Origin of the sequence: Novosphingobium pokkalii, from assembly GCF_014652855.1 — a bacterium.
GTDB lineage: Bacteria > Pseudomonadota > Alphaproteobacteria > Sphingomonadales > Sphingomonadaceae > Novosphingobium > Novosphingobium pokkalii.
The window spans coordinates 1-114570 of sequence record NZ_BMZP01000007.1; the positions used below are offsets into that span (position 1 = coordinate 1).

General features: G+C 67.1%; 101 protein-coding genes, 2 tRNA genes and 1 riboswitch (1 of these 104 only partly in view). Of the genes, 51 read left to right on the top strand and 52 right to left on the bottom strand.

The annotated features are described in order from the left end of the window. Nucleotides 1-80 precede the first annotated feature (80 nt). The 6 genes from IE191_RS08840 to IE191_RS08865 form a co-directional block, all read right to left on the bottom strand. Complete coding sequence (locus tag IE191_RS08840) at nucleotides 81-377, bottom strand: HPr family phosphocarrier protein (RefSeq protein ID WP_191324023.1); 297 nt, start codon at nucleotides 375-377, stop codon at nucleotides 81-83. Nucleotides 378-421: 44 nt separating this feature from the next. Further along, a complete protein-coding gene (locus IE191_RS08845) occupies nucleotides 422-826 on the bottom strand; it encodes a PTS sugar transporter subunit IIA (RefSeq protein WP_022677184.1) in 405 nt (134 codons plus the stop codon). Nucleotides 827-1019: 193 nt separating this feature from the next. Next, nucleotides 1020-1985, bottom strand: a complete 966-nt coding sequence (rapZ, locus tag IE191_RS08850; RefSeq protein ID WP_191324024.1) for an RNase adapter RapZ — start codon at nucleotides 1983-1985, stop codon at nucleotides 1020-1022. Nucleotides 1986-2042: 57 nt separating this feature from the next. After that, the gene (locus IE191_RS08855; protein ID WP_229815208.1) at nucleotides 2043-2504 is read right to left on the bottom strand and encodes an HPr kinase/phosphorylase; all 462 of its coding nucleotides are present in this window, start codon (nucleotides 2502-2504) and stop codon (nucleotides 2043-2045) included. Continuing rightward, nucleotides 2501-4123 carry an ATP-binding protein gene (locus IE191_RS08860; RefSeq protein ID WP_191324216.1) on the bottom strand — a complete coding sequence of 541 codons (1623 nt, stop codon included), beginning with the start codon at nucleotides 4121-4123 and terminating at the stop codon, nucleotides 2501-2503. The genes IE191_RS08855 and IE191_RS08860 overlap by 4 nt, the downstream gene beginning before the upstream one ends. Next, entirely contained in the window at nucleotides 4123-4905 is a 783-nt protein-coding gene (locus IE191_RS08865; RefSeq protein WP_191324025.1) for a response regulator transcription factor, read from the bottom strand. Before IE191_RS08865 ends, IE191_RS08860 begins: the two co-directional genes overlap by 1 nt. A gap of 353 nt (nucleotides 4906-5258) precedes the next feature. Between IE191_RS08865 and IE191_RS08870 the strand changes: the two genes are divergently transcribed. Then, nucleotides 5259-6875, top strand: coding sequence for a phosphoenolpyruvate carboxykinase (locus IE191_RS08870; protein WP_229815209.1), 1617 nt, complete (start codon nucleotides 5259-5261; stop codon nucleotides 6873-6875). Between the two features lie 193 nt (nucleotides 6876-7068). After that, nucleotides 7069-7905, top strand: a complete 837-nt coding sequence (locus tag IE191_RS08875; protein WP_191324026.1) for a hypothetical protein — start codon at nucleotides 7069-7071, stop codon at nucleotides 7903-7905. A gap of 92 nt (nucleotides 7906-7997) precedes the next feature. Here IE191_RS08875 and IE191_RS08880 read toward each other — a convergent pair whose 3' ends face one another. Continuing rightward, a complete protein-coding gene (locus IE191_RS08880; protein ID WP_022677177.1) occupies nucleotides 7998-8654 on the bottom strand; it encodes an alpha/beta hydrolase in 657 nt (218 codons plus the stop codon). Between the two features lie 145 nt (nucleotides 8655-8799). Here IE191_RS08880 and IE191_RS08885 point away from each other — a divergent pair, with 145 nt between their 5' ends. From IE191_RS08885 to IE191_RS08900, 4 genes are all read left to right on the top strand, one after another. Continuing rightward, a complete protein-coding gene (locus IE191_RS08885) occupies nucleotides 8800-9831 on the top strand; it encodes a cysteine desulfurase family protein (protein WP_191324027.1) in 1032 nt (343 codons plus the stop codon). Continuing rightward, nucleotides 9828-10913 (top strand): cysteine desulfurase family protein, encoded by a 1086-nt coding sequence (locus IE191_RS08890; RefSeq protein ID WP_191324028.1) that lies wholly within the window; start codon nucleotides 9828-9830, stop codon nucleotides 10911-10913. The genes IE191_RS08885 and IE191_RS08890 overlap by 4 nt, the downstream gene beginning before the upstream one ends. A gap of 5 nt (nucleotides 10914-10918) precedes the next feature. After that, nucleotides 10919-11251: a 2Fe-2S iron-sulfur cluster-binding protein gene (locus tag IE191_RS08895; RefSeq protein ID WP_191324029.1), complete on the top strand. Its 333-nt coding sequence runs from the start codon at nucleotides 10919-10921 to the stop codon at nucleotides 11249-11251. Between the two features lie 308 nt (nucleotides 11252-11559). Further along, on the top strand, nucleotides 11560-11931 hold the full coding sequence (locus IE191_RS08900; protein ID WP_191324030.1) for a hypothetical protein: 372 nt from the start codon (nucleotides 11560-11562) through the stop codon (nucleotides 11929-11931). A 68-nt stretch (nucleotides 11932-11999) separates the two neighbouring features. Here the strand turns inward: IE191_RS08900 and IE191_RS08905 are convergent, their stop codons facing one another. The 7 genes from IE191_RS08905 to IE191_RS08935 form a co-directional block, all read right to left on the bottom strand. Continuing rightward, entirely contained in the window at nucleotides 12000-12794 is a 795-nt protein-coding gene (locus tag IE191_RS08905; RefSeq protein WP_191324031.1) for a hypothetical protein, read from the bottom strand. Between the two features lie 56 nt (nucleotides 12795-12850). Further along, nucleotides 12851-14371, bottom strand: coding sequence for a DNA recombination protein RmuC (locus IE191_RS08910; protein ID WP_191324032.1), 1521 nt, complete (start codon nucleotides 14369-14371; stop codon nucleotides 12851-12853). A 95-nt stretch (nucleotides 14372-14466) separates the two neighbouring features. Beyond that, nucleotides 14467-15033, bottom strand: a complete 567-nt coding sequence (gene def, locus IE191_RS08915) for a peptide deformylase (protein ID WP_191324033.1) — start codon at nucleotides 15031-15033, stop codon at nucleotides 14467-14469. A 132-nt stretch (nucleotides 15034-15165) separates the two neighbouring features. Continuing rightward, nucleotides 15166-15855 (bottom strand): ATP12 family chaperone protein, encoded by a 690-nt coding sequence (locus tag IE191_RS08920; protein ID WP_191324034.1) that lies wholly within the window; start codon nucleotides 15853-15855, stop codon nucleotides 15166-15168. Then, nucleotides 15852-16067, bottom strand: coding sequence for a hypothetical protein (locus IE191_RS08925; protein WP_191324035.1), 216 nt, complete (start codon nucleotides 16065-16067; stop codon nucleotides 15852-15854). Before IE191_RS08925 ends, IE191_RS08920 begins: the two co-directional genes overlap by 4 nt. A gap of 3 nt (nucleotides 16068-16070) precedes the next feature. After that, a complete protein-coding gene (locus IE191_RS08930; RefSeq protein ID WP_191324036.1) occupies nucleotides 16071-16733 on the bottom strand; it encodes an HAD-IA family hydrolase in 663 nt (220 codons plus the stop codon). After that, complete coding sequence (locus tag IE191_RS08935) at nucleotides 16730-18052, bottom strand: RluA family pseudouridine synthase (protein ID WP_191324037.1); 1323 nt, start codon at nucleotides 18050-18052, stop codon at nucleotides 16730-16732. Before IE191_RS08935 ends, IE191_RS08930 begins: the two co-directional genes overlap by 4 nt. 185 nt (nucleotides 18053-18237) lie before the next feature. Between IE191_RS08935 and rpsU the strand changes: the two genes are divergently transcribed. The 7 genes from rpsU (at nucleotide 18238) to IE191_RS08970 (ending at nucleotide 24468) form a co-directional block, all read left to right on the top strand. Continuing rightward, on the top strand, nucleotides 18238-18444 hold the full coding sequence (rpsU, locus tag IE191_RS08940) for a 30S ribosomal protein S21 (protein ID WP_011446475.1): 207 nt from the start codon (nucleotides 18238-18240) through the stop codon (nucleotides 18442-18444). Between the two features lie 216 nt (nucleotides 18445-18660). Further along, nucleotides 18661-19233 (top strand): FKBP-type peptidyl-prolyl cis-trans isomerase, encoded by a 573-nt coding sequence (locus IE191_RS08945; protein WP_191324038.1) that lies wholly within the window; start codon nucleotides 18661-18663, stop codon nucleotides 19231-19233. A 128-nt stretch (nucleotides 19234-19361) separates the two neighbouring features. Beyond that, entirely contained in the window at nucleotides 19362-19664 is a 303-nt protein-coding gene (gene gatC / locus IE191_RS08950) for an Asp-tRNA(Asn)/Glu-tRNA(Gln) amidotransferase subunit GatC (protein ID WP_022674991.1), read from the top strand. A gap of 207 nt (nucleotides 19665-19871) precedes the next feature. After that, nucleotides 19872-21356 carry an Asp-tRNA(Asn)/Glu-tRNA(Gln) amidotransferase subunit GatA gene (gatA, locus tag IE191_RS08955; RefSeq protein ID WP_191324039.1) on the top strand — a complete coding sequence of 495 codons (1485 nt, stop codon included), beginning with the start codon at nucleotides 19872-19874 and terminating at the stop codon, nucleotides 21354-21356. A gap of 1 nt (nucleotide 21357) precedes the next feature. Then, complete coding sequence (gene gatB, locus IE191_RS08960; protein WP_191324040.1) at nucleotides 21358-22854, top strand: Asp-tRNA(Asn)/Glu-tRNA(Gln) amidotransferase subunit GatB; 1497 nt, start codon at nucleotides 21358-21360, stop codon at nucleotides 22852-22854. A gap of 1 nt (nucleotide 22855) precedes the next feature. Then, the gene (locus tag IE191_RS08965) at nucleotides 22856-23548 is read left to right on the top strand and encodes a flavodoxin family protein (RefSeq protein WP_229815210.1); all 693 of its coding nucleotides are present in this window, start codon (nucleotides 22856-22858) and stop codon (nucleotides 23546-23548) included. Further along, on the top strand, nucleotides 23548-24468 hold the full coding sequence (locus tag IE191_RS08970) for a hypothetical protein (RefSeq protein WP_191324041.1): 921 nt from the start codon (nucleotides 23548-23550) through the stop codon (nucleotides 24466-24468). The genes IE191_RS08965 and IE191_RS08970 overlap by 1 nt, the downstream gene beginning before the upstream one ends. Before the next feature lie 67 nt (nucleotides 24469-24535). On the opposite strand, the gene IE191_RS08975 is transcribed toward IE191_RS08970, so the two are convergent. Together IE191_RS08975 and IE191_RS08980 are read right to left on the bottom strand one after the other, a co-directional pair. Beyond that, nucleotides 24536-25069 carry a hypothetical protein gene (locus IE191_RS08975; protein ID WP_191324042.1) on the bottom strand — a complete coding sequence of 178 codons (534 nt, stop codon included), beginning with the start codon at nucleotides 25067-25069 and terminating at the stop codon, nucleotides 24536-24538. 218 nt (nucleotides 25070-25287) lie between these two features. After that, a complete protein-coding gene (locus IE191_RS08980; RefSeq protein ID WP_191324043.1) occupies nucleotides 25288-28209 on the bottom strand; it encodes a M16 family metallopeptidase in 2922 nt (973 codons plus the stop codon). Nucleotides 28210-28410: 201 nt separating this feature from the next. On the opposite strand from IE191_RS08980, the gene clpB reads away from it, so the two are divergent. The 3 genes from clpB to IE191_RS08995 all read left to right on the top strand — a co-directional run bounded on the left by clpB (nucleotide 28411) and on the right by IE191_RS08995 (nucleotide 33650). Next, on the top strand, nucleotides 28411-30996 hold the full coding sequence (gene clpB / locus IE191_RS08985) for an ATP-dependent chaperone ClpB (RefSeq protein WP_191324044.1): 2586 nt from the start codon (nucleotides 28411-28413) through the stop codon (nucleotides 30994-30996). 163 nt (nucleotides 30997-31159) lie between these two features. Next, on the top strand, nucleotides 31160-32923 hold the full coding sequence (gene argS / locus IE191_RS08990; RefSeq protein WP_191324045.1) for an arginine--tRNA ligase: 1764 nt from the start codon (nucleotides 31160-31162) through the stop codon (nucleotides 32921-32923). 4 nt (nucleotides 32924-32927) lie between these two features. After that, nucleotides 32928-33650: an SPOR domain-containing protein gene (locus IE191_RS08995; protein ID WP_191324046.1), complete on the top strand. Its 723-nt coding sequence runs from the start codon at nucleotides 32928-32930 to the stop codon at nucleotides 33648-33650. Nucleotides 33651-33683: 33 nt separating this feature from the next. On the opposite strand, the gene recF is transcribed toward IE191_RS08995, so the two are convergent. Both recF and pspF read right to left on the bottom strand, forming a co-directional pair. Next, nucleotides 33684-34754: a DNA replication/repair protein RecF gene (recF, locus tag IE191_RS09000; protein WP_191324047.1), complete on the bottom strand. Its 1071-nt coding sequence runs from the start codon at nucleotides 34752-34754 to the stop codon at nucleotides 33684-33686. Nucleotides 34755-34926: 172 nt separating this feature from the next. Further along, nucleotides 34927-35961: a phage shock protein operon transcriptional activator gene (pspF, locus tag IE191_RS09005; RefSeq protein WP_191324048.1), complete on the bottom strand. Its 1035-nt coding sequence runs from the start codon at nucleotides 35959-35961 to the stop codon at nucleotides 34927-34929. Nucleotides 35962-36110: 149 nt separating this feature from the next. Here pspF and IE191_RS09010 point away from each other — a divergent pair, with 149 nt between their 5' ends. The 10 genes from IE191_RS09010 (at nucleotide 36111) to IE191_RS09055 (ending at nucleotide 40584) form a co-directional block, all read left to right on the top strand. Further along, the gene (locus tag IE191_RS09010) at nucleotides 36111-36311 is read left to right on the top strand and encodes a hypothetical protein (RefSeq protein ID WP_191324049.1); all 201 of its coding nucleotides are present in this window, start codon (nucleotides 36111-36113) and stop codon (nucleotides 36309-36311) included. Next, on the top strand, nucleotides 36308-37123 hold the full coding sequence (gene pspA, locus IE191_RS09015; protein WP_229815211.1) for a phage shock protein PspA: 816 nt from the start codon (nucleotides 36308-36310) through the stop codon (nucleotides 37121-37123). Before IE191_RS09010 ends, pspA begins: the two co-directional genes overlap by 4 nt. Before the next feature lie 5 nt (nucleotides 37124-37128). Further along, the gene (gene pspB, locus IE191_RS09020; RefSeq protein WP_191324050.1) at nucleotides 37129-37431 is read left to right on the top strand and encodes an envelope stress response membrane protein PspB; all 303 of its coding nucleotides are present in this window, start codon (nucleotides 37129-37131) and stop codon (nucleotides 37429-37431) included. Beyond that, nucleotides 37428-37805 (top strand): envelope stress response membrane protein PspC, encoded by a 378-nt coding sequence (gene pspC / locus IE191_RS09025; protein WP_191324051.1) that lies wholly within the window; start codon nucleotides 37428-37430, stop codon nucleotides 37803-37805. The genes pspB and pspC overlap by 4 nt, the downstream gene beginning before the upstream one ends. A gap of 44 nt (nucleotides 37806-37849) precedes the next feature. Next, nucleotides 37850-38137 carry a hypothetical protein gene (locus IE191_RS09030; RefSeq protein ID WP_191324052.1) on the top strand — a complete coding sequence of 96 codons (288 nt, stop codon included), beginning with the start codon at nucleotides 37850-37852 and terminating at the stop codon, nucleotides 38135-38137. Beyond that, nucleotides 38134-38400 (top strand): hypothetical protein, encoded by a 267-nt coding sequence (locus tag IE191_RS09035; protein WP_191324243.1) that lies wholly within the window; start codon nucleotides 38134-38136, stop codon nucleotides 38398-38400. The genes IE191_RS09030 and IE191_RS09035 overlap by 4 nt, the downstream gene beginning before the upstream one ends. A gap of 67 nt (nucleotides 38401-38467) precedes the next feature. After that, on the top strand, nucleotides 38468-38707 hold the full coding sequence (locus IE191_RS09040) for a hypothetical protein (RefSeq protein ID WP_191324053.1): 240 nt from the start codon (nucleotides 38468-38470) through the stop codon (nucleotides 38705-38707). Between the two features lie 305 nt (nucleotides 38708-39012). Then, complete coding sequence (locus IE191_RS09045; RefSeq protein ID WP_191324054.1) at nucleotides 39013-39426, top strand: SufE family protein; 414 nt, start codon at nucleotides 39013-39015, stop codon at nucleotides 39424-39426. A 7-nt stretch (nucleotides 39427-39433) separates the two neighbouring features. Continuing rightward, nucleotides 39434-39787, top strand: coding sequence for a YbaN family protein (locus IE191_RS09050; RefSeq protein ID WP_191324055.1), 354 nt, complete (start codon nucleotides 39434-39436; stop codon nucleotides 39785-39787). Next, nucleotides 39787-40584 (top strand): MOSC domain-containing protein, encoded by a 798-nt coding sequence (locus IE191_RS09055; RefSeq protein WP_191324056.1) that lies wholly within the window; start codon nucleotides 39787-39789, stop codon nucleotides 40582-40584. The genes IE191_RS09050 and IE191_RS09055 overlap by 1 nt, the downstream gene beginning before the upstream one ends. 145 nt (nucleotides 40585-40729) lie before the next feature. Here IE191_RS09055 and IE191_RS09060 read toward each other — a convergent pair whose 3' ends face one another. Next, the gene (locus tag IE191_RS09060; protein ID WP_191324057.1) at nucleotides 40730-41245 is read right to left on the bottom strand and encodes a sterol desaturase family protein; all 516 of its coding nucleotides are present in this window, start codon (nucleotides 41243-41245) and stop codon (nucleotides 40730-40732) included. A gap of 171 nt (nucleotides 41246-41416) precedes the next feature. Here IE191_RS09060 and IE191_RS09065 point away from each other — a divergent pair, with 171 nt between their 5' ends. From IE191_RS09065 to leuD, 5 genes are all read left to right on the top strand, one after another. Then, nucleotides 41417-41809, top strand: a complete 393-nt coding sequence (locus tag IE191_RS09065; RefSeq protein ID WP_191324058.1) for a hypothetical protein — start codon at nucleotides 41417-41419, stop codon at nucleotides 41807-41809. 104 nt (nucleotides 41810-41913) lie between these two features. Then, on the top strand, nucleotides 41914-43356 hold the full coding sequence (gene leuC, locus IE191_RS09070) for a 3-isopropylmalate dehydratase large subunit (protein WP_191324059.1): 1443 nt from the start codon (nucleotides 41914-41916) through the stop codon (nucleotides 43354-43356). Between the two features lie 37 nt (nucleotides 43357-43393). Next, entirely contained in the window at nucleotides 43394-43861 is a 468-nt protein-coding gene (locus tag IE191_RS09075; protein WP_229815212.1) for a DNA-deoxyinosine glycosylase, read from the top strand. Between the two features lie 57 nt (nucleotides 43862-43918). Continuing rightward, entirely contained in the window at nucleotides 43919-44083 is a 165-nt protein-coding gene (locus IE191_RS09080; RefSeq protein ID WP_229815213.1) for an isopropylmalate isomerase, read from the top strand. A gap of 66 nt (nucleotides 44084-44149) precedes the next feature. Next, a complete protein-coding gene (gene leuD, locus IE191_RS09085) occupies nucleotides 44150-44752 on the top strand; it encodes a 3-isopropylmalate dehydratase small subunit (RefSeq protein WP_191324060.1) in 603 nt (200 codons plus the stop codon). A gap of 14 nt (nucleotides 44753-44766) precedes the next feature. Here leuD and IE191_RS09090 read toward each other — a convergent pair whose 3' ends face one another. The 11 genes from IE191_RS09090 to IE191_RS09140 form a co-directional block, all read right to left on the bottom strand. Then, nucleotides 44767-45663, bottom strand: coding sequence for a transglutaminase family protein (locus IE191_RS09090; protein ID WP_191324061.1), 897 nt, complete (start codon nucleotides 45661-45663; stop codon nucleotides 44767-44769). Then, complete coding sequence (locus tag IE191_RS09095) at nucleotides 45660-48155, bottom strand: circularly permuted type 2 ATP-grasp protein (protein ID WP_373299278.1); 2496 nt, start codon at nucleotides 48153-48155, stop codon at nucleotides 45660-45662. Before IE191_RS09095 ends, IE191_RS09090 begins: the two co-directional genes overlap by 4 nt. Continuing rightward, complete coding sequence (locus IE191_RS09100; RefSeq protein ID WP_191324063.1) at nucleotides 48155-51568, bottom strand: transglutaminase family protein; 3414 nt, start codon at nucleotides 51566-51568, stop codon at nucleotides 48155-48157. Before IE191_RS09100 ends, IE191_RS09095 begins: the two co-directional genes overlap by 1 nt. A 169-nt stretch (nucleotides 51569-51737) precedes the next feature. Then, complete coding sequence (locus tag IE191_RS09105) at nucleotides 51738-52421, bottom strand: trimeric intracellular cation channel family protein (RefSeq protein ID WP_191324064.1); 684 nt, start codon at nucleotides 52419-52421, stop codon at nucleotides 51738-51740. 22 nt (nucleotides 52422-52443) lie between these two features. Continuing rightward, entirely contained in the window at nucleotides 52444-53904 is a 1461-nt protein-coding gene (locus tag IE191_RS09110) for a DUF4403 family protein (RefSeq protein ID WP_229815214.1), read from the bottom strand. A gap of 119 nt (nucleotides 53905-54023) precedes the next feature. After that, entirely contained in the window at nucleotides 54024-55439 is a 1416-nt protein-coding gene (gene lpdA / locus IE191_RS09115; protein WP_191324066.1) for a dihydrolipoyl dehydrogenase, read from the bottom strand. A gap of 123 nt (nucleotides 55440-55562) precedes the next feature. Beyond that, nucleotides 55563-56816 carry a 2-oxoglutarate dehydrogenase complex dihydrolipoyllysine-residue succinyltransferase gene (odhB, locus tag IE191_RS09120; RefSeq protein WP_191324067.1) on the bottom strand — a complete coding sequence of 418 codons (1254 nt, stop codon included), beginning with the start codon at nucleotides 56814-56816 and terminating at the stop codon, nucleotides 55563-55565. A gap of 46 nt (nucleotides 56817-56862) precedes the next feature. Continuing rightward, nucleotides 56863-59700 (bottom strand): 2-oxoglutarate dehydrogenase E1 component, encoded by a 2838-nt coding sequence (locus IE191_RS09125; protein ID WP_191324068.1) that lies wholly within the window; start codon nucleotides 59698-59700, stop codon nucleotides 56863-56865. Between the two features lie 300 nt (nucleotides 59701-60000). Continuing rightward, nucleotides 60001-60963 carry a malate dehydrogenase gene (mdh, locus tag IE191_RS09130; protein WP_191324069.1) on the bottom strand — a complete coding sequence of 321 codons (963 nt, stop codon included), beginning with the start codon at nucleotides 60961-60963 and terminating at the stop codon, nucleotides 60001-60003. Between the two features lie 324 nt (nucleotides 60964-61287). After that, a complete protein-coding gene (locus IE191_RS09135) occupies nucleotides 61288-61653 on the bottom strand; it encodes a hypothetical protein (protein ID WP_191324070.1) in 366 nt (121 codons plus the stop codon). Between the two features lie 204 nt (nucleotides 61654-61857). Beyond that, nucleotides 61858-63147 (bottom strand): cell wall hydrolase, encoded by a 1290-nt coding sequence (locus IE191_RS09140; protein WP_229815215.1) that lies wholly within the window; start codon nucleotides 63145-63147, stop codon nucleotides 61858-61860. Nucleotides 63148-63312: 165 nt separating this feature from the next. After that, nucleotides 63313-63480: riboswitch (cobalamin riboswitch) on the top strand. Between the two features lie 125 nt (nucleotides 63481-63605). Between IE191_RS09140 and IE191_RS09145 the strand changes: the two genes are divergently transcribed. From IE191_RS09145 to IE191_RS09170, 6 genes are all read left to right on the top strand, one after another. Further along, nucleotides 63606-65522, top strand: coding sequence for a TonB-dependent receptor plug domain-containing protein (locus tag IE191_RS09145; RefSeq protein WP_191324071.1), 1917 nt, complete (start codon nucleotides 63606-63608; stop codon nucleotides 65520-65522). Nucleotides 65523-65558: 36 nt separating this feature from the next. Further along, the gene (locus IE191_RS09150; RefSeq protein WP_229815216.1) at nucleotides 65559-66476 is read left to right on the top strand and encodes a helical backbone metal receptor; all 918 of its coding nucleotides are present in this window, start codon (nucleotides 65559-65561) and stop codon (nucleotides 66474-66476) included. Further along, entirely contained in the window at nucleotides 66473-67456 is a 984-nt protein-coding gene (locus IE191_RS09155) for a FecCD family ABC transporter permease (protein WP_191324072.1), read from the top strand. Before IE191_RS09150 ends, IE191_RS09155 begins: the two co-directional genes overlap by 4 nt. Before the next feature lie 12 nt (nucleotides 67457-67468). Then, nucleotides 67469-68206, top strand: a complete 738-nt coding sequence (locus IE191_RS09160; RefSeq protein ID WP_191324073.1) for an ABC transporter ATP-binding protein — start codon at nucleotides 67469-67471, stop codon at nucleotides 68204-68206. Between the two features lie 113 nt (nucleotides 68207-68319). Beyond that, nucleotides 68320-71295 carry an excinuclease ABC subunit UvrA gene (uvrA, locus tag IE191_RS09165; RefSeq protein ID WP_191324074.1) on the top strand — a complete coding sequence of 992 codons (2976 nt, stop codon included), beginning with the start codon at nucleotides 68320-68322 and terminating at the stop codon, nucleotides 71293-71295. 333 nt (nucleotides 71296-71628) lie between these two features. Beyond that, nucleotides 71629-72315, top strand: a complete 687-nt coding sequence (locus IE191_RS09170) for an EcsC family protein (RefSeq protein ID WP_191324075.1) — start codon at nucleotides 71629-71631, stop codon at nucleotides 72313-72315. Between the two features lie 606 nt (nucleotides 72316-72921). On the opposite strand, the gene IE191_RS09175 is transcribed toward IE191_RS09170, so the two are convergent. The 4 genes from IE191_RS09175 to IE191_RS09190 form a co-directional block, all read right to left on the bottom strand. Then, a complete protein-coding gene (locus IE191_RS09175; RefSeq protein ID WP_191324076.1) occupies nucleotides 72922-73101 on the bottom strand; it encodes an SANT/Myb-like DNA-binding domain-containing protein in 180 nt (59 codons plus the stop codon). 860 nt (nucleotides 73102-73961) lie between these two features. Continuing rightward, complete coding sequence (locus IE191_RS09180) at nucleotides 73962-75176, bottom strand: argininosuccinate synthase (RefSeq protein ID WP_191324077.1); 1215 nt, start codon at nucleotides 75174-75176, stop codon at nucleotides 73962-73964. 118 nt (nucleotides 75177-75294) lie between these two features. Further along, nucleotides 75295-76077 carry a 3-hydroxybutyrate dehydrogenase gene (locus tag IE191_RS09185; RefSeq protein ID WP_191324078.1) on the bottom strand — a complete coding sequence of 261 codons (783 nt, stop codon included), beginning with the start codon at nucleotides 76075-76077 and terminating at the stop codon, nucleotides 75295-75297. Nucleotides 76078-76128: 51 nt separating this feature from the next. Beyond that, nucleotides 76129-77271 carry a patatin-like phospholipase family protein gene (locus IE191_RS09190; RefSeq protein ID WP_191324079.1) on the bottom strand — a complete coding sequence of 381 codons (1143 nt, stop codon included), beginning with the start codon at nucleotides 77269-77271 and terminating at the stop codon, nucleotides 76129-76131. Nucleotides 77272-77445: 174 nt separating this feature from the next. On the opposite strand from IE191_RS09190, the gene smpB reads away from it, so the two are divergent. The 6 genes from smpB (at nucleotide 77446) to alaS (ending at nucleotide 86121) form a co-directional block, all read left to right on the top strand. After that, nucleotides 77446-77928: an SsrA-binding protein SmpB gene (gene smpB / locus IE191_RS09195; protein ID WP_191324080.1), complete on the top strand. Its 483-nt coding sequence runs from the start codon at nucleotides 77446-77448 to the stop codon at nucleotides 77926-77928. 107 nt (nucleotides 77929-78035) lie between these two features. Further along, entirely contained in the window at nucleotides 78036-78575 is a 540-nt protein-coding gene (locus IE191_RS09200; protein ID WP_191324081.1) for a DUF2062 domain-containing protein, read from the top strand. Nucleotides 78576-78725: 150 nt separating this feature from the next. Next, the gene (locus tag IE191_RS09205) at nucleotides 78726-81128 is read left to right on the top strand and encodes a hybrid sensor histidine kinase/response regulator (protein ID WP_191324224.1); all 2403 of its coding nucleotides are present in this window, start codon (nucleotides 78726-78728) and stop codon (nucleotides 81126-81128) included. A 246-nt stretch (nucleotides 81129-81374) separates the two neighbouring features. Continuing rightward, the gene (gene recA, locus IE191_RS09210; protein WP_191324082.1) at nucleotides 81375-82445 is read left to right on the top strand and encodes a recombinase RecA; all 1071 of its coding nucleotides are present in this window, start codon (nucleotides 81375-81377) and stop codon (nucleotides 82443-82445) included. 150 nt (nucleotides 82446-82595) lie between these two features. Next, on the top strand, nucleotides 82596-83426 hold the full coding sequence (locus IE191_RS09215) for a class I SAM-dependent methyltransferase (protein ID WP_191324083.1): 831 nt from the start codon (nucleotides 82596-82598) through the stop codon (nucleotides 83424-83426). Between the two features lie 49 nt (nucleotides 83427-83475). Further along, complete coding sequence (gene alaS, locus IE191_RS09220) at nucleotides 83476-86121, top strand: alanine--tRNA ligase (RefSeq protein WP_191324084.1); 2646 nt, start codon at nucleotides 83476-83478, stop codon at nucleotides 86119-86121. Between the two features lie 423 nt (nucleotides 86122-86544). Here the strand turns inward: alaS and IE191_RS09225 are convergent, their stop codons facing one another. From IE191_RS09225 to cpdR, 8 genes are all read right to left on the bottom strand, one after another. After that, entirely contained in the window at nucleotides 86545-88314 is a 1770-nt protein-coding gene (locus IE191_RS09225; protein WP_191324085.1) for a cation:proton antiporter domain-containing protein, read from the bottom strand. A gap of 85 nt (nucleotides 88315-88399) precedes the next feature. Continuing rightward, on the bottom strand, nucleotides 88400-89974 hold the full coding sequence (locus IE191_RS09230) for a DUF1963 domain-containing protein (protein WP_191324086.1): 1575 nt from the start codon (nucleotides 89972-89974) through the stop codon (nucleotides 88400-88402). A 126-nt stretch (nucleotides 89975-90100) separates the two neighbouring features. Continuing rightward, complete coding sequence (locus IE191_RS09235) at nucleotides 90101-91324, bottom strand: NADP-dependent isocitrate dehydrogenase (protein ID WP_191324087.1); 1224 nt, start codon at nucleotides 91322-91324, stop codon at nucleotides 90101-90103. Nucleotides 91325-91431: 107 nt separating this feature from the next. Continuing rightward, nucleotides 91432-91974 (bottom strand): class I SAM-dependent methyltransferase, encoded by a 543-nt coding sequence (locus tag IE191_RS09240; protein WP_191324088.1) that lies wholly within the window; start codon nucleotides 91972-91974, stop codon nucleotides 91432-91434. Between the two features lie 140 nt (nucleotides 91975-92114). Further along, nucleotides 92115-92870, bottom strand: coding sequence for a TorF family putative porin (locus IE191_RS09245; protein WP_191324089.1), 756 nt, complete (start codon nucleotides 92868-92870; stop codon nucleotides 92115-92117). Beyond that, entirely contained in the window at nucleotides 92867-93304 is a 438-nt protein-coding gene (locus tag IE191_RS09250) for a hypothetical protein (RefSeq protein ID WP_191324090.1), read from the bottom strand. Before IE191_RS09250 ends, IE191_RS09245 begins: the two co-directional genes overlap by 4 nt. A 193-nt stretch (nucleotides 93305-93497) precedes the next feature. Further along, nucleotides 93498-93572: transfer RNA gene (locus IE191_RS09255), tRNA-Val, on the bottom strand. 90 nt (nucleotides 93573-93662) lie between these two features. Further along, entirely contained in the window at nucleotides 93663-94025 is a 363-nt protein-coding gene (gene cpdR, locus IE191_RS09260; RefSeq protein WP_191324225.1) for a cell cycle two-component system response regulator CpdR, read from the bottom strand. A 222-nt stretch (nucleotides 94026-94247) separates the two neighbouring features. Here cpdR and IE191_RS09265 point away from each other — a divergent pair, with 222 nt between their 5' ends. Beyond that, nucleotides 94248-95246 carry an N-formylglutamate amidohydrolase gene (locus IE191_RS09265; RefSeq protein WP_191324091.1) on the top strand — a complete coding sequence of 333 codons (999 nt, stop codon included), beginning with the start codon at nucleotides 94248-94250 and terminating at the stop codon, nucleotides 95244-95246. A gap of 409 nt (nucleotides 95247-95655) precedes the next feature. Here the strand turns inward: IE191_RS09265 and IE191_RS09270 are convergent, their stop codons facing one another. Further along, the gene (locus IE191_RS09270; protein ID WP_191324092.1) at nucleotides 95656-96432 is read right to left on the bottom strand and encodes a SapC family protein; all 777 of its coding nucleotides are present in this window, start codon (nucleotides 96430-96432) and stop codon (nucleotides 95656-95658) included. Nucleotides 96433-96581: 149 nt separating this feature from the next. Next, on the bottom strand, nucleotides 96582-98024 hold the full coding sequence (locus IE191_RS09275; protein ID WP_191324093.1) for an FAD-binding oxidoreductase: 1443 nt from the start codon (nucleotides 98022-98024) through the stop codon (nucleotides 96582-96584). A 203-nt stretch (nucleotides 98025-98227) separates the two neighbouring features. Between IE191_RS09275 and IE191_RS09280 the strand changes: the two genes are divergently transcribed. From IE191_RS09280 to IE191_RS09295, 4 genes are all read left to right on the top strand, one after another. Beyond that, on the top strand, nucleotides 98228-98806 hold the full coding sequence (locus IE191_RS09280; RefSeq protein WP_191324094.1) for a hypothetical protein: 579 nt from the start codon (nucleotides 98228-98230) through the stop codon (nucleotides 98804-98806). 176 nt (nucleotides 98807-98982) lie between these two features. Beyond that, entirely contained in the window at nucleotides 98983-100422 is a 1440-nt protein-coding gene (locus IE191_RS09285) for a DEAD/DEAH box helicase (RefSeq protein WP_191324095.1), read from the top strand. Next, nucleotides 100419-100967, top strand: coding sequence for a TPM domain-containing protein (locus IE191_RS09290; RefSeq protein WP_191324096.1), 549 nt, complete (start codon nucleotides 100419-100421; stop codon nucleotides 100965-100967). The genes IE191_RS09285 and IE191_RS09290 overlap by 4 nt, the downstream gene beginning before the upstream one ends. Before the next feature lie 88 nt (nucleotides 100968-101055). Then, nucleotides 101056-102678, top strand: coding sequence for an alkaline phosphatase D family protein (locus tag IE191_RS09295; RefSeq protein ID WP_191324097.1), 1623 nt, complete (start codon nucleotides 101056-101058; stop codon nucleotides 102676-102678). Here the strand turns inward: IE191_RS09295 and IE191_RS09300 are convergent, their stop codons facing one another. The 4 genes from IE191_RS09300 to IE191_RS09315 form a co-directional block, all read right to left on the bottom strand. Then, nucleotides 102679-103425, bottom strand: a complete 747-nt coding sequence (locus tag IE191_RS09300) for a DUF3142 domain-containing protein (protein WP_229815218.1) — start codon at nucleotides 103423-103425, stop codon at nucleotides 102679-102681. Then, the gene (locus tag IE191_RS09305) at nucleotides 103422-103721 is read right to left on the bottom strand and encodes a hypothetical protein (RefSeq protein WP_191324098.1); all 300 of its coding nucleotides are present in this window, start codon (nucleotides 103719-103721) and stop codon (nucleotides 103422-103424) included. Before IE191_RS09305 ends, IE191_RS09300 begins: the two co-directional genes overlap by 4 nt. 144 nt (nucleotides 103722-103865) lie before the next feature. Continuing rightward, a complete protein-coding gene (locus IE191_RS09310; RefSeq protein ID WP_191324099.1) occupies nucleotides 103866-105521 on the bottom strand; it encodes a PA5441 family protein in 1656 nt (551 codons plus the stop codon). Nucleotides 105522-105570: 49 nt separating this feature from the next. After that, nucleotides 105571-107889 (bottom strand): ATP-dependent helicase, encoded by a 2319-nt coding sequence (locus IE191_RS09315; RefSeq protein WP_191324100.1) that lies wholly within the window; start codon nucleotides 107887-107889, stop codon nucleotides 105571-105573. Between the two features lie 250 nt (nucleotides 107890-108139). Here IE191_RS09315 and IE191_RS09320 point away from each other — a divergent pair, with 250 nt between their 5' ends. Together IE191_RS09320 and IE191_RS09325 are read left to right on the top strand one after the other, a co-directional pair. Continuing rightward, nucleotides 108140-108760 (top strand): hypothetical protein, encoded by a 621-nt coding sequence (locus IE191_RS09320; RefSeq protein WP_191324101.1) that lies wholly within the window; start codon nucleotides 108140-108142, stop codon nucleotides 108758-108760. A 155-nt stretch (nucleotides 108761-108915) separates the two neighbouring features. Further along, entirely contained in the window at nucleotides 108916-110187 is a 1272-nt protein-coding gene (locus IE191_RS09325; RefSeq protein ID WP_191324102.1) for an MFS transporter, read from the top strand. Nucleotides 110188-110331: 144 nt separating this feature from the next. On the opposite strand, the gene rsmD is transcribed toward IE191_RS09325, so the two are convergent. Beyond that, nucleotides 110332-110883, bottom strand: coding sequence for a 16S rRNA (guanine(966)-N(2))-methyltransferase RsmD (gene rsmD, locus IE191_RS09330; RefSeq protein ID WP_191324103.1), 552 nt, complete (start codon nucleotides 110881-110883; stop codon nucleotides 110332-110334). Between the two features lie 4 nt (nucleotides 110884-110887). Next, nucleotides 110888-112039 carry a pseudouridine synthase gene (locus IE191_RS09335; RefSeq protein ID WP_444544238.1) on the bottom strand — a complete coding sequence of 384 codons (1152 nt, stop codon included), beginning with the start codon at nucleotides 112037-112039 and terminating at the stop codon, nucleotides 110888-110890. Nucleotides 112040-112215: 176 nt separating this feature from the next. On the opposite strand from IE191_RS09335, the gene IE191_RS09340 reads away from it, so the two are divergent. Further along, nucleotides 112216-113928, top strand: coding sequence for an AmpG family muropeptide MFS transporter (locus tag IE191_RS09340; protein WP_229815219.1), 1713 nt, complete (start codon nucleotides 112216-112218; stop codon nucleotides 113926-113928). A 72-nt stretch (nucleotides 113929-114000) separates the two neighbouring features. Here IE191_RS09340 and IE191_RS09345 read toward each other — a convergent pair. Together IE191_RS09345 and yghU are read right to left on the bottom strand one after the other, a co-directional pair. Further along, a tRNA-Gln gene (locus tag IE191_RS09345) sits at nucleotides 114001-114075 on the bottom strand. A gap of 123 nt (nucleotides 114076-114198) precedes the next feature. Next, nucleotides 114199-114570, bottom strand: the end of a protein-coding gene (gene yghU / locus IE191_RS09350) for a glutathione-dependent disulfide-bond oxidoreductase (protein ID WP_191324104.1). 495 nt of this gene lie beyond the right edge of the window; only the last 372 of its 867 coding nucleotides appear in the window; its start codon lies beyond the right edge, outside the window; it ends in the stop codon at nucleotides 114199-114201.

Here is a 114570-nt window from a genome sequence, read left to right on the forward strand (position 1 = left end):
TACTATCGTTGGGAGGTCGGGTGGGGGAGCGGGCCGGTGCCGCTTTAGAATGCGCCGCAGCGCATTCTGCAAACGGATTTTCAGTCTTCGCCGAAGCCGTCCTTCACCAGTCCTGCCAGCTTGAGCAGGACCGAATCCGCCTCGCCTTCGGGACCGGAGACGACCACGTCGATGCTGTCGCCCTTGGCGGCGCCGAGCATCATCAGGCCCAGGATCGACCCGCCGGCCGCTTCGGTGCCATCCTTGAACACTTTCACGTCCACGCCCGAGGGCAATTTGGCCACGGCATTGACGAACTTGGCACTGGCACGGGCATGAAGGCCGCGCTGGTTGACGATGGTGATCGTCTCTCGGGCAACGTAGCTCTGGCTCGACATCGGCGTTCCTCTTCCCTTGCCCGTCGCTGCCGCGTCTGGAAAACTCAGGCGTCCTGGCCCAGGAACTCCGACGCGATCGTGATGTAGTTGCGGCCGGCGTCGCGCGCGGCGGCGGTGGCATCGCGAACATTCATGCATCCGCGCGCCTTGGCAAGGCGGATCAGCATGGGCAGGTTGATCCCGGCGATCACTTCCACCCGGCCCGCCTGCATCAGCGAGATGGCCAGGTTCGAGGGCGTGCCCCCGAACAGGTCGGTCAGGATGATGACGCCTTCGCCGCTATCGACGCGGCGGATGGCATCGGCGATCTCCTTGCGGCGACGTTCCATGTCGTCGTTGGGGCCGATGCAGACGCCGATGACGTCCTGCTGTCGGCCCACGACATGCTCCATCGCGTGGATGAATTCGTCGGCAAGGGCACCGTGGGTGACGAGAATCAGACCGATCATGAAGGGAACGGGCTCCGAAATGCAGCCTCGCAGAATGCCACGGCCAGGCTTAACAGAGCCTTGGCGACGACCTGCGGGCTGCCAGAATGCTGGCAATCACAAGGCATGACTTTCAGAACCGTCCCATCCCTCATGCGCGGGGTGTTTTCCGCCCACCCCATTATCATTGGCGTTGTTTTCACTGGCATCGTCGTCATACCTGTACCGCCTGGGCTCCTTCCAGCAGGTTGGCGCCACGGGCGGCAAGGTTGCGGTGCAACAATGTGGGTGAAAAACCGGCATCGCGCAAGTGGCGAGCGATCTGTTCGGCCATGAACACCGAGCGGTGGCGCCCCCCGGTGCAGCCGAATGCAATGTGGACATAGGCTTTGCCCTGGGCGGCAAAGCGCGGCAGCAGAAGCTGCAAAAGCCCGAGAATCCGCTCGAAAGCCTCGTCAAAGGCGGGGTCGTTGCGGATGTAATCACCCACGGGTTGGTCCTTGCCAGTCATCGGCCGCAAGGTTTCGTCCCAGTGGGGATTGTTGAGAAAACGCATGTCGAAAACCAGGTCGGCCAGCGGTGGCGTGCCCTTGGAAAAGCCGAAGCTGCTGATCGTCAGCGTGGTGCGACTCGGTGAGATCGCACCGAACTGCTGGCGGATCGCCTGTTGCAGGTCGTTGGTGGTGAAATCGCTGGTGGAGATCACCACGTCGGCCCAGCGGCGCAGCGGGGCCAGCAGGTCGCGTTCGGCGGCAATGCCGCTCGCCGCCGGCTTGTCCTCGCTCATCGGGTGGCGGCGGCGGGTTTCGTTGTAGCGCCGCTCCAGTTCGGCCCCGCTGCAATCCAGGAACAGCGTGGTGACCGAGAGGTTGGGCTGCGCGCTCAGCGACTTGACCCGCTCGATGATGCCCTGCGGATCGAACCCGCGGGTGCGCGTGTCGAAGCCGATCGCCAGCGGGGTGTTGGCCTCTGCGCTGCCGCCATCGGCGCGGGCCTGGCCCGGCTCGGTTTCCAGCAGGCGATCGAGCAGGCGGATCGGGAAATTGTCGATCGCTTCCCAGCCCAGGTCTTCCAGCGTGCGCAAGGCGGTCGTCTTGCCCGCGCCGAGCAGCCCGGTGACCAGCAGGATGCGTTGCGGCGACTCCGCCGGTGCTCCGGGCGTGTTATCGATTGCGACCATGGCGCCCCTTTTGCGCGCAACGGCGGCGAAAGAAAAGTGGTCTGGGGCGGATCGAGGTCAGGCCAGGCCGTAGCTGTCCTGCGCCCCGTAGCGTTCGAGCGCCAATGTGGCGCGCAGGGCCAGCATCGGCGTATCGGGCCACAGCCGCACGAGGGGAAGGGACACCCCGGCGCGCTCCACGCGCTCTGCCGCCTCGATATAGCGCGGCGCGGCGGGATCGAGGCATACAATCAGCGCCACCACAGCCTGGGCGCGGTGGGGGAAGGGCAGTAAGCCAAGGTTGCGCACTTCGAGCAGGCCGGCAATGCGCGGATGCGGCCGCGCCAGCAGGCGGCCGGCCTGCACCTCCAGCAGCAGTCCGTCATCACCCACCAGCGTAGCGCCCCGGTCGATCAGGGCGAGCGCCAGGCTGGACTTGCCGCTGCCGGGCGGCCCCTCGATCAAGAGCGCGCGTTCGCCAATGGCCACGGCGGTGGCCTGATGCACCTGTGGCATGGCCGGGCCGGGCGCACCGCTCATGTCTGACCTTCCCCGGCGTGAGGCAGGGCCAGCACCAGGCAGGCACCGCTGCCGCCGTCGGCGCGGTCCATGATCGTCAAGCGCCCGTCGTGCGCCTCGGCAATGGTCCGGGCAATGGCCAGGCCCAGCCCGCTGTGCGCGCCAAAGGCCTCTTCGGCGGGGCGCACCGAATGGAACCGCTCGAACACCTTGTCGCGCTCGGCCGCCGGAATGCCCGGGCCTTCGTCCGCCACGCTGAGCAGTACGCGCGGATCCTCGCCTTCATTGCCCCATTCGGTCCACACCATCACGTCCACCGCGCCGCCGGGCGGGGAAAACGATACGGCATTGTCCAGCAGGTTTTCGAGCACGCGCTCCAGCCGCATGGCATCGCCCAGCACCATCGGCGCCAGCGGCGAATCGAGCGGCTGGTCCAGGCGGATCACCGCGCCGCCGCGCGTATCGCGCGCACCCCGCGCGCCCACCACCTGGGCAGCAAGCTGGCCGAGGTCCAGCCGCACGAACGTGGCGCGGCTCAGTTCCGCGTCGATGCGGCTGGCATCGGCGATTTCGGTAATCAGCCGGTCGATGCGCTGCACGTCGTGCGTGGCAATCGCGGTCAGCTGGCGGCGCAGCGTCGGGTCTTCCACCCGATCGAGCGACTCGATTGCGCTGGCCAGGCTGGCGAGCGGGTTCTTCAATTCGTGCGCCACGTCGGCGGCAAAGCTTTCCACGGCATCGATGCGGTGGCGCAGGGCCATCGTCATGTCAGAAAAAGCGCGGGCGAGCAGGCCGATCTCGTCCCCGCGATCGGGCAGGCGCGGCACCACCACTTCGCGATCTCTCCCCAGCCGCACCCGCACTGCCGCCCGCACCAGCGCGCGCAGCGGCTGGACGATGGTGCGCGCGAGGAACAGCGAGAGTTGCACCGAGAGCATCAGCGCCAGCCCGATGATGATCACCAGCGTCTGGCGCGCATCGCGCACCGCCTGGGTGATATCCACCGCATTGCGCAGCGCCAGCAGCATCTCGCCTGGCTGCCCGTCGTCTTGCCCCACCGGCGTGGCGGCGGTCAGCACCGGGGTGCGATCGGGGGCATAGCGCAGATAGACCTGGGTGGACCCGGCGGCGCGGGCGCGCACCACTTCGGGCCAGTTGGCCGCCGAGGGATCGGCCGGCTCGGCATAGCGATCCACCGGCGGCGCGCCGACGATGAAATCCACCCCGCGATCGAGCAGCCGCGCCGCGTGCTGGTACCAGGCCTCTCCGGCGGGATCGACCAGGGCAAAGCTGGGCGGGGCAAGCGCGAAACTGTCGGCCAGCAGGCGGCCCTGGCCATCGAACAGGCGCAGGCGCAGGTGCTGTTCCTGCCCGATCCGCACGATCAGCGCTTTCTGCTGCGCCAGGCTGGCGCCATCGAGCGCGTCGGCGGCGATTTCCGCTTCGGCCCGCGCCAGCTTGAAGCGTTCGCCCAGCAACTGGGTGCGATAGCTGTCGAGATAGAAGAAGCTGCCCGCCAGCAGCGCCAGGGCAATGACATTGACCGCCAGAATGCGCGCGGTGAGCGACAGCCCGCGCGGCCGCAGCGCGCGGGGCACGAGCAGGCGCGGCACGCGCTCCGGCCGGGCGGGCGTTGGCATCATTCGTCGCTGTAGCTGTAGCCTGCGCCGTAAAGCGTCTCGATCGCGGAAAACTGCGGATCGACGGCGCGAAACTTGCGGCGCAGGCGCTTGATGTGGCTGTCGATCGTGCGATCGTCGACAAACACGTCGTCGTGATAGGCCGCGTTCATCAACTGGTCGCGCGTGCGCACCACGCCGGGGCGCACGGCCAGTGCTTCCAGGATGAGGAATTCGGTGACGGTGAGCGAGACCAGCTTGTCCGCCCAGGTGACCAGGTGGCGGGCCGGGTCCATCGCCAGGCGGCCGCGCCGGATCGGCTCGGGCAGGCTTTCCGGCGGCTCCGCATCGGCCGGCACGCTGTCGCGGCGGACGATTTCGCTGCGCCGCAAAATGGCGCGGATGCGCGCGAGCAAAAGGCGCTGGCTGAACGGCTTGGCGATGTAGTCGTCCGCGCCCATGGCCAGGCCCAGCGCTTCGTCCGCCTCGTCGTCCTTGCTGGTGAGGAAGATCACCGGCAGGTCGCTCTGCTCGCGCAGGCGGCGCAGCAATTCCAGCCCGTCCATGCGCGGCATCTTGATGTCGCACACCGCCAGGTCCGGCGGATTGTCGAGCAGGGCTTTGAGCGCGGTATCGCCATCGTTGTAGAGCCGGGTGGCAAAGCCTTCGGTCTGCAAGGCAATCGACACGGTGGTCAGGATGTTGCGATCATCGTCCACCAGCGCGATCGTGCGCCGCGGCTGGTCCTGCCCGGCCGGGGCCGCGCCGGGGCCTTCGGGCGAAGGGGCAGAAGCGTGTTGCATCGGCGTGGTGGCGTCCTGCTGGGCGGTGGAACCTGGCTACTCGGGCGGCCAGACTAGGCTTGGCGCGCCCCGCTGGCAAGAATCCGCGCGGCGAGTCTCCAGCTAGAACGGTGCAGTTGAAAATTGTGCAACTTGCTGCGCAAAAATCTTGGGCGCTTCCGGTTTGACGCAGGCCGGGTGCTCAACTATCCGAACATGGAGTCGCGCATTCGTATTCGGCATTCGTATGCAGGGCCGAAGTGGCGGGTGTGAAGCGACGCCCAGTACCGTGTTTTTGCAATCAATGGCCTGCCGTCTTGCCCGTGGTTCGCAGCGATCCGGGGCGCAGCATGGCCACCAACGGGAGGCTAGTGATGTCCGCCGAGAGCCTGAACATTTCCCTGAACGTTCCGCTGTCCGCGCAGGGTTTTCCGGAACCGGCCGCGCTGTTCGCCAATCTCGGCACTGCCCCCCTGGTGGAGCATGCGGTGAAGAACGGCGAAGGTGTCCTGGCCAAGGACGGCCCGTTCGTGGTCGCCACCGGCAAGCACACCGGCCGCTCGGCCAAGGACAAGTTCATCGTGCGCGATGACGAGACCGAAAACACCGTGTGGTGGGGCAAGACCAACGTCGGCATGACGCCGGCGCACTTCGCCGCGCTCAAGGAAGATTTCCTCGCCGCGCTCGCCACCAAGGACAAGCTCTATGTGGCGGACCTGTTCGGCGGCTCGCAGCCCGAGCACCGCGTCAACGTGCGCGTGATCAACGAGTTTGCCTGGCACAACCTGTTCATCCGCACCCTGCTGGTGCGCCCCACCAGCGATGAACTGGCCGGCTTCGTGCCCGAATACACGATCATCGACCTGCCCAGCTTCCGCGCCGATCCGGCTCGCCACGGCTGCCGCACCGAGACGGTGATCGCGGTCAACTTCACCGAGAAGCTGATCCTGATCGGCGGCACGGCCTATGCCGGGGAAATGAAGAAGTCGGTCTTCGGCATTCTCAACTACCTGCTGCCGGTCAAGGGCGTGATGCCGATGCACTGCTCGGCCAATATCGGCCCCAACGGTGATACCGCCGTGTTCTTCGGCCTTTCCGGCACCGGCAAGACCACGCTTTCGGCCGATGCCAGCCGCACCCTGATCGGCGACGATGAGCATGGCTGGTCCGACACCGCCGTGTTCAACTTCGAGGGCGGCTGCTATGCCAAGATGATCCGCCTTTCGGCCGAGGCCGAGCCGGAAATCTTCGCCACCACCAAGCGTTTCGGCACGGTGCTGGAAAACGTGGTGATCGATCCGGTCACGCGCGAGATCGACCTGGACGATGCCAGCCTGGCGGAAAACAGCCGTGGTTCCTATCCGATCGACTTCATCCCCAATGCTTCGGACAAGAATCTGGGGCCGGTGCCGCAGAACCTGATCTTCCTCACCGCCGACGCCTATGGCGTGCTCCCGCCGATCGCGCGCCTCACGCCCGATCAGGCGATGTACCACTTCCTGTCGGGCTATACCGCCCGCGTGGCCGGCACCGAAATCGGCGTGACCGAACCGGAAGCGACGTTCTCCACCTGCTTTGGCGCGCCGTTCATGCCGCGCCACCCCTCGGTCTATGGCAACCTGCTCAAGGAACGCATTGCCAAGGGCGGGGTGAAGTGCTGGCTGGTCAACACCGGCTGGTCGGGCGGCAAGGCCACCCAGGAAGGCATCAAGCGCATGCCGATCAAGGCCACCCGTGCCCTGCTCAACGCCGCGCTCGATGGCAGCCTCAACAACGCGGAATTCCGCGAGGATCCCAACTTCGGCTTTGAAGTGCCGGTGGAAGTGCCGGGCGTGGATACCCGCCTGCTCGATCCGCGCGGTGCCTGGGCCGATGCCGGCGAGTATGACAAGACGGCGCAGGAGCTGGTCAAGAAGTTCATCGACAACTTCGAGCAGTTCGTTGAGCACGTGGATGAAAGCGTGCGCAAGGCGGCGCCCGTTTCGGCTTGATCCCGTTCGATCCGCTGCCCACGCAGCGGTTGCCTGGCCCCCGGCTTGCCCTGGCATGCCGGGGGTTTTGCATGGTGAAAGGGCGGGCGGCGAAAGGCCGGAACAGGCACCGTATCGGCAGCGAATTTGCTTGGTGGCTTCCGCAATAAACCGTTACTGTCCATGGCGTTGTTCATGGCAGGGGGCTTTGCCGATGTTGCGCCAAATCGTTGTTCTGGTTGCCGGGGGGCTGGTGTCGGTGTTGGCGTTTTCCGTGCCCGGTCACGCCGCTCCGCTCAAGCCGCCGCCGGTGCCGATGCCGATGGTGCCGCCCCCGGTTGCGGCGCAATCGGGCGATCCGTCCAATCCTGCCTATGCGGCCCTGTTTCGCCGGCTGTCCTATCTGCCACCAGCGGAATTGACTGCAACGATGCAGCAGACAAGCGAGAAGGTGCTGGAATATCTGGCCGGCCAGCAGATGGTCTTTACGTTCATCCGGCAGGATCCCGCATTCCATGCCGCCTTCATGGCAAAGGCCCTGCCGCATTTCCGATCGGTTTACGAACATTCGCAAAACCAGTGCGAACCGCAGATCAGCGCATTGCTGGCGCGTAGCCTTTCCCCGGCGGATGCGGTAACGGTAGAGGCGTTCATGCGTACGCCGTTATGGGCCGGCGTACGTTCTGCGGTGATGGGGCGCTTCAATGCCAGCAGCGCATCGACCGCCAGTGACGAAAAACTGGAAGTTATCCTTGAGCGCAATCTGGCCAAGGCGCGCGCGACGGCGGGAGAGTCGTATTTTCGCAGTCTTTCGCCACCGCAGCGGATCGCTCTGGCCCGTCAGGTGATGACGCCATCATGGCAGCGTTTCATTCGCATCCAGTCTACCGTCAGCCAGCAGATGAATGCCTGTGCCGAAGCCTATGGCCGCCGCCCGGAGATCATCGCATCGGCGCAGGAATGGATGAAGCCCTTGGCGGAACAGGCCAACGCCAAATACAATTCTGCCAGCGAAGAGGCGGTGGCAACCGCTGATGCTGCAACGCCCTGACAGGGGTGCCGTCTTGCCCATGAAAAAGCCCCGGCAGCTTGCGCTGGCGGGGCTTTTCGATGGATCGGCGTGGCAAAGGCGACGCTGCGCGATCAGCGGATCGGGCAATCGGGCGAAAGCCGGAAATCCAGGTAGTTGTCGACCGACTTCATCATCTCGTCCAACTCGTTTTCATAGAAGTGGTTGGCGCGCGGGATTTCGTCGTGATGGATGGTGATGTGCTTTTGCGTGCGCAGCTTATCGACCAGCTTCTGCACCGCGTTGGGCGTCACCACCGTGTCGGCCGAGCCCTGGACGATTATGCCCGAAGCCGGGCAGGGCGCCAGGAAGCTGAAATCATACATGTTGGCCGGCGGGGAGACCGAGATGAAGCCGCGGATTTCCGGGCGCCGCATCAGCAACTGCATGCCGATCAGCGCGCCGAACGAATAGCCGGCGATCCAGGTGGCCGAAGCTTCGGGATGGATGGACTGCACCCAGTCGAGCGCCGCCGCCGCGTCGGACAGTTCGCCCACGCCGTTGTCGAAGCTGCCCTGGCTGCGCCCCACGCCGCGGAAGTTGAAGCGCAGGGTGGCAAAGCCGCGCGCCACGAACGTCTTGTACAGCGCCTGGGTGACGCGGTCGTTCATCGTGCCACCGGCCTGCGGGTGCGGGTGCAGGATCATGGCAACGGGGGCGCGGCTGCGCGTGGCGGGTTGGAAGCGGCCTTCGAGGCGGCCTTCGGGACCGGGGAAGATGACTGCGGGCATCGTTGACCTGATGAACCTGTTGGCTGGCCCCGAAGACCGGCTGTGCAATGCCCTGTTTCGGGGCAATGCGCGGTCGGGGCTGGGCATGGAACTGCTCGCTATATAGAAACGAACCCTGCAAACGCAACTTTTCCGGGATTTCTCGTTGTCGGTCTCGCTTTATTTCGATCATGCGGCCACCACGCCGCTGCTGCCACAAGCGCGCGATGCCTTGCTGGATGGCCTGGCGCGTTGGGCCAATCCCTCCAGCCCGCACCGCGAAGGGCGCGCTGCCCGCGCGGCGCTGGAAGACGCGCGGGGGCGGATCAAGGCTGCGCTCGGTTGGGCGGGCGAGGTGGTGCTGACCAGCGGCGCGAGCGAGGCGCTGGCCCTGGCCATCGGCCGGTCCAAGGCGCCGCTGGTGGCGGTTTCGGCGGTGGAGCACGAGGCCGTGCTGCGCCTGGCGGGCCAAGCCGCGCGGCTGCCTGTCGATGCGCGCGGGCTGGTCGATCCGGCGACCTGCGCGCTTGCTGGCCTGGTGGCGGTGCAGCAGGTCAACAACGAGACCGGGGTGATCCAGCCGCTGGCCGAGGTGGCTGGCGCGGTGCGCGGCGCGGGCGGGATCCTGCTCGCCGATGCAGCGCAGGGCGCGGGCAAGCTGGCCTTGCCCGATGCCGATCTGATCGCGATTTCGGCGCACAAGTTTGGCGGCCCGATCGGGGTGGGGGCGCTGCTGGTGCGCGACTGGGCCTTGCTGCATCCCACTGGCGGGCAGGAACGCGGCTATCGCCCCGGCACGGAAAACCTGCCCGGCGCGCTGGCCATGGCCGCCGCGCTGGAAGCCGGGGCCGCCTGGCTGGGCACCGTGCAAGCCCTGCGCGATCGCCTGGAATCGGCGCTGGTGGCCAGCGGGGCGACCATCATCGCTGCCGATGCGCCGCGCCTGCCCGCGATCGGCGCCTATCGCATGCCGGGCAAATCGGCGACGGCGCAACTGATCCGCTTTGACGGGATGGGCATGGCGGTTTCGGCGGGCAGTGCCTGCTCGTCCGGCTCGCTGCGCACCAGCCATGTGCTGGAGGCTATGGCAGTGGAGGGGCCGGCCGAGGTGATTCGCATCTCGCTGGGACGGGAAACCAAGGTTGAGGCGGTGGATGCGCTGGTCGGCGCCTGGCGCAGCATTGCGGGCGTGGCGTGATCTACCTCGATTATCAGGCGACCACGCCGCTCGCGCCCGAAGCGCGCGCCGCGATGCTGCCCTGGCTGGCCGGCCCGGAAGACCTGCGCGGCGGCTATGCCAACCCGCACAGCCCGCACCGCCCCGGCCGCGCCGCAGCGGCGGCGGTGGAAGCGGCGCGGGCGCAAGTGGCCGCGCTGCTTCCGCCGGGCGGGCGCGTGATCTTCACCTCGGGCGCCACCGAGGCGCTCAACCTGGCGATCGCCGGATCGGGGCGGCGGCGCCTGGCGGTTTCCGCCATCGAACACGCCGCCGTGCTCGACACCGCGCGGTTCCATGATCCCGCGCTCACCGTACTTCCGGTGGACGGTGCAGGGCTGGTCGATCCGGCGGTGCCGATCCCCGAGGGCACTAGCCTGGTCGCGGTGATGCAGGTCAACAACGAGATCGGCACGGTGCAGCCGGTGGCGGAACTGGCCGCGCGCGCCCACGCCATGGGCGCCTTGTTCCTGTGCGATGCCGTGCAGGGGGCGGGCAAGCTGGCCGCGCCCGAAGGCGCCGATCTGGTGGCGATTTCCGCCCACAAGCTGCATGGGCCCAAGGGCATCGGCGCGCTGTGGGTGCGCGATGGGGTGGACCTGGCCCCGTTGGTCCATGGCGGCGGACAGGAGGGCGGCTTGCGCTCGGGCACGCTCAGCCCCGCGCTCTGTGCCGGTTTCGGCGCGGCGGCGGCCCTGTGTGCAAGGCTGTGGAAAAGCGATGGAGAGCATGTGGAGGCGCTGTGGCAACAGGCGCTCGCGCTGTTCCCCGGCTGGACGCTCAACGGCAGCGCCACGCAGCGCTGGCGTGGCAATCTCAATCTGCGCAAGCCGGGCCTCGACGTGGGCCGCCTGTTGTCGGAATGCCGCAGTGTCGCGTTTTCTGCTGGTTCGGCCTGCGCCAGCGGCTCGGGAAGGCTCAGCCATGTCTTGCGCGCCCTGGGACTTTCGGACAGGGAAGTGAAAACCGCGATCCGCATCGGTTTCGGACGTTATACAAGGGCAGAGGAACTGGAGGAGGCTGCTGCCGCGCTCAACGCGGCGGCACAAGCGCAAGGAGTCTAGTGCCCATGGTCAGCGTCACCTTCCTCACCACCGATGGCCAGCGCGTCGTGGCCCAGGGCGAGGCAGGGCAACGCCTGCTGGAACTGGGCCAGAACGTGGGCATGCCGCTGGAAGGCACCTGCGAAGGCCAGATGGCCTGCTCCACCTGCCACGTGATCGTCGCGCCCGACTGGTTCGAGCGCCTGACCCAGGCCAGCGAGGACGAGGAAGACATGCTCGACCTCGCCGCCGGCGTCACCCGCACCAGCCGCCTCGCCTGCCAGATCGTGCTCGACCCCGCGCTCGACGGCCTGGAAGTGCGCGTACCCGCCGAAGCGCGAGACATGCAGCCGCGCTGAACGGCAGCTTCGGGGCAAACATATTGCCCACTTCGTCATGCCGAACCTGTTTCGGCATCCAGCCCGCCTGTTGCGCATGATTCTGAGGCATGGGGCAAGGGGGAAGCCTGGACCCTGAACCAAGTTCAGGGTGACGGTCGGGGGACCATACGGATATTTCGCGCAGAGGCGCGGAGATTCGGTTTTTTCTCAGCGCCTCTGCGCGATTTAAATTTTGACTACGCTGTGCTGCGCAAGACTGCGGAAACGGTACCGAATCTCCGCAATCGCCCGGTTGCAGGCATTTGCGAAGGCGCTATTCAGGGTAAATGGAACACGCTTCACTTGTAGCCTTTTTGGAAGGGAGGCTTGCACCCGAACAATTTGGGGAAGAAGTCGCCGATGAAGTCAGGGCATGTAATTTAGCGTGTAAGCAGACTGGTGAGGGGCATGTTTCTATAACCTCCGGACCAAACACCATTGTCACGCGCGACCATGCCCGGCGAATGTTAGAAGCTGTTGTTGAGCAACGGCTAAGTCTTGAAATCGCCAACTACACCACCACCTGCATCATTTTTGGAGATTTCGAGTTTGAAGACGATGTCGTGAACGAGGCAATTTGGTTGATCGAGATGGCTGACATCGACCACCCATCAACTGATGATATGCGAATCGCAATTAGTCGGCTCACTCTTCGATGACTGCTTCCCACCCAAAACACGACACCCCCCGTTCGGGCTGAGCTTGTCGAAGCCCCCGCGCGCTCCGCTCAATCCCCCGCCACCAGGGCGCTGATGCGCCAGTCCTCACCTTTGCGTTCGGCGATTACCCGGCGGGCGAGCAGGCTGCGCAGGCGGGCGGTTTCGATCCAGCCCTTGCGTTGCGGTTTGCCGGTGATCACGGCGGTATAGCGGGCGGCGGGATCGAAGGGGGGATCGGTGGCGATGGTGACCAGCGCCCAGTCCAGCCTGTCCACTTCCGGGGCGGTGTCGCTGGGCTTGGCGCGCAGGGGCACGCCCTGGCCAGTCACCAGCATGGTCATGCCGGGATCGACTTCGTCCGGCACGTTCCAGAAGAACCAGGGCAGCACCACGAGATCGCCCTGCACGGCGCAACCGAGCGGCAGGATGCGGGCAAGGTCAGCCCAGACCGCCGCGCCAGCGGGGGCGGACAGGCGCTTTTGCAGTTCGGCCGGGCCGTGGCCGCCGCCATAGTCCAGCGTCACGTCGGGCGAGGACAAGGCGGCAAGCGCCGCCGCGTCGCGCGTTTTCACGGCCGTGGCCAGCTTGGCGGCAAAGGCGCTCCACCCCGGCAGGGCGGCGCAATCGTCACGCGGGGGCAGGGCCAGAGCGGGCAGGGCAGCGGCGGTGTCGGCCGGCGTCATCGGTGCTTCGGGCGTGGGCTTGACCGGCAGCGCCAGCGTCGGCGTCGGGCTGGGTTCCACTGCGCTCGGCTCCGGCGTTGGCTCGGGCGTGGCCGCGGCGCTGGCAGTCGGGCTGTCGCTCCCCTGCGGGGCCGGTTCGCGCTGGCAGGCGGTGAGAGCCAGCGCAAGCGCCGGGGCCAAGGCCAGCCAGCCTGCGCTGCGTCCGCTGTTCGGCAATCCCACCATCCTGTCCACGCTTACCCCGCAGCCGTTTCCCCTGCAACGCCAACGCCATCGGGCGCGGCCAGTTCCGCGACGACATCGCCGGTGCCATAGCGGGGCGCGGTCTCGACGAGGGCCACTTCTTCCACTTCGCGCTTGCCGATCTCGATATGCTTGTCGCGCAGGCGGCGCCCGGCAGACAGCACGTTACGCTCGAAACTGCCGACGAACTTGTTGTAGTTGGTGACGGCGCTTTCCAGGCCGGAGCCGACGCGCTTGAGGTGGTCGGCGGCCACGGCCAGGCGATCGTAAAGCTCGCCACCCATGCGGCCGATCTCGCGCGCCTCGCGGGCCAAGCCATCCTGCCGCCAGACTTGCGCCACGGTGCGGCAGATGGCGACGAGGTTGGTGGGCGAGGCCAGCAGCACGCGGCGATCGAAGGCAAAATCCCACAGTTGCGGATCGCGTTCGAGCGCGGCGGCGATGAAGTGTTCGCCGGGCACGAACATCAGCACATAGTCGGGCGCTTCTTCGAACTGGCTTTGATAGGATTTGGCGCCAAGCGTCTGGATATGGTTGCGCATGGACTGGACGTGGGCGGCGAGCGCCACGCCGCGCGCGGTATCGTCGGCAGCCTCGAACGCATCCTGATAGGCGTTGAGCGAGACCTTGGCGTCGATCACCAGCAGCTTGTTGCCGGGAATGCGCACGATCGCATCGGGACGCAGGCGGCCTTCCTCGGTCTCGATCGAATGCTCGGTCACGAAATCGGTATGTTCGGACAGGCCGCACTGTTCCAGCACGTTGCGCAATTGCTGCTCGCCCCAGCGACCGCGCGCCTTGGGCGCGTTGCGCAGCGAATTGCCCAGCCGCGCGGCTTCGGCGCGGACCTGCTCCTGCCCTTCGCGCATGGCCTGGATCAGGCCGGTGAGATTGCCGAAAGCATCGACGCGCTCGCGCTCCAGCTTGCCGACCTGCTCTTCATAGCTTTTCAGGCGCTGGTCCACCGGGGCGAGCAAGGCGCGCAGCGATTGCGCGGCCTTTTCCTCGCTCTGGGCAAAGCGTTCCTGCGCGCGGGCCATGAAGGCTTCCTGCGCGCGCTCCAGCACTTTGTTGCCGGCGTTCTCGAATTCCCGGCGCAGGGCTTCCTGCGCTTCGATCAGCAGGCGCTTCTGTTCGGCGAAATTGGCCGCATCGGCCTTCATCCGGGCCAGGTCCGCGCGCAAGTCCTCACGCGATTGCCGCGCTTCGTGCAGGGCATCGCGCAAGGCATCGGCTTCGGCTGCGCGTTCGCTGGCGGCAGCGAGACTGGCAGCCAGGGCATCGCGTTCGGCGCGCAAGCCATCGCGTTCGCCGGCCAACAGTTCCACCTGCCGGGCGCGTTCGGCCATGGTCGCCAGATCCACGGCCATGGCCTTGACCTGCCCTTGCGCGTCGCGCGCTTCGCTTTCGCGGGCCGCAGCGCGCGCCTGCGCTTCGGCCAGGGGACGCGAGCCGAAGAACCAGCCCAGGGCAAGGCCGATCACCAGCGCCACGATCACGAAAGCCACGGCCACGCTTCATCTCCATTCCAGAACAGAGAGGGAACGTAAACGAAGCGGCCCGACAACGCAATGTGCCGGGCCGTCTTATCCTCAAGTTGTGCGGGCGGTCACGCCACCTTGCGCAGCTTGTCCAGCTTCTTTAGCGCCATCTGGCGCTTGAGGCGCGAGAGGTGATCGATGAACAGCACGCCTTCGAGGTGGTCCATCTCGTGCTGGAGGCAAGTGGCCATCAGGCCGTCCATCTCTTCCTCGTGCACCGTGCCGTCGAGATCCTGCCAGCGGGCGCGGATGCGCGCGGGGCGTTCCACTTCGGCATAGATTTCCGGCACCGAGAGGCAGCCTTCGCGATAGAGCGCATGCTCTTCGGACGGATCGAGAATCTCGGGATTGATGAACACACGCGGTTCGCGGCGCACCGGCAGGTGAGCATGGCCGCAGCCATGATCGTGGCACTGTTCCGGCTCGGCATCTTCATCTTCGGGCTGAAGGTCGATCACCAGCACGCGCAGCGGCACGCCCACCTGGATCGCGGCAAGACCGATGCCGGGGGCGTCATACATCGTGTCGAACATGTCGGACACGAGCGTGCGGAGTTCGTCGTCGAACGTTTCCACCGGGGCCGAGACCTGCTTGAGGCGCGGATCGGGAACTTCAAGGATTTCGCGAATAGCCATGTCCGCAAGATAGGCGGTGTGGCGCAGGGGCGCAAGGCGAGGGATTCGATCAGGGTGATCGGTTTCGGTGGGGTTGTGCTTGGGTTCGCACCACCCCCAACCCCCTCCTCTGAAGAGGAGGGGGCTCTCAGCTCACAGCAAGTGCGCGAATTCGGCGGCTTTGGCGAAGGCCTGGCCGCGGCGGGTGCGGTGGGCCTGGGCTTGGTCGTCCTTGCCCCAGAGTTCGGCCTGCCAGTCTTCCTCGACGCAGGCCGCGTCCCACAGGGCCGGGATGTCTGCCGCCGGATCGAGCGCGGCGAGGCCGATGATGAGCGAGGCGGCGAGGCTGGTGGTGTTGCGCAGGGCTGCCAGCGCGAAGGACGACAGGGTGGCAAGCTCCCGGTCGAGCGCGGCCAGCGTCGCTTCGGGTTGCGGCTTGTGCATCACGCCCGATACGCGGGTGAAGGTCACGCCGTGGCGCGCCTCGGCCATGGCGACGAGGGGTTCCCACAGCAGGCGCTGGCGGGCGGCCAGCGGCTCGTCCGGCTCGGCGCGATAGCACAGCGTATCGGTCTCGGCATAAGGCAGCAGGTCCGCGCGCGCGGCCTGCGGATCGGGGGCGACCACGTCGATGGCGTAGTCGGCCATGTCGCGAAACGCGAAGCGGGCGGTGTCGATGGTTTCGCCCTGGAGCTCCCATTCGGCGGCCATGGCCTGCGCCAGCGCGGCACTCGGCACGATCTGCGGCCGGCCGCCCTGGGTGCGGATGCCCCGGCCATCGAGGGCCACGCGAAAGCCGCCGTCCTCGGCCAGGACGGTCACGTCTTCATAGAAGCGCTTCATGTGTCTCGTTTCCAGCGCCGCACCAGCCAGCGCGGCGCGCCAAAGAACAGGGTGAGGCCGGCAAAGGCCAGGGCCAGCGCCGCCCAGGGTGGCACGGCGGCGAGCCAGGGCACATTGCCCGAGGCGGCCATGGCCCCCGCCAGCGTGACGAGCGTGCCGGCAAGGCGCACGGCCTGGAGCAGGGCAAAGCGCCCGAGCGCGGGATCGGCCATGGCTCAGCCGACCGCGTGGAGCAGTTCGGCGAGTTCCGCCACGCTGCCGGCCACGGCATGGGCACCGGCGGCAAACAGTTCGGCCCGCTCGTGATAGCCCCAATCGACGCCGATGGCGCGCACTCCGGCATTGCGGGCCATGGCCATGTCATAGGCGGTATCGCCGATCATCACGGTCAGCGCGGTATCGGCCCCGGTGGCATCGAGGCAGGCCTCGATCATGCTGGGATGCGGCTTCGACGGATGGCGGTCGGCGGTTTGCAGCGTGACGAAGTGGCGCGCAAGGCCGTGCGTCGTCAGGCAGTGCGCCAGGCCCCGGTCGCTCTTGCCGGTGGCCACGCCCAGCAGCCAGCCGCGATGGGCCAGACCCTCCACCAACGTGGCAATGCCGTCATAGAGCGGCTCGCCCACCATGCCCGCCTCGCGCCGGGCGCGGAACGTGTCCTTGTAGGCCTGGGTCAGCATCTCGTGGGTCTGCGCGTCGCCTTCGGGATGCAGACGGCGCATCGCCTCGGTCAGCGAAAGCCCGACGATACGCCGGGTTTCGCTGCGCGGCGGCGGCACCAGGCCCATGGCATGGAACGCGCCGTCCATCGCCGCGCCGATATCCGCCTGGCTATCGACCAGGGTGCCATCGCAATCGAAGATGGCGAGGCGCAGGGTCATCGCTTGGCAGGCCCCTTGGCCGAGGGTGCCTTGGCCGGCGCGCGACGCACGGCCGGCTTGGCGCCCGCTTTCGGTCCGGCCGCCTTGGGGCCAGCCTTGGGTGCGGGCTTCCCGGCAGGCTTTCCAGCGGGCTTGCCGACGATCTTGGCGCGCTGCCCGGTGGGCTTGCGGCTGCCACCGGTGGCCGGGCCATCGGCGCGCTTGCGGCGTTCGCCCCGGCGTTCCTTGCGATATTGCTTGGCGTGGGCCTTGGCCACGCGCTTTTCCTGCGTCTTGGGATCGACCAGAACCGGCGCTTCGAGCGGCAGGTCGCCTTCGCTTTCGGTAAAGCCCAGTTGCTCCAGGCTCTTGGCGAAATGCTCGGGCAGCGGGGCGGTCACATCGATGAGATCGCCTTCGGGATGCTCGATGCGCAGGCGGCGGGCATGGAGGTGCAGCTTGCGGCTGATGCTGCCCGAAAGGAACGCGGCCTGGCCGCCATACTTGCCATCGCCCACGATCGGGTGGCCGATCGCGGCCATGTGCACGCGCAACTGGTGGGTGCGGCCGGTGAACGGCTGCAATTCCACCCAGGCGGCGCGGTTGCCGGCGCGGTCGATCACGCGATAGCGGGTGCGCGAGGGCAGGCCATGCTCGCTTTCATCCACCATCATCTTTTCGCCGCCGGTGCCCGGCTGCTTGGCGAGCGGCAGTTCGATCATGCCGTCGTGGATATCGGGCACGCCCATCACCAGCGCCCAATAGATCTTGCGCGCGGTGCGCCCGGAAAAGCGCTTGGAAAAGAACGCCGCGCTGCCCGGCGTGCGCGCCACCAGCAGCACGCCGGAGGTATCCTTGTCCAGGCGGTGGACCAGGCGCGGGCGCGGGGCGTTGTCGGGCGCATAGGCATCGAGCAGGCCATCGACATGCTCGTGCGTGCCGCTTCCGCCCTGCGTGGCGAGGCCCGGCGGCTTGTTGATCACGATCGCGGCGCGATCCTGTTCCAGCACGATGCTTTCGGCGAGCTGGATCTGTTCCTCGGTCAGCGGCTTGCGGGTGCGGGGGCCTTTGCCGCCCATGCCGGGTACGGGTCCGCCAGCGGGCGGCACGCGGAGCACTTGGCCAGTGGCAAGGCGGGTATCGACATCGGCACGCTTGCCGTCCACGCGAATCTGGCCGGTCCGCGCCCAGCGCGACACCATGGCAAAGCTCACTTCGGGCAGGTTGCGCTTGAACCAGCGGTCCAGCCGCACATCGTTGTCGTCACGTTTGATGGTGAACTGGCGCACGGCGTCTGCGTTGCCGTGGCCTTTGCCATGAGGGGCTTTGAAGGAAGTCATCGCGCGCCCATACGGCCTTTGCCTGCAAAATGCACGACATTGCTTGCCTTTCGCGCGCAGAATCACTATTGGGCGCCCGGTTCGAGCCGGTCCTGGTCGGATTCGGCCCGTTTTGTGTTCCTGGTATCTGGTGACCCCCGCGCGGCTGCGGGCTCTCGCCCGAAGCTGTTGAGGTATGTCGGTTTATGCAGATTCTCGTTCGCGACAACAATGTGGACCAAGCTCTTCGCGCCCTGAAGAAGAAGCTTCAGCGTGAAGGCGTCTATCGCGAAATGAAGCTGCGCCGCCACTTTGAAAAGCCGTCGGAAAAGCGCGCCCGCGAAAAGGCCGCTGCCGTGCGCCGCGCCCGCAAGCTGGAGCGCAAGCGCCAGGAGCGCGACGGCGCCAAGTAAGGTGATCTGGGGCGGCGCAACCGCCTCATTGAGCACTTGCGATAGGCCCTGTGCTGGGCCAAGAGGGCGCCGTGAATCACGGCGCCCTTTTCGTTGGTTCGCGCCACGGCCTTGGCCAGGCATGCGAATCGGCGGGCAGGCACCGGGCAGGCGGCCCTCACACCTTGGGGCTGCCTGATCAGGGAAAATCCAGAGGGAAACCCCAGAGGGAAACCAATGTCGGAAATCACCCGCGTTCCGTTGCAGCCCGTTGCCAAGGGCTCGCTCGCCAAAGTCTGGCTGGGCGTGATCGTCGCCGTGCTGGTGGGCATCGGCCTGGCCTGGGCGGCGCGCCCGGTGCATTTCAGCGAAGTGCGCGTGATCGCGCTCAAGGACGGGACGGGCAAGTCGCCCACCACGTCTGACGTGGCGCTGATCAACTATGTCGGCCGCATCGCCAGCACCGGCAAGGAATTCGACCGGGGCGAAAACGCCGCGATGCCGCTGCAAGGCGTGATCCCCGGTTTTGCCCAGGGGCTGCAACAGATGAAGGTGGGCGGCAAGTACCGCCTCGAGATTCCGGCGGCGCTGGCCTATGGCAGCCAGGCCATGCCGGGCCGCGACGGCAGCGTCGCGATCCCCGCCAACAGCGACCTGGTGTTCGAGGTCGAACTGCTCGAATTCCGCTCCATGGCAGAGCTTCAGCGCCAGCAGGCCGCGATGCAGGCCTTGCAGCAGCAGATGCAGGCCCAAGGCGGCGCGGCCGGTGCGGCGGGCGCCGCAGCGGCTCCGGTGGCTCCGGCCAACTGATCTGGATCGGTTGCGCCTGGGGCCTCGGCCCTGCGGCGCGCCGGCCTCCACGGCTTGAAGGACACCGCGCGCGATGGTAGCGCGCGGTGTTCTTGTTTTTTGGCATAACCCTGCACGAAAGGGACGGCATGTCCGTGAATACCGCCGACGTGGCGAAGATCGCCAGTCTTGCGCGCATCAAGGTGAGCGAGGCCCAGCTTGAGGCCATGGTCCCCGAACTCAACGGCATTCTCGCCTGGGTGGAGCAATTGGGCGAAGTGGACGTGACCGGGGTTACCCCGATGACCGCGGTGATCCCCAACACCCTGCGCCTGCGCGATGACGTGGTGAACGCCGATCCGCTGACCGGCGGCGACATCCGCGATGCCGTGCTGGCCAACGCGCCGGTGGCCGAGCACGGCTTCTTCGGCGTGCCCAAGGTGATCGAGTAATCTTGGCTGCGTTGCGCCCGGCGTGCTTCGACAAGCTCAGCACGAACGGAGGTGGGTTGTGGGTAATCTCTCCGTTCGGCCTGAGCTTGTCGAAGGGCCTGTCCTGAGCCTGTCGAAGCACGCCAAGCGCACCATGGCCGCCAGAAGCCTTCCAGTTTCCCACGCACGGACCCATGACCGTCCATGCGCAACCATCGGTTTGAACTGATGACTGACTTGACCGAACTCGGCGTTGCCGCCCTCCGCGATGGGGTGGCCGGTGGCGCCTTTACCGCCACCGAAGTGGCCCAGGCCTTCAACGCTGCCGTTGAAGCCGCGCAGGGCGCGCTCAATGCCTTTATCGTGACCACGCCCGATGCTGCCCTGGCCGCGGCGGCCAAGGTCGATGCGATGCGCGCCGCTGGCCAGCCGCTGGGCAAGATGGCCGGCGTGCCGATCGGCATGAAGGATCTGTTCGCCACCAAGGGCGTGCAGACCACGGCGGCCAGCAAGATCCTCGAAGGCTTTGTCCCGCCTTATGAAAGCACTGTCTCGCAGAAGCTGTGGGATGCGGGCGCGGGCATGCTGGGCAAGCTCAATCTCGACCAGTTCGCCATGGGTTCGTCCAACGAGACCAGCGGTTTCGGCAAAGTGATCTCGCCCTGGCGCAAGGGGGACGACACCACCCCGCTGGCGCCGGGCGGTTCCTCGGGCGGGTCTTCGGCCGCCGTTGCCGCGCGCATCGCTCCCGCCGCCACCGGCACCGACACCGGCGGCTCGATCCGCCAGCCGGCTGCCTTCACCGGCATTTCCGGGATCAAGCCGACCTATGGCCGCTGCTCGCGCTGGGGCGTGGTGGCGTTTGCCTCCTCGCTCGACCAGGCCGGGCCGATGGCGCGCGACGTGCGCGATTGCGCGATCATGCTGGAAGCCATGGCCGGGTTCGATCCCAAGGATTCGACCAGCCTCGATCTGCCGGTGCCCGCCTGGGAAGCCGGGCTGAACGCCGATCTGCGCGGCAAGAAAGTGGGCATCCCGCGCGAATACCGCGTCGATGGCCTGGATGCCGATGTCGCCAAGAGCTGGGACGACGGCATTGCCTGGCTCAAGGATGCCGGCGCCGAGATCGTCGACATCTCGCTGCCGCACACCAAGTATGCGCTGCCGACCTACTACATCATCGCCCCGGCCGAGGCTTCGTCGAATCTCGCCCGCTATGATGGCGTGCGCTATGGCCTGCGCGACTTGCCCGAAGGCGCCAACCTGCAAGAGATGTATGCCGCCACCCGCGCCGCCGGTTTCGGCGACGAGGTCAAGCGCCGCATCCTGATCGGCACTTATGTGCTCTCCGCCGGGTTCTATGACGCCTATTACACCCAGGCGCAGAAGGTCCGTGCGCTGATCAGCCAGGACTTCATGAAGGCGTTCGAGACGGTGGACGTGATCCTCACCCCCACCGCGCCTTCGGCCGCGTTCCCGCTGGGGCAGAAGAGCACCGATCCGGTGGAGATGTACCTCAACGACGTGTTCTCGGTGCCGGCGAGCCTGGCGGGCCTGCCCGCGATGTCGGTCCCCGCCGGTCTCTCGCGCGACGGGCTGCCGCTCGGCCTGCACGTGATCGGCCGTCCGCTCGATGAACAGGGCGTGCTGAACGCCAGCCTTGCGCTTGAACAGCGCGCACAGTTTTCGGCCAAGCCGGGTAAGTGGTGGTAAGATGAGCAGCTATCGTATCCAGGGCGCCACGGGCGAGTGGGAAGTGGTCATCGGGCTGGAAGTCCATGCCCAGATCACCACCCAGGCCAAGCTCTTTTCCGGTTCCGCCACGGCTTTCGGGGCAGAGCCCAACACCCAGGTCAGCCTGGTCGACGCGGCCATGCCCGGCATGCTGCCGGTGCCCAACCGCGAGTGCATCCGCCAGGCGGTGCGCACCGGCATGGCGATCGACGCGCAGATCAACAAATGGTCGCGGTTCGATCGCAAGAACTACTTCTACGCCGATTTGCCGCAGGGCTACCAGATCAGCCAGCTCTATCACCCGCTGGTGGGCGAAGGGCAGATCGAGATCGTGCTGGATGAAAAGAACCCCGAAGCCGGCACCAAGGTGATCGGCATCGAGCGCATCCACGTTGAGCAGGACGCGGGCAAGCTGATGCACGATCAGCACCCGACGATGTCCTACGTCGATCTCAACCGTTCGGGCGTGGCGCTGATGGAAATCGTCAGCCGCCCCGACATGCGCTCGCCGGCCGAGGCCGGGGCCTATCTCACCAAGCTGCGCCAGATCCTGCGCTATGTCGGCTCGTGCGACGGCAACATGGACCAGGGCTCCATGCGGGCAGACGTCAACGTCTCGGTGCGCCGTCCGGGCGAGGAATTCGGCACGCGCACCGAAACCAAGAACGTCAACTCGGTGCGCTTCGTCATGGCCGCGATCGAGCACGAGGCCAGCCGCCAGGTGGACGTGCTGGAAGCGGGTGGCAAGATCGTGCAGGAAACCCGCCTGTTCGATCCGGGCACGGGCACCACGCGGTCGATGCGCAGCAAGGAAGACGCGCACGACTATCGCTATTTCCCCGATCCCGATCTGCTGCCGCTGGAACTGAGCGATGCCTTCCTGGAGGAATGCCGCGCCAGCCTGCCCGAACTGCCCGACGCCAAGCGCGCGCGCTATACCGAAACCCTCGGGCTTTCGGCCTATAACGCGGCGGTGCTGACCGCCGACGTGGATACCGCCGCCTGGTTCGAAACCCTGATCACGGCCAGCGCTGCCAAGCAGGGCAAGGACGAAGCCGCCGTGGCCAAGCAGGCGGCCAACTGGCTGACCAGCGAACTGTTCGGGGCATTGAACAAGCTGGGCAAGGGCCTGGAAGACAGCCCGGTCTCGCCCGAAGCCGCCGCCGAACTGCTTAGCCTGGTGGGCGACGGCACGATTTCCGGCTCCATCGCCAAGCAGGTCTTGGAAAAGATGCTGGAAACCGGCGACGGCGCGGCTGCCATCGTGGAGCGCGAAGGCCTCAAGCAGACCACCGACACCGGCGCGATCGAAGCGGCAGTGGATGCGGTTCTCGCCGCCAATGCCGACAAGGTGGAACAGTATCGCGGCGGCAAGGAAGCCCTGTTCGGCTTCTTCGTGGGCCAGACGATGAAAGCCATGGCCGGCAAGGGCAATCCGCAACTGGTGAACCAGGTGCTGAAAGCCAAGCTGGGGTGAATTGAGCTGGCCGGCATTGCTGCCAGATTGGTGGCAATGCCGGTTTGCCTTTGAACTGTTGCAAAAATTTGCAATCATTCCCCTGTCACTGAACAGGGGAATGATTGTGAAACGAACCTTGTGGGCTGGCGCTGCTTCGCTGGCCCTTTTTGCTGCGGCGCCTGCTGCTGCACAGGAGGCGGGTGCCACGCTTTATGAAGCGCCCGATCCGGCAACGCTGACAATGCCGAAGCTGGATTTTACGCCGACGCCGGCGGACGAGCAGAACTACGACAAGTATTTCTATTTTCATCGCGAAGGCACCAGCTTCGCCCAGGCCTATGACGATATCCGCGAATGCGATGCCTTGGCCAGCGGCTCGAGCATCTATTACGGCGCCGACTCGGGCGCGATGAGTGGTGTGATGAGCACCTACGGACCGCTGGCTGGCGGTGTGGGTGGCGCGATCGGGTCGGCCATGGCTGATGCCATTTTTGGCTCGGCAATGCGCCGTGAGCAACGGCGGGTCAGCTTGCGCAACTGCATGGGCTTCAAGCAGTACCACCGCTACCCGCTGAGTGGTGACTTGTGGAAGGAATTCAACTTCGAGGAAGGTCTCGGCCGCAAGAAGGAAAACACCCGCCTCAATGCCCTGGCGCTACAGGCGCTTGTGGCATCGGGACCGAAGCCGACGACGAAGGAGCTGGGGCTGTGATGAAACGTTCGTTTGCAACGTCATTGGGTATGGCAATCTCGTTGGCGTTGATCTCGCCGTTCGCCATTGCTGCGCCGCTCCGCCCGAACCAGCCGATCGGGGAGGCGGATGTGCTTTCGGGCAAAGTCACCCGCGACCCAGATTTGGGTTACATCCTGATCGGTGGCATCGGTGGCGCCATGGGGACATTCATGCGCGTGCCGGACGAGGCCACCCGCGCAGCGTGGGAACAGGACCGCAAGGACGCTCTGGCAAAGGCGCAGAAGAAATACCCCGGTGCCATCTCGGACTGGGAGGCCACAGTGGACATGCTCAAGAAGTCCGGCAACAAGGGGCCTTATCCCGAAAAGCCGGTCGAGCCGACGATCGACAACGTCGAGGTGGCGCCGCTCGATACGCGAGACATGGTCAGCTTCGGTCCGCAATTCCGTTACACGAAGGGTGCGCGAACGTCTTTTCTGACTGTGGTAAAGCCAGGCATCTATTATTGGGTTGGTGTCCCTGTCGCTCCATGCATGTGCATGGGCACCGTGCAGTTCGAAGTGAAGGCGGGTGTGGTGACCAATCTGGGCAACATGCTGTGGGCACTGCCGCAGCAGAAGCTGGATATGACCGTTGCCCAAGTCGAGTGGACCAAGTCTGCTGAGGAACGGGCTAAAGCTGGCAAGCCGCCCCGCGTTGATCCGTTCGCGGCGCCAGATCTTGATATGACTGTTCCGGACAGCTTGAAAAACTGGACAGTGGTTGCTGCCGAGCTGCATGCCCACGGGAAGTTCAACAACTACGGTGCGGTGGTCGTCAGCCGCTTGGCGCCCATTCCCGGCGTGTTGTCCTATCGCCGCGACACGGTGATCGACGAGCGCACTGGCCAGGCGCTGCCCAATCCCAAGCTTGTCAGCATGCAGAAGCCCAAGCTGTAGGTGGCCGCGAAAAAGCCCCCTGCCATGCACTGGCAGGGGGCTCTATCAACAGATTGGATTTGCGCCTTCAGGAAGCGGGGGCGGCGGCCGTGGTCGCTGCTGCGGTTCCGGCATCCGTGCCGGCTTGAGCGGCCAGTGCGGCCTTGATCTGTTCGTCCGTCAGAACATTGGCTGCCATGCGATCGGGCGTAACCGATTTCCAAGGCTTGCTGGTAAACTGGGCTTCTTGTGCGATTTCGAGCTTGGGGCGGCCGGCCATGAAGCCCATGGCGATCGAGCACTTGGCATATTGGGTCTGACCGGGCTTCAGGTCGACGAAGATTTCATCCTTCGCCTCCGACGAAACGCGGAACGTGTGACGGCCCGGCTCGACCACAGCGACGAAGAAGCGGGCCGGCGGCAGCGAGCTGATCTTTGCCCCTGCTTCGCTCACGGCGCAACTGATGGCAGAGCCGCCAAAACCCCCAGGGCGGAAGAAGACCATTTGTGCCTTGCCGGCAGGCGGGGTTGGCAATGTAATCAGTTCTGCCTTTTCGGGGCTTGCCGCGGCAGGGGACGTGCAAAGCGCTACGCCGAGCGCAAGGGCGGCCAATGCTTTCATCGATATTCTCCGGTGTGATTGGGTGCACAGCCGAGGAGGTCCGGAATTGCCGGCGAAGCAATGAAATGATGATTGCGCCCTGCCATTTTGTCCCCCCGGCAAATGGACTTTGCAACGAAAAGTTGCAGCGCTGGCATAGCTTTACCAAGATTGGCCTGCAAGCTGCGAGTGCGCGCTTGCAGGCCAATCTTAACCGATTTGGAAGTATTTATTTCGCCTTACTTCCCCGGCACGCTCGCCACGTCCACCGGCAGGCCGAGCTTGTCGAGCTGCGGCTTGATCTTGGCGGCATCGCCCACCACCACCCAGGTCAGCTTGGCCGGATCGAGCGCGGCGCGGGCGGCCTGGTCGAGCTGCGGGGCGGTGAAGGTGGGATAGCGGATGGCGAGGCGGGTGTAATAGTCGTCGGGGCGCTGGAACTGCACGATCTTGACCAGGCCATCGAGCACCGAGGACGAGGTCTCGAATGCGCCGGGCAGTTCGCGCGCCGCGCCTTGGGTGGCCCAGCTCAGTTCATCGGGCGCCACGCCCTTGTCTTTGAGGAAGGCGCCCATGTCGGCCTGCATGGCGGCGATCGACGGGCCGGTCTGGTCGGTCTGCACCGGGGCCACGATGCGGTAGATCACGCGGTCCTGCCGCTCGCTCACCGCGCTGCTCACGCCATAGGTCCACCCCTTGCTTTCGCGCAGGTCCATGTTGAGGCGCGAGAGGAAGCTGCCGCCCAGCACTTCGTTGGCGGTGCGCAGCGGCACCAGATCATCGCGCCCGGTGGCGCCCAGCACTTCGCCGGCCATGATCATGGATTGCGGCGAAGCCGGGCGATCGACCAGCAGGATGCGCTGCGAGGCGGCGGGGATCGGTGCCGAGAGGTTCTTCACCGGCGCCGCGCCGGCCGGTTCGGCCCACGAGCCGAAGCTGCGTTCGAGCAGCGGCTTGACCGCCGCCAGCGTGGTGTCGCCGACCACGAAGATCGTGGCTTTCGACGGACGCAGCCACGCCTGGTGGAACGCGGCGAGATCGGCCGGGGTCAGGCGCTTGACCACGGCGGGATCGCCGGTGCCGGTCGGCGGCGTGCCATAGGGGTGCTGTGGCCCGTAGAGCGCGGGATAGAGCACGCGCGAGGCCATGGCCGAGGGATCGCGCAGTTCTGCATCGATTGCGGCCAGTTGCTGCGCGCGCACGCGCTCCAGATCGTCGCTCTTGAGCGCGGGGTTGCGGATATAGTCGGCCAGCAAGGCCAGCGAACCGGCCAGGTTGGGTGCCACGGCATCAAGCTGGAACGCCGTGCTGTCGGGCAGGGCGGCGTTGCTGATGTCCGCGCCCAGGTTTTCGCGGGCGCGGGCAAAGGCCGCCGCATCCAGCGACTTGGTGCCCTGGTCCATCATCTTGAGCAGCATGGCCTGCGTGCCCAGCGCGGCGCGCGGATCGGCGGCAAAGCCGGCATCGAACGCCACCTGCACCGAAACGACCGGCACCGCCGCGCGACGGGCGAAGACCACCTTCACCCCGTTGGACAGCGTCGCCCGCTCGATCTGCGGGAACTGGAGCGCGGCAAGCTGGCCGATCGGCGGCAGTTCGCTGCGATCCGGGCCAGTGGCGGCAGCAGGTACAGCCGGGCGCGGCGCCGGGTCTTGGCCGGGCTGGTGCCAATAGGCCGGGTGCGCCGCGCTGCCGTGGCCGCCGCCGGTCACGCTGTTGGCCGTGGTGTCGTTGCTGGCCCAGCCGCCATGGGCTTCGCCGCCTTCGGTGCGGGTGCCGGGTTCCACGGTGAGCGCGAAGACCGGCCGCGTCAGCCACTTCTGCAAGGCCGCACGCACCTTGGCCGGGGTGAGGGCGGCCATGTCGGCCAGTTCCTTGCGGTAATAACCCGCGTCGCCATGATAGAGCAGCCCTTCGGCCAGCGTCGGCGCCTTGCCGCCAAAGCCGCCAACCGATTCCAGCTTGCGGATCTGGTCGCTGGCGGTGACGGTGCTGGCGCGGGCGAGTTCGTCGGCAGTCGGTCCTTCGGTGACCAGGCGCTTGATCTGCGCATCGAGCGCGGCGCCCACGGCGGCGGCATCCTGGCCGGGCTTCACATCGGCCTGAACCACGAACTGGCCAGCCTGGGCATAGATTTCCGCGTTCGCGCCGGCGCTTACAGCCACTTGCTGGCCGCGCACCAGGTTGTCATCCAGGCGCGAGGAGGCCAGGCCGCCCAGGATCACTGCGCCGATCTGCAAGGGCAGGTAATCCGGATTGTCGTATCCGGGAATGGCCCACATGCGATAGATCCGCGTGGTCGCCACTTCATCCTTGATCGTCTTTGCCACGGGGGCGGGCAGGGTCGGCACCGGGGCCGCGACCGGCTGCACTTTTGGCCCGGCGGGAATGGCGCCGAACCACTTGGCCACCTTGGCCTTGGCCGTGGCCAGGTCGATATCCCCGGCCAGCACCAGCACGGCGTTGTTCGGGCCATAGTGATCGGTAAACCAGGCCTTCACGTCGGCCAGGCTGGCGCCATCGAGATCGGCCATCGAGCCGATCGTGCTGTGGTGATAGGGGTGGCCGACGGGGTAGAGGTTTTCGAGCTGTTCGTATTCCACCAGGCCGAACGGCTGGTTGTCGCCCTGGCGCTTTTCGTTCTGCACCACGCTGCGCTGGTTATCGAGCGTTTCCTGCGTCACCGCGCCGAGCAGATAGCCCATGCGATCGGATTCCAGCATCAGGAAGCGATCGAGCGCTGCCGAAGGCACGGTCTCGAAATAGTTGGTGCGATCGAACCAGGTGGTGCCGTTGTAATCCGTTGCGCCGGCGTTTTGCAGCGGCGTGAAATAATCGCCCTTGTTGTGCTCGCTGCCGTTGAACATCAGGTGTTCGAACAAGTGGGCAAAACCGGTCTTGCCCTTGGGCTCGTTCTTCGATCCCACGCCATACCACACCGAAATCGCCACCACCGGCGCCTTGCGATCGGTGTGCACCAGCACGCGCAACCCGTTGGGCAGGGAGAACTGCTCGTAGGGAATGTTCACTGCCTTCACCAGATCGGCCAGCGGGGCGGGCGCAGGTGCGGCCGGCGCGGTCGTTGTCGCGGCTAGCACGGGCGAAGGCGCGGCCGAGGCAATCGCCAGGGCCAGGAGAGAGGCGTTGAGGAAGCGCTGCATGGAGGGGGGCTTGTCCTGTCTCGAAATATCTCTGCGACGATGTGTAAGGGCCTGCGCGCCTGAGTCAAAGCTGAACTATCGTGGGGGCTTGCCGCGTCCGTTTGGTTTGGATTGCAACCGCCTTGGCAAAATTTGATCCACGTCCTTGTGTTGCCCAAAAGCCACACTACCTTGGGGCGGTCAGGAGAGCGAGACACCGTCATGAACCTCGAGAAATTCACCGATCGCGCCAAGGGTTTCCTCCAGGCGGCCCAGACCCTGGCCATCCGCCTGAGCCACCAGCGCATCACCCCCGAACACGTGCTCAAGGCCCTGCTGGAAGACCAGGAAGGCATGGCCAGTGGGCTGATCCAGCGCGCCGGCGGCAATCCGGCCGTGGCGCTGGCGGACGTGGACAAGGCGCTGGGCAGGTTGCCCGCAGTCTCCGGCTCGGGCGCGCAGGCTTCGCCGGGGCTGGACAACGATACCGTGCGCCTGCTTGACCAGGCCGAGCAGGTCGCGGCCAAGAGCGGCGACAGCTTCGTGACCGTGGAGCGGATGCTGCTGGCCCTGACGCTGGCGGGCACCACCGCTGCCGGCCAGGCGCTCAAGGCCGCCGGGCTGACGCCCCAGGCGCTGGAAGCGGCGATCACCGCGCTGCGTGGCGGCCGCACTGCCGACAGCGCCGGGGCGGAAAACGCCTATGACGCGATGAAGAAGTACGCGCGCGACCTGACCGAGGCGGCGCGGGCCGGCAAGCTCGATCCGGTGATCGGCCGCGACGAGGAAATCCGCCGCACCGTGCAGATCCTCGCGCGCCGCACCAAGAACAACCCGGCGCTGATCGGCGAACCCGGTGTGGGCAAGACGGCGATTGCTGAAGGCCTGGCGCTGCGCATCGCCAATGGTGATGTGCCCGACAGCCTCAAGCATCGCCGCCTGATGGCGCTCGACATGGGCAGCCTGATTGCTGGCGCGAAGTATCGCGGCGAGTTCGAGGAACGCTTGAAGGCCGTGCTCGACGAAGTGAAGGGCGCCGAAGGCGAGATCATCCTGTTCATCGACGAGATGCACACCCTGATCGGCGCGGGCAAGACCGATGGCGCGATGGATGCGTCCAACCTGCTCAAGCCGGCCTTGGCGCGGGGCGAATTGCATTGCATCGGCGCGACCACACTGGATGAATACCAGAAGTACGTGGAAAAGGACCCGGCGCTGCAACGCCGGTTCCAGCCCGTGTTCGTGGGCGAGCCGACGGTGGAGGACACCATCTCGATCCTGCGCGGGATCAAGGAGAAGTACGAGGTGCACCACGGCGTGCGCATCGCCGATGCCGCGATCGTGGCCGCCGCGACGCTGTCCAACCGCTATATCGCCGACCGCTTCCTGCCCGACAAGGCGATTGACCTGATGGACGAGGCCGCCAGCCGCATCCGCATGGAAGTGGAAAGCAAGCCGGAGGAAATCGAGAACCTCGATCGCCGCATCATTCAGCTCAAGATCGAGGAAATGGCCCTGGCCAAGGAAACCGACCAGGCCAGCCGCGACCGGCTGGACACCCTGCGCGAAGACCTGGCCAACCTGGAGCAACAATCGGCCGAACTCACCACCCGCTGGCAAAACGAGCGCGACAAGATCCAGGCCGAAGGCAAGATCAAGGAGCAGCTCGACGCCGCGCGCGTGGAACTGGAGCAGGCGCAGCGCGTGGGCGATCTCGCCAAGGCCGGGGAGCTGGCCTATGGCCGCATCCCCGAGCTGGAGCGGCAACTGGGCGAGGCGCAGGGCGCCAGCCAGAACGCCCTGCTGCGCGAGGAAGTGACCGCCGAGGACATTGCCGCCGTGGTCAGCCGCTGGACCGGCGTGCCCGTCGACCGCATGATGGAAGGTGAGCGCGAGAAGCTGCTCAACATGGAAGAGGCGCTGGGCAAGCGGGTGATCGGCCAGAAGGACGCGGTCTTGGCCGTTTCCAAGGCCGTGCGCCGCGCGCGCGCGGGGCTGCAAGACCCCAACCGCCCGCTCGGCAGCTTCCTGTTCCTTGGCCCGACGGGCGTGGGCAAGACCGAGCTGACCAAGGCACTGGCCGGTTTCCTGTTCGACGATGACAACGCGATGGTGCGCATCGACATGTCGGAGTTCATGGAAAAGCACGCGGTCAGCCGGTTGATCGGCGCGCCTCCGGGCTATGTCGGCTATGACGAAGGCGGCGTGCTGACCGAGGCGGTGCGGCGCCGGCCCTATCAGGTCGTGCTGTTCGACGAGGTGGAAAAGGCGCACCAGGACGTGTTCAACGTGCTGTTGCAGGTGCTCGACGACGGGCGCCTGACCGATGGCCAGGGCCGCGTGGTGGACTTCACCAACACGCTGATCATCCTCACCTCCAACCTGGGCAGCCAGTATCTGGCCAACCTGGGCGAGGGCGAGGATGTGGCCACGGTCGAGCCGCAGGTGATGGACGTGGTGCGCGCGCACTTCCGGCCGGAGTTCCTCAACCGGCTGGACGAGATCATCCTGTTCCACCGCCTGGGCCAGGAACACATGGCCCCGATCGTCGATATCCAGGTGGCGCGCGTGGCCAGGCTGCTCAAGGATCGCAAGATCACGCTGAACCTGACCGAGGCGGCCAAGCGCTGGCTCGGCCGGGTGGGTTACGACCCGGTCTATGGCGCGCGGCCCCTGAAGCGCGCGGTGCAGCGCTATCTGCAAGACCCGCTGGCCGAGCGCCTGCTTGCCGGGGAGATTCCGGATGGTAGCACCGTGACGATCGACGAAGGCGATGGCGCGCTGGGGTTTGTGGTGGGCGCGGCTTGAGGCATCCACCACCCCCCGACCCCCTCCTCTGAAGAGGATGGGGAGAAACAAGGGTAAAGCCCCCTCCTCTTCAGAGGAGGGGGTTTGGGGGTGGTGCGACACCTTGCACACGGCCCAATCCCCAAGGTTCCCAAGCCCCGACAAATTCGCTATCGGCCCAGCCATGACCACCGATAGCCCCATTGCCGCCCAGAGCCTGTTTGCCGCCTATGCCGGCGTGATCGATGCCGCGCTCGATGCGCTGGTTGCCAAGGACGCGCTGCCCGCTGGCCTGGCGCGCGGCGCGGTGACGTGCGAGCCGCCGCGCGATGCGGCCCATGGCGATCTGGCCACCAACGCGGCGATGGTCCTGGCCAAGCCGGCGGGCACCAACCCGCGCGCGCTGGCCACCTTGCTGGTGGAGGAACTGGCCGCCCACCCGCGCGTCGCCAGTGCCGAGATCGCCGGGCCGGGCTTCATCAACTTGCGCCTGGTCGATGCCGCGTGGATCGACGAACTCGCCCTGATCGGCACGGCGGGCGGTGACTATGGCCGCTCCACGCTGGGCGGCGGCACCACGGTCAACGTGGAATATGTCTCCGCCAACCCGACCGGCCCGATGCACATGGGCCATTGCCGTGGCGCCGTGGTGGGCGATGCGCTGGCCGCGCTGCTCCAGTTCGCCGGGCACAAGGTGATCAAGGAATACTACGTCAACGATGCCGGCGCGCAGGTGGACGTGCTCGCCCGCTCGGCGCACCTGCGCTATCGCGAGGCGCTGGGCGAGGATGTGGGCGCCGTTCCCGAAGGGCTCTATCCGGGCGACTATCTCGTGCCGGTGGGCCAGGCGCTCGCGGCCGAATATGGTGATCGCTATGTCGCCGCGCCGGAAAGCGAATGGCTGGTGCTGTTCCGGCAAAAGGCCGTGGCGGCCATGCTGGTGATGATCAAGGAAGATCTCGCCAAGCTGGGCATCGTCCACGATCTGTTTTCGTCGGAAGCGGAGCTTCAGGCCGCCGGCAAGCCGGAGGCTGCCGAAGCCTGGTTGCGCGCGCACGACCTGGTCTATGACGGCCACCTCGAAGCGCCCAAGGGCAAGACGCCCGAAGACTGGGAGCCGGTGGAACTGCCGCTGTTCCGTTCGACCCGCTTTGGCGATGACCAGGATCGCCCGATCAAGAAGTCGGACGGGAGCTGGACCTATTTCGGCGCGGACCTCGCCTATCACTTCCAGAAGGCCGAAACCGCCGACGCGCTGGTCGATATCTGGGGCGCCGACCATGCCGGCACGGTCAAGCGGATCAAGGCCGCCGTTGCCGCGCTGACCGGGGCAGAAGGTGCCAAGCCGAAGCCCTTCGAGGTCAAGCTGGTGCAGATGGTCCAGTTGCTGCGCGACGGGCAGCCGGTGAAGATGTCGAAGCGAGCGGGCAATTTCGTCACCCTGGCCGATGTGGTGGAGGAAGTGGGCAAGGACGTGGTGCGCTTCACCATGCTCACCCGCAAGCCCGACGCGCAAATGGACTTCGACTTTGCCAAGGTGGTGGAAGCATCGAAGGACAATCCGGTGTTCTATGTGCAATATGCCCACGCCCGGATCTGCTCCACGCTGCGCAAGGGCGCCGAGCTTGGCTGGGCGCCGAGCGCGGCCAACCTGGCGCTGCTGGGTCAGGAAGAACTGGGCTTGGTCAAGCTGGCCGCGCAGTTCCCGCGCATCGTCGAGGGCGCGGCGCTGGCGCGCGAGCCGCACCGCATCGCGTTCTTCCTCTACGACCTTGCCGCCGCGTTCCACGCCTATTGGAACTTCGGCAACGACAAGCCCGAAAAGCGCTTCATTGTGGCACAGGATAAGGACCTTACCGAGGCCCGGCTTTTCCTGGCCGCGCAAATCGGGCAGGTTGTGAAGAACGGCCTGGCCATCTTGGGGGTTGAGGCCGCGCAGGAGCTTTGAGGCGATGGTGAACGGGGACACGCAGAACAACGCGGGGCATGGTTCGGGCCAGGGTGCAGGCGCCGAAGCGCTGGACCTGGGCGCCGAAGAACGCCTGCCCTGGCTGGAAAGCGCTGACGATGTCGATCTGGAAGACGAAGGCCCCGACAACGGGCGCCTGATCGGCTTTGGCGTGCTCGCGCTGATCCTGCTCGCCGCGATTGTCGGCGCGATCTATTGGGCGACCCATCGCAATGCCGCACCGGCCGCCGCCGATGGCAGCCTGATCGAGGCGAGCAAGGAACCCTACAAGGTCGCGCCCAAGGATCCGGGCGGCAAGACGTTCCAGGGCACCGGCGATTCCAGCTTCAAGGTGAGCGAGGGCGAACGCCCCACCGCCGCGCTGGCCGCCAAGGATGCGCCCGCTGCCGCGCCCAGCGCTGCCCCTTCGGCCCATTCTGCCGATAAGCCTGCCGAGAAGGCCGCCGACAAGCCCGCCGCCCCTGCCGTCAGCGGCGTGGGCGTGCAGGTCGGCGCGTTTTCCAGTCAGGCCTTGGCCGAAACCGGCTGGAACAAGCTGGTCGTCGCGCACGAAAGCCTCAAGGGCATGAACCATCGCGTGATTGCCGGGAAGGCCGATATCGGCACAGTCTATCGTCTCCAGGCCGTGCCCGGTGACGTGGCCGCCGCCAATGCACTGTGCAACACGCTCCAGGGCGAAGGGGTGAAGTGCCAGGTCAAGCGCTGACCCGCGCGCGGTAGGGGACGGGACGGAGCGCGCTCAGCGCGTCACCACCCCGTCGTGCACGTGCCATAGCGCCGCCTCGCCGGCGATCTCGGCAAAGGGCGCCGGCTCGGTGCCCGTCATCCACACTTGCGCACCGGAGGCAGCAAGGCGTTCGTACAGCGCGGCGCGGCGCAGCGGATCGAGGTGCGCCGCTATTTCATCGAGCAGCAGCAGGCGCGGGCGCGGGCCGGCGGTGAGTTGCGCGTGGGCGAGGACGATGGCGATCAGCATCGCCTTCTGTTCGCCGGTGGAGCAATCGGCGGCGGGTGCGTCCTTGGCGGCGAGGCGCACGGCGAGGTCATCGCGGTGTGGGCCAGTGAGGGTGCGCCCGGCCGCGCGGTCGCGCCGGCGGCCCTGGCGCAGCGCCGCGCGCAGGGCTTCCGCGTCGATCGGCGTGTCGCTGGCATAGGCCAGGGACGGGCGCGCAAAGGGCTGCTCGGGCAGGGTTTCCAGCACCGCGCCGAGGTCTGCCACCAGATCGGCCCGCGCGGCGGCAATGGCGGCGCCGGTTTCGGCAAGCTGGCTTTCCAGCGCTTCGAGCCAGGCGGGATCGGGTTCGCGATCGTCGGCCAGCAGGCGGTTGCGTTCGCGCAGGGCGTTTTCGTATCGCGCACTGGTCTGGGCATGGCCGGGCAGGCGGGCCAGCACCAGCCGATCGAGAAAGCGGCGGCGATTGCCCGCGCTTTCGGCAAACAGGCGATCCATCGCCGGAGTCAGCCAGGTGAGCGAAAGCCATTCGGCCAACCGCGCCGCCGGGCCCAGCGCGCCGTTGATCCGCACCAGGCGCCGTCCCGGCGCGGCGGGCTGGGTGTGCGTGCCCAGCACCACTTCGCCGTGCTCCATCTCGACCGCCACGGCAAAGCTGCCATCGCCATGGCGCGCGGCCATCTCCGCCGGCTGGGCGCGGCGCAGCCCGCGACCCGGCGCCAGCAGCGACAGCGCCTCCAGCACGTTGGTCTTGCCCGCGCCGTTCTCGCCCACCAGCACGTTGAACATGGCAAGGCCATCCAGCCGCGTGGCGGCATGGTTGCGGAAATCGCGCAGGGTCAGGCGGGTCAGCGGCATGGGTCGTGAACGCCTTCCACCACCCCCCGACCCCCTCCTCTGAAGAGGAGGGGGAGCAGACGGGACAAAGCCCCCTCCTCTGAAGAGGAGGGGGGGAACGGCGCATAAAGCCCCCTCCTCTTCAGAGGAGGGGGTTGGGGGTGGTGGAAATCTCGCGCGCCACTTGCCGCCATCACCCCTGCCCACGCTCCAGCAGGCCGTGCTTCTTCAGGCAGTGCCGCAACTGGTCATAGGTCACGCCCAGGGCCTTGGCCGTCTGGCGCTGGTTGTAGCGGTTGCGGCCGAGGTGATGCTCCAGGATCGCGCGCTCGTGGGCGTCCACGGCGGCGCGCAAGTCCTGGATCGTGTCGAAATCGCTGGCGCTGGTGGCATGCTGCATCACGGTGGTGCAGGCGTCGGAAGCGGGTGCGGCAGCGGGCAGGCTGGCCGGCTTCCACGGGCTTTCAAACGGATCGAACTGGACATGGCCGATCGGCCGATCGGGATCGTCCCAGCGATAGACCGCGCGCTCCACCACGTTGCGCAGTTCGCGCACGTTGCCCGGCCAGGCGTGGTTTTCCATCTGCGCCTGGGCATGGGGGGCAAAGCCGGGCCAGGCGTCCCACTGCAATTCGGCGGCCATGCGACGGCCGAAATAGTCGGCCAGCACCGCCACGTCGCCCTCGCGCACGCGCAGCGGGGGCAGGGTGATCACTTCAAAGCTCAGCCGGTCGAGCAAGTCGGGGCGAAAGCGGCCTTGCGCGGCCATGCGCGGCAAGTCCTCGTTGGTGGCCGCGACGATGCGCACGTCCACCCGGATCGGGCGGCTCGCGCCGATGCGCGTCACTTCGCCGTATTCCACCGCGCGCAGCAGGCGTTCCTGCGCGCCCATCGACAGCGTACCCAGTTCATCGAGGAACAGCGTGCCCTTGTCCGCTTCCTCGAACCGCCCCGCGCGGGCGCGGGTGGCGCCGGTGAACGCGCCGGCCTCGTGCCCGAACAGCTCGGCCTCGATCAGGGTTTCGGGCAGGGCGGCGCAGTTCATCGTCACCAGCGGTTCCTGCCAGCGCGTGGACAGGCGATGCAGGCGCTCGGCAATCAGTTCCTTGCCGGTGCCGCGCTCCCCGATCACCAGCACGGGGCGGCGCATCGGCGCGGCGCGGCTGGCGCGCTCCACCGCATCGAGGAAGGCCCCTGACTGGCCGATGAACTGCACTTCGCGATCCATGGCCAACATTTGGCACAATTTCCCAAGTGCGGGCAAGATGTGCCAATCCCCGGCACTGCATTTTCCGGGAAAGTGCCGGAAATGCGGTGTTTGCGCGATTTGGCACGGGCCTTGCTGAATATCAGGCAACCGCTTTCGGAGTGACCCCAATGACCACCGCCCCGTTCTTCTCCACCCGTCTTGGCCGCGCCGCCCTGGTCAGCATTGCCGCGATGCTGGCGATGAACGCCGTGGTGATCGCCCGCCATGTTCCCGAATTTCCCGGCCTGGGCACTGCTGCCCATGGCCCAGCCAATGGCCACACCGCCGTGACCCGGTCGGTTTCGGCCATCACCGGAGGCCTGGCATGAATTCCATCCTAGAACCCGTGCCGAGCGGCGGCGCCTCGCGTTTCGACGAGGCGCTGCGTGCGGCCCGGCTGCGCCCCTCGCCGGGCAGCGGACAAAGTGATAGCACGGGGCAGAGGCCCTTTTTCAACGGAGCGAACCTGATGGGCATTTTCTCGCGCACGCGCGACATCATTGCCGCCAATTTCAACGACCTGTTGGACAAGGCTGACGATCCCTCCAAGATGATCCGCATGATCATCCTGGAAATGGAAGAGACGCTGGTGGAAGTCCGCGCCTCGGCCGCGCGCACCATTGCCGACCAGAAGGAAATGCTGCGCCACGTTGCCAAGCTGGACCGGCTCCAGGCCGATTGGGCGGAAAAGGCCCAGCTCGCGCTGTCGAAGGATCGCGAGGACCTGGCGCGCGGCGCGCTGGTGGAGCGCAAGAAGGCGGCCGACATGGCCGAGCAACTGCGCGGCGAAGTGGCCGTGCTCGACGATTCGATGCGCGCCTATGAGCAGGACATCGAAAAGCTCCAGACCCGCCTGCGCGAGGCGCGCAGCCGCCAGACGGCGATCGCTGCCCGCCTGGAAAGCGCGGAAAACCGCGTCCGCCTGCGCAGCCTGATGACCAGCGAGCGCGTGGACGAGGCGCTGGCCCGCTTCGACCAGCTCGAACGCCGGGTCGATTATGCCGAAGGCCGCGCCGATGCGCTGAGCATTGCCGAAAGCGGCCCGCCGAGCCTGGCCGATGAAATCGCCGCGCTGGCGGGGCAGGACAAGATCGACGAGGAACTGGCCGCGATGAAGCGCGCCATGGGCAAGGAGGGCTGAGCGCCATGGACCTGACGCCGTTTTTTGCTCTCGTTACCCTGTTCGTCGCGCTGCCCTGGATCGTGTTGCACTACATGACCAAGTGGAAGACCGCCGCCACCCTGACCAGCGGTGACGAGCAACTGCTTGAAGAACTCTATCGCGTCGCCCGCCGGCTGGAAGAGCGGATGGACACCGTGGAACGCCTAGTGGCCGCCGAAAACCCGCAATTCCGTCCGGCCCGCCTGGGCGAGGCCCGCGACAGCCACGCCGCCGACCTGTCAGAACTCGACCGGCTGATGGCCCAATCCAAGGGGACCGTGAAATGACCGCTGCCCGTACCCGTTTCTATCGCGACAAGGCCAATGGCAAGTTCATGGGCGTCTGCGCCGGGATTGCCGACTACACCGGGGTCGACGTGCTGTGGGTGCGCCTGGCGGTTGTCGTCGGCACGCTGTGCGGCCTGGGCTTCCTGCCGATCATCTATTTCGGGCTGGGCTTCCTGGCTGAAAAGAAGCCGGCGGCGCTCTATGTCGATCGGCAGGAGCAGAAGTTCTGGCAGGGCGTGCGCCAGTCGCCCGCCCGCTCGGCCCGCGAAGTGCGCGCTTCCTTGCGCGATATCGATCGGCGCCTGGCCGAAGTGGAGCACTTCTACGTGTCCAGCAATCCGCGCCTGGCCCAGGAAATCGAAAGCCTGCGCTGAACGCCCGACCATCCCATCCCGGCACTTCAAAGGGGACTGCTGCCATGGATCAACATACACTCGCTCTGCTTATCCCGCTGGCTCCGTTCATGATTGCCGGGCTGGCGATCTGGACCCGCCACAGCCGCCGCATGGCGGAAATCCAGGCCAACGCCACCGCAGAGCGCGCTGCGCAGTACGCCACGCAGAACCAGGCGCTTGAAGACCGCGTGCGGGTGCTGGAACGCATCGTCACCGATGGCGGCTATGACGTGGCCTTGCAGATCGAGGCGCTGCGCGATGCCAGCCGCATCGAAAGCGCGCCGACCCCGGTCTCGGACAAGCTGCAATGACCGCCGCCGGTGCCATCGTCCTGCTCGCCTTTGCCACGCTCGCCACATTGCTGGCCGGCCTGGTGATGGCAGCGCAGGCCTGGTCGCGCCGGATGGACCAGCGCGAGCGGGAGATCATCGTCGCCACCCGCGCCACGGCGGAGCAGGCCGCGCAATATGCCGCGCAGACCGCTCGCCTCGAACAGCGCGTGCGCGTGCTGGAGACCATGCTGCCGCGCCAGCCCGATGGGCCGTCGCCCGCCGCCATGCCGCAGTTCAACTGATCCCGGCACGGCCCGCCCAAAATTCCCCCCGCCCAGAATTCCCCTACCCAGCCAAGGACATGCCCCCGTGAGCTTTGGAGCCACTCTTGTTGCCATCGTCGCGATCCTCGCCTGGGCCAGCCTGCGCCATCGGCGGCTGAGCGCGCGGGACAGCGTGATGATGCCCGCCCAACCTGCCGACAACACCGCCCTCGTGCGCGAAGTGGCCGCGCTGCGCGCCCGCGTCGAAGTGCTGGAGCGCATCCTGACCGACCAGCGCGGCTCGGTGGACCTGGCCCGCGAAATCGAGTCCCTGCGCGAGCGTTGAGGGTTGAGGTACAGCGCAGGCCGCTTTAGGCGGCGTGGACAAATTCCGCAGCGCCACGGCTGGAGGCAAAAACCGCCAGTTCAAGGAGGCGAGGAAGCGCAATATCGGGAATATTGCGCGACGAGCCGACGCTGAAATGGCGGTTTTTGGTCCAGCCCCGCAGGAGTTGCCCTGTAAAAGGCCCTGGCAGCGTTGCTCGACCTTGCAAGAGGCCCACTCTTGCTTCGTTCTCGCGCCTCGTCAGGGCCTTTTACAGGGCAACCGTGGCGTTGCGGAATTTGTCCACGCCGCCTAAGGCCAGGCTCATGCGCAGTCTTTCCGATATTCTCGAAGAGTACGAGTTCAGCGATGGCGACGAACGCTATCGCCTGCTCATCGAACTGGGCCGCGAACTGGACCCCATGCCCGATGCGCTGAAAACCGATGCCACGCTGGTGCGCGGCTGTTCGGCGGCGGTGTGGGTCTATCCCACCGAAGGCGCTGGCGGCGCGCTGCATTTCCTGGCCGATAGCAATGCCGCGATCACCAAGGGCATCATCGCCCTGGTGCTGGCGGCGGTGCAGGACCGGCCGGCGGCCGAGGTGGCGGCGATGGACATTGCGCAGGCGCTTGCCCCGTTCAACCTCAAGAACCAGCTTTCGTCCAACCGCACGCAGGGCCTGCCCAACATGATCGCGCTGGTGCAGAGCCACGCCGCGCGCCTGGCTGCTGCGGGCTGAGGCGGGGATGGTCCGCCGCCATCTCTGGACGGCTGCGGGCCTGTTCTTCGTGGGATTGGGCACGGTGGGGGCATTCCTGCCGCTGCTGCCCACGGTGCCTTTCCTGCTGTTGGCGGTGTTCTGTTTCGCGCGCGGCAATCCGGCGTGGGAACAGCGCCTGCTCGATCATCCCAAGTGGGGGCCGCCCTTGCGCGAATGGCGCGCCCGCCGCGCCATTCCCCGCCGGGCCAAGAAAGCCGCGCTCGCCACCATGGCGCTGAGCGTCGCGATCACCGCTTTCACCGCCGGCTGGCCCTGGGTGCTGATCCCCGCCGGTGTCATGGTCTTGAGCGGCACCTGGATCTGGACCCGCGCGGAATGATGAAGATCGCTGCGCTGCATCGGTACCCGGTCAAGTCCATGGGCGGAGAGGCGATGGCGCGCGCCACGATCACGCCGCAGGGCCTGGCCGGCGACCGGCGCTGGATGATGGTAACGCCCGAGGGGCGCTTCCTCACCCGTCGCGAATTGCCGGCCATGGCGCAAGTCCGCGCCGAACCGCGCGACGATGGCGGGATCGTGCTGCACCATGCCGGTGTGCCGTCGCTGCCGGTCACGGTGCCCACTGTCGGCACGCGCCGCGCCGTCAAGGTGTGGAGCGACGGGGTGGAGGCAACCCCGGCGGGCGCGGCAGCCGACGAGTGGCTCTCTGCCCGGTTCGGCCGCGCGGTGCAGCTTGTCCACATGGGCGAGGATGTCGTGCGCCCGGTCGATGCCGCCTATGGCCAGCCGGGCGATGCCGTCGGCTTTGCCGATGGCTTCCCGCTGCTGGTCACCACCTGCGAATCGCTCGATGCGCTCAACGCGCAGTTGCCCGCGCCCATCGCGATGGCCCGGTTCCGGCCCAACCTGGTGATCGCGGGCGCCGCAGCCGCCTTTGCCGAGGATGGCTGGCAGGGCCTGCGCATCGGCGGCGTGACGCTGCGCCTGGTCAAGCCCTGCACCCGCTGCGTGATCACCACGCAAGACCCCGAAACCGGCGCGGCCGACAGCCGCGAACCGTTGGCCACGCTGCGCAAGATGGGCCGCCTGTGGCAGCGCCAGCCGATCTTTGGCGTCAACGCCATTCCCGATGGCACGGGCGATGTGGCGGTGGGGGACCGCGTCGAGCTGGCTTGATTAGGGCCTGTGGGGATTTAGGTCAGGGTGGAGCGAGAATGGCTGATTTCCGCGACCCGGAGCGCAGCGTACTTTAGGTACGTGAGCACCGGAAGCGCGAAAAGCGGCCGTTCGCAGCCCGCCATGGGCTAAATCCCCACAGGCCCTACTCGACCGCTTCGCGCAGCACGGCAATGCCCTTGGCGCGCTGGGCCTTGAGTTCCTGCTTCAACGCCGCCGGATCGCGCGCGATGACGAAGCCGAAGCTGACTCCGCCTTCCTTTCCGATCGTGGCGTGGTGCAGCTTGTGCGCCTGCACCAGGCGCTTGGCATAGCCGCGCTTGGGCACCCAGCGGAACCAGCGCTGGTGCACCAGGCCATCGTGGATGAAAGTATAGATCAGGCCATAGACCAGCACGCCCATGCCCACCCAGGTGCCCGGCCACCAGGCATGGGTGCCCATCACCAGCGGGCTGCCGATCGCGAACATCGAGATCGAGATCGCCGCGCCGACCACGGCGTAGAGGTCGTTCTTTTCCAGGAAGCCGTCGTGCGGTTCGTGATGGTCGCGGTGCCAGGCCCAGCCGAAGCCGTGCATGATATATTTGTGGCTGGCCCAGGCCACGAATTCCATGGTCGCGGCGGCGGCCAGCACGATCGCGATGGCAAGCAGGGTATCCATGGCGCCGGCCTATAGCGCGATGCGCGGGCGGGGGCGATGCGTTTTATCGGGCATCCTTGCTGAAACCCGAACGGCGCACTCGCGTTTGGTTCAGGCGTAGCTTGCCAGACATGGCATCAAGACGGCGCCGGGCCACGGCGCGGCCGCCGTCGGGACCAAGGAGTAAAGCCGATGAAAAAGCTCATTCTCGCAGCGCTGATTCCCGCTACCGTGGGCCTTGCCGCGCCGGCACTGGCCCAGCCCGCGCCGCCGCCACCCGGTGGCTGGCATCACGGCCCTGGCCCGGGGGCGGGCGGCTGGATGACGCCGCGCCGCGACGCCGCCATTCGCCAGGATATCGGCCAGTTGCGCTTTGCCATCGACCGCGCGCAGCGCAACCGCACGATTTCCCCGCGCGAAGCCGCCCCGCTGCGCCGCCAGGCCGCGATGGTGCAGCGCCAGTACCGCATGTATTCGCGCGACGGCCTCAGCCGCGACGAAGTGCGCTGGCTGGCCAGCCGCGTGAACCAGATCCGCCAGCAGTTGCGCATGGAACGCGCCGACTGGGACCGTGATCGCTGGTAAGCGCTGACACGCTGGCTCGTTGCAGCACAAAATGACGCATCGCCCCGGTCTTTCTTGCCCTTTCGTGCTTGAAATGCACCGGGGCGATGCTTAACCGCTCTTGCATGACCAAGATCACCCCTGGCACCGGCAAGACGCTCTACGAAAAGATCTGGGACGCCCACGTCGTGGAAAACCGCGATGATGGCACCAGCCTGATCTATATCGACCGCCACCTCGTTCACGAAGTGACGAGCCCCCAGGCGTTCGAGGCGCTCCGCCTTGCCGGGCGCAAGGTGCGCCGCCCCGATCTGACGCTGGCCGTGCCCGATCACAACCTGCCGACCACGGCGCGCCGCGACGGGCAGGGCAACCGCATTCCCATTGCCGATCCCGACAGCGCGCAGCAGCTTGCCATGCTGGAGCGCAATGCGCCCGAATTCGGCATCCGCTATATCGGCGATGCCGACGCGGCGCAGGGCATTGTCCACGTCGTCGGGCCGGAGCAGGGCTTTTCGCTGCCCGGCGCCACGATCGTTTGCGGTGACAGCCACACCGCCTGCCACGGCGGGCTGGGCGCGCTGGCCTTCGGCATCGGCACGTCGGAAGTGGAGCATGTGCTCGCCACCCAGACCCTGCTGCTCAAGCGCAGCAAGACCATGGAAGTGCGCGTCAACGGCACGCTGGCGCCGGGCGTTTCGGCCAAGGACGTGGTGCTGCACATCACCGGCGTGCTCGGCGCGTCGGGTGGCACTGGCTATGTCATCGAATATACCGGGCAGGTGATCCGCGACCTGTCGATCGAAGGGCGCCTGACCGTGTCCAACATGGCGATCGAGCATGGCGCCCGCGCCGGCCTGATCGCGCCCGATGACAAGACCTTCGCCTATGTGAAGGGCCGTCCCTATGCGCCCAAGGGCGCCGACTGGGACAAGGCAGTCGCCTGGTGGAAGAGCCTGGCGACCGATGCCGACGCGCAGTACGACAAGGTCGTGGTGATCGACGCGGCCGATATCGCGCCCTCGGTGACCTGGGGCACCAGCCCCGAAGACGTGCTGCCGATCACGGCCACGGTGCCCGCGCCGGAAAGCTTTGCCGATCCGTCCAAGCAGGATGCTGCGCGCAAGTCTCTGGAATACATGGGCCTTGAGCCGGGCACCGCGCTCGACTCGGTGGAAATCCAGAACGTGTTCATCGGCAGTTGCACCAACAGCCGCATCGAGGATCTGCGCGCAGCCGCCGCGATCCTGAAAGGCCGCAAGAAGGCCGACAACGTTCGCTGGGCGATCGTCGTGCCCGGCTCCGGCCTGGTCAAGGCGATGGCCGAGGACGAAGGGCTGGATGTGATCTTCAAGGACGCAGGGCTCGAATGGCGCGAGCCGGGCTGCTCGGCCTGCCTCGGCATGAACCCGGACAAGGTGCCGGCCGGGGAACGCTGCGCCTCCACTTCCAACCGCAATTTCGTCGGTCGCCAGGGGCCGGGTGCGCGCACCCACCTGGTCAGCCCGGCGATGGCCGCCGCTGCTGCCGTAACCGGCCGCTTGACGGACGTGCGCGAACTGGTCTGACGCCATCGCCGACGCGCGCAAATCCGCCTTTGCCCCGGTGGTCGACGCGCAGACCCGCGTGCTGGTCTGCGGCAGCCTGCCGGGCGAGGCCTCGCTCGCGGCCGGCCGCTATTACGCGCACCCGGCCAACCAGTTCTGGCGGCTGGTCGGCGGGGTGATCGCGCAGGATCTGGTGCCGCTGGACTATCCGGACCGGCTCGCCGCCCTGCTCGCGGCGGGCATCGGCCTGTGGGACACCGTCGCGAGCGCCACGCGGCGCGGCAGCCTCGACAGCGCGATCAAGGCGGCCGAACTGGCGCCATTCGCCCAGCTTGCCGCCAGCTTGCCCATGCTGCGCACAATTGCCTGCAACGGCGCCACCGCTGCCCGCCACGGCCGTGCACAAATGGCAAATTTGCCCGACATTTCATTCGTTCAACTGCCGTCAAGCAGCCCCGCCTATTGTGCCGTCACGCTGGCGCAAAAGCAGCAGGCGTGGAATTCTCTGCGGAAATTCCTCGATTGAGCGTTGCATTGTGCGGCGAGCGGGCCAATTCTTGCAGCCCGTAACAAGGAGGAAGGCGTGTCCAAGAAGGAAAACTGGGCCGGAACGGCTGTCCTGGCAGGGGCTGCGGCAGTGGGGTCGGCGGCGCTGGCGGCGGCGCTGCTCTATAGCAACCGGCGCAAGGAGCGCGCCAACAAGCCGGCCAAGGAATCCCCGCTCGGCGACAGTCCCGAAACCGATTGAGCGCCTTGCCCGCACAGAGGCTATTTCCGCCGTTGCGCGCCGCGCGGCGGCGGCTATAGCGGGGGCATGGAACCGGTAAACCACATCGAAGGCCGCGCCATTCCGTTCGGCCGCAAGAACATCGACACCGACGTGATCATCCCGGCCAAGTGGCTGAAGACGATCAGTCGCGAAGGGCTGGGCCGTGGCGCATTCGAATCGCTGCGCACCGATCCGGACAACCTGTTCGACAGCGAAACCTTCAAGGGTTCGCCGATCTTGATCGCGGGCGACAATTTCGGCTGCGGTTCCAGCCGCGAGCATGCCGCCTGGGCCTTGCTCGACCTTGGCATCAAGGCGGTGATTGCGCCGTCGTTTTCCGATATCTTTTCCGGCAACGCCTTCAAGAACGGCATCCTCACCGTGGTGATGCCCCAGGAGCAGGTCGATCGCCTGCTGGAAGTGGCGCAGACCGATCCGATTGCCATCGATCTCGATGCGCAGACCGTGACCACGCCGTTCCAGGATCGCTTCACGTTCGAGATCGATCCGTTCCGCAAGCACTGCCTGCTCAATGGGCTGGACGAAGTGGGCCTGACCTTGGCGCGCGGTGATGCGATCGGCGCGTTTGAAGCGACCGTGGCAGACGAGCGCCCGTTCCTGGCACAGGGCACCGGCGCAGCGGCCTGATCAGCCCGCCATGATCACCCGAGCGCCGGTTCCGCCACCGGCGCTACGTCCACCGACACGCGCAGCGCCTGGCCGCCGCCGCCGTGGAACACGCCGTCCATCGGCGCCACGTCGGCATAGTCGCGGCCCATCGCGGTGAACACGTGGTCGGTTGAGGCGAGCACGGCGTTGGTGGGATCGAAACCCACCCAGCCCAGCGCATCCCCGCACCACAGCGCCACCCAGGCATGGGTGGCATCGGCCCCGACCAGGCGCGGCTGGCCCGGCGGGGGCAGGGTGCGCAGATAGCCGCTAACATAGGCAGCGGGCAGGCCATGCCCGCGCGCGGCCACGATCATCACATGGGCAAAATCCTGGCACACGCCATGCCGCGCGCGAAACGCTTCGAGCGGCGGCGTCTCGGCCGTGGTGGCGCTGCCGTCATAGGTGAATTCCTCGTGGATGGCGTGCATCAGCGCCAGCCCGGCGTCCATCACGCTGCGCGCGCCGGCCAGGATCGGACTGGCCCAGCCGACGATCTCGGGCGAAAGCGGGGTCATCGACGAGGGATAGATATAGCTGGCGGGGCCAAGCGCGGAAAGATCGCGATGCGCGGCCGCGCGCGCGCCGATCTCGGCCACGCTCGGGGTCTTGGCCAGGGCCAGCTCTGGATCGGGTGCCCGCACCTCCACGCGGAAGCGGCTTTCCACTTCCAGCGCATCGAGTGGTTCGCGGATGAACAGGCGGCTGCGGTTGACCAGGAACGGCCCGGCTTCCTCTTCCATCGTCCAGGGCACCGGCGCCACCGTCAGGCGAAAATCGCGCACCGTCTGGGTGGGCCAGGGCGCCGGGCGCAGGCGCAGGTTGAAGCGCGCCAGCCGCACCGGCGCGGCATAATCGACGCGGGTCTTGTGGCGGATATCGTAGATCACGCGAGCAAGCTGCCCTTGGCCGGGCTGTCGGCCTTTTCGAATTGCAGGAAATAGCGGGTGGAGATCGTGTCCGACAGGGCCAGCAGGCGCTGTTCCACATCGGCCAGGCGCGCCAGATCCCACGCCGCCACCGGCTGGCTGGACAGCGGCGCCAGAATCGCGCGGGCTTCCAGCAGCGGCGCTTCGGGCAGGTTGTCTTCGCCCAGCGCCGGCAAGGCGGCGATGTGGCTGACCAGCGCTTCGGCCTGGAACGCCAGCGAGCGCGGGTTGGCGGGATCGAGCAGCAACAGGTCGAGCACCGGCGCGGTGCTGGGCGCGGCAAGGTAGCGCGCGCGATAGGTGATCTGGCTGTCGGAAAGATCGAGCAGCACGCCCAGCGCTTCGGCCGTGTCGATCTGTGCGGCCAGCGCGCGCAGCGTCTGGCACAGCGCCACCGCGCGTTCCAGGCGGCGGCCCATGTCGAGGAAATGGCGCGAAGGGCCGAGCGTGAAGTTTTCCGCCAGTAGCCCGGAAAGGGCCGAAAGCCGCTCGATCAATTCGCGCGCGGCGCGCAGCAGCACGCCCGGGCGATGCCCGTCCATCGCGGGCAGGGGGCGGCTGGCGATGCGCCAGAAATCGGTGGTGAAGCGGTCACGCAGAGTCAGCGCGGTGGCGCGGATCGCGGCGAACAGCGCGCCGACAGAGCCGTTCATCGCCGTGTCCGACAGCGCGGCACGGCAGGCCTGCGCGATCGGCTCCACCGCTTCCTCGCGCGAGAGGGCGCCCCATGACACCATCAGGTCCACCAGGCGCGCGATCACCTCCGGATTGTGCCCGGCGGCGGCGTCCACTTCGATCGAGCTGCCCAGCACGGCGCGGATCACCCGCACGGTGGTTTCCGCCCGCTCCATGTAGCGGCCGAACCAGAACAGGTTGTCGGCCGCCTGGCTGGCCAGGATGCCGCCGCCGCGCCGCACGGCTGGTGCTGCGCTGAGCACGGAGGGCGTGGCGGCCAGGCTGGCCAGGTCGGCCTTGGTATCCACCACGCAGACATCGGCGGAGATATCGCCTTCGCCCATCATCGTGGTGACCATCTCGCCCGAGGATGAGAGGCGGGCAAAGCCGCCGGGCATCACGGTCCATTCCCCCGCCGCGTTGCGCGCCACGAAAGCGCGCACGGTGAAGGCGCGCGGCACGAAGACATCGTCGATCAGTGCCGGCGTGGTGGACAGCGTGACGATTTCCTGCCCGCAATAGTCCACGGGGCGGCGGGCCATGGCGGCGAGCAGGTGGGCGCGCTGGTCCTTGTCCAGGCCGCGTCCGGCCAGCGGCCGTCCTTCGGGCAGGCCATCCACCCGCGCGCCGAAGGCCGGGGTGATCATCAACTCATCCAGCCGCGCCGCCACGTCCTGCGCTTCGCGCGGCTGGCCGCACCACCAGGTGGCGACATTGGGCAGGATCGGTTCTTCGCCCAGCAGCACCGAGAACAGGCGCGGCATGAATGCGGCAAAGGCCGGCGCTTCCAGCACTTCGACACCCGGCCAGTTGGCCAGGGTCACACTACCGCGCTCCAGTGCCTCGAACAGGTCGGGTACGCCGATCGCCGAACGCGCATCGAAGCGCAGCGGATCGAGCGCATTGGTATCGATCCAGCGCCACAGTGCATCGACGCGCTTGGGCCCGGCGATGGTGCGCACGTAAAGCCGGTCGTCGCTCACAGTGAGGTCGCGCCCTTCGACCAGCGGAAAGCCGAGGTAGCGTGCCAGGTGCGCCTGTTCGGGATAGGACTGGTTGAAGCGGCCGGGGGTGAGCAGGGCGATGCGCGGGTTTTCGCGCTGGCATTCTCGGGCAATGCCCCCGCGCAGATCGGAAAAGAACTGCGCCACCCGGCGCGCGCGCATCTCCGTCAGCAGCCCGCCGGTCACGCGCGAGAGGGCAAGGCGGTTTTCCAGGGCATAGCCGATGCCATTGGCCAGCCGCAGGCGATCGCCCAGCACGCGCCATTGCCCGCGCGGCCCACGGGCGAGATCGACCGCATAGACATGGATATGCGGCCCGCTGCGCGGCGCAACGCCCACCATGCTGCGCGCGAAATAGCGGCTGCCGGCGATCAGCGCGGCGGGCAGGTGGCCATCGGCGACCAGGCTCCCTTCGCCATAGATATCGTCGACCACCGCTTCGAGCAGGCGCGCGCGCTGGACCAGGCCGCGTTCCACCTGCGCCCATTCCTGCGCGCCGACGATCAGTGGCATCGGCGAAAGCGGCCAATCGCGCTCCTCGTCCTCACCGGTGAGGCGGAACGACATGCCCAGGTCCAGGATCTGGCGGCCGACCAGTTCCTGCACTGCCACGCCCGCTTCCTCGCGCAGCGCCAGCAGGCCACGCGCTGCCTGCTGCCACGCCGGGGCGACATCGGGCGCGGCATCGCGATAGAGATCGCCCGCGCCCACATCCACCGGATAGGCGGCCAGCCCCTTGGGAGGGCGCAGGTCGGGCTTGGCCGCCACGAGGATCAGGCCAGCCCGGCCGGGCGGCGCAAGTCGAGCGTCATCGGGAATTCCCCAGGCAGTTCGGCCGGCGGCACGGGCAGGGGGCCGGGCGAATGGCCATGATCCTGGAACCGCGCCTTGCGCCGCGCCTGCGCTTCATAGCCGTTGACCGGCACCGAATCGTAATTGCGCCCCCCCGGATGGGCCACATGATAGACGCAGCCGCCCAGCGAGCGGTTGTTCCACGTATCGAAGATATCGAACGTCAGCGGGGCATGGGGCGGCATCATCGGATGCAGGCAATTGGCCGGCCACCAGGCCTTGTAGCGCACCCCGCCCACCGCTTCGCCGGGTGTGCCGGTATGGCTCAGGGGCACGCGCCGACCGTTGCAGGTGATCACGTGGCGCCCCGGCACCAGCCCGCTGGCGCGCACCTGCAACCGCTCGGTCGAACTGTCGACATAGCGCACCGTGCCGCCGATCGCGCCGGTTTCGCCCAGCACGTTCCACGGTTCGAGCGCGTGGCTCACTTCCAGGTGCACCCCGCCGCCTTCCACCGCGCCGTGGACGGGGAAGCGGAACTGGCGCTGCGCCTCGAACCACACGGGATCGAAATCATAGCCTGCGCCGCGCAGGTCATTGAGAACATCCAGGAAATCGGCCCAGACGAAGTGCGGCAGCATGAACTTGTCATGCAACTGCGTGCCCCAGCGCACCAGCGGCCCATCCACCGGCTCGCGCCAGAACCAGGCGCACAGTGCGCGCAGCAGCAATTGCTGGGCCAGCGACATGCGCGCATCGGGCGGCATCTCGAACCCGCGGAACTCGACCAGGCCCAGGCGGCCGGTGGGGCCATCGGGCGAGAACAGCTTGTCGATGCAGATCTCGGTGCGATGGGTATTGCCGGTCACGTCCACCAGCAGGTTGCGGAACAGGCGATCGACCACCCAGGCCAGCGGCTGTGGCTGATCGGGGCCGGGCACCTGACCCAGCGCGATTTCCAGCTCATAAAGCCCGTCATGCCGGGCTTCGTCGATGCGCGGCGCCTGGCAGGTCGGGCCGATGAACAGGCCGGAAAACAGGTAGGACAGGCTCGGATGCCGCTGCCAATAGATCACGAAGGACTTGAGCAGGTCGGGCCGGCGGATGAACGGGCTGTCGAGCAGGCTCGGCCCGCCCAGCACGATGTGATTGCCCCCGCCGGTGCCGATGGCGCGGCCGTCGACCATGAACTTGTCGGCCGTCAGCCCCACTTCGCGGGCGCATTGATAGAGCGTTTCGGTGATCGCCACCGATTCCGCCCAGGATGCGGCGGGCTGGATGTTCACTTCGATCACGCCCGGGTCGGGCGTGACTTTCAGCACCATCAGGCGCGGATCGGGCGGCGGCGGATAGCCCTCGATGCGCACCGGCAGGCGGGTTTCCTCGGCCACGGCTTCCACGCTGGCGATCAGGTCGAGATAGTCTTCCAGCGTTTCGACCGGCGGGATGAACACGCACAGGTGATCGCCCTTGGGCTCCACCGTGATCGCCGTGCGCACCGCGCCTTCGATGGCGATGGTCTGTTCCACGCGGGCCTGGCGGGCCGGGCTGGTGCTGTGCAGGTCGTGGCCCTGGGCGCGCGCCTCGCGGCTGCGGTCTTCGGCGGACAGTTCGCCCTGCGTCATGGCGTCGCGGGTCTGCACCGCGCGCTCGATCGCCTGGCGGCGGAAATCGGCCAGTGGTTCGCGCGGTTCGGCGGTATCGCGCGGGTGGATATAGGGATAGGATGCCGGCGGCACATAGGGCAGCGAATTGAGCGGCAGGCGATAGCCGAGCGCGCTGTCACCGGGCACGGCGAACAGGGCCCCGCGCCGCAGTTTCCACTTTTCCGAATACCACGCTCGCGCCGGCTGGGCGCGCCGCGCCTGCCACGGCTGCATCCGCTGGATCGGCAGGACATGGCCGACCGGCTGGGTCAACCCCCGCTGGAACGTGCGGACGAACCGCTGGCGCACTTCCGGATCGTCCAGCTTGGGATCGGTGGGCACGGTGTTTTCGGGCAGTTCCGCCTCGCGCACGATCCATTCCAGCGCGTCTTCATAGACCGGCGCGACATTGTCGGGCGCCACGCCCAGCACCGTGGCGGTCTGGCGCAGGAACAGGGCGGCGTCCTCGGCATCGACGACGCTGGCGCTGTCTTCGGGCAGGCGGTCCCCGGCGATCAGGTTTTCGTCGCGCCAGATCGGCACGCCATCCTTGCGCCAGAAGATCGAATAGCCCCAGCGCGGCAGGCTTTCCCCCGGATACCACTTGCCCTGGCCGTGGTGGAGCAGCGATCCGGGCGCGAAAGCGCTGCGCAGCTTGCGGATCAGGCGATCGGCATACCAGGCCTTGGTTGGCCCCACGGCGCTGCTGTTCCATTCCGGCGCCTCGAAATCGCCATCGGCCACGAAAGTGGGTTCGCCGCCGATCGTCAGGCGCACGTCCTGCGCGGCGAGATCGGCATCGACCTGCTCGCCCAGGGCGTTCAGCGCGTTCCAGCGTTCATCGGTAAACGGCTTGGTGATCCGCACCGCTTCAGCCAAGCGGGAAACCTGCATCTCGAAATGGAAATCGGAATGGACCGGCTCCATCACCACGCCTTCGATCGGCGCGGCGGTGCGATAGTGCGGCGTGGCGCAAAGCGGAATATGCCCTTCGCCAGCAAACAGCCCCCAGGTCGCGTCCAGCCCGATCCAGCCCGCGCCCGGCACAAAGACTTCGGTCCAGGCATGCAGGTCGCATACGTCCTGCGCCACGCCGGCGGGACCGTCCACGGCGGCGACATCGGGTGTCAACTGGATCGAATAGCCCGAGACGAACCGCGCGGCAAAGCCCAGGCGGCGCAGCAGGTGGACCAGCAGCCAGGCCGAATCGCGGCACGATCCGGTGCCCACTTCCAGCGTTTCCTCGGGCGCCTGCACCCCCGGCTCCATGCGGATGACATAGCCCACGCGGCTGTTCACCGCCTGGTTGATCGCCACCAGGAAATCGATCGTGCGGCCTTCGTACCCGATGAACTGGGCCAGCAATTCCTCGAACAGCGGCCCTTGCGCTTCGGTCTCCAGGCAGGCGGCCAGGTCGGCTTGCAATTCCTCTGCATAGGCAAAGGGATAGGTTTCCGCGTATTCCTCGACGAAGAAATCGAACGGATTGATCACGACCAGATCGGCAAGCAGATCGACGGCAATCTCGAAATGATCGATCGGATCGGGAAAAACGATCCGCGCCAGCCAGTTGCCGTAAGGATCCTGTTGCCAGTTGATGAAGTGGTTGGCCGGGCTGATCTTCAGCGAATAGTTCGGCACGGCGGTGCGGCTATGCGCCGCCGGCCGCAATCGGATCACCTGCGGCCCCAATCGAACCGGCTTGGCATAGGAATAGCGCGTGAGGTGATGGAGGCCCGCCTTGATCATGGCTGTGGAAGGTGCCCCAATTCATGCTGCGCTGCAACGTGCAATTGGATGGCGTTTAGCAGGCCATGGTCCATGCTTCCACCACCCCCCGACCCCCTCCTCTGAAGAGGAGGGGGAGAACAGGGCTGACTCCCCTCCTCTTCAGAGGAGGGGCTGGGGGTGGTGGACTTCACGCACCACGATCGACGCTGTCTCCACCCCCTCCATAGGCCGGGATCGCCAGCTTCCAGCGGATCGCCGCAGCGCGCAGGGCGAAGCCGGCCAGGGCCGAGACCGCCCAGACCCAGCCCTTGGGCAAGTGCAGCGCCTGCCCGGCCGAGCACAGCGCGGCGGCGAGCGCGGCCGCCGTCACATAGAGTTCGGGGCGCATGATGATCGACGGGCGGCCCGCCACGCAATCGCGGATCACGCCGCCCACGCAGCCGGTGATCACCCCCATGATGAAGGCGGGCACCGGCGGAATGCCATAGGCCAGCGCCTTGGTCGTGCCGAGCACGGCATAGGCGCCCAGGCCCACGGCATCGGCCCACTCCAGCGCCGCGCCGCGCCACCAGCGGTGCGGCGTGATCCAGCAGACGACGGCCATGCCCAGGCAGACTAGCGCGACCCAGCGATCATGGACCCAGAACACCGGCGCGCCGATCAGCAGGTCGCGCACCGAACCGCCGCCGACCCCGGTGATCACCGCGAAAAAGCACATCGTCACCAGAGTCTGCCGCATCCGCGCGGCCACCAGCGCGCCCGACAGCGCGAACACGGCAATGCCGGCGAGATCGGCAAAACCGATCACGGCGGGCAGCGCAGGCGCAACGGCAGTCGGCAGCGAAGCGGGCAGGGGTGGAACCAGGGGCATGGCGCCACCTTTGCCCCGCGGTTCAGCGCATGTCGAGGCTGACCGTGGCCGTTCCCGTTCCTTCCACCGGCAAGTAAAGCCCTTGGCCAGCAGCCTTGAGGCGGCCGGTGCGGACGTTGTTGATCCGCGCCCGGATCACGAAATCGCCGGTGCGCTTTTCGGTCAGCGCGCGGTCGATCTTGCCCATCAGCTTGGCATAGTCGTTCTCGAAATTCTGGCCGAGCGCAGCGGCGATGGTCTCCGACAGTCCGGGCGTGTTGGCCAGGGCCAGTAGCACATCGGTGCCGGTGCTGTCGGTCACGCCCGAAACCGCCAGATCGGCAAAGCTGACTTCCCGCGAATTGGGTGCGTTGACCGGCGTTCCGGTCAGCCACACGGTGCCATGGGCGCCATTGGCGGCAAATTGAACGCCGACGGCCACTTTGCCGCCGGTGGTGCCATAGCAGGTGACCTTGCCGAACTGCGCGGTCACCGCGCCCAGGCCGGGCACGTCGAACGGCCGGGCCGATCGCTTGACCAGCGCCTTGGCGATCACCGGTTCCAGTTCACGATAGTCGGCGATGACCGGGATCACGAACAGCATGCGCCCCGGCGTGCTGTCCAGCGTGTGTAGCGGCGGCAGCGGGCGCACCGCCGGATCGGGCGGGCGGTTGCCGACAAAGGTTTCGGTCTGTGCCTGCATGCCCAGGCGCAGCACGAGCCGCTGCCCTTCCACGGCATAGCCGCCATAGCGCAGCTCTTGCGGGGTGACGCGCATCCACACCGGTGGATTGGCGTGGTTGAGTTCCAGCGAGGTGAACGCGCTGGCCCAGGCGCGGCTGATCTCCCGGTCCAGGTGCAGCTTGTCGAGTTCGCTGGGCAAGGTGCGCTCCAGCTTGGCGATCACGCCTTTCAGCTTGGCATCGGCCTTGCTGGTGAAGGTGATGCGCTGGCCCAGGAAGTCGATGCCGGGTTCGTTGGTCCAGTCATAGTGGATGTCCAGCGCGGCGCGTGGCTTCCAGTCGCGCGCCAGCGACAGGCGCACATGGGCGCGCACCATGGCATCGCCGGTTGCGGTTTCCTGCTTGAACACGCCGGCGATGTCGCGCGCGCGCACTGTGGCATGAAGCGGCAGGGTGACCACCAGATCCTGTCCCTGGCCACTGAGCGTGATCGGCCCGCGCACCACGTTGCCCACGATGTGGCATTCCACGCGCGGCGTCTTGAGCTTCACGCCCAGCACCTCCACGCGCTTGGAGGCCACGCAATCCTGGCCGGGCTGATCGATCGACCACAGTTCGCGCGGCACTTCACGTTCCAGCGCGGCGGCCAACTCGTCCAGCCGCGCGGTGATCGGCACGGCAATGGTCGAGGCCTGGGGCGGCACGGCAATGGCGTCCGTCGCGCGCGGCGGTGCTGCGTCCATCGGACGATGATGACAGGCGCCAAGCGCGATCAAGGCGGCCAGCGCTGCCGCGCGGCCGGCCACAAGCGGACGTTTCATGTGCATTTGCCCCGTTTGGGCGCACTACGCGCCAGTGCAGGGCAAAGTTCCCGAAACGAAAAGGGCCGCGCCCGGTTGCCCCGGCGCGGCCCTGTTTCATCGGCGATGCGAAGCGACGATCACATGTGGATCGGCTTTTCGCGGATGCCCATCGCCGCTTCCTTCAGCGCTTCCGAATGGGTCGGGTGCGCGTGGCAGGTGTAGGCAATGTCTTCCGAGGTGGCGCCGAACTCCATGGCGAGCGCGGCTTCGGCAATCATCGTGCCAGCCACCGAGGCGATCGCCCAGACGCCCAGCACGCGGTCGGTCTGCGCGTCGGCAATCACCTTCACGAAGCCGTCGGGCTCGTGGTTGGTCTTGGCGCGGCTGTTGGCCAGCATCGGGAACTTGCTGACCTTGATCTTGGACTGGTCGCCACCGGCCTTTTCCAGCGCGGCTTCCTGGGTCAGGCCCACGCCGGCGAATTCGGGGAAAGTGTAGACCACGCCGGGGATCACGTCATGGTTCACGATGCCGGTCAGGCCGGCAATGTTCTCGGCCACGGCAATGCCTTCATCCTCGGCCTTGTGCGCCAGCATCGGCCCCGGAATCACGTCGCCGATCGCCCAGACGCCGTCCACCTTGGTGCGGAAATCGTGGTCGGTCTCGATCTGGCCGCGCTTGTTCAGCTCCAGCCCGATCTTGTCGAGGCCCAGGCCATCGGTGTTGGGCTTGCGGCCGATCGCCACCAGCACGCAATCCGCCTCGATCGTTTCGGCAGCGCCACCGGCCGAAGGCTCGACCGTCAGCGTGGCCTTGCCGCCATCCACGGCAACGCCGGTGACCTTGGTCGAAAGCTTGAGCGCCATGCCCTGCTTCTTGAAGATCTTGGCGGCTTCGCGGCGCACGTCGCCGTCCATGCCGGGCAGCAACTGGTCAAGGTATTCCACCACGGTGACCTTGGCGCCCAGGCGGCGCCACACCGAGCCGAGTTCCAGGCCGATCACGCCGCCGCCGATCACGACCATGTGATCGGGCACACGGTTCAGCGCGAGGGCACCGGTCGAATCCACCACCACGCCCGCGTCGTTGTCCACGGTCACGCCCGGCAGCGGGGTGACCGAGGAACCGGTGGCGATGACGATGTGCTTGGCCGAAACCTTCTGCCCCGCCACGGTCACGCTGTGCGCGTCCTCGAACGTGGCATAGCCCTTGAGCCAGGTGACCTTGTTCTTCTTGAACAGGAATTCGATGCCGCCGGTCAGGCTCTTGACCGAGTCGAGCTTCTGCTGCTGCATCGCCGACAGGTCCAGCTCGACCGGGCCGGTCTTGATGCCATAGCTGGCAAAGGTGCCGTTGACGGCTTCCTCGAACTTTTCAGAACCGTGAAGCAGCGCCTTCGACGGGATGCAGCCCACGTTGAGGCAGGTGCCGCCCAGGGTTTCGCGCCCTTCGGCGCAGGCGGTCTTGAGGCCCAGTTGGGCTGCGCGGATCGCCGCGACGTAGCCGCCCGGGCCGGCGCCGATCACCAGGACATCATAATCGTATTCAGCCATTGCGGCCTCCTGTTCGCGCGCCCCTGGAACTGTGGTGGGACTGGCGCGACTTATCACACAAAATCGCAGCGATGCACGCCTGCGCGCCCGGCTTTGGTGGCCGGGCGCGGCACGCTTGGTCGATCAGAGATCGATCAGCAGGCGGGTGGGATCCTCGATCGCTTCCTTGATGGTCTTGAGCGCGGTGACCGCTTCGCGACCGTCGATGATGCGGTGGTCATAGGACAGCGCGATGTACATCATCGGGCGGATCACGATCTCGCCGTTGCGCACGACCGGGCGGTCCTCGATGCGGTGCAGGCCGAGCACGGCCGACTGCGGCGGGTTGATGATCGGGGTGGACATCAGGCCACCGAACACGCCGCCGTTGGAGATGGTAAAGGTGCCGCCCTTCATGTCTTCCATGGTCAGCGCGCCTTCGCGGGCCTTCTTGCCATAGTTGGCAATGGCCTTTTCGATGCCCGCGAACGAGAGCTTGTCCGCGTCGCGCACCACAGGCACGACCAGGCCGTTCGGCGCCGAGACGGCGACCGAGATATCGACATAGTCATGGTAGACGATCTCGTCGCCCTGGATCTGCGCGTTGACGGCCGGAATGTCCTTGAGTGCCAGGCACGAAGCCTTGGCGAAGAACGACATGAAGCCCAGCTTCACGCCGTGCTTCTTCTCGAACACGTCCTTGTACTTCTCGCGCGCGGCCATCACGGCCGACATGTCCACGTCGTTGAACGTGGTGAGCAGGGCGGCGTTTTCCTGCGCGCTCTTGAGGCGCTTGGCGATGGTCTGGCGCAGGCGCGTCATCTTGACGCGCTCTTCGTTGCGGCCCGGGGCAGCGACGCTGGCCGGAACGGCAGCGGCGGTGGCCGCCGGAGCGGGCGAAGCGGCCTTGGCCTGGGCGGCGGCGAGCACGTCTTCCTTGGTCAGGCGGCCGTCCTTGCCGGTGCCCTTGACGGTCGACGGATCGATGCCGTGCTCAAGCACCGCGCGGCGCACGGCCGGCGAGAGGGCGGCAGCGGCGGCATCGTCACCGGTCGGAGCCGGGGCCGGGGCCGGAGCGGCGGCGGGGGCCAGCGTATCCGAAGCGGGCGGAACGGGCTTTTCCTCGCGCGGGGCGACAGGCACGTTGCCGGCCGCGGCCACGCCGTCTTCCACGGTGCCGAGCAGGGCGCCGACCGTGACGGTCTCGCCTTCGGCAACCAGGATCTGGCCGAGCACGCCGGCGACGGGCGAGGGCACTTCGACGGCGACCTTGTCGGTTTCGAGGCTGACGATGGGCTCGTCCAGAGCCACCGCTTCACCGGGCTTCTTCAGCCACTGGCCGACCGTCGCTTCGCTGACGCTTTCACCGAGCGTCGGAACCTTGACTTCGATGGACATGACTTGGTGTTCCTTGGGGAGAATTCAGGTGGACGAAACGGCCGGGTCAGGCCTTCTTCTTGCGGCGGATTTCCTCGCGCACCGACAGCGCCAGGGCATCGGCCACCAGGGCGGCCTGCTCGGCATTGTGGCGCTTGGCCAGGCCCGTGGCGGGCGAGGCCGAGGCGGAGCGGCCGGCGTAGCGGGCGCGGCCCACCTTGCTCTTGGCGGCCTTGAGCGCTTCCTCGACCAGCGGTTCGGCAAAGAACCACGAACCGTTGTTCTTCGGCTCTTCCTGGCACCATACCACGTCTTCCAGATTGGCCATGCGCGACAGACGCAGGGCCAGCGGCTCGCCCGGGAAGGGATAGAGCTGCTCGATCCGGATGATCTGGGTATCGGTGATGCCGGCCGCGTCGCGCGCCTCGATCAGGTCATAGGCGACCTTGCCCGAGCACAGCACGACCCGGCGGGTGTCCTTGTCTTCCGGCGCCGAAGGATCGGACAGGATGCGCTTGAACTGTGCGTCGCCCAGGAAATCCTCGGCCGAAGACTTGGCCAGCGGATGGCGCAGCAGCGACTTGGGCGTCATGATGATCAGCGGCTTGCGGAACGAGCGGTGCATCTGCCGGCGCAGCACGTGGAAGTAGTTGGCCGGGCTGGTGATGTTGCACACTTGCAGGTTGTCTTCGGCGCAGAGCTGGAGATAGCGCTCCAGGCGGGCAGAGGAGTGTTCCGGACCCTGGCCTTCATAGCCGTGCGGCAGCAGCATGACGAGGCCGTTGGCGCGCAGCCACTTCGCTTCCGACGCAGCGATGTACTGGTCGATCACGATCTGGGCGCCATTGGCGAAGTCGCCGAACTGCGCTTCCCACAGCACCAGCGTCTTGGGATCGGCGCTGGCATAGCCGTATTCGAAGCCGAGCACGCCATATTCCGACAGCGGGCTGTCGAGCACGTCGAAGCGGCCGTGGGGCAGCGTCGAAAGCGGCACGTACTTGTGCTCGTCGGTCTGGTCGACCCACACGGCGTGGCGCTGGCTGAAGGTGCCGCGCCCGCAGTCCTGGCCCGAAAGGCGCACGTTGTAGCCTTCGGTGACGAGGCTGCCATAGGCAAGCGCTTCGGCCGTGGCCCAGTCGAACCCGGCGCCCGAGTTGAACATCTCGCGCTTGGCATCGAGCACGCGGCCCAGCGTCTTGTGGACGGTGAGGCCTTCGGGGATCGCGGTCAGCGTGCGGCCCAGGCTGTCGAACAGCTTCTGCTCGATGCCGGTGGCCACGTTGCGGCGTGCGGTCACCGGGTCAGCCGGCTTGTTCAGGCCTGCCCAGCGCCCGCCGAACCAGTCGGCCTCGTTGGCCTTGTAGCTCTTGGCGGCTTCGAACTCGTTTTCGAGCGTGGCGGTGAAGTGGTCTTCGGCCTCGCCCTTCCAGTTCTTGTCGATCACGCCTTCGGCCACCAGGCGTTCGGCATAGAGCGACGAGACCGCCGGGTGCTTCTTGATCTTGGCGTACATCAGCGGCTGCGTGAACGAGGGCTCATCGCCTTCGTTGTGGCCAAAGCGGCGGTAGCACCACATGTCGAGCACGATGTCGCGGCCGAACTGCTGGCGATAGTCGATCGCCAGCTTGCAGGCGAAGGTCACGGCTTCGGGATCATCGCCGTTGACGTGGATGATCGGCGCCTGGACACCCTTGGCCACGTCGGACGGATAGGGCGAGCCGCGCGAGAACTGCGGGCTGGTGGTGAAGCCGATCTGGTTGTTGATGATGAAGTGGATGCAGCCACCGGTGTTGTAGCCTTCCACGCCGGAAAAACCGAAGCATTCCCAGACGATGCCCTGGCCCGCAAAGGCCGCGTCGCCGTGGATCAGCACGGGCAGCACCTGCTTGTGCTTGCCGGGGCCGACGTCGTCGCGGAACTGCTGCTGCGCCAGGGTCTTGCCCAGCACGATGGGGTCCACCGTTTCCAGGTGCGACGGGTTGGGCAGCAGGCTCATGTGCACCTTGGTGCCATCGAACTCGCGGTCGGTGCTGGTGCCGAGGTGATACTTCACGTCGCCCGAGCCACCCACGTCCTCGGGATTGGCGCTGCCGCCCGAGAATTCATGGAAGATCACGCGATAGGGCTTGGCCATCACGTTGGCGAGAATGTTGAGGCGGCCACGGTGGGCCATGCCGTAGATGATTTCCTTCACCCCGCGCTGGCCGCCGTACTTGATCACCGCTTCGAGCGCGGGGATCATCGATTCGCCGCCGTCGAGGCCGAAGCGCTTGGTGCCGACGTACTTCTTGCCGAGGAACTTCTCGTACTGCTCTCCGCGCACCACGGCCGAAAGGATCGCCTTCTTGCCTTCGGACGTGAAATCGATCGACTTGTCGCCGCCCTCGATGCGGTCCTGGAGGAACTTGCGCTCTTCCACGTCGGCGATGTGCATGTATTCCAGGCCGATCTTGCCGCAATAGTTCTTGCGCAGGATATCGACCACTTCGCGCACGGTGCCCCATTGCAGGCCCAGCGTGCCGCCCAGGAAGATCTTGCGATCCATGTCCTTGGCGGTGAAGCCGTGGTATTCCGGGCTGAGATCGGCCGGCAGGTCCTGCTTGGACAGGCCCAGCGGATCGAGATCGGCGGCCAGGTGCCCGCGCACGCGATAGGTGCGCACCAGCAGCATCACGCGCAGGCTGTCGCTGGCGGCCTGCTCCAGCGCGGCTTCGTCGAGCGCGGCGCCGGCCTTCTTGGCGGCCTTGGCCACTTCGACCTTGAGCGCCATGGGATCGAGCGCACGGGTCAGGTCATCGCCGGCGAGCGCGTCGGTAATCGGCCAGCGCGGCGATTGCCAAGAGGGGCCCTGCTGCGGCGCATCCTGGGCAGGATCGACTTCGAACTCGTGCACGTCTTGTCCCATCGTCAATTCACTCCTTTGCCCCCGGGGAGGGGAGGGGCTTCGGAAAGAGGCATGAGGCAAGCCGCGAAACCCAAAGGCGGCCTGCCTGTGATTGTCATCGCTTGGCCGGTGTCATTGCCGGATCGGCGGCCATCGTCCGCAGCGATTGCGGGGATGGGCCGGTCATCCTTAATGCCGCCCGGTCAAGGCCCTCCGAAGAGGGCCTTAAGGGTATTGCCCGGCCGGAAATACCGGCCCGGCTTGCAACGCGCGATGCGGCCCGCGCCCGCCGCGAAGGGCAGGCGCGGGCCGCGCACGGGATCAGGCGAGCGAGGGATCGATGCCCTTGCACGCCACCAGCAGTTCCTTGACCGCGTCGACCGAGACCTGGAGATTGGCCTTGGCGGTTTCATCGAGGTTGATCTCGATGACCTTTTCCACGCCGCCGGCGCCGATCACCACCGGCACGCCGACATAGAGGCCGTCAACGCCATAGGCGCCGTCGACATAGGCGGCGCAGGGCAGGATGCGCTTCTGGTCGTTGAGGTAGGCTTCGGCCATGGCGATGCCCGAGGCGGCCGGGGCGTAGAACGCCGAACCGGTCTTGAGCAGGCCGACGATTTCGCCGCCGCCCGAACGGGTGCGCTGCACGATCGCGTCGATCTTTTCCTGGGTGGAGGCACCCATCTTGATCAGGTCGGTGACGGGGATGCCGGCGACGGTGGAATATTCCACCACCGGAACCATGGTGTCGCCGTGGCCGCCGAGCACGAACGAGTTCACGTCGCGCACCGAAACGCCGAATTCCCAGGCGAGGAAGGTGCTGAAGCGCGCCGAGTCGAGCACGCCGGCCATGCCCACCACCTTGTTGGCGGGGAGGCCCGAGAATTCGCGGAGCGCCCAGACCATCGCGTCGAGCGGGTTGGTGATGCAGATCACGAAGGCGTCGGGCGCGTTGTCGCGGATGCCTTCGCCCACGGCCTTCATCACCTTGAGGTTGATGCCGAGCAGGTCATCGCGGCTCATGCCGGGCTTGCGCGCCACGCCGGCCGTCACGATGATGACGTCCGCGCCGGCGATGTCCTTGTAATCGTTGGTGCCGATGATCTTGGCGTCAAAGCCTTCGACCGGGCCGCACTGCGAGAGATCGAGAGCCTTGCCCTGGGGAACGCCTTCCACCACGTCGAACAGGACGATGTCGCCCAGTTCCTTCTGCGCGGCCAGATGCGCCAGAGTGCCACCGATGTTACCCGCGCCGATCAGCGCGATCTTCTTGCGTGCCATGTGCTTTACGGTCCTTTCCCGGAGTCGTCGCGGGACAAGCGTTCAAGCGTTGCCGGCAAAAGCCCCCGGATGGAGGTCCCCCCGCGCCCGCGAGACGGGAAGGGTTGCCGGCAAGTGGAGGGGCACGTAGGCCTGCCGGGGAGGGATTGCAACCGCAAAAAACCCCGCATTCGCGGGTTTCTTTGATATCAGTTCGCAATATCGTTAAGCGGTAAATCCACCGTTCATACGCATGCGCCCGGCGGTCTCGCGCCGGGTGGGAAGAACGGCGAGGACGCGGCCATTTTCAGGCGCGGCGTGACACGCGCACCACGACACTGCAATTCACGCCAGCCCGGCCAGTTCCCGGCGCAGTGCCTGCGCCTTGCGCCGGTCCAGCGTGTGGCACACTTGCGCCCACCAGTCGGCCTCTTCGCTGTCTCCGGCGATCGCCGCGCGGGTGGCGGCGCGGGCGGCGTGGCCGGCGGCAGCATGGCCGTGGCTGGCAAACAGGCGCAGCGCCTGCGCCAGCAGGGCATCTTCTTCCAGCCGGTTTGCCAGGCGCCCGGCCATGGCGCGCACCGGCGAAGGATAATCCGGGGCAGCTTGCAGCGACCAAGCGGGGTTGTCGTTGGCGGCTTGCGCCGGCCGCCCGGCGGGGCGGCGGAGACAGGGCGAGATCATGCCGTAGCGAGGGGCGAAACGCAGCATGCGCGGGTGGTCTCCGTTGTTGGTCGCGACACCGAATGATCGGCTTTTTTCCGATTCTGGTGGCGACGCCGGGGTTAAATCCGGTGCCGCCGTGCCGTCCTTGTAAGGGGCACCGCGCTAACAGGGCGTGAGACGAGACGGTAAACGGCGCGTTGATGCTGACGCTTGGGTCGATTTTTCGGCAGCGAGCGCGATTGCGCGATATCAGCCGTGCGGCTGGGCGATCCACTTGCCTGCGTTTTCATAGGCTTCGCGCGCTTCCGGGCGCAGTTGCGCGTTGGGCGCGCCGGGCAAGGGCGCTGCCGTGGGCGCAACAGGCGCGGGCAGGCCCGCGCGCAGCGGCGACTCGGCCTGGCTTGTTGCAGGCGCCGGGCTGGCGGCGCGGTCCAGCGCGCTCATCCGGCCATCCTCGAATGCCTTTTCCAGTGTCAGCGGATCGGCCAGGTCAGCCGCAGCGGGAACCCAGGTGCGCGGGTGCGGCGCGGCCAGCGGCTCCCCGCCGCGATAATCGCCGGTGAACGCGGTCGGCTGGCCGGCGCTGCCGGCCCAGCGATAGAACCGGTGTGCCCCGATCGTGCCGATGAAGGCCAGCTTGTCGGCCCACAGCGGATGGACCGCGCTGGTGTGATAGTGCGTGGCCAGGCCCACCGGGGCAAAGACATTGCCGGCCAGGGCATCGGCGGCAACGCGGCGCGCGCGGTCCCAGAACTGCTGCACCGGGCGGCGGGCCATGGCGCCGTCGCAGGCAAAGCTGAACTGGCAGCCGGGCCGTTCCGACCCCTGGAACACCACGCCGCAGACGGTCTTGGGAAAGGCGGGATGGGCCACGCGGTTGAGCACGACCTGGGCCACCGCGCGCTGGCCGGCGTCCGGTTCGGATGCTGCCTCGTAGTAGATCGCGGTGGTCAGGCATTGCAGCGCGCGCCAGCGGTCTTCCCCGCTGCCTGTGGCAAACAGCGGGCGCGCCGCCGGATTGCGTCCCCATGCGGCAAGGCCGGATGCGTCGTCGGCATCGCTGCGGATTGCGGCGACCTGGCGGTCCCAGGCCCGCGCGGCATCGCCGGGCGCGACCAGGCCGCTGTCCTGCGCGGAAACATAATAGAACGCCGAGCCGGGAAAGCTTTCGCCGGCGCGTTCGAACGGTTGCAGCGCGCCGTCGCGATCGTGCGCGGCGGCGGCATCGATCCCGGGCGATCCCCAGCCGATCGCGCCCAGCACCACGCCAATCGCCCCGATCGCGGCAATCCCGGCGCTCCGTTCGGCCAAGCGCGAAGGCGCGCGATGCTGGTGGCGCCACGAGGTCATGTCGCGGCGGCGGATGCGCGCGGTGAAATCGCGCGGGCGCACCGATGGTAGCGTCAAGGCCTGGAGCAGCGCCGCGTCGGTCTGCCGGCGTTCCGCCATGGCCACGCGCTCGGCCGCGTCCGGCGGCGGCAGCAGCGCCTCGGGCGGCAGGGTGGGCGTGGCGCCGGGAAAGGGAATCGGGTCTGGCATCGGGTGAGGGGCCTGGTCGGGCAATGGTGCCTTAGTCGCAGCAGGGCAATCCTGCACGGCGGGAATTGTCCTCGTCCCGATAAGGCACAGGCTGCTGCGGTTTGGTTAATCGCCGCTGCGGGCTTGCCCCTTGGTACAGGGGGCGCTATCGGCCCTGCCTGACGCCACCGGTGCCCGTTTCGCGCGGGCTAAGAGGGAAGCCGGAACCAACCGGCGCTGCCCCCGCAACTGTTTCCGGACGAGCGCCGCGCCCTTGTGCGCCACTGGTCCGCCACGGGCTGGGAAGGCCGGCGTGTCGCGATGACTCCGGATGAGCCAGGAAACCTGCCGGTGTGTGGTCGTTCCGCGGCCGGGCGGGGTGTACCGGGCGCAAGCGTGACGAGCTTTCCGCCAAGGCCCGGCGGACCCTCGCGCCATGGACGGCAAGACTGTCCAAGGGCCGGGAGGAACACAAAACCATGAAGACCTCGCTTGTCGCGCTGGCCGCTGCCCTTGTCATGCCGATTGCCGTGGCGCTGCCCGCTTATGCCGATGAAGCCGGCCCAGTTGCCGATGGTGCCGCCGATGGCGCCCCGATCACGGTGCTCGCCACCGGCAGCGACCGGGCGCTGGACCAGACCGGCCAGGCCATCACCGTGCTGCCCCTCCAGACGATCGAGGCGGTGCAGGGCGTGGATCTCACCCGCGTGCTCGACCGCGTGCCGGGCCTGACCTGGTCGCGCACCGGCGGCCTGGGCGCGCAGACCGCCGTGCGCCTGCGCGGCGGGGAAGGACAGCATACCCTGGTGCTGGTCGATGGCGTGCGCGTGGAAGATCCCTCGGCGCCGTCGGGCGGGTTCGATTTCGGCACGCTGACCAGCAGCGGGATCGAACGCATCGAGGTGCTGCGCGGCTCCAACTCGGTGGTCTGGGGCAGCTCGGCGATCGGTGGCGTTATTGCCGTCACCACGCGCGAGATCGATGGCGTCGAAGCCTCGGCCGAAGCCGGTTCGCGCCGCAGCTATGATGCCGATGCCGTCGCGGGCGTGAAGCGCGAGGCTTATGCGTTCTCGCTCAACGGTGGCTATGCCACCACCGATGGCGTCTCGGCAGCGGCCAGCGGCACGGAGCGTGACGGCTATGACCAGTGGCACGTGGGCGGCAAGGGGCGCCTCAATCTCACCGACACGCTCTCGCTGGTCGCCACCGCGCGCTATGCCGATGGCAAGACCCAGATCGATGGCTATGACGCGGATTTCAATTTCACCGATACCCCGGAATACACCATCACCCGGCAGTTCTTCGGCCGCGCCGGGCTGCACTATGCCGGCAGCGCGCTGACGCTCGACGCGGGCTATGCGCTGTCCGACACCCGCCGCCGCTATTACACCGGCGGCGCCGACGACACGTTCGAATATGGCTACAACGGCCGCAGCGAGCGCGCGGAACTGATCGGCCGCTATGCCCTGCCGGCGAACCTGGCGCTCGATTTCGGGGCGGACCGGGAATGGACGCGGTTCGACAGCACGTTCGACGCGCGCCAGACCGCGCATCTCACCAGCGGCCACGCCATGCTCGGCTGGTATACCGCCAAGGCCAGCCTTGCCGCCGGCGTGCGCTATGACGAACAGAGCCAGTTCGGCGGCAATGTCAGCCTGGGGGCCAATGGCACGGTGGAAGTGGTGCGCGGGCTGCGCCTCAACGCCAGCTATGGCGAAGGCTTCCGCGCGCCCACGCTCTATCAGTTGCTTTCGCCCGACTATGGCAACCGCAATCTCGATCCCGAGCGCAGCCGCAGCTACGATCTGGGCCTGGTCTATACCAGCGCCGATGGCACGTTCCACGCGGGGGCCACGCTGTTCCGCCGCGATACGCGCAACCTGATTGCCTATGTCTCGTGCTTCATGGTCGAAAGCGCGCTGTGCGAAGGCCATGCCTATGGCGTCTATGACAATGTCGGCAAGGCGCGCGCGCAGGGCGTGGAGCTGGACGTGGGTGCCGCGCTCAGCCCGCGCGTGAAAGGCACGATCGCCTATGCCTATACCGAAGCGACCGACCGCACGCCCGGCGCCGCCACGTTCGGCAACGATCTGGCCCGCCGCCCGCGCCATGCCCTGACCACCTCGCTCGACTGGACCACGCCCTGGGCCGGCCTGGCGCTGGCGGCCGACGTGCGCTTCCAGTCGGAAACCTTTGACAACGCGGCCAATACGCTCAAGCTGGAAGGCGGTAGCGTCACCACGCTGCGCGCCAGCCTGCCGGTGCTTCAGGCTTCGGGCCATGGGGTCGAGCTGTTCGGCCGCGTGGAAAACGTGTTCGACCGGCCGCTGGTGACGGCAGCGGGCTATGGCGCGCTGGGTCGTTCCGTGTTCGGCGGGGTTCGCCTGCGTTACTGATGGCGCCGTGGCGCCGGCAAGAGGAATGACCGTGACGTGATCGTGGTGCCCCGCCCGTTTCCCTGGCGTCTCGCGCGTCGCTGCCGGCTGCTGCTGGCGGCGGCCGCGATCGTCGGGCTGGCGGGCTGTGCCCAGGTCTCACCGGGGGAGCAGGCCGGCAGGCGCGCCGATCGTCTGCCCCGGATCGTCTCGCTCAATCCGTGCAGCGATGCGATCCTGGCCGAGGTCGCCGATCCGGCACAGATCGCCGCGCTGTCGTTCTATAGCCGCGATCCGGCGCAGACCTCGATGGACGTGGACCTGGCGCGCCGCTTCGCGACGACCGATGGCGCGGTGGAGAGCGTGCTGGCGCTGCATCCCGATCTGGTGGTGACTAGCACTTATGCCGATCCGGCCACGGTGCGGGCACTGCGCGGGCTGGGCCTGCGCGTGGAAACCGTGGGCATTGCCGCCTCGCTCGATGCAGCGCGGGACCAGGTGCGCGATGTGGCTGCCTGGGCTGGCCAGCCTGCGCGCGGCGCGGCGCTGCTGGCCCGGATCGACCGCGCCGTGGCCGATGCCGCGCCGCCGCACGGGCAGCCGCCCATTCCGGCCGTGCTGTGGGAGCCGGGCGGGCTGGTGCCCGGCCGCCAGACGCTGGTGGCCGATCTGATGACCCGCGCCGGCTTTGCCAATTTCAGTGCCCAGCGCGGGTTGGGGCAGTCCGAGCGCCTGCCGCTCGAACGCATGCTGGCCGATCCGCCGCGCCTGATCCTGGCCGTGGCGGACAAGGTCGGGCCGGAGGGCGACCGGCTGCTGTTCCATCCCGCGCTGGCTGCGCTCACGCAGACCCGGCGTGCGGCGATTTCGCCCAACCTGATCTATTGCGGCGGCCCCACCATCCCGCGCTTCCTGGCGCGGCTGGTGGCGGTGCGCCGCCAACTCGAAAGCCCTGCGTTGGACCAGCCGCAATGAACCGCGCCACTCTTCCGCTCGTGCTCGGCGCCTTGCTGCTCGTGCTGTTTCCGCTGTGCCTGCTGGCGGGGCAGGTGTGGATCAACCCGTTCGATCCGGCCGGGGCCAATGCCACGGTGATCCTGGCGCAACTGCGCCTGCCGCGCGCGGTGCTGGCGGTGGTCGTCGGCGCGGGCCTGGGGGCGGCGGGCGCGGCGATGCAGGGCTATCTGCGCAATCCGCTGGCCGATCCCGGCCTGTTTGGCGTGGCGCCCTTGGCCGCGCTGGGCGCGGTGCTCTCGCTGTTTGCCGGCTATGCGGTGCAGCCTTTCGTGCTGCCGGCGATGGCGCTGGCCGGGGCGGCGGGGGGCATGGTCCTGCTCGCGCTGATCGCCTCTGGCCCGCGCACCGGCCTGGCCGGCGGGGTGGCGCTGTTCACCCTGGCGGGGATGATGCTGTCGAGCCTGGCCGGCGCGCTCACCAGCCTGGCGATCAGCCTGGCGCCCAATCCCTTTGCCCTGACCGAGATCGTCACCTGGCTGATGGGCGCGCTGACCGATCGCAGTTGGCACGACGTGGCGCTCGCCGCGCCGCTCACCGCGCTGGGCCTGGCCGTGCTGTGGCGCGCCGGGCCGGCGCTCGATGCGCTCACGCTGGGCGAACTGGCGGCGCGCTCGATGGGGCTCGATCCGGCGACCTTGCGCTGGATGATGGTTGTCGGCGTCGGCTTGGTGGTGGGGGCTGGCGTGGCGGCGGCGGGGGTGATCGGTTTTGTCGGGCTGATGGTGCCGCATATCGTGCGCCCGTTCACGGATCGTCGCCCCTCCAGCCTGCTGCTGCCCAGTGCGCTGGCCGGCGCGCTGTTGCTGCTGCTGGCCGATGCGCTGTGCCGTTGCCTGCCGCTGGCCGGTGGCGAACTGCGGCTGGGTATTGCGCTCAGCCTGCTGGGCGCGCCGTTCTTCCTCCACCTCCTGCTGCGCCTGCGGCGCGGCCTGGCCTGAAAGGGGCCGCGCATGGATCTGGTTGCCGATGCCGTCACCGTGGTGGGCCGCCTGCGCGAAGTGCGCGCCGGGCTCGCGCCCGGGCGCCTGACCGTGATCTGCGGCCCCAACGGCGCGGGCAAGTCCACGCTGCTCTCCGCGCTCGCCGGGCTGGTGGAGCCCGATGGCGGGCGGGTGTGCCTGGGCCAGCATCGCCTGGCCGAACTGACCGCGCGCGAGCGGGCGATTGCCATCGGCTATCTGCCCCAGGCGGGCGAAGTGGCGTGGAACGTGACGGTGGAAACGCTGGTGCGGCTTGGCCGCCTGCCGCACCGCACCCCGGCGCGGGTCGATGCCGCCGCCACCATGGCCGCGCTCGACGCGCTCGATCTCAATGCCCTGGCTGCCCGCGAAGTGGGCACGCTCTCGGGCGGCGAACGCGCCCGCGCGCTGCTGGCCCGCGTCCTGGCCGGGCAGCCGCGCTGGATCCTGGCCGATGAACCGCTGGCCGCGCTCGACCTGGCGCACCAGCAGGCGCTGCTCGCCCATTTCCGCCGCCTGGCGGGGCAGGGCGTGGGCGTGGTGGTGGTGGTTCACGATCTGGCGCTGGCGATGAACCATGCCGATCACGTGATCGTGCTCGATCGCGGCACCGTGGCCGCCAATGGCCCGCCGCATGTGGCCTTGGCGGAAGAGGTGCTGTCGGGCGTCTGGGGTGTCAATGCGCGCTGGGTGGGCGATGGCCGCACCCGCGCGCTTGCGATCGGCTGATCGGCTTCCCACATTCCGGATCTGTCTTCCCTGCCCACCAAGCCATCTTGCAGCGCACTTGCTGCGCTGCCACAGGCTTGCGTGAATCGAACAAATCTGGAACACCGCCCGTCATGTCGACCGCTCCTTCTCGTGCGCCCAGTGCCGCTCGCTCTGCGCTGACCACCCTTTCCGTGCGTGGTGCGCGCGAACACAACCTCAAGGGCATCGACGTCGATCTGCCGCGCGACAGCCTGGTGGTGATCACCGGCCTGTCCGGCTCGGGCAAGTCCAGCCTGGCGTTCGACACGATCTATGCCGAAGGGCAGCGGCGCTATGTCGAATCGCTTTCGGCCTATGCGCGCCAGTTCCTGGAAATGATGCAGAAGCCCGATGTGGAGCACATCGACGGCCTCTCGCCCGCCATTTCCATCGAACAGAAGACCACCAGCCGCAACCCGCGCTCCACCGTGGCGACGGTGACGGAAATCTATGACTACATGCGCCTGCTCTGGGCGCGGGTGGGAATTCCCTATTCGCCGGCCACCGGCCTGCCGATCAGCGCGCAGACCGTCAGCCAGATGGTCGATCGCGTGATGGCCCTGCCCGAGGGGACGCGCGCCTATCTGCTCGCCCCCGTGGTGCGCGGCCGCAAGGGCGAATACCGCAAGGAACTGGCCGAGTGGCAGAAGGCGGGCTACACCCGGGTGCGGATCGATGGCGAGCTCTATTCCATCGAGGATGCCCCGGCGCTCGACAAGAAGTACAAGCACGACATCGAAGTCGTGGTCGACCGCATCGCCGTGAAGGACGGCATCCAGACGCGGCTGGCCGACAGTTTCGAGCAGGCGCTCAAGCTCGCCGATGGCCTGGTCTATATCGACCTGGCGGACACGACCGTGGCCGAATTGAACGGCGAAGCGGCGCCGGAAAAGCCCAAGAAGGGCAGCGCCGCCAAAAGCGCAAAGGGGGGGCAGCTCAAGGGCGCCGGCCTGCCCGACAACCGCATCGTCTTTTCCGAGAAGTTCGCTTGCCCGGTCTCCGGCTTCACGCTCGACGCGCTCGAACCGCGCCTGTTTTCGTTCAACGCGCCGCAGGGCGCCTGCCCGGCCTGTGACGGGCTGGGCGAAAAGCTGCTGTTCGATCCGCAACTGGTCGTGCCCAACGAGCACCTCAGCCTCAAGCAGGGGGCCATCGTGCCTTGGGCCAAGTCGAACCCGCCCAGCCCCTATTACATGCAGGTTCTGGCGAGCCTCGCCGACCATTTCGGCTTCAGCCTCGATACCCCGTGGGACAAGCTGCCGGGTGAAGTGAAGATCGTGATCCTTCACGGCACGGCGGGCAAGGCTGTGCCCTTGACCTTCATCGACGGCAAGAAGAGCTACACCGTCTCCAAGGCCTTCGAGGGCGTGATCGGCAACCTCAATCGCCGCATGCTGCAAACCGAAAGCGCCTGGATGCGCGAGGAACTGGGCAAGTTCCAGACCGCGCAGCCCTGCGAAACCTGCAACGGCGCGCGGTTGAAGCCCGAGGCGCTGAGCGTGAAAGTGGCCGGCAACGACATTTCCGCCACCACGCGCCTGTCGGTCAGCGATGCGCTGGAATGGTTCGCCACGCTCGATGGCAAGCTGACCAGCCAGCAGAGCCAGATCGCCAAGGCCATCCTCAAGGAAATCAACGAGCGGCTGGGCTTCCTCAACAACGTCGGGCTGGATTACCTCAACCTCGACCGCACTTCGGGCACGCTCTCGGGCGGGGAGTCGCAGCGCATTCGCCTGGCCAGCCAGATCGGCTCGGGCCTGTCGGGCGTGCTCTACGTGCTCGACGAACCCTCGATCGGGTTGCACCAGCGCGACAATGACCGTCTGCTCGAAACCCTGAAGCGCCTGCGCGACCTCGGCAACACCGTGATCGTGGTGGAGCACGACGAAGACGCGATCCGCGCGGCGGACTGGATCGTCGATCTCGGGCCGGGCGCGGGCGTGCATGGCGGGGACATCGTCGCCCAGGGCACGCTGGAAGACATTCTCGGCAACGAGAACAGCCTCACCGGCCAATACCTCACCGGCGCGCGCCGCATCGAAGTGCCCAAGAAGCGCCGCAAGGGCAACGGCAAGAGCCTGGTGGTCGAAGGCGCGCGGGCCAACAATCTCAAGAACGTGACCGCCAAGATCCCGCTCGGCACGTTCTGCTGCGTCACCGGCGTGTCCGGCTCGGGCAAGTCGAGCCTGACCATCGACACGCTCCAGGCCGGTGCGTCGCGCGTGCTCAACGGCGCGCGCGTGGTGGCGGGCGCCCATGATGCGATCAAGGGCCTGGAGCATTGCGACAAGGTGATCGAGATCGACCAGTCGCCGATCGGCCGCACCCCGCGCTCCAACCCGGCCACCTACACCGGTTCGTTCACCCTGATCCGTGACTGGTTCGCGGGCCTGCCGGAAGCGCAGGCGCGTGGCTACAAGGCCGGGCGGTTCAGCTTCAACGTCAAGGGCGGCCGCTGCGAAGCCTGCCAGGGCGATGGCCTGATCAAGATCGAGATGCACTTCCTGCCCGACGTCTACGTGACGTGCGAGGAATGCGGCGGCAAGCGCTACAACCGCGAAACGCTCGAAGTGAAGTTCAAGGGCCACTCGATTGCCGACGTGCTCGACATGACGATCGAGGACGCGGTGGAGTTCTTCAAGGCCGTGCCCCCGATCCGCGAGCGCATGGCGATGCTGAACGAAGTGGGGCTGGGCTATGTCAAAGTCGGCCAGCAGGCCACCACGCTATCGGGCGGCGAAGCCCAGCGCGTGAAACTGGCCAAGGAACTGGCCCGCCGCTCCACCGGCAAGACGCTCTACATCCTGGATGAACCCACCACCGGCCTGCACTTTGAAGACGTGCGCAAGCTCCTGGAAGTGCTCCACCGCCTGGTGGAACAGGGCAACAGCGTGGTGGTGATTGAACACAACCTCGACGTGATCAAGACCGCCGACTGGATCATCGACATGGGCCCCGAAGGCGGCGTGCGCGGCGGGGAAGTGGTCGCCGAAGGCACCCCGGAACAAGTGGCCAAGAACAAGGCCAGCTTCACAGGGCAATATCTGGCGCCGCTGCTGAAGCGGTAAGGTCGAAACTCCTCCCCGGCACGGGGAGGGGGACCGCCCGCGAAGCGGGTGGTGGAGGGGTGGCGCTGTCCAGAACGTCGCTCGCTTAGCGGCTCTACGTATGGGGTAGGCTAGCGGTGGCGCGAATGGGTTTACGACCGTTGAGCCTCCGTGCTCATAAACGTGAGGTGGTAAGCTTGATGGCGTATGGTGTACGACGCGCCTTATCTGAGGCGCGGGCGATGATATGGGGCTGCTGTCTCTTAAATGACCCCTGCTTTCTCTATGCTAGACGGATGCACGAAATTATGTTATATTCTCGATAGTTGTATTTTAATCGGGAGTGTAGGGGCAATGTCGAATGAGCTGAGTATAATCGAAAAAATTAAGGATATTGTCCTCAATGTTGATCCGGCCAGCATCGTTAAAGATGCCCAAAGCATGGGAATAAATGTTTCAGAGGCTGCGGATTTTGCACGTCAAGCGCACAACTATATACACATTGAACGGCTTTCTGAAAAATATGCTGCGATGACGGCGAAGCTTTGTGCTGCAAGTGGTTTTACCAGTGGCGTTGGCGGTGTTACCACTACGCTGGTCTTGGCTGGCGCTGACATCGCAAACATGGCGGCGCAGCTTTATCGGCTCAATCAAAAGCTTGCGTTGCTCAATGGGTTCGATCCCGAGAACGAACTGCATAACGAGCGGGCGCAGGCAATATTTATGGCTGCTCTAGGCATTGATGCAACTGCTCAGGCGGGAATTCGTGCTATTGTTACAAAGGCGGCCACAGAAAATTTTGCCAAGCGTGGTCCAGCATCTACACCCGTTATCCGTTTGGTTATGGAAATCGCGAAGATTTTGGGTGTAAAATTAACAAAGGCGCAAGCTGGAAAGCTGATCCCATTTGTGGGAGGTTTTGTTGGTGGAGGGGTGAATTACATATTCGCTAAATCAATGACCAAAAAAATGATGTCAGACTACAAGTCGGATTATTTTGATCGCTGGCAACTTCAAGCTAATAACGCTGAGGCGCTCTAGGAATTCTGAAGGCAGCATACTTATCTCATTGCCGCCGCATAAGCGCGCCAATGACATGGCACGCAGGGGGGCGTGGCTCGCCGAATCCAATTTTCTCACACGAAGGCGCGAAGAGGCTGATCATCTTCGTGCCTTCGTGGCTTCGTGTGAAATCAATGCAGTACCTGCGTTGCGCGCGTGTTCCGGGGCAGGGCGTTCTCGGCCGGCATGCCGAATTCCGGGGACAGAGCGGAATTCCGGGGACAGTATACTTATCTCGTTACCGCTGCGGAATTCCGGGGACAGTATACTTATCTCGTGGAATTCCGGGGACAGTATACTTATTTCATTGGCACCTCAGAAGTGCGCGAATGACGTGGCATGCAGGGGGCGTCGCTCCCCATCCCCTATTTGCTCACACGAAGCCACGAAGGCACGAAGAGGCTGATCATCTTCGTGCCTTCGTGGCTTCGTGTGAAATCAATTGAATATCTGCGCTGCGCGCGCGTTCCGGGAACGGAGCGTTCTGGGGCGGCGTGCCAATCAGCCTTGCCTTTCACCTCACCACCCCTCCACCACCCGCTGCGCGGGCGGTCCCCCTCCCCGAACCGGGGAGGATCTTGGTGGTCAGCGGAGTTTGGCGATGGGGAGGCCGTCGGCCTTGGCGCGGTCTTTCACGGATTCCTCGGTGCGGGTGAGGGCCTTGGCGATGGCTTTGAGGCCCATGCCTTTCTTGGCGAGGGTGTGGAGCTTCTGGAGTTCGGCGGGCGTCCAGGGCTGGCGGTGACGTTCGAATTTTTCGGCCATGGCTGGGGGTAGGCGATCGGGCGCGGGCTGTCCAAGGAAACGCCGTGCCAAGCCGTAGCAGGCCGCAAAAACGGGGGCCGGCATCGCTGCCGGCCCCCCATGCGCGCGTGGCCGTTTGACCGGCGTTGGGATCGGCGCGGGCCACGTCTCGCGGGCGGGGGCCTTCCGGGGCACGAAGCCCCTGGGCCGTTGGCGGCGTCTGGCTGGGCAGGCGGCGCCAAAGCTCCCGTGCGCGGTGCGTATCGCTCGCTCGGGGAAGAGCGAGGCCCGACCGGCCTTGCAACGCCGCTTGCGGGCGGCATCACGGGCGTGGCCTTTGCCGCGAAGCACCGCTCCCACGCGCGCCGATCATGAACGCACGGGACGGACCCCACCGGGGCAAAGGACAGGCAGATGGTTCCTTGCGCACCATCCCAAGCCGCGTGTCCTGACACGAGCGAGTGCGGGATTGCTGCGCACAAAACCACTGCCGCAAGCCCCCTCGCGGGCGCCAGCCATCCAGCTCACCATGCCGTGAAGGCACGAGCGAAGAAGGCCGGTGTTCCGTTTGGCAAAAGGCTTGCTCTTCCAGAAAAGAGCACTGCAAATCAGGGGTTTGCACCGGCTGATTGGCGGCACTGTTTCCTGTCGATGAAGGAATGCTGCGCCTGTCTTTCGAGTCGCGCAAGAGGGAATTTTGCGGATGGTTTGACGGGTGGGATGAGTGGTTTTCTGGGGGTGTTGGGCAAGGCTTCGCACCACCCCCCCGACCCCCTCCTCTGAAGAGGAGGGGGAGAAATATAAAAAAGCCCCCTCCTCTTTAGAGGAGGGGGTTGGGGGTGGTGCGAGGCCTCAAGCAAGGCCTGCAAACTGATGGAAAATCAGCGCCCCTGCTGGGCCAGCAAGCGCAGGCGCAGGGCGTTGAGCTTGATGAAGCCGGCCGCGTCCTTCTGGTCATAGGCGCCGGCGTCGTCTTCGAACGTCACGTGGCGTTCGGAATAGAGGCTGTCGGGCGACTGGCGGCCCACGACCGAGGCGAGGCCCTTGTAGAGCTTGAGGCGCACGGTGCCGTTGACCTTGGCCTGGCTGTGGTCGATCGCGGCCTGGAGCATTTCGCGCTCGGGCGAGAACCAGAAGCCGTTGTAGATCAGCTCGGCATACTTGGGCATCAGCTCGTCCTTGAGGTGTGCCGCGCCGCGATCGAGCGTGATCGATTCGATGCCGCGATGCGCCACCGCATAGATCGTGCCGCCCGGCGTTTCATACATGCCGCGGCTCTTCATGCCGACGAAGCGGTTTTCCACCAGATCGAGGCGGCCGATGCCATGCTTGCGGCCCAGCTCGTTGAGCGCGGTCAGCAGCGTGGCCGGGCTCATCGCCTCGCCATTGAGCGCCACGCCGTCGCCCTTGGCGAAATCGATGGTGATGTATTCCGGCACGTCCGGCGCGTCTTCCGGGTTGACCGTGCGCGAATAGACATAGTCGGGCACTTCCTGCCACGGGTCTTCCAGCACTTTGCCTTCCGACGAGGTGTGCAGCAGGTTGGCGTCGGTCGAGAACGGGCTTTCGCCGCGCTTGTCCTTGGGCACCGGGATCTGGTGCGCTTCGGCCCAGGCGATCAGCGCGGTGCGGCTGGTCAGATCCCATTCGCGCCACGGGGCGATCACCTTGATGCCCGGTTCCAGCGCATAGGCCGAAAGCTCGAACCGCACCTGGTCGTTGCCCTTGCCGGTGGCGCCGTGGGCCACGGCATCGGCGCCGGTCTCGCGGGCGATCTCGATCAGGCGCTTGGAAATCAGCGGCCGCGCGATCGAGGTGCCGAGCAGGTAATCGCCTTCATAGCGGGCATTGGCGCGCATCATCGGGAAGACGAAATCGCGCACGAATTCCTCGCGCAGATCGTCGATATAGATGTGCTCGGGCTTCACGCCCATCAGCTCGGCCTTGGCGCGGGCCGGTTCCAGTTCCTCGCCCTGGCCGAGGTCGGCGGTGAAGGTCACGACTTCGCAGCCGTATTCCACCTGCAGCCACTTGAGGATGACGGAGGTATCGAGCCCGCCCGAATAGGCCAGGACGACACGCTTGATCTCGGACATGGGCGGGCAACTCCTCAACTGAAAGACGCGGGAACCAAACGACGGGGCGCGCCTAACAGGGAGGGGGGGATATCGCAAGGCGCGCGGGGGATTTTCGGCCCCCGCGCATTTGCCGCCATCAGTTCATGAACCAGCCGTGGCTCGCCACCAGCGACTGGCCGGTGAGCGCGTTGCTGGGGAAAGCGGCAAAGAACAGCGCCACTTCGGCAATGTCGTCCACCGTGGTGAATTCGCCATCCACCGTCTGGCCGAGCATGACCTTCTTGATCACCTCGTCCTCGCTGATGCCCAGTTCCTTGGCCTGCTCGGGGATCTGCTTGTCCACCAGCGGGGTGCGGACGAAGCCGGGGCAGATCAGGTTGGTGCGCACGCCCTTCTTGCCGCCTTCCTTGGCGATGGTGCGCGCCAGGCCCTCCAGCCCGTGCTTGGCGGTGACATAGGCGCTCTTGAGCGGGGAGGCTTCCTTGGAATGGACCGAACCCATGAACAGGATCGCGCCCGCGCCCTTGGCATACATGTGCGGCAGCACCGCCTTGCTGGTGAGGAACGCGCCGTCGAGGTGGATCGCCAGCATCTTCTTCCAGTCGGCGAACGCAAAATTCTCCACCGGGTTGACGATCTGGATGCCCGCGTTCGAAACCAGGATGTCCACGCCGCCCCAGGCCTCCACCACCTTGGCCACGCCGGCATTGACCTGGTCTTCGCTGGTCACGTCCATTTCCACGGCCATGGCGGCACCGGGATGATCGGCATTGATGCCATCGGCGGCGGCTTGCGCGGCATCCAGCTTGAGATCGGCAATCGCCACGCGCCCGCCGGCCTGGGCATAGCGCTTGGCAATGGCGAGGCCGATACCGCTGGCCGCACCGGTGACGATGGCGATCTTGTTGTCGAGATTCATGGATTCACTCTCCAGGTCTGGTCGGTCCCCAGAACGGGTGCCCGCCCTGCATCATGCAAGATCGAGCGTGACGATGCCGCGCTGTGGGCGCTGGCGGTTTTTCCAGCGGGGGCTGGCAAACGAGCGCTCCACATCGCGGCGGCCATTGTCCCAATGGCCTTGCACCGTCATGCGCGAGAACTCGTAATCCTTGCTTTGGGTTTCATAGTCTTCGCCGCGATTGATCAGGTGCAGGATGGTCACCGGCCCGTCCTGCGCATGGGCGGTGAGCGTGGCCATGTCCTCGTCCTGCGCGAATTCGGGCGGCAGCTTTTCCGCCAGGCGCGCGGCGGCTGCTTCCAGCGCCTCGATCCGCTTCTGCATGTCGGTGTTGAGCCGGGTGCGGCTGGAAAAGCGGATGTCCTTTTCGCGCTGGGCGCTTTCGGCCAAGCTGCGGGGCATCATGCCGCGCGCCGAAAACAGGTCTACCTGGAACACCAGCACCGGGTCGCGCGCCGCCTGGGCGCGGGCCGAATCGTGGCGGTCGGCTTCTCGCGCGCGCTCGTCGAGCACGAATTGCAGCGGGGTGTTGGAAACGATGCCGCCGTCCCAATAGGGTTCGCCATCCACCATCACCGGCGGAAAGCCCGGCGGCAGGGCGCCGCTGGCCATGATGTGCTCGGGCTCGATCAGGCGGTCGCGGTTGTCGAAATAGGCGAAGTTGCCGTTGAGCACGTTCACCGCGCCCACGCTGAAGCGGACCTTGCCACTGTTGATCAGGTCGAAATCGACCAGCTCGAGCAGTGTCTCGCGCAATGGGCTGGTGTCATAAAGGCTGATCGAATCGGGCGATCCGGGCAGCGCCAGCCACGGTGGCGTGGTGCGCGGGGTGAAGAAGCCGGGAATGCCGGTCAGCGCCACCGAAGCGGCGGCCGCCTCGTTGAACAGGCGGCGGCCCCAGCCATCGGCAAACGGGGAGGGGAAGGGGATGCGCGAGGAGGCCTGCTCCCAAAACGCGCGCAGGTTGCGCACGCGGCGTTCGGGCGGGTTGCCGGCAATCAGCGCGGCATTGACCGCGCCGATCGAAATGCCCGCCACCCAATCCGGGCTATAGCCGTTGCCGGCCAGCGCCTCGAACACGCCGGCCTGGTAGGCGCCCAGCGCGCCGCCGCCCTGGAGCACCAGGACGCATCTTTCCCGCGTTGCATCGGCCATCTTGGTTTCCCGTCCATGCACCGTCTTGTGCAGTGCGGCGCAGTCTGGGGGGGCAACGTGAAACTGGCAAGACGGGTTCCGCACGGTGGCTTTCTATTGTTGGCGGGGCACTTGCAGATTCCGCACGTTCTGCCGCTTTCCTTGCGGGCAAAGGCACCCTACATGGGCTGAACCATGGCAAGACCAACCCCCCAGGCCTTCGACAAGAAGAAGATCGTCGCCGAAAACCGCCGCGCGCGGTTCGAGTATTTCGTGGAAGACGTCTATGAGGCGGGCATCGCGCTGACCGGCACCGAAGTGAAATCGCTCCGCTTCGGTGAAGGCTCGATTGCCGAATCCTATGCCGAAGTGAAGAACGGCGAGGTCTGGCTGGTCAATTCCAACGTGCCCGAATTCAGCCACGGCAACCGCTACAATCACGAGCCCAAGCGCCCGCGCAAGCTGCTGTTGAAGGAACGCGAGATCGCCAAGTTCCACGGCGCGGTGGAGCGCAAGGGGATGACGCTGGTGCCGCTCTCGATCTATTTCAACGGGCGCGGGCGGGCCAAGGTGGAACTGGCCCTGGCCAAGGGCAAGAACGCGGCGGACAAGCGCGCCACGATCAAGAACCGCGACTGGCAGCGCGACAAGGCGCGGATCATGCGCGAACACGGCTGAATGCGGTTTGTGGAGCACCGGGCTTCATGGTCCGGCAAGCTTTAAGGAGGCAATCTCCACAGGTGCAGGATCGCATTTGCCACACGCCAGGGGAAACATCCGTTACGATGCGCCGCAAGATTGCCACGATGGTCCGCTCAACCATGCCCACGCGCGCGCAGATGGAGCGCAACCGGTTCACCGGCCCGCTCGCCGCGCGCGCGGAACTGTGGCGGTTCAATCGTCGATCGGTGCCGCGGGGCGTTGCCATCGGCCTCTTGGTGGGCATCTTCGCGATGATTCCGGGCGTGCAGATTGCCGGTGCGGCGGCGATGTGCCTGCCGTTTCGCGGCAACATTCCGATTGCAGCGGGCATGACGTTCCTGTCCAATCCGGCGACAACGCCGCTGTTCATCGCCGCGTCTCTGGCGCTAGGCAACTGGTTCGGTTTTCATGCCGACGTGGCAACGTTCATGGCCTTGTTCGAGCGCGGCGCCAGCCTGGGCGAATGGACCGGCTGGCTGCTGTCTGACGCAGCCCCGGCGCTGGTCTTCGGCTTGCTGGTGATTGCGGTCGTGGCGGCGGTTGTGGGCTATGTCATCGCCGCATTTGCCTGGCGCTGGTGGACGGTGCACAAGCGGCGTACGCGCCTCGCCCAGCGGCTCTGATCGCAGGCGCGATGGCCCGTGGCCCGATGCGTGGCGGGGGCGGGTGTGCTGGGGGCGGGCGTGGAAGGCGCAGTGGTGAAGGGAGCAAGCGTGCCGGCCGCAGCGGGCAATATCGATGAAGAGGATGGCCTGACCGGGGCGGGCGCGTTGATGGATGGCGCCTGGCGCCGCGACGCGGCGCTGGTTGCACTGGCGGCGCTGGCCGGGGCGGCGCTGCTGTGGTTTCTGGCCGGAGACGCGGTGCTTGCGGCGGCCTATCTATTGGGTCTGGTCGCGCTGGCCCTGCTCGCCCGGCTGATGGTGCGGTTCCTGCCTCGGCGCGCCGAACCGGCTGCGGCCGCGCCCGATTGGTCGGTCACTTTCGCGGCGATCGAGCGGCCCGACGAAGCCCTGGCGATCATCGATCGTGCCGGGCGCCTGGTCTGTGCCAACAGCCGCTTTGCCCAATGGTTTGGCCATGCCGCGCCGCCGCGCGTGCCGCTCGACGGCAGCGACGGCGAAGCGCTCGATGGTGCGGTGCGAGCCGCCTGGCGCGACGGCCGGGCGCAAGTGGCGCAGGTTTCCTCTCCCAAGGGCCGCTGGCGGGCAGAGCTGCTGCGCGCCGGGCGCGGGCAGGATCACCTGGTCTGCCGCTTCGTGCCCCTGGCCGAGGTGGACCTGGTGGCCGACCTGGCCGTGCATGTGACCGGCAAGCTCGGCCGCGCCCTGGCCCGCGAAGGCATCCAGGCGGCCGTCGTGCTGCCCGATGGCCGGGTGCGCGCGGCCAACACGGCCTTTGCCGCCCGCGCCGGGGGCGAAGGCGCGCAAGTGGCTGGCAGCGATTTCGTCTCGTGGTTCCGCGCCGATGACAGCGAGCGCATTTTCTATGCCCGCGAAGGCGCGCGGGGCACGCCGGTGCGCTTTGTCCACGTGCCGATCGCCGATCCCGATGGCGTGGCTAGCGCCGATCCGGCGCGGGTGCCCTCGCTGTTCCTGATCATCGACAACGATGGCGCGCTGGGCGATGCCCGCGCCGGGCTGCCGCAGATCGAGGCGCTGCTCTCGCGCCTGCCGCTGGGCCTGGCGATGACCGATCGCGACGGGCGTTTCCTGTTTGCCAACCGCGCTTTCCTGCGCGCCGCCGGGCATGACGATACGGTACCGCCGCCCTATCCATCGGACCTGGTCATCCGCGAGGACAAGGGCGCGCTCGCCGATGCCGTGCGCCGCTATACCCAGGGCGCGCCGACCGCAGGCGACGTGGCCGTGCGCCTGCGCGCCTCGCCGGAAGAGCCGGTTTCCCTGAGCCTGGCCGGCGTGCGCGGCATGGGCGAGGGCGCCGTGCTGCTCAGCCTCAAGGATTCGACCGAGGAAGCCCGCCTCAAGCGCGAGATCGCCCAGGCCACCAAGATGCAGGCGGTGGGCCAGCTCGCCGGCGGCGTGGCGCACGATTTCAACAACGTGCTCACCGCGATCATCGGCTATTGCGACCTGATCCTGATGCGCCACACGCCCGGCGACAGCGATTACGACGATATCCAGCAGATCAAGGCCAATTCCAACCGCGCCGCCTCGCTCACCCGGCAATTGCTGGCCTTTTCGCGCCAGCAGACGCTGCGCCCCGAAGTGCTGCAACTGCCCGATGTGGTGGCCGAGGTTTCCACCCTGCTCAAGCGCCTGCTGGGGGAGAAGATCCAGCTCGACGTGGTCCACGATCGCGATCTCGGGCTGGTGCGGGCCGATCCGGTGCAGCTTGAGCAGGTCCTGCTCAATCTGGCGGTGAACGCGCGCGACGCGATGACGGCCAATGGCACCGACACCAAGGCGGGTGGCACGCTGCGCATCGCCACCCGCCGCGTCACCGCCAACGATGTGCGCGCGATGAAAAGCGAGATCCTGCCGATCGCGGACTATACCGCACTGGTGGTGGAAGACACCGGCCACGGCATCAAGCCCTCGCAGATCGGCAAGATTTTCGAGCCGTTCTTCACCACCAAGGAAAAGGGCAAGGGCACGGGCCTGGGCCTGTCCACCGTCTATGGCATCGTCAAGCAGTCGGGCGGGTTCATCTTTGCCGACAGTGAAGTGGGCAAGGGCACCCGGTTCACCATCTATCTGCCGGTCCATGTCCCTGATCCGGCGGAAACGGCCGAAGCGGCCCGGCCCAAGGCCGAGGTGCGCCGCACGCAATGGACCGGCGGCGGGCGCGTGCTGCTGGTGGAAGACGAAGACACGGTGCGCGCCGTGGCCGAACGCGCCCTGGTGCGCCAGGGCTATGAAGTGACCACTGCCGCCGATGGCGAGGATGGGCTGGAGGCACTGGCCCGCATCATCGCCGCAGGCGGCGATATCGATCTGGTCGTGTCCGACGTGGTCATGCCCTCGATGGACGGGCCGGCCATGGCGCGCGAGATTCGCCGGGTGAAGCCCGAACTGCCGGTGCTGTTCATGTCCGGCTATGCCGAGGAGCAGTTGCGGCGCGAGATCGACATTCCCAACATGCATTTCCTCGCCAAGCCCTTTTCCGTGGCGCAGATCGTCGCGGCGGTCGAGCAGGTGCTGCGCGGCGGCTGAGGCGCGCGTTGCTGCCACGATGGCCGCATTTTCGTGCGCGTTCATTTGGGCGATTCGCCGTGTTTGCAGGCCCGGCGCGGGTTGTGGATGGGTCGCGGAATCCCCATGATTTCAAGGCGTGGTGATTATCGCCACCAGTTTGAAGAGAATTTTTCGTTCCCCTCTTGTTCCAAAAGAACAGAGCGAGTACATTGTTCTGCGTGTTGACGGTTCGTGTCAGCCATCTCTAGGCAAGGGGAAGCAGCCATGGCGGCGCAGCTCAAGCTCATTCAGGAAGGCAAAGAAAAGGACATGGATCGTCAGAAGGCGCTCGACGCCGCACTGGCCCAGATCGACCGCGCATTCGGCAAGGGCTCGGTCATGAAGCTGGGCTCCAAGGAGACGATGCAGGTGGAAGCCATTTCCACCGGCTCACTCGGGCTGGACATCGCGCTGGGCATCGGTGGCCTGCCGCGTGGCCGCATCATCGAAATCTATGGCCCGGAAAGCTCGGGCAAGACCACCCTGGCGCTTCACGCCATTGCCGAAGCGCAGAAGACTGGCGGCACGGCGGCCTTCGTCGACGCGGAACACGCGCTCGACCCGGTCTATGCCAAGAAGCTGGGCGTCAACATCGACGAGCTGATCGTCTCGCAGCCCGACACGGGCGAGCAGGCGCTGGAAATCGTCGACACGCTGGTGCGCTCCAATGCGATCGACATCCTCGTGGTCGACTCGGTGGCCGCCCTGGTGCCCCGCGCCGAAATCGAAGGCGAAATGGGCGACAGCCACGTCGGCCTCCAGGCCCGCCTGATGAGCCAGGCGCTGCGCAAGCTGACCGGCTCGATCAGCCGTTCGCGCTGCATGGTGATCTTCATCAACCAGGTGCGCATGAAGATCGGCGTGATGTACGGCAACCCGGAAACCACCACCGGCGGCAACGCGCTCAAGTTCTATGCTTCGGTCCGTCTCGACATCCGCCGCACCGGCCAGATCAAGGACCGCGACGAGATCACCGGCAACACCACCCGCGTGAAAGTCGTCAAGAACAAGGTCGCCCCGCCGTTCAAGCAGGTGGAGTTCGACATCATGTACGGCGAAGGCATTTCCAAGATCGGGGAAATCCTTGATCTCGGGGTCAAGGCCGGTCTGGTTGAAAAGTCGGGCGCGTGGTTCAGCTATGACTCCGTGCGTATCGGTCAGGGGCGTGAAAACGCCAAGAACTTCCTGCGCGAAAACGGCGAACTGCGTGACCGGCTCGAAGCCGCGATCCGTGGCCGGACCGAGCAGGTGGCCGAAGGCCTGATGGCTGGCCCGGACGCCGACGACGATCTGTAATCTGTGATGCGGGGCGGTGGGCGAACCCCACCCCACGCCCAACCGCATCGCTCCCGGCGCGCTGTTCCTTTGTGAATGGCGCGCCGTTTGCGTTTCGGCATCGATCGTTCCTGGTCGCCAAGACTGCCGCGATGTCCTATCCCGGCTGGCATGACCCAAGCATCGGATTGGCAGGGCGGCGTCGGCCGCGCCTGGGCAGAGGAATGGCAGCGCACCGATCGCACCTTTGCGCAGCTCACCCCGGCCTTGCTGGCGGCGATCGCGGCGCAACCAGGGGCAACCGTGCTCGATATCGGCTGCGGAGCGGGAGAGCTGTCGCTCGCCCTCGCGGCCGCCCGGCCCCAGGCACACGTGCGGGGGGTGGACGTGTCGGCAGACCTGGTTGCCGCCGCGCAACGGCGCGCGGCAGGTCTGGGCCAGGTCCGCTTCGAGTTGGGCGATGCCGGGGCTTGGGCTGATCCGGCGTATCGGCCCGATCTGCTGGTCTCGCGCCATGGCGTGATGTTCTTCGCCGATCCACCGGCCGCGTTCCGCAACCTGGCCGCCGCGGCCGCGCCCGACGCGCGCCTGGTCTTTTCCTGCTTCCGCCATCCGGCCGAAAACGGCTGGGCCAGCGCGATGGCCGGGCTGGTGCCCAAGCCTGCCAGCCCGCCCGATCCCCATGCACCCGGCCCGTTCGCCTTCGCCGATCCCGATCATGTGCGGGCGATGCTGGCCGGATGGCAGGACGTGACGTTCCAGCCACACGATTTCCATTACATCGCGGGCGAGGGGGACGATGCGCAGGACCAGGCCCTGGCGCTGTTCCGACGCATCGGCCCCGCCGCCTCTGCCTTGCGCCAGGCGGCCGAAGCGGCGCGGCCGGGCATCGAGCAAGGGCTGCGCGCGGTGATCGCGGCGCACCATCGCGACGGGCAGGTGAGCTTTCCTGCCGCCGCCTGGATCGTTACTGCCACGAAAGCGTTAGGCGATCACGGTTAGCGATGAATCCCGCTTGTTCGTTGGCCACGCCTCGCCTAATCGGCGGGTCATGACTTCGACGAACGAAATCCGCCGGTCCTTCCTGGAATACTTCGGCTCGCAAGGCCACGAAGTGGTGCCGTCCGCACCGCTCGTTCCCTACAACGACCCGACGCTGATGTTCACGAACGCGGGCATGGTCCCGTTCAAGAACGTCTTCACGGGCCTGGAAACGCGCGCCATTCCGCGTGCCACATCCTCGCAGAAGTGCGTGCGCGCCGGCGGCAAGCACAACGATCTGGACAACGTGGGCTATACCGCGCGGCACCACACGTTCTTCGAAATGCTCGGCAATTTCTCGTTCGGCGATTACTTCAAGGAACAGGCGATCACCAACGCCTGGACCCTGCTGACCAAGGTGTGGGGCATCCCCGCCGAAAAGCTGCTGGTCACCGTCTATCACACCGATGAAGACGCCGCCGCATTGTGGCGCAAGATCGCCGGCCTGAGCGATGACAAGATCATCCGCATCGCCACCAAGGACAATTTCTGGGCCATGGGTGACGATGGCCCGTGCGGCCCCTGCTCGGAAATCTTCTACGACCACGGCGCGCATATCCCCGGTGGTCCTCCGGGCAGCCCCGATGAAGACGGCGACCGTTTCATCGAGATCTGGAACCTGGTGTTCATGCAGTTCGAGCAGGCCGCCGGCGAAATCGTCGGCGAACTGCCCAAGCCCTCGATCGACACCGGCATGGGCCTCGAACGCATCGCCGCCGTGCTTCAGGGCGAACACGACAACTATGACACCGACACGTTCCGCGCGCTGATCGCCGCCTCGGAAAGCCTGACCGGCGTCAAGGCCACCGGCGAGCACACCGCCAGCCATCGCGTGATCGCCGACCACTTGCGCTCGTCCAGCTTCCTGCTGGCTGATGGCGTGCTGCCCTCGAACGAAGGGCGCGGCTATGTGCTGCGCCGGATCATGCGCCGCGCCATGCGCCATGCCCACCTGCTGGGCGCCAAGGATCCGCTGATGCACCGCCTGGTGGGTTCGCTGGTCACCGAAATGGGCCAGGCCTATCCGGAACTGGGCCGCGCCCAGCCGCTGATCGAGGAAGTGCTCCAGCGCGAGGAAACCCGCTTCCGCCAGACCCTGTCCAATGGTCTGCGCCTGCTCGACGAAGCCTCGGCTGGCCTGGGCGAGGGCGACAAGCTGCCCGGCGAAACCGCGTTCCGCCTCTATGACACGTATGGCTTCCCTTACGACCTGACCGAAGACGCCCTTCGCGCCCGTGGCGTGAGTGTCGATCGCGAAGGCTTCGACGCCGCCATGGCCCAGCAGAAGGCCGCCGCCCGCGCCGCGTGGAAGGGTTCGGGCGAAGCTGCGTCGAGCGAAGTGTGGTTCGACATTGCCGAGCGCGAAGGCGCCACCGAGTTCACCGGCTACACCGCCACCAGCGGCGAAGGCGTGGTCGTGGCGCTGGTCAAGGACGGCATCGAAGTGACCGAGGCCAAGGCCGGTGACAGCGTCACCGTGCTGACCAACCAGACCCCGTTCTATGGCGAGAGCGGCGGCCAGATGGGCGATGCCGGCACGATCGCCGGGGCCGATGGCCTCAAGCTGACCGTGGCCGACACCACCAAGCCGCTGGGCCGCCTGCATGCCCACCAGGCCGTGGTGGAAGCGGGCACGATCAAGGTGGGCGACGCGGTGCAACTGGTGGTCGACGTGGTGCGCCGCGATGCCACCCGTGCCAACCATTCGGCCACGCACCTGCTGCACCAGGCGCTGCGCAATCGCCTGGGCGCGCATGTCACGCAAAAGGGCTCGCTGGTCGCGCCCGATCGCCTGCGCTTCGACTTCTCGCATCCCACGGCGCTCAGTGCCGAGGACATTGCCGCGATCGAGGCCGAAGTGAACGCGGAAATCCGCGCCAACGAGCCGGTGACCACCCGCCTGATGACGCCCGACGATGCCATTGCCGCCGGCGCCATGGCGCTGTTTGGCGAAAAGTATGGCGAGGAAGTGCGCGTGCTCTCGATGGGCCGCGCCACGGACAAGGCCTATTCGGTGGAACTGTGCGGCGGCACCCATGTGCGCGCGCTGGGCGATATCGGCGTGTTCCGCATCGTGGGCGAAAGCGCGGTCTCTTCGGGCGTGCGCCGGATCGAGGCGCTGACCGGCGAAGGCGCGCGGCAGTGGCTGATCGGCCGCGAAGACGTGCTCAAGCATACCGCCAGCCTGCTGCGCACCACGCCCGACGAAGTCGAAGCGCGCGTTGCCGCGCTGATCGACGAACGCCGCAAGCTGGAACGCGAACTGGCCGAAGCGAAGAAGGCGCTGGCGCTGGGTGGCAGCGGCGCGAAGGCCGAAGCGGCCGACGAAGACGTCGGCGGCGTGAAGTTCGCCGGCCAGGTGCTCGAAGGGCTGGACCCCAAGGAGCTGCGCGGGCTGCTCGACCAGGCCAAGCAGCGCCTGGGCTCGGGCGTGGCGGTGATCGTTGCGGTCAACGAAGCCCGCGCCTCGATCGCGGCAGCCGTGACCGCAGACCTCGTCGGCAGGGTCAGCGCGGTGGACCTGGTGCGCGCCGGCGTCGAGGCGCTGGGCGGCAAGGGCGGCGGCGGCCGTCCCGACATGGCCCAGGGCGGTGGCCCGGATGGCAGCAAGGCCGCCGACGCGCTGACCGCAGCCAAGGCCGTGCTCGCGGCCTGAGGCCAAACGACACGTTGTGCCGGGCGCCCTTCGACAGGCTCAGGGCGAACGGAGGAAAGCCTGATCGTCTTTCCCATCCCGTTCGGGCTGCGCTTGTTGAACCACTCTGGTCCCGGCGCAATTTTTCCGTGCTTCGACAGGCTCAGCCCGAACGGATTGCAAGGTCGGGTCTTTCATTCCCCGTTCGCCCTGAGCCCGTCGAAGGGCATTGGCCCTGGCGCAAGGTTTCCGGGGCTTCGGCAAACTCAGCCCGAATGGATTGCAAGGCCAGGTCTTTCATTCCTCGTTCGCCCTGAGCCCGTCGAAGGGCGCTGACCCTGGCGCAAGGTTATAGACTTGGCCTGAGCGGAACGGATCGCACTCTTCGCTCCAATCCGTTCGGGCTGAGCCTGTCGAAGCCCCCAGCCGCAGCATTGCCCCGAGCTACCTATCCCGCAACCGGCTCGCTTTCAGGCGGGGCGGGGTGGCCAGTTCGCCCTCGGCCATGATCTGCTGACGGAACTGGTCGCGCTTTTCGTGGATCGAGGCGATCACCGGGCCCATCGGGACGCCCAGGTCGACCAGCACGGCTTCGGACAGTTGCAGCGAGCTTTCCAGCGTTTCGGGCACGGCATGGCTGGCCCCGGCGCGATAGAGTTGCGCCGCGTGGCCGGGATCGCGCGCGCGCACGATGATCGGCACCTCGGGCGCCAGCGCGCGCAGCTTGCGCACGATGCGAAGGGCCAGCACCGGTTCGTCCATGGTCACGATCACCGCGCTCGCTTCGGCCAGGTTCAGCCGGTCGATCACCGCGGCGCTGTCGATGTTGCCGAACAGCACCGGCTGCCCTGCCGCGCGCGCGGCGCGGACGACGGCGGGCTCGGCATCGATCGCCAGATAGGGGCGCTCGTGCTCGGCCAGCATTTCCCCGATCAGGCGGCCGACACGGCCAAAGCCGAGGATGACGGTGCGATGGCCTTCGGGCTCTTCCACCTCCACCGCTCCGTCACCGCCGTGTTGCCGCACCTGACCCGCGCCAAGCTGGCCCACTTTGGCCAGCAGCGGCGTGATGGTCAGGCCGATGGCGGTCACGATCTGCCAGAATTGCGCCGTGGCGGGCTGGATCAATTGCGCCGTGGCCGCCGTGCCCAGCACGATCAGCGTGGTTTCCGAAGGGCTGGACATCAGGATGCCGGCCTCCAGCGCAGTCGCCCGTTCCTTGCCCCAGAACAGCAGCAGCAGCCCCGTCACCAGCGCCTTGGCCACGACCACGCCCAGCACGCCCAGCGCCAGCGGACCGAAATTGGCGGCCAGCACGCGCAGATCGATGCCCATGCCCACGGTGATCAGGAACACCCCCAGCGCCAGGCCCTTGAATGGCTTGGTGATCGCTTCCACTTCGGTGTGGTATTCAGTCTCGGCAATCAGCAGTCCGGCCAGCAGCGCGCCCATAATCGGGGACAGGCCCGCCGCGCCGGTGGCCAGCGCGGCGACGATCACCACCAGCAGGCTGGCGGCGAGGAACAGCTCGGGGCTCTTGGTCTTGGCCGCCTGGGCAAACAGGGGCGGAAGGCCAAACCGCCCGAACACCAGCAGGGCGACGATCACGGCGGCACCCTTCCACAGCGTTTCGACCAGGCCGGGAGCGCCGGCAGCGGCCACCGGGGCGAGCGCGCCGAGCAGGAAGATGATCGGCACCAGCGCGATATCTTCGAACAACAGCATCGACAGGGCCGCGCGCCCGACCGGGCCTTGCGTGCCGGAAATCGGCAGCACGAGCGCGGTGGACGATAGCGCCAGCGCCAGCCCCAGGCCCAGCGCGCCGGCCACCGACTGGCCCAGCAACATCAGCCCCAGCCCGATCAGCAGGGCCGAGCCGATCAGTTCCATCGGGCCGAGCCCGAACACCAGCCGGCGCATCGACCACAAGCGGTTGAACGAGAGTTCCAGCCCGATTTCGAACAGCAGCAGGATGATGCCGAACTCGGCAAAAGGCTCGATCGCGTGTGGATTGGATATGGTAACGTAGTGCAGCCAGGGCACGGCTTGCGCCAGCGATCCCAGGCCATAGGGGCCGACCAGCAGGCCGACGAGAATGAAGCCGATGATCGGGGTGATGCGAAAACGGGCGAATGCGGGGATGACGATGCCCGCCGCCCCCAGGATCACCAGGGCATCGGAAAGTGCGGAAGTGGGAAGTAACTGGCCTGCCATGCTGGTCAGGCTAGGGGGTGCGGCCGGGCTTGGCCAGTCCCGGCGCGTGTAAGTTTATGTGGCTTGGGACAGAAAAGCCGCCGTTTCAGATCGCTGGAGCGACCATTTCGGCGGTATCGAGCCGGCGCGCGGCCAGGTCATCGGGCGCGATCCAGAATTGCAGCACATGATCGCCCAGGTGATGGCCCAGTGCCTCGTCAGTGGACAACTCGAGCAGCAGCACCTGGCGCTGCACCCGCGAGGATTGGTCCGCTTCGGTTTCGGATGGCGCGGCGAGCAGCCGATCGGGCACGCGGGCATGAACCCGCGAGGCGGTACGCACGGCTAGGGCGTGGCGATAGGCGAGCCGCGCGATCAGTTCATCGGGAAACACGGCGGCCTTGCCGGGCAGCGCATGCAGCGTGGTTTCCACCGCCGCCACGCAGGCGCCTGGGGCCACCAGCCGGGCCAGCGGAGCATGGCTCGAAAACCATTCCCAGAACGCGGCGCGCACCGGTTCGGTCACATCGGCAAAGGCCGGCTTGGTGCGAGCCAGGGCATGCCATTCGGCACATTCGCTTTCGATCCGGGCGAGCAGATCGCGGCGGGCGTCCTCATCCAGATCGGGCCAGAGTGCGCGGGCGCTGGTCGGCGTGGTGCGCGCCGCTTCGCGCAGGAGCATCGCCACGAGCGTCTGGATCGCCAGCCAATCATGCGGGAAGCCAGGCCAGGGGCGGTCCATCTGGCCATTCCCGGCCAGGTTGAAATCGTTGGGGGACAAGGCAAAGACCGCCACCGGCGTGCCTTGCGCCGCCAGCAGGGCATCGGCCGTGGTCGGGCCGTCTGGCCAGGTGATGGCGGAGCCGGTACGCGTATCGGCCCCCGCAAGCAGCTCGATGACCGTGGGCACGAAGGGCCAGCGTGGCAACACTTGTGGCGCATCCTGCGCATCGATAGCCCAGGGCCAGGCCGGGGCGCTGCCTTCCGTCCGCTCACCGGCATGGGCCGGGGGCAGGTCTGCCGGGGGATCGGCCTCGGTCCAGGTGGGCTCGTCGCTTTCGTCGATCCAGATCACCCGGCCTTCGGCGGGCGTATCGTGGCCCGGTGTGCCGGTCAGATCGGCAAAGAACAGCAGGGCGCCGCTGCCGGGCAGCACGGTGAGCCGGGCGCGGGGCGCCACTTGCGCGCAATCCACTTGCAGCAGGAAGTGCAGCGGCAATCCGGTGCGGGCGGACCGGGGCCAGTCCAGCGGGGCCGGCGTCAGCGGCACGCCGCCGTAAAAGCTGCGCGCGCCTGCCGGGGGCGGTGGAAAGATCTGGCGAAACACCACCGCCTGGGCCAGCGCATCGGCAGCCACGGACGGCATGCCCTGCGATGCGGCCGGCGATGGCGGAAGCTCGGGCGCGGCTTCATGGGCGGAAGCGGCCTGCGCGGCGGTCACGAAAGCAGGCAGGCTTGGGCTGTCGTCTTCGCCGGCTTGGCCCTCCTGCTCGGCCAGGGCGATCCCTGGGCCAAAGTTGCGGCGGCGCACCGGGGCAGGTGGGGCTTCTGCTTCTGCTTCGAGTTCGGCGGCAGCCAAAGCGGCGGCGCGGCGGCGGCGCACGAGCAGCAACGCCACCAGCGCGCCCAGTGTTGCCACCACGGCTAGCCCGATCCCGGCCAATGCCGCCAATTCCGTCATGCTACCCCCTTGCACGCGGCTTCACTTCGCAAAACCGCAAGCGTTCCTGCTAGCCGGTTCCCACCCCAAAAGAAAAGGCCCCGGCGAGCGCCGGAGCCTTTCTTTTTCATGCGAAATGGCGCGGGTTCAGGCCCAGGCGGACATTTCCTTTTCGAGGTTCTCGACGATCGCCTCGAAGAACTTCTCCGTGGTCATCCACGGCTGGTCGGGGCCGATCAGGATCGCGAGATCCTTGGTCATCTTGCCGCTTTCCACGGTTTCGATGCAGACGCGCTCCAGGGTTTCGGCAAAACGCACCACTTCGGGGGTTTCGTCGAACTTGCCACGATACATCAGGCCGCGCGTCCAGGCGAAGATCGAGGCGATCGGGTTGGTGCTGGTCGCCTTGCCCTGCTGGTGCTGGCGATAGTGGCGCGTCACGGTGCCGTGGGCCGCTTCGGCTTCCACGGTCTTGCCGTCGGGCGTCATCAGCACCGAGGTCATCAGGCCCAGCGAGCCGAAGCCCTGCGCCACGGTGTCGGACTGCACGTCACCGTCATAGTTCTTGCAGGCCCACACGAACTTGCCCGACCACTTGAGCGCGGAAGCGACCATGTCGTCGATCAGGCGGTGCTGGTATTCGATGCCGGCGGCGGCAAACTTCTCCTTGAAGCCTTCGGTGTCGAACACTTCCTGGAACAGGTCCTTGAAGCGGCCGTCATAGGCCTTGAGGATGGTGTTCTTGGTCGACAGGTAGACCGGCCAACCCAGGCCGAGGCCATAGTTGAAGCTGGCGCGGGCGAAATCGCGGATCGAATCGTCCAGGTTGTACATCGCCATGGCGACGCCCGAGGACGGGAAATCGAACACTTCGAGATCGATCGACTCGCCGTTCACGCCGTCGAACACCAGGCGCAGCTTGCCCGGGCCGGGGATCAGGGTGTCGGTCGCCTTGTACTGGTCGCCAAAGGCATGGCGGCCCACCACGATCGGGTCGGTCCAGCCCGGCACCAGGCGGGGCACGTTCTGGATCACGATCGGTTCGCGGAACACCACGCCGCCCAGGATGTTGCGGATCGTGCCGTTGGGCGACTTCCACATCTTCTTGAGGCCGAATTCTTCCACGCGGGCTTCGTCCGGGGTGATCGTGGCGCACTTCACGCCCACGCCGTACTGCTTGATGGCGTTGGCCGAATCGATGGTGATCTGGTCACCGGTCTCGTCGCGCTTCTGGACCGAAAGGTCGAAGTACTTCAGTTCGAGATCGAGGTAGGGAAGGATCAGGCGCTCGCGGATCCATTCCCAGATGATGCGGGTCATCTCGTCGCCGTCGATCTCGACGATCGGGTTCTTCACCTTGATCTTCGCCATAGCCGTCCTGTTGCCTTGCCTGGGGAGTTGAACTTACCCGCCCCCTTAGCAGGTGCGGAACGCGGTGCAAGCGCAGGCCCGGCGATTCTTGGCGGGGGCTGCGGTTTTCACGGCGTGGCCCGCAAGTCATAGATCGCCTCGCCCACGCGCACCCTGTGGCGCCGCACGATCTGCCAGCCGGCCCGTTCCAGCAGCCGGGCAAAGCGCAAGGGGCCATGGCGATGCAGCCAGATCACTTCCTTGCGGCGCAGGCGCAGCGCCCAGAGCACGTCCTGGACCGAGGCGTGGTTATACGACAGCACGACGCGATCGAACTGCCGCAACTGCGCAAACAGGCGGGGCAGGTCGGTGACATATTCGACCACGCCCAGCATGGCCGCGGCGCGCTCGCCAAAGCGGGGCAGGGGATCGGCGTTGAGATCGGTCAGCACCGTGCCGGGACCGCGATCGACAATGTCCACGGGCACATAGCGGGTGCCGGCGGGCAGGTAATCGCGCAGTGGCATCAGGCCACAACCGATATCCACCACGCCCGGTTCGTCCGCCAGCCAGGCCGCCGCCTGGCGCGTGCGCCGGTCCCACCGGTCCTGGAGTGCGGACCAGTAGAGGCGCTGGCACGCCAGGGCCGTAGCGGTGGTGGCATCGTTCATGCCCGGCAAGTGGCCCGGGGCGCGCCATGCGATCAAGCCGAGTTGGCTCGCATGTGGCGCAATTGCCGAGAAAACCCGCCAAGCCGGGCTATCGCTGGCGCCCCATGTCCTGGCGACCGACTGAGCCCTGCCAGTGCCGATCAGGGCCACGCGGCCACGCGCAGATAGCCGACCAGGCTGGCGCCATCGCGCCGCCGGGCTGGCGCGTCTGCCGTGTGACGCGGGCCGACGGTGGCCGTGGCGCGCAGCCCCAGCGTCAACCGGCCCGACACGCGCATCACGCCGGCCTGGAGGTCGCCATAATCGCCTTGTGGACGCAGGCGCCAGGTGGCTCCTCCGGCGCGCGCGCGGCCCAGCGAATAGCCGCCGCCCGCATACACGGTGAACGCGGTGCCGGGCAGGCCGCTCGCCACCATGACGTGAACATAGAGGTTGTCGCCGCCGATGGCCGCCTGGCGCGGCGCGTAATCGGCGCCCAGCGCCAGGCGCAGCGGGCCGATGGTGCGCGTCGCCCCGGCATTGAATTCGGCATAGGTCAGTGTCCCGCTGCCATCTGATTCCCGCCCGGCGAACACCCGCCCGGTCGCGCCGGCGCGCCAGGTCCAGCCTGCTGCCGTGGTCGAGAACGCCGGTGCCAGCGTCAGCCCCAGGTCACTGCCCCCGTGGCGCGCACTGCCGCGCAAGGTGGTGGCCGCCATCTCGATTGCCAGCGACTCGGCAGGTGCCCAAGTGCCGAGCACCTGCACCGCCGCGCGTCCTTCGCTCTGGCTCAACCCACGGGCGCGCCAGTCGCTGGCCGCCTCGATCTCCACGGTCAGGTCCGGCGCCGCCTGCGCGCCGGCTGTCGCGGGCCACGCACCGATCGCCACGGCCACTGCGCCGCCAATGGCCTTCACCGCGCCGCCAGGGCGTGGGCCGCCTCGATCGCGGCGAGCGCGGCGGGCTGGTCCTGCGCGGCGGCTTGCGCCAGGAACTGCGCCACCTGGGCCGAGCGCCGTGCCATGGCCGCGTCGGCGGCTGGCGTCGCCCGACATGGGCCGGGCATCGATACTCGCCAGGTTCGCGTCTGCGGCAGGCGATGGCGCAGAGTGGCGGCGCCGTTCGGGGCGTGGATGCGGCGTTCGGCCAAGACCGTCAGCGTTTCTTCGCAGCGTTCATGCGAGGGCCGCGCCGGCGCCGCCATGCCGACGGTCTTGTGCCGCACGTGCGGCACGGCGTGGTAGTCCACGGCATAGCGCTCGCCGCGGTGGTCCACATGCGTGCGGGTGGTGGTTGCCGGTGTCTGATCCGCCAGCGCGGCGGCCATGGCGAGGAATCCAAGCCAGTTCATCGTTGTCTCTCCCGCTTGTGCCGGCAAGGCTCAGGCCAAGACCTGTCCCCGCCGGGATGAAGCAAGCGCTAGCGCGCCTTGCCTTGCGGTGTGTTTCCCGATGGTGAGGTTTTCTGGATAGGGCGCCGGGCAGGGTATCTGGCTCGCGGGCATGAAAAAGCCCCGCCAAAGCGGGGCTTTTCAAGAGTTTCGATGGTGGGCGTAGCAAGGATTGAACTTGCGACCCCTACGATGTCAACATAGTGCTCTACCACTGAGCTATACGCCCGCACCATCGATTGTCCGTCAGCCTCTCGGCGTCGGGAGCGCCCCACTAACCGCGCCGTCCGGCCTTGGCAAGGGGGCAAATCCGGATTTTTTACGCGGCGCTGGCAAAGATCCGGTCCACCTCCATCACCAGGTCGCGCAAGTGGAACGGCTTGGACAGCACGCGGGCCTGCGGCGCCTCGCGATTGGCCTTGAGCGTGACGGCGGCAAAGCCGGTGATGAACATCACCTTGGTGGCCGGGCTGATTTCGCTGCACCGCTGCGCCAGTTCGATCCCGTCCATTTCGGGCATGACGATGTCCGACAGCAGCAGGTCGAAGCGTTCGCGCTCCAGCAGGGGAATCGCCGCTGTCCCGCGATCGACCGCCACCACGCTGTAGCCGGCGTTTTCCAACGCGCGGGCAAGGTAGGTGCGCATGGCCTCTTCGTCTTCTGCCAGCAGGATGCGGATCATGTTACCCTTCTGATTTTCCATGTCGTTTTCCAGATGCACCCGGTTGGTGTGCCACGCCGCCGCCGGCGCAGGCCCGCTGCCGGGGCGCTTGTCATAGCGCCCGGCGGGTTAACAATCTTTCGGCCAGCGCCATCGGCTTGATCGAGGGCGCCGGGTGTGACCCCGCGCGGTTTGTCCGGTTGGGGTTTTGACAGAACCGGCAAAGCATTGCAGCCAATGGCCATGGATGCAACCGATCGTCCCGCTCCTGATTCGTATCACCTTGGGGCAGGTGCCGAAACCACCATCAGCCACAGCGAAGGCGGAACGATCCCCGGCGAGGGCGGCCCGGCTTTTGTCTTGCAGCAGCCGGTGCCGGCGCCGATCCCGGTGGTGCTGGCCGTGCCGCATGCGGGCCGGTCCTATCCGCCCGCGCTGCTCGCCGCTATGCGCCACCCGGCCCAGGCGGCGCGGCGGCTGGAGGATCGGCTGGTCGATCTGGTGGCACAGGCGGTGGCGCGGCAGACCGGCGCCGCGCTGCTGATCGCCCGCGCCCCGCGCGCGATGATCGACCTCAACCGGGCGCCGGATGATCTCGATCGCGAGATGATCGTGCCCGATCCGGCCCTGGCCGATTTCCCGCCGGTGCCGCGCAGCGCCATGGCCGCGCGCCGCGCGCAAAGCGGGCTGGGGCTGGTGCCGCGCCGCCTGGCGGGCCTGGGCGAGATCTGGCGCCAGCGCACCCCGGCTGCCGACGTGCAGGCGCGAATCACCGAGATCCATGCGCCCTATCACCAGGCGCTGTCGGGCGTGCTGTCCGGCCTGGCCGCACGCTGGGGGGCTGCGCTGATGATCGATCTGCATTCCATGCCCCCGCTGCCCCGCCGCGACGCGGCCGAACCGCCACCGACTTACGTGCTGGGCGATCGCTTTGGCGCGGCCTGTTCCGGCGCGCTTATGGCCACGGCCTTTGCCCACATGGCGGCCTGCGGCGCTCGTGCGGCGCACAACCGGCCCTATGCCGGGGGCTATGGCCTTGAGCGCCAGGCGCGGCGTGAGGCGGGTATCCAAGCCATCCAGGTGGAGATCGACCGCAGCGCCTACCTCGACGCTGCCCTGGCCGAACCCGGCGAGGGCTTGCCCGATGTGGTCGAGACCATCACGGGCCTGGTCCGCGCGCTGGCGAGCGACGTGGCCACGCTGGGGCAGGCCAAGCAGCGCTGGCCCCGCGCCGCAGAATAGCCGCGCCGCGCTTAGCCCAAGAAAAAACCACCTGGAGACAAGCTCCAGGTGGCCAAGGTTCAGGGAGGAGGTGCACCAAGTGCACCAATCAAGCCGGGCCATGAGGGGAGCGCCGGCCTGATGTGATGAAGATAGGCAACACTTCTGGACCATGCAAGGGGGTGGCGCAGAAATTTATTGCATTTTCGGTGAATCTTTGTTTGCTGCGCGGCCCTTTCCTGAACGCCGAATACACTTCGCGTTAAGCATCGCGGCCCGCGTGGCTGATTCTCGCTCTGTTTTGCATTGTCTTGCTGCGGCTTGAAGACAGCCTTGCGGGCAATGCGGATGCAAAAAGCCCCCGCCGTTGCCGGCAGGGGCTTCTGGTGATTCGGTGCTGCGGCGATTCGGATGCGATCGTCGGGCCGGATCAGAGCGCGGGCATCGCCACCGGAGCGGGCGCCTTGCCCTGTTCGGCCTGCATGCCGAAGATCGTGCTCATCAGGTCGAGCGAGAAGATGTGCGCATAGAGCAGCGGCAGCAACCCGCTCTGCGCCCAGCCGCGCAGCACGTCGCCACGGATTTCGCGCAGCTTTTCCTGGTTCACCATCTGGAATCCGCGATAGATGAACGGCTGTTCCACGCCGGTCTGCTGGATGGCGACTTCGCCTTCCATCAGCAGGTTGTGCTTCTTCAGTTCGTCGATGAAGGCCTGCGTGCGCTGGCCGGCCTGCTCGAACTGTTCGCAGAACTGCAAGGCCTGCTTGGTCGCTTCGCTCGGCTGGTCGCCGTCGAACAGCGGCTCGCCGTCCTCGAATTCACCCACCAGGCCGCTCGACGGATCAAAGCACAGCGACAGGTCGTCGCTGTCGGGCGTCAGCTTGGCCAGCATGAACGGATAGCGGCGGGCATAGGCGGGCAGGTAGATCGGCTGGTCGATCTTGCCTTCGGCATTGACGAAAACGTTGACGCCTTCGTTCAGGCCCATCAGCGCCAGCGGCACGGGATTGTCGCCCGAAGCGAAGATGATGGGGAAGTGACGGGCGGCCTGCGGGAATTCTTCCACGGTCAGCGGCACGGCATGCTGGCCGATCAGCCAGGGGGCGGACTGGGCGCCGCGCGCACGCCACGTGGCGTGGTCGCGCGTGTTGAGCGGCATGAGGTCCTGGTAGAACAGGGGCAGGTTGGCTTGCGGCGCGCTGGCCATGAACTCTCTCCGAAAACGATAACAGGCCCGTGGCCAGCACGGGCGCGCGCCGGGCATAAGGCCTCAAGCGGGCAGTGACAAGCGCGGGGCCGCGTACGGCTGGGGGTTTGTCGGCCCAGACGTGCGCGATTTGGCGCCCGATCAAAACGTCAGATGAGCTTGCCGGGGTTCATCAGGCCCTTTGGATCGAGCGCCTGCTTGATCTGGCGCAGCATCGCCAGGGCCACCGGATCGCCCAGCCGCGCCAGTTCGTCGCGCTTCAACTGGCCGATGCCGTGCTCGGCCGAGATCGAGCCGCCCCAGGCGGTGACCATGTCGTGCACCTGGCGGCTGATCGCCTTGCCATCGCCCGCTTCCCAGGTGGCGCGGTCGGCGCCCTGAGGCGCGATCACATGGAAATGGATGTTGCCATCGCCCAGGTGGCCAAAGCCGATGGCGCGGGTGCCCGGCCACTGCGCTTCGAGCAGCGGCACGGCTTCTTCCACGAAGGCCGGCATCTTTTCCACCGGCACGCTGATATCGTGCTGCACCGCCGGGCCAAGCGCGCGTTCGGCCGGGGCGATGGTTTCGCGCAGGTTCCAGAACGCCTCGGCCTGGGTCTCGTTGGCAGCCATCGTGGCATCGTCGATCAGCCCGGCCTCGAACGCCTCTTCCAGCACGCTCTGCGCCAGCTCGGGCAGGCGCTCGGCACCATCGGCATCGGCCACCAGCTCGATCAGCACGTGCCAGGGGTGATCTTCCGCCAGCGGCTGGCGCGCGCCGGGCAGATAGTCGCGCACCGCGTCCAGGCTGTGCTGGGGCATCACTTCAAAGCCTTCCAGAGCCTGACCGGCCAAGCGTTCGGCCAGCAGCAGCAGTTCGCGCGCCTTGGGCAGGCTCTGGGTGCCGGCCCACAGCACTTCGCGCGCGGCCACGGCCGGCTCCAGCTTGAGCGTGGCGGCGGTGACCACGCCCAGCGTGCCCTCCGATCCGATCAGCAACTGCTTGAGATCGAAACCGCGGTTGTCCTTCTTGAGCGGCACCAACTGGTTGAACACGGTGCCGTCGGGCATCACCGCCTCCAGCCCCAGCACCAGCGCCCGCATCGAGCCATGGCGCAGCACCTGCGTGCCGCCCGCGTTGGTGGAGATCAGGCCGCCCACGGTGGCCGAACCCTTGCCGCCCAGCGAGAGCGGGAAGCGCAGGCCCTTGGCTTCGGCGGCCTCGTGCAGCACCTGGAGAATGACGCCGGCTTCGCAGGTGGCGCTGCGCGTGGCGGTATCCACCACGCGCAGCGCGTTCATGCGGCGCAGCGAGAGGACCACGGCATGGCCGGTCTCGTCCGGCGTGGCGCCGCCCGACATGCCGCTGTTGCCGCCCTGCGGCACGATCGGCACATTGTGCGCGGCGCACAGGCGCACCAGGCCGGCCACTTCCTCGGTGCTGGCCGGAGAGGCCATGCCCAGGGCGCGGCCGGTGAAGCGCTGGCGCCAGTCGGTCAGCCAGGGCGCAATCGTCTCGGGATCGGTGGTAAAGCCCTTGGCGCCCAGCAGGGCGGCGGCGGCTTCAAGGAACGGCGCGGTTTCCGCGCGGGGTGCAAGCGTTTCGACCATGGCTCCCGGCTACGCCCGCGCGCGGCTGGCAGCAATTCCTTTTTCATCGCGGGCGGGTTAAGGCGTTGTTCAAGCGTCGGCTGCAAGGCACGGCGCTTGTCGGTTCGGGTCGGGTGCCGAAGGGGGGCTCTGGCCACGAACATGAGGGATCGTAGGTTCTTGCCGATTTGCTGATGCCTGGTCTGGTCCATCCTTTCGTGGCCATGGCAGCGCTTGCGGGCGTTGCCATCGGGCCTGGTGCCGTGACCCTGGCTCCGGCGGAGCATGCCCTGCTGCCGGCTGTTCAGGCAGCGCCCGCGGCCACGCTGCCCCAGCCGCTGCGCGATGAAGCCAGCGGCCCGACCAGCGAAGGCGCATCCGGCCTGCTCGATGGCGCGAACACGCCGGGGGAAGACCTGGCCGATGCCCCCTGGCGCCAGGTGCGGATCGAACAGCGCCTGATCATCCGCATCACGCCGGGCATGGGCCGTGATCTGCCGCCGCCACCGCCGATGCCCCAGCCGATGCTGGTGCCGCGTGGACGGCACGGGGTTTCCTGCGTGGCGCTGGGCGGGATCGCCGCGATCGCTCCATCTTCGTCCGACAACCAGATCGTGCTGCTGTTGCGCGATCGTCGCCAGATCGTGGCGAACCTGGAAAAATCATGCAGCGCCCGTGACTTCTACGTGGGTTTCTATGCCGAACGCAGTGCCGATGGCATGCTGTGCACCGGGCGCGACGTGATCCATTCGCGCGCCGGGGCAAGCTGCACGATCACCCGCCTGCAACAGGTGGGCCGCTGAACGCGGCGTCTGCGCGGCTTTCCTTGACTTTCCGGCAGGTTTCGGCATAGCGAGCCCGCATTGAGTGTCGGGCCGCGGATGGTTCGGCCCCGGTGGTTTTGGCCCATGGCGGCGGCGCGCATTCGGCGCCTCGTTGCCAGGCGGGAGAGCCGCCCTGCTTTCGGAACATTACCCGCATGAAGTTTGCCGATCTCGGCCTCTCAGACGAATTGCTTAAGTCGGTCACGGATGCCGGCTATGACGAGCCGACTCCGATCCAGGCCCAGGCCATTCCCTCGGTCCTGATGATGCGCGACATCATCGGCATCGCCCAGACCGGCACCGGCAAGACCGCCGGCTTCGTGCTGCCGATGATCGACATCCTCGCCCACGGCCGCCGTCGCGCGCTGATGCCGCGCTCGCTGATCCTGGAGCCGACTCGCGAACTCGCAGCCCAGGTGGCCGAGAACTTCGAGAAGTACGGCAAGAACCACGATCTCAAGATGGCGCTGCTGATCGGCGGGGTGCAGATGGGCGACCAGGTCAAGGCGCTGCAAGAAGGTGTCGACGTGCTGATCGCCACGCCGGGCCGCCTGATGGACTTGTTCGAGCGGGGCAAGATCCTGCTCACCGGCTGCGAACTGCTGGTGATCGACGAGGCGGACCGCATGCTCGACATGGGGTTCATCCCCGACATCGAATCGATCTGCTCCAAGCTGCCGGCGCAGCGTCAGACGCTGCTGTTCTCGGCCACGATGCCGCCGCCGATCAAGAAGCTGGCCGACCGCTTCCTGTCGAACCCCAAGTCGATCGAAGTCGCACGCCCGGCCAGCACCAACACCAATATCGTCCAGCACAAGGTGAAAGTGGCGGCCCGTGCCAAGCGCGAGGTGCTGCGCCATCTGCTGCGCACCGACAACGTCTCGACCGCGATCGTGTTCTGCAACCGCAAGACGACCGTGCGCGAACTGGCCAAGAGCCTGAAGAGCCACGGCTTCTCGGCGGGCGAAATCCATGGCGACATGGACCAGTCGGCCCGCAATGCCGAACTCCAGAAGTTCAAGGACGGCGGCATCAACATCCTCGTCGCGTCCGACGTTGCCGCGCGCGGGCTCGACGTGAAGGGCGTGAGCCATGTGTTCAACTTCGACACGCCGTGGCATCCGGATGACTACGTGCACCGCATCGGCCGCACGGGCCGTGGCGGTGCCACCGGCCGCGCGTTCACGCTGGTCAGCCCGGAAGACGCCGAGGCGATCGAGAACGTCGAAAAGCTGACCGGCAATCCGATTCCAGTGATGACGCTGGAGATTGGCGCGCCCGAAGCCGAGGAACGCCCGGCCCGCAAGACCCGCGACAAGGCTGAAAAGCCCCAGCGCGCGGCCAAGGCGGAAAAGGCGGCGCCGGACAAGGCAGCACCGGAAAAGCCGGCGCGCCGCAAGAAGGACAGCGCTCCGGCGCCCCGTGAAGAGGCGCCTCGCGAAGAGATCGCTCGCGAGCAGCCGCGTTACGAGGAACCCCGCCGCGATCGGGGCCAGTCGAACGAGCGCCGCCGCGACTATCGCAGCGAACCGCCGAGCGCGCCGGGCGAATGGAACGGTCCGATCCCCGGCTTCCTGCACGTTTCCGCGCTTTGAACCGACCGCGCCGTTTCCACGCGGCGCGGCTGTCCCTGATCCTGGCGGCGCTGGCCGTCGGGATTGGTGGCCTTGCCTGGACGGTGCATCAGGCCGCGCGGGATGCAGAGGCCTCCGCGGTGCCTGTCGCGCCGGTGGCGATCACGCTCAGCGGGCGCGTCACCGATGCCGCGCACCTGCTTTCGCCCAGCGATAGCGCGGCGCTCGATCGCCAGCTTGCCGAATTTGAGCGCCACACCGGCCACCAGATGGTCGTGGTCACCGCGCCTGGCCTGGGCGGGGCCGATATCGCCACGTTCACCCGCGCGCTGGGCAACGCCTGGGGCATTGGCCGCAAGGGCATCAACGACGGTATCATCGTGCTGGTGGCTCCGGTGGACCGGCAGGCCCGCATCGCCGTGGGCGACGGGCTGCGCGCGCGGCTGACCGACCAGGATTGCGCCGCGATCCTGCAACAGCGCATGGTCCCGGCGTTTCGCGAGGGGCATTATGGCCAGGGCCTGCGCGCGGCCGTCGCCGCGATCACCGCCAAGCTCCCGGACTGATCTGCAACAAGCGGAAATCCCGTGGCGTTTCATCAAGGTGTCATCAAAACGGAATTGTAGAGGCCATCCCTTTTGCCAGGATGATGCCATGCAATTCCATCGCCGCCAGTTCATCAAGACCGCCGCTTTCGGCACCGGCGCCTTGCTCCTGCCCGATTGGGCGCGGGCGGCAGACCTGCTCGCCGCGCGTGGTTTCACCCATGGCATCGCCAGCGGCGAGCCGGGCGCGCATGAAATCCTGCTGTGGACCCGCTATGTCCCCGCCAATGGCGACATGGCCGATGTGGCCGTGGAACTGTCGGACACCGCCGACTTTGCCCGCGCCATAGCCGGCGGCACGATGCAGACCGGCGCCTGGCGCGATTACACGGTCAAGATCGTGGCAACCGGCCTGGCCCCGGCCAAGACCTATTACTACCGCTTCATCGCGCCCGATGGCAGCAAGTCGCCTGTCGGCCGCACCCGCACGCTGCCTGCCGACGGCCAGCGGCCCTGGCGCGCGGCGGTGTTTTCCTGCTCCAACCTGCCGTTCGGCTGGTTCAACGCCTATGCCCACGCCGCGCAGAACGATGCGTTCGATTGCACCATCCACCTGGGCGACTATTTCTACGAATATGCGCCGGGTCACTATCCCGAGCCCAAGGACAGCCTGGCGGCGCGCACCGTGCTGCCCGATGCCAACACCGTGCATGTCGCCGATTACCGCCTGCGCTATGCCAGCTATCGCGCCGATCCCGATCTCCAGGCGCTGCATGCCCGCTTCCCGATGATCGCGCAGTGGGACGACCACGAGAGCGCCAACGACAGTTGGGCCGGCGGCGCGCAGCACCATGATCCGGCCACCGAAGGCGATTGGGGCGTGCGCAAGGATGCCGCGATGCAGGTCTATCGCGAGTGGATGCCGGTCAGCGAGGCGCCGTGGAAAGCCTATGACATCGGCGGCCTGGCCACGCTGTTCCGCACCGAAACGCGCCTGCTTGGCCGCACCAAGCAGCCCGACGTGGCGCCACTGTTCCGGGCGGCCGATCCGATGGCGGCGCTCAAGGCGTTCCGCGACGGTGCCTGGCAAGACCCGGCCGCAACGATGATGGGCAGCGAGCAGGAAGCCTGGCTGGCTGGCGCGATGCAGGCCTCGGTCAAGAGCGGACGGGCGTGGCAGATCGTCGGCTTTGGCACGATCATGGGCGAAACCGTCATGCCCGCCACTGCGCAGGATTGGGTGCGCGGCCAATCGGCGCAGGCCGAACGCTATGTCGGCGCGGGGATTCTGGCGGCCAAGGCCGGCCTGCCGTTCAACTATGACAACTGGGGCGGCTATCCGGCGGCGCGCGCGCGGTTCCTGCGCAGCGTGCAGGCGATGGGCGGCAACACCGTTGTCATTTCGGGCGACAGCCACAACGCCTGGGCCTACAACCTGCGTCAGGATGGTCACGCCACGGCGGTCGAATTTGCGGGCCATTCGGTCACGTCGCCCGGCTTCGAGCACGACGTAAGCGTGGCGCCGGAAACAGTCGCTGCCGGCCTCGTCGGCGCCAATCCCGAACTCGCCTGGTGCGACACGTCGCGGCGCGGCTACATGGCGTTGACCGTCACGCCGCAGGCCGTGACCAACGAATGGATCATGATGGACACGATCCAGCAGCGCAATGCCGCCGGGCGCATCGGCCACCGCGCCACGGTGCGGCTCGGCCGTCACGCGATGGAGGCCTGATCAGGTCTTCAACCGCTTGGGCATCAGGAACACGACATAGCCCTTGAACTGCGGTTCGCGGGCCAGTCCGGGGGGCGGCGTCCAGGCGCCGCCCTCGGCCAGCGCTACGCGAAACGGCAGCGGGAAATGCGCCATCTTGCGGAAATAGGCGTCGTATCCCGGGATCGTGCTGCGCCCCTGATAGGTCTGCACCACCACTTCGTCGATCACCGGCTTGAGCCTGGCCAGCGCGGCTGGATCGCCATTGGCGCTCCAGTCCATCAGCCCGGTGATCGAAAGGCGCCAGGGCCGGGGCACATGGGCGCGGGCATCGGCCAGGAACGCGGCATAGCGATCGAGGCCTTGCGTGGCCGCGTCGAAATCGATCTGCAAGCCCTGCACATGGTTGCCCGCCGCCTGCCAGCGCTCCATGTCCGCCAGAATTGTCGCCCAGGTCCGCTCGCCCAGGTCGAGCCGGTCGATCCGCACCACCAGCCACAACTCGGCATCGGGCAGGCGCGGCAGGCCGGCGCGCAGGCGGGTGAACCGGGCCGGGCCGGGGCGGCGGCGCACTTCGCCATCGAGCAGGTAGAGCGTGTGGGCCTTGAGGTCCGCCGCCGGACGCACGCCCGGCCAGACATAGAATGCGTCGAACCCGTGGGGATCGACTTTGGCTGCGGTGGCCTTGGCCGGTGTTTCCGCTGGCGCCGGCTGCTCGCGCTGGCAGGCGGTCAGCAAGGCCAGCGTCGCGAGAGCAAGGCGCTTCACCAATAATACCGCAGCGACTTGGCCCAGCGGCTGGCGGGATAGCGAGCTTTCAGCTCGTCATACCAGGCCTTGCGCTGCGCCTTGGGCACTTGCTGCGCCTGCATCGCGGCATAGTCCGTCGCAGGGCCGGAGCAACCGTTATAGCCCGAGGGCGCATAGCACATCACGGCGCGGTAAAGCGCATAGGCGCGCAAGTCGGCAGGCGCGGCCTTGTCGGCAATGATCGTGGCATAGATCGCATCGCGCGACAGCGGCTTGCCGGGGAACTGGTCCTTGCCCCGGCCAAGCTGCTCCACCTTCTCGAACGGCGTATAGAGCGCAAAGCCGTCGAACCCGTTGAGGCGGTAGAATTCACCCAGGCAGACGCGCGCCGCCGCATGGCCCGGTTCGCGCGCCAGCGTCGCGGCGGTCTGGGCCAGCGGCGGGCAGGGCCAGCCGTCCTACCATTGCCCGCGCGTGAAGCGCTGCGCCGCCGGAGTGGCCAGGCCATTGCCGTACCATGCCGTCAGGTCGACCTTGGGATCGGGCGGTACCAGCGCCAGATCGCGCACGACATCGCCATAGGCGCCGCGCGTCAGGCCTTTGTAAAGCAGTGTGAACCGCGCCACGTTGCGTTCGTCATCCGGACGGCTGGGATCGGCGGCATTGGCGCGCAGCGTGGCCGGGGCGGCCATGGTCTGGAGCATCAACTGGCGCAGCGTCATGTCCGCAATCGGGGACTTGCTGGCCAGTGCCTGGTCGATCCGCCCGTCGCGCTGCCAGCGCAGCGCCAGGCCCAGTTGCGCCAACTGGCCCTGCCACAGCCCCTTGGCGCCGCCCATCAGTTCCTGCCAGAAGCCCGCCTCGTTGGCATCGTGCGCCTTGGCCAGCGCCATGCCGCGCAAGGCCTGGCGGCTGAACGCCAGCGGGGTATAGGCTCGCTCGCGCGCCGCATCGGGCAGGCGCGCCAGGATCGTGCGCGGCGCTTCCCCGGCATAATAGGCGCGCGTGGCCTCCAGCAGGCCATAGAGATCGGCCTGCCGGGCAAAGACCGGGGCCTGCGCCGCCAGCGTTGCGGCGGGCAGGGGCATCGGCTTGGCCGGATCGGCCGGGCGCATCGCCTTGAGATCGGCAATCGCCATGAGCAGCGGCGTCTTGCCCTGGGCGATGATCGCCTGCGCGCCGCCATCGGATTGCAGCAGCGTGTTGTCGATTTCCTCGGCCAGGTCGGCGGCGGCTTCCTGGCTGCCGGGCGTGGCACGCAGCAGCGCTTCATAGCGTTCGGCCAGCGCGTCGGTCTGCCCCGTCAGCCACAGCACGCGGCGCCGCAACCCCTGCGCAGAGGCGGCATAGCGGCCCTGTGGCCAGGCCTGGAGATAGGCATCGATCGCCGCGCCCGCCCGGCGCGCGGCGGCCTTGTCCACCGCGTCGATCCCGGCAAAATCGCCATACTTGTCCACCGCCCCGGCAACCGCCGCGCGCAGGCCCAGGCGGATCTTCATGTAGGCAGCGGTTTCGCGCAGCCAGGGCGAGGCGCTGTTGGACAGGCCGGCAAAGGCACTGCGCGCGCCGTCGTACTGCCCTTTGTAAAAGGCATCGGCCCCGCGCAGATAGGCGGCATAATCGCGCCCGGAGGCACTGGTGGTCTTGATTGCCATGTCTGCATCCGCGCAGCCCGCCTTGGCGCGCAGGGCCATCAAGGCGGTGCGATCGCCGTCCGGCACGGCCTTGTCTGCGGCGAGAGCTGCAGCAAAGGCATCCTGCGCAGCCTTGGGCGCGGCGCATTCGGGGGCGTCTTGCGCGGCAGGCGTCTCGGGCTCTTCGGGGTGAGGCCACAGCGTGTCGCGCAGCCCGTGCCAACTGAAGAATACGTGCCCGAGCTGGCCGTCATCCCATTCCGGCTTGGCATAGGCCAGCCCGGCCTCGCTGACAGGCGCCAGGCTGCGCATCAGCAGCAGCAGGTTGATGCGCGTGTCGTTGCCGGGGCTGAGCATTGCGCGCCCTTCGCAGGCATAGTCGGGCGCATCGAGCCGCCAGACCGGGGAGCAGGAACTGTCCGCGCAAGACCAGGCGACGGTTGCCGCCAGCCCGCTTGCCCCGATCAGGGCCGCTGCCAAAAGCGCCTTACGCTGCCATCCCCGCATTGCCTTCCCCCTGCGGCCCGGATCAGGCCGGTTTCACGAAACTGTCCAGCACACGCTTTTCGCCCGCGCTGTCGAAGTTGATTTCCAGCTTGTTGCCTTCCTGCCGCTGAACCGTTCCATAACCGAATTTTTCATGGAACACCCGCGCGCCCAGCGCCAGGTCGCTGCGCGGCTTGCTGGCAAAGCTCGCGGCGCTGCGGGTGGACTCGGCGATCTTGCGCGGCTTGGGGTCAAAGGCCTGCGCGGCAGCGCGCTGCCAGCCGGGGCCGCGTGCGGCGGCCTTGTTCGGGTGGTGGCGGGCCACATCTGCAAACGGGTCGCTCGCTTCGCTCCAGTTGGCGCGCCACATCGAGGCGCCGCCCGACAGCGTGGTTTCCTGCTCGACATGCTCGCCCGGCAGTTCCTCGATGAAGCGCGAGGGGATGGCGCTGGTCCACTGGCCATAGATGCGGCGGTTGGCCGCATGCAGGATCGTGCAGCGCCGCCGCGCGCGGGTGATCGCCACATAGGCCAGCCGGCGTTCTTCCTCCAGGCTGGCGAGGCCCCCTTCGTCCAGCGCGCGTTGCGAGGGGAACACGCCTTCCTCCCAGCCGGGCAGGAACACCTGGTCGAACTCCAGCCCCTTGGCCGCGTGGATGGTCATGATCGTGACCTTGTCCTCGTTGGCGGCGGCCTCGTTGTCCATCACCAGGCTCACGTGCTCCAGGAAATCGCCCAGCGTTTCATATTCTTCCATCGCGCGGACGAGCTCGGAGAGGTTTTCCAGCCGGCCATTGGCCTCGGCGGTCTTTTCCGCCTGGAGCGCGCCGGTATAGCCGCTTTCGTCCAGGATCGTGCGCGCCAATTCGGCCGGGCTGAGCGTGGCGACCTGCTCGCGCCAGCGCAGGAAATCGCGCACCAGCGCCAGCAGCGTGTTGCGCGCGCGGGCGGGCAGTTCGTCGGTATCGGCAATGTCATAGGCCGCGCGCAGCAGCGGCACCTGGTTGGCGCGGGCAAAGCGGAACAGCTTTTCCAGCGTCTTGTCGCCAAGGCCGCGCTTGGGGGTGTTGAAGATCCGCTCGAACGCCAGGTCGTCAGACGGTTGGCCCACCAGCCGCAGATAGGCGAGGGCATCGCGGATTTCGGCGCGTTCATAGAACCGGAACCCGCCGACGATGCGATAGCCAAGGCCGATCTGGATGAAGCGGTCTTCAAACTCGCGCGTCTGGAACTGCGCGCGCACCAGGATTGCCACGCGATCGAGCGGGCAGCCCTCGCGCTCCAGCCGCTCGATCTCCTCGCCCACGCGGCGCGCTTCCTCGGGCGCGTCCCACACCCCGATCACGCGCAGCTTGTCGCCGCCGTCGCGCTCGGTCCAGAGCTGCTTGCCCAGCCGCTGCGCATTCTCGGCGATCAGGCCCGATGCCGCGCCCAGGATATGCGGGGTGGAGCGATAGTTCTGCTCCAGCCGGATCACCTTGGCACCGGGAAAATCCTTTTCAAAGCGCAGGATATTGGCCACTTCCGCGCCGCGCCAGGAATAGATCGACTGATCGTCGTCACCCACCACACAGATGTTCTTGCGCACCTGGGCCAGCAGCCGCAGCCACAGGTACTGCACCGCGTTGGTGTCCTGGTATTCGTCCACCATGATATAGCGGAAGCGGTCCTGCCAAGTTTCCAGCACATCGCGGTGCTGGCGAAAGATCGTCAGCATGTGCAGCAGCAGGTCGCCGAAATCGCAGGCGTTGATGGTGCGCAGGCGATCCTGGTAAAGCTGGTAGAGCCGGGTGCCGCGCCCATTGGCATAGGCTTCGTTCTCCCCGGCATCGAGATCGGCCGGGCCAAATCCCCGGTTCTTCCAGCGGTCGATCAGCCCGGCAAGCTGCTTGGCCGGCCAGCGCTTGTCGTCGATCCCTTCGGCCTGGATCAACTGCTTGAGCAGGCGCAACTGGTCGTCGGTGTCGATGATCGTGAACGAACTGGTCAGCCCGACCAGTTCGGCATGGCGGCGCAGCATCTTGGCGGCGATGGAATGGAACGTGCCCAGCCAGGGCATCCCTTCCACCGCCGGGCCGATCAGGTGCCCCACGCGCTCGCGCATTTCGCGCGCGGCCTTGTTGGTGAAGGTCACGCAGAGGATCTGGGAAGGATAGGCCAGGCGCTGGCGCAGCAGGTTGGCCAGCCGTGCGGTGAGCGCGGCAGTCTTGCCGGTGCCCGCCCCGGCCAGCATCAGCACCGGACCATCGGTGGTCAGCACCGCCTCGCGCTGCGGCGGGTTGAGGCTGCTGAGCCAGGCAGGTTCGCCACCGGCAGGCGGCGTGGCGGAAGAGGCGGGGGAAGGGGGGGCAAAGCTCGTCACGCCGGAACAAGTAGGGAACCCGCCGCCCCGGTGCAAGGCGGATTTGCCCGCGCGGCGCCGTCCGGCGCGGGCTGCGAATGCCGCCTATTCATCTGCCGTACAGCAATACATTCACCACTCGTCGCATGTCCGGGGCAAGTCGGGCAATTGACCGATCCAAGATCACGTCTGGCCGAATGCACGGAAACGAAATGACAGCATCGGGCGTAACTTCGACAAATTCTGATCTTGGGAACAGGAGACGATCCCCATGCGAAAGATCATGTCCATCAGCGCTTTTGCGCTTGCTGTCGCCACGCTTCCGGCCGCGCTGCATGCGCAGTCGACCGCCGCACCCCCGCCCGCCGATCCGGCCGCTTCGGCTGCCGCCCCGGCTGGCCCGTTCACCATGACCACCGAGCAGAAGGGCCAGTACGATAGCTGGCCGGCCGATCTCAAGGCCAAGTACGATGCCTGGCCTTCGGCCCAGCAGGAATACTTCTGGTCGCTGAACGCGGACCAGCAGAAGGGCTGGTGGGCGCTGAACGATACCCAGCGCGGGCAGGTCTATGCCATGACGCCCGACCAGCGCTCGCAGATCTGGCCGTCGATCGTGGCCCAGGTCCAGGGTCGCGCCACGGCTTCGGCGGCGGGTAGCGCTCCGGCCGCACCGGCAGCGGGCGCGGATGCCGGCAGCAGTGCGCCGGGCGCGATGGCCGCCAATGATGCCCCGCCGCCGGCCCCTGCCGCCGCACCATCCAGCGACGCGGGCATGGCCAGCGCTCCGGCCAGTGGCAACCAGTATGCGTCCAACGCCGATGCCACGCCCAAGAAGTACCCCGTGTGCTCGCGCACGGTGACCGATAGCTGCCGCAACCGCGGCGGCGTCTGAAGCAACAACCCTGAAGGGTCGCAATACCGTTGCTGTGCCCCTGGGATGGGCAACGGGGAAGGGGCGCCGGGAAACCGGCGCCCCTTTTGCGTGAACGGCGTTCTCACGCGATGCAATCTTGACAAGGCGCGGCGCGGCGGGAACGTCCCGCAACCATGACCGCGACCCGACACCCGCTGCGCCAGCACGCCCGCATCCTGACTGCCAGCCTCGTCGGCACGGCGGTGGAATTCTATGACTTCTATATTTACGCCACCGCCGCCGCGCTGGTGATCGGGCCGCTGTTCTTTCCCGCCCAGGCGCCCGAGGCGCAAGTGCTGCTCTCGTTCATGACCTTTGGCCTGGCTTTCGTGGCGCGGCCGGTCGGGGCGATTGCGTTCGGCCATTTCGGGGATCGCGTGGGGCGCAAGTCCACGCTGGTGGCCAGCCTGATGCTGATGGGTGGCTCCACCATGCTGATCGCGTTCCTGCCCACCTATGCCATGGCCGGACCGGTCGCGCCGGCGCTGCTGTGCCTGCTGCGTTTTGGCCAGGGCTTTGGCTTGGGCGGGGAATGGGGCGGCGCCTCGCTGCTCGCGGTGGAAAACGCGCCCAAGGGCTGGGAAGCGCGCTTTGGCGCGGCGCCGCAACTGGGCGCGCCGCTGGGCTTTCTCTTTGCCAATGGGCTGTTCCTGATCCTTGGCCTTGCCTTGCCCGAAGCCGCCTTTGCCAGTTGGGGCTGGCGCGTACCGTTTCTGGCCAGCGCGCTCTTGGTTGGCCTGGGCCTGTGGGTGCGGCTCAAGATCGGGGAAACCGCCGCCTTTTCCCGCGCCGTGGAAGCCGCGCCGCCGCCCAAGGTGCCGTTCGGCCGCCTCATGGCCGATCATCCAGGGCAAGTGCTCGCCGGGATTGCCGGGGTGGTCGCCTGCTTTGCGATCTTCTATCTCGCCACCACCTTTGCCCTGTCGTTCGCGACCACCAAGCTGGGCTATGCCAAGCAGGAATTCCTGGCCGTGCAGCTTGCGGCCAACTTCTTCCTCGCCGCCGGCATTGCGCTGGCCGGCTGGTGGGCCGACAAGCGCGGCCCGGCCGCCGTGCTGCGCGTGGGCGCCGGCCTCACCGCGCTGGTTGGCCTGGTCTTCGGCGCGGGGCTGGGCTCCGGGCATCTGCCGCTGGTCTTCGCCACGCTGGCGATCGCGCTGTTCGTGATGGGTCTGGTCTATGGCCCGCTCGGCGCCTGGCTGCCCACGCTCTATGCCGTGCCGGTGCGCTACACCGGCATTTCCATCGCTTTCAACGTGGGCGGGATCATCGGCGGCGCCCTGGCCCCGTTTGCCGCCCAGGCCCTGGCCCAGCGCGGCGGCACCGCCAGCGTCGGCCTGTTTCTGACCGTGGCGGGGGCGGTGACGTTGCTGGGCGTGCTGTTTGCGCCAAAGGCGGCGCGTTAGGGCGCCGGGAATTCACGGCGCATCAGGGCATTGTCTCCCCTCCTCTTCAGAGGAGGGGTTGGGGGTGGTGCGAAGCCATGCGCAAGATGTCCACCACCCCCCGACCCCCTCCTCTGAAGAGGAGGGGGAGAAAAACACGCTTTTTCAATCCTTGGCCTTCAAGCGCAGCAGGGTCAGCCGGGCCTTGCCCACCTTGCGCTCGCTTTCCACCTCGCAGGCCTTGATCTGCGGCACTTCGTCGGCGTGGGTTTCCAGGCTGACCCAGGTGCCGGCGCCGATCCAGCCCAGCCGCACCAGCTTGTCCACCGCCACGGCGCCCGCGCCGGTGCCATAGGGCGGATCGAGCAGCACCAGGTCGAGCGGTTCCTTGACCGGCCCGAGCGACAGCACCGAAGACGCGCGCACATCGGCCTGGCCTTGCGCGCGGAACGCGGCAAGGTTGGCGCGGATCGCGCGGATCGCGGCGGCGTCTTGCTCCACGAACAGGCAGTGCGCGGCCCCGCGCGACAGCGCTTCCAGCCCCAGCGCGCCCGATCCGGCAAACAGGTCGGCCACTTTCAGGCCTTCGAAATCGCCCAGTCGGCTGGCCAGCATCGAAAACAGCGTTTCGCGCGTGCGGTCAGACGTGGGGCGGGTGGTGTCTCCGGCGGGCGCGTTCAGCTTGCGCCCGCGCCATTGCCCAGCAATGATACGCATTCGTTCAATTTTCCGGTTTCGGCTTTGCGGGAGCCGTCTTGAGCGTCTTGCGGAAGCGTTCGACCAGCACCTGCGGCACTTCCTCTGCCCCGCCGCGCGGCAGGTCGGCCAGCTCGAACGGGCCATAGGCGGTGCGCAGCAGGCGCGAAACCTGCAAGCCCAGGTGTTCCAGCACGCGGCGCACTTCGCGGTTCTTGCCTTCGGTCAGGGTCAGCTCGATCCACTGGTTGCGGCCGGTGCGGCGCTCCATGTTGGCGTCGATCTGGCCATAGCGCACGCCGTCGATCTCGATCCCCTCGATCAGCTCTTCCAGCCGGTCCTGGCTGATGTCGCCAAAGGTGCGGGCACGATAGGTGCGGGGAATGCCCGTGGCCGGCAGTTCCAGCGCGCGCTTCAGTTCGCCGTCGTTGGTCAGCAGCAGCAGGCCCTCGGTGCTGAGGTCGAGGCGGCCGACCGGCATTACGCGCGGCGTGCCCGGCGGCAGCGCGTTGCGCAGCGCGTTGTAGATCGTCGGCCGCCCTGCGGGGTCGCGCTCGGCGGTGATCAGCCCGGCGGGCTTGTGAAAGCGGAACACGCGCGTTGGCGCGGCGGCGGCAATCAGCTTGCCATCCACGCTCACGCCCTTGAGATTCTTGAGAATCGTGGCGGGCGTCGTGACCAGTTCATCGTTGAGCCGCACGCGTCCTTCGGTGATCAGGCGTTCCACCTCGCGGCGCGAGGCGACGCCGGCGCGGGCCAGCAGCTTGGCAATGCGTTCGCCTTCGCGGCCATCCTCGCGCGGCTGGGCGGGCACGGGCGCCGGGCGCGGCGCTGGCTTGCCCACCGGCGCGCGGTTGGCGATCTTGAAGGGCCGGTCGCCCTTCGGCCGTTCGCCGACGCGCGGCTGGGTGAGCGAGCGGGCCTGCGCCATGCCGCTCGGGCGCTCGTCGCGCGGTGCGGCAGGCTTGGCAGGAACCGGCTTGGGGCTCAGCTTGCCCTCGATCTTGGCGACGGGCTTGGACTTTGCGCCATCCCGCGGCGCTGCGCGATCCTTGTTCGGCGCGGCGCGATCTGGGCGCGGCGCGGGCTTGCCATCGGGACGGCGCGTACTTGCGGCCTTGTTGGAAGCGGCGGGCCGTCCCGGGCGGCCGCTCCTGCCTTTGGGGGGAAGTGTCATCGCCGGCCCATAGACCATTGCCGGGTTTGCGTCAAAGTGGCGTGGGTGTTGGGGTGTTGGGCAGGGGGCTTCGACAAGCTCAGCCCGAACGGAACCTCGGCTATCAATTCCGTTCGGGCAATTCCGTTCGGGCTGAGCTTGTCGAAGCCCCGCTCCCGCGCCTAGGGTGCCGCCTGATGAGCAAGGACACCACGATCGCATCGGCCCCGGCGCCGCAAAAGCCCACGGGCCAGAAACCCAAAGGTTGGCGCCTGTTCAAGCTGGCGCTGCAAACGCGCAAATCGGCCACCATGCTGGGTTTCGGGTTCTCTTCGGGCCTGCCCTATGCCTTGCTGATCGGCACGCTCAACGCCTGGCTGGGCGAAGTGAAGATCGACCTGGCGACGATCGGCGTGCTTTCGTGGATCGGGCTGTCCTATTCGTTCAAGTTCCTGTGGTCGCCGCTGGTCGATCGGCTGGCGCTGCCGGGGCTGGAGCGGCTGGGCCGGCGCAAGAGCTGGATCGCGCTGTGCCAGGGCGTGCTGGTGCTCAGCTTCCTGGGGCTTGCCGCCACCGATCCGGCCCGTGCCATCGGCACTTTTGCCTTGTTTGCGTTCCTGGGCGCGCTGGCCTCGGCCACGCAGGACGTGGCGATCGATGCCTGGCGGATCGACGTGGCGGACGAGCAGACCAGCGTGGAGCTGCTCTCGTCGATCTATCAATTCGGCTATCGCATCGCCTCGATCGTGGGCGGCGCGCTGGCGCTGGTCATGGCCGGGCGGATGAGCTGGCCGCTGGTCTATGTGCTGATGGCCGGGCTGATTGCGCTGATCGCGGTGGTCACCCTGCGCGCGCCCGATACGCCGCGCGCCGAGCAGGGCGCGCTGCATGCCACGCTGGGCCAGCTGGGCGAACTGGCGCCCCGCGCGCGCGGGCTGGCGCTGCTGGTGGTGGGGGTCAGTTGGGCTTGGGCCATCGGCACGATCGTGGCGTTCATGGTGCGCATGCTGCAACCGCTGGCGCCGGGGGAAAAGCATCCCTCGGTGGCCGCCTTCACGCGCGAGACGGGGCCGTTGATCGTGCTGGCCACCGTGGCCGTGCCGCTGCTGGTATCGGCCGCGATCAATGCGCTCAAGGCGCGGCGGGTGGCAGTGCTGGCCGCGCCCGATCCGGCCCATGGGCCACTGCGCACCGCGCTCAACCACCTCTATGTCGCGCTCGTCGCGCCGCTGGCCGAACTCGTCGGGCGCTTGCGCTGGGGCGTGCTGATCGTGATCGGGATGATCCTGACCTACACCTTGTGCTACAACATGTGGGCCAGCTTCGCCTTTCCGTTCTACCTGGAATTCCTGCACTATTCCAAGGACGAGGTGGCCTTCGCCTCAAAGCTGTTCGGCATTTTCATGACCATCGCCGGCATCAGCCTGGGCGGCTTCCTGTTCGTGCGGCTGGGACGCATGCCCACGATCCTGATCGGGGCGGTGCTGCCGATCCTGGGCAATTTCGTCTATGCCGATCTGGCCGAAGGCGCCCCGCTGATCGATCGGGTGGGCCATGCTGTGGGCCTGCATGCGCTGTTCGGTGCGTTCGGGTTCGATGATCGCATGGTGCGCCTGCTGCTCGCGATCAGCTTTGAAAACATCTCCACCGGCATCGCCGGCGCCGCGTTCGTCGCCTATATGTCGGGCATCGTCAGCCGCAGCCACACCGCCGTGCAATATGCGCTGCTCTCGTCGCTCACCTTCCTGATCGGCTCGCTGGGGCGCGGCATCGCCGGGGAAGCGTTCGATCTTTACGGTTATGCCACCGTGTTCCGCTATGCCGCCGCCGCGGGGGGGCTGGCAGTGGTGTTCGTGCTGCTGGAATGGCTGCGCGTAGGCCGTGGGGCTGCTGCTTCGCATGCCACCTGACGGCGCGGTCAGCGTGCTGGCTGGGGCGGCAGGATTCGAACCTGCGCCACCTGACGGCGCAGGCAGCAAAGCTGGCTGGGGCGGCAGGATTCGAACCTGCGAATGCCGGTACCAAAAACCGGTGCCTTACCACTTGGCGACGCCCCAGCAGAGCGCGCGCTTATAGCGGGCGAAACGCGAATGGGAAGGGGGTAGCTGGGGATAACTTGCGCGGGCCGGGCCTCCTTCCCGATGGGGCAGGAGGCCCGGCCGTGCCGGCAGGCTTCCGGCTCAGAAGCCCTTGACGATGCCCTTGAGCTTTTCGGGCGGCAGGCTGTCGAAATCGGCGGCGCTGTGGCGTTCCGACAGGCCCTTGGCGCTGTTCACCAGGCGGCCGCGCAGCACGCCGGGGCGCTGGTCGATCTCACCCACCCAGCGGCCGACGTGTTCGTATTCGTGCATCGACAGGAACGTGGCGGCCTCGCCATAGGCTTCGCCGCGATAGAGGTTGCCCATCCAGGTATAGGTGGCGATGTCGGCGATGGTGTAGTCGTCCCCGGCCAGGAAGCGGCTTTCGGCCAGGCGCCGGTTGGCCACGTCGAACAGGCGCTTGGTTTCCATCGCATAGCGATCGATCGCATATTCGATCTTCACCGGGGCATA

Excerpts from the sequence above, each read along its gene's own strand:
- IE191_RS08840 (WP_191324023.1), bottom strand. The coding sequence starts at position 377 with ATGTCGAGCCAGAGCTACGTTGCCCGAGAGACGATCACCATCGTCAAC.
- IE191_RS08845 (WP_022677184.1), bottom strand. The coding sequence starts at position 826 with ATGATCGGTCTGATTCTCGTCACCCACGGTGCCCTTGCCGACGAATTC.
- rapZ (WP_191324024.1), bottom strand. The coding sequence starts at position 1,985 with ATGGTCGCAATCGATAACACGCCCGGAGCACCGGCGGAGTCGCCGCAA.
- IE191_RS08855 (WP_229815208.1), bottom strand. The coding sequence starts at position 2,504 with ATGAGCGGTGCGCCCGGCCCGGCCATGCCACAGGTGCATCAGGCCACC.
- IE191_RS08860 (WP_191324216.1), bottom strand. The coding sequence starts at position 4,123 with ATGCCAACGCCCGCCCGGCCGGAGCGCGTGCCGCGCCTGCTCGTGCCC.
- IE191_RS08865 (WP_191324025.1), bottom strand. The coding sequence starts at position 4,905 with ATGCAACACGCTTCTGCCCCTTCGCCCGAAGGCCCCGGCGCGGCCCCG.
- IE191_RS08870 (WP_229815209.1), top strand. The coding sequence starts at position 5,259 with ATGTCCGCCGAGAGCCTGAACATTTCCCTGAACGTTCCGCTGTCCGCG.
- IE191_RS08875 (WP_191324026.1), top strand. The coding sequence starts at position 7,069 with ATGTTGCGCCAAATCGTTGTTCTGGTTGCCGGGGGGCTGGTGTCGGTG.
- IE191_RS08880 (WP_022677177.1), bottom strand. The coding sequence starts at position 8,654 with ATGCCCGCAGTCATCTTCCCCGGTCCCGAAGGCCGCCTCGAAGGCCGC.
- IE191_RS08895 (WP_191324029.1), top strand. The coding sequence starts at position 10,919 with ATGGTCAGCGTCACCTTCCTCACCACCGATGGCCAGCGCGTCGTGGCC.
- IE191_RS08900 (WP_191324030.1), top strand. The coding sequence starts at position 11,560 with ATGGAACACGCTTCACTTGTAGCCTTTTTGGAAGGGAGGCTTGCACCC.
- def (WP_191324033.1), bottom strand. The coding sequence starts at position 15,033 with ATGGCTATTCGCGAAATCCTTGAAGTTCCCGATCCGCGCCTCAAGCAG.
- IE191_RS08920 (WP_191324034.1), bottom strand. The coding sequence starts at position 15,855 with ATGAAGCGCTTCTATGAAGACGTGACCGTCCTGGCCGAGGACGGCGGC.
- IE191_RS08925 (WP_191324035.1), bottom strand. The coding sequence starts at position 16,067 with ATGGCCGATCCCGCGCTCGGGCGCTTTGCCCTGCTCCAGGCCGTGCGC.
- IE191_RS08930 (WP_191324036.1), bottom strand. The coding sequence starts at position 16,733 with ATGACCCTGCGCCTCGCCATCTTCGATTGCGATGGCACCCTGGTCGAT.
- IE191_RS08935 (WP_191324037.1), bottom strand. The coding sequence starts at position 18,052 with ATGACTTCCTTCAAAGCCCCTCATGGCAAAGGCCACGGCAACGCAGAC.
- rpsU (WP_011446475.1), top strand. The coding sequence starts at position 18,238 with ATGCAGATTCTCGTTCGCGACAACAATGTGGACCAAGCTCTTCGCGCC.
- IE191_RS08945 (WP_191324038.1), top strand. The coding sequence starts at position 18,661 with ATGTCGGAAATCACCCGCGTTCCGTTGCAGCCCGTTGCCAAGGGCTCG.
- gatC (WP_022674991.1), top strand. The coding sequence starts at position 19,362 with ATGTCCGTGAATACCGCCGACGTGGCGAAGATCGCCAGTCTTGCGCGC.
- gatA (WP_191324039.1), top strand. The coding sequence starts at position 19,872 with ATGACTGACTTGACCGAACTCGGCGTTGCCGCCCTCCGCGATGGGGTG.
- gatB (WP_191324040.1), top strand. The coding sequence starts at position 21,358 with ATGAGCAGCTATCGTATCCAGGGCGCCACGGGCGAGTGGGAAGTGGTC.
- IE191_RS08970 (WP_191324041.1), top strand. The coding sequence starts at position 23,548 with ATGAAACGTTCGTTTGCAACGTCATTGGGTATGGCAATCTCGTTGGCG.
- IE191_RS08975 (WP_191324042.1), bottom strand. The coding sequence starts at position 25,069 with ATGAAAGCATTGGCCGCCCTTGCGCTCGGCGTAGCGCTTTGCACGTCC.
- IE191_RS08980 (WP_191324043.1), bottom strand. The coding sequence starts at position 28,209 with ATGCAGCGCTTCCTCAACGCCTCTCTCCTGGCCCTGGCGATTGCCTCG.
- clpB (WP_191324044.1), top strand. The coding sequence starts at position 28,411 with ATGAACCTCGAGAAATTCACCGATCGCGCCAAGGGTTTCCTCCAGGCG.
- argS (WP_191324045.1), top strand. The coding sequence starts at position 31,160 with ATGACCACCGATAGCCCCATTGCCGCCCAGAGCCTGTTTGCCGCCTAT.
- IE191_RS08995 (WP_191324046.1), top strand. The coding sequence starts at position 32,928 with ATGGTGAACGGGGACACGCAGAACAACGCGGGGCATGGTTCGGGCCAG.
- recF (WP_191324047.1), bottom strand. The coding sequence starts at position 34,754 with ATGCCGCTGACCCGCCTGACCCTGCGCGATTTCCGCAACCATGCCGCC.
- pspF (WP_191324048.1), bottom strand. The coding sequence starts at position 35,961 with ATGGATCGCGAAGTGCAGTTCATCGGCCAGTCAGGGGCCTTCCTCGAT.
- IE191_RS09010 (WP_191324049.1), top strand. The coding sequence starts at position 36,111 with ATGACCACCGCCCCGTTCTTCTCCACCCGTCTTGGCCGCGCCGCCCTG.
- pspA (WP_229815211.1), top strand. The coding sequence starts at position 36,308 with ATGAATTCCATCCTAGAACCCGTGCCGAGCGGCGGCGCCTCGCGTTTC.
- pspB (WP_191324050.1), top strand. The coding sequence starts at position 37,129 with ATGGACCTGACGCCGTTTTTTGCTCTCGTTACCCTGTTCGTCGCGCTG.
- pspC (WP_191324051.1), top strand. The coding sequence starts at position 37,428 with ATGACCGCTGCCCGTACCCGTTTCTATCGCGACAAGGCCAATGGCAAG.
- IE191_RS09030 (WP_191324052.1), top strand. The coding sequence starts at position 37,850 with ATGGATCAACATACACTCGCTCTGCTTATCCCGCTGGCTCCGTTCATG.
- IE191_RS09035 (WP_191324243.1), top strand. The coding sequence starts at position 38,134 with ATGACCGCCGCCGGTGCCATCGTCCTGCTCGCCTTTGCCACGCTCGCC.
- IE191_RS09045 (WP_191324054.1), top strand. The coding sequence starts at position 39,013 with ATGCGCAGTCTTTCCGATATTCTCGAAGAGTACGAGTTCAGCGATGGC.
- IE191_RS09050 (WP_191324055.1), top strand. The coding sequence starts at position 39,434 with ATGGTCCGCCGCCATCTCTGGACGGCTGCGGGCCTGTTCTTCGTGGGA.
- IE191_RS09055 (WP_191324056.1), top strand. The coding sequence starts at position 39,787 with ATGAAGATCGCTGCGCTGCATCGGTACCCGGTCAAGTCCATGGGCGGA.
- IE191_RS09060 (WP_191324057.1), bottom strand. The coding sequence starts at position 41,245 with ATGGATACCCTGCTTGCCATCGCGATCGTGCTGGCCGCCGCCGCGACC.
- IE191_RS09065 (WP_191324058.1), top strand. The coding sequence starts at position 41,417 with ATGAAAAAGCTCATTCTCGCAGCGCTGATTCCCGCTACCGTGGGCCTT.
- leuC (WP_191324059.1), top strand. The coding sequence starts at position 41,914 with ATGACCAAGATCACCCCTGGCACCGGCAAGACGCTCTACGAAAAGATC.
- leuD (WP_191324060.1), top strand. The coding sequence starts at position 44,150 with ATGGAACCGGTAAACCACATCGAAGGCCGCGCCATTCCGTTCGGCCGC.
- IE191_RS09100 (WP_191324063.1), bottom strand. The coding sequence starts at position 51,568 with ATGATCAAGGCGGGCCTCCATCACCTCACGCGCTATTCCTATGCCAAG.
- IE191_RS09105 (WP_191324064.1), bottom strand. The coding sequence starts at position 52,421 with ATGCCCCTGGTTCCACCCCTGCCCGCTTCGCTGCCGACTGCCGTTGCG.
- IE191_RS09110 (WP_229815214.1), bottom strand. The coding sequence starts at position 53,904 with ATGAAACGTCCGCTTGTGGCCGGCCGCGCGGCAGCGCTGGCCGCCTTG.
- lpdA (WP_191324066.1), bottom strand. The coding sequence starts at position 55,439 with ATGGCTGAATACGATTATGATGTCCTGGTGATCGGCGCCGGCCCGGGC.
- odhB (WP_191324067.1), bottom strand. The coding sequence starts at position 56,816 with ATGTCCATCGAAGTCAAGGTTCCGACGCTCGGTGAAAGCGTCAGCGAA.
- IE191_RS09125 (WP_191324068.1), bottom strand. The coding sequence starts at position 59,700 with ATGGGACAAGACGTGCACGAGTTCGAAGTCGATCCTGCCCAGGATGCG.
- mdh (WP_191324069.1), bottom strand. The coding sequence starts at position 60,963 with ATGGCACGCAAGAAGATCGCGCTGATCGGCGCGGGTAACATCGGTGGC.
- IE191_RS09135 (WP_191324070.1), bottom strand. The coding sequence starts at position 61,653 with ATGCTGCGTTTCGCCCCTCGCTACGGCATGATCTCGCCCTGTCTCCGC.
- IE191_RS09140 (WP_229815215.1), bottom strand. The coding sequence starts at position 63,147 with ATGCCAGACCCGATTCCCTTTCCCGGCGCCACGCCCACCCTGCCGCCC.
- IE191_RS09145 (WP_191324071.1), top strand. The coding sequence starts at position 63,606 with ATGAAGACCTCGCTTGTCGCGCTGGCCGCTGCCCTTGTCATGCCGATT.
- IE191_RS09155 (WP_191324072.1), top strand. The coding sequence starts at position 66,473 with ATGAACCGCGCCACTCTTCCGCTCGTGCTCGGCGCCTTGCTGCTCGTG.
- IE191_RS09160 (WP_191324073.1), top strand. The coding sequence starts at position 67,469 with ATGGATCTGGTTGCCGATGCCGTCACCGTGGTGGGCCGCCTGCGCGAA.
- uvrA (WP_191324074.1), top strand. The coding sequence starts at position 68,320 with ATGTCGACCGCTCCTTCTCGTGCGCCCAGTGCCGCTCGCTCTGCGCTG.
- IE191_RS09170 (WP_191324075.1), top strand. The coding sequence starts at position 71,629 with ATGTCGAATGAGCTGAGTATAATCGAAAAAATTAAGGATATTGTCCTC.
- IE191_RS09175 (WP_191324076.1), bottom strand. The coding sequence starts at position 73,101 with ATGGCCGAAAAATTCGAACGTCACCGCCAGCCCTGGACGCCCGCCGAA.
- IE191_RS09180 (WP_191324077.1), bottom strand. The coding sequence starts at position 75,176 with ATGTCCGAGATCAAGCGTGTCGTCCTGGCCTATTCGGGCGGGCTCGAT.
- IE191_RS09185 (WP_191324078.1), bottom strand. The coding sequence starts at position 76,077 with ATGAATCTCGACAACAAGATCGCCATCGTCACCGGTGCGGCCAGCGGT.
- IE191_RS09190 (WP_191324079.1), bottom strand. The coding sequence starts at position 77,271 with ATGGCCGATGCAACGCGGGAAAGATGCGTCCTGGTGCTCCAGGGCGGC.
- smpB (WP_191324080.1), top strand. The coding sequence starts at position 77,446 with ATGGCAAGACCAACCCCCCAGGCCTTCGACAAGAAGAAGATCGTCGCC.
- IE191_RS09200 (WP_191324081.1), top strand. The coding sequence starts at position 78,036 with ATGCGCCGCAAGATTGCCACGATGGTCCGCTCAACCATGCCCACGCGC.
- IE191_RS09205 (WP_191324224.1), top strand. The coding sequence starts at position 78,726 with ATGGATGGCGCCTGGCGCCGCGACGCGGCGCTGGTTGCACTGGCGGCG.
- recA (WP_191324082.1), top strand. The coding sequence starts at position 81,375 with ATGGCGGCGCAGCTCAAGCTCATTCAGGAAGGCAAAGAAAAGGACATG.
- IE191_RS09215 (WP_191324083.1), top strand. The coding sequence starts at position 82,596 with ATGACCCAAGCATCGGATTGGCAGGGCGGCGTCGGCCGCGCCTGGGCA.
- alaS (WP_191324084.1), top strand. The coding sequence starts at position 83,476 with ATGACTTCGACGAACGAAATCCGCCGGTCCTTCCTGGAATACTTCGGC.
- IE191_RS09225 (WP_191324085.1), bottom strand. The coding sequence starts at position 88,314 with ATGGCAGGCCAGTTACTTCCCACTTCCGCACTTTCCGATGCCCTGGTG.
- IE191_RS09230 (WP_191324086.1), bottom strand. The coding sequence starts at position 89,974 with ATGACGGAATTGGCGGCATTGGCCGGGATCGGGCTAGCCGTGGTGGCA.
- IE191_RS09235 (WP_191324087.1), bottom strand. The coding sequence starts at position 91,324 with ATGGCGAAGATCAAGGTGAAGAACCCGATCGTCGAGATCGACGGCGAC.
- IE191_RS09240 (WP_191324088.1), bottom strand. The coding sequence starts at position 91,974 with ATGAACGATGCCACCACCGCTACGGCCCTGGCGTGCCAGCGCCTCTAC.
- IE191_RS09250 (WP_191324090.1), bottom strand. The coding sequence starts at position 93,304 with ATGAACTGGCTTGGATTCCTCGCCATGGCCGCCGCGCTGGCGGATCAG.
- cpdR (WP_191324225.1), bottom strand. The coding sequence starts at position 94,025 with ATGATCCGCATCCTGCTGGCAGAAGACGAAGAGGCCATGCGCACCTAC.
- IE191_RS09265 (WP_191324091.1), top strand. The coding sequence starts at position 94,248 with ATGGATGCAACCGATCGTCCCGCTCCTGATTCGTATCACCTTGGGGCA.
- IE191_RS09270 (WP_191324092.1), bottom strand. The coding sequence starts at position 96,432 with ATGGCCAGCGCGCCGCAAGCCAACCTGCCCCTGTTCTACCAGGACCTC.
- IE191_RS09275 (WP_191324093.1), bottom strand. The coding sequence starts at position 98,024 with ATGGTCGAAACGCTTGCACCCCGCGCGGAAACCGCGCCGTTCCTTGAA.
- IE191_RS09280 (WP_191324094.1), top strand. The coding sequence starts at position 98,228 with ATGGCAGCGCTTGCGGGCGTTGCCATCGGGCCTGGTGCCGTGACCCTG.
- IE191_RS09285 (WP_191324095.1), top strand. The coding sequence starts at position 98,983 with ATGAAGTTTGCCGATCTCGGCCTCTCAGACGAATTGCTTAAGTCGGTC.
- IE191_RS09295 (WP_191324097.1), top strand. The coding sequence starts at position 101,056 with ATGCAATTCCATCGCCGCCAGTTCATCAAGACCGCCGCTTTCGGCACC.
- IE191_RS09320 (WP_191324101.1), top strand. The coding sequence starts at position 108,140 with ATGCGAAAGATCATGTCCATCAGCGCTTTTGCGCTTGCTGTCGCCACG.
- IE191_RS09325 (WP_191324102.1), top strand. The coding sequence starts at position 108,916 with ATGACCGCGACCCGACACCCGCTGCGCCAGCACGCCCGCATCCTGACT.
- rsmD (WP_191324103.1), bottom strand. The coding sequence starts at position 110,883 with ATGCGTATCATTGCTGGGCAATGGCGCGGGCGCAAGCTGAACGCGCCC.
- IE191_RS09335 (WP_444544238.1), bottom strand. The coding sequence starts at position 112,039 with ATGACACTTCCCCCCAAAGGCAGGAGCGGCCGCCCGGGACGGCCCGCC.
- IE191_RS09340 (WP_229815219.1), top strand. The coding sequence starts at position 112,216 with ATGAGCAAGGACACCACGATCGCATCGGCCCCGGCGCCGCAAAAGCCC.